Source organism: Bombella sp. ESL0378 (genome assembly GCF_009725845.1).
Classification (GTDB): Bacteria; Pseudomonadota; Alphaproteobacteria; order Acetobacterales; family Acetobacteraceae; genus Bombella; species Bombella pollinis.
This window is the reverse complement of record NZ_WNIF01000008.1, coordinates 1-115343: the sequence shown is the minus strand read 5'-3', so window position 1 is coordinate 115343 and position 115343 is coordinate 1. Positions and strand designations below refer to the sequence as shown.

Genomic DNA, 115343 nt, shown 5'->3' with positions numbered 1-115343 from the left:
CTCTCGCACGAGATGGCTTTGTGCTGGAGGAAGGCGATGTGGAGCTTTTGCATACATCGACAGATTATTTCCGCCAAGATGAGTATGCGCGCAGTATTTTCCTTCGCCCTGATGGGTCAGAGCTTGCTGTAGGGGACCGGCTTATCCAGCCCGGTTTAGCGCGCTCTTTAGCGTTAATTGCTCAACAAGGTGACCGCGCATTTTATCACGGACCGATTGCGGCGGAGATTTTGCGTGTGGCTCGCTTAGGGGGTGGCTTGCTTACAGAGGCGGACTTCCACGCCTATAAGCCGCGTTTTATGGAGCCCATACGGTGTGCTTATCGGGGCTATCAGATTGAGACTGCCCCGCCCCCAAGTGGGGGTGGTGTTGCGCTATGTGAGATTCTGAACATCCTCTCTGGCTATAATATGACCCAGTTGGGGTTACATAGCGCGCAAGCTGTGCGTTACGAGATTGAGGCGATGCGCCATGCTTATTCTGACAGGCGTGACCTTGGCGACCCCGCTTTTGTGCAAAATCCGGTCTCTTATTTAACAGACCCCGCCTATGCGGCACAGATTCGCGCAGCTTTACCAGCGCATCATGCTATTTCATCCGATGCTTTGTTTGTCGGTCAGCCCGGCCCTAGCCATGTGGCCCATGCTGGGGTGGAGCCAGCGGAGGAGAAGCATGAGACAACGCATTTCTCCACTATTGATGCCCAAGGTATGGCGGTCTCCACAACCTATACGCTCAATGGTTGGTTTGGGGCTGGCGTTATGGGCGGGCGGACCGGCATTTGGATGAATGATGAGATGGATGATTTTTCCATCAAGCCTGGTGAGCCGAATATGTTTGGCCTTGTTGGGTCTGCGGCTAATGCGATTGCCCCGGGTAAGACGCCTCTTTCCTCCATGTCGCCTACGATTATTAGCCGTGAGGGCAAGGTGGTTATGGTCACTGGTAGCCCCGGCGGGTCGCGTATTCCGACCATTGTGCTTTCAAGCTTATTGGGGGTGGTGGATTACGGGTTGGATTTGGCCCAAGCGGTTGATCTCCCACGCCTGCATGAGCAATGGAAGCCAGATAGTGTGGAGATGGAGAGCGGCGCGCTTAGCCCCGAGGTGCAAAAGACGTTGGAGCATATGGGGTATCATTTCATCGCGCATCGCCCATGGGGGATTACAGAGGCAATTCTGGTGGGTGGGCCACGTTTGGGTATGCAGCCTTCTGCTAAGGCGGTCGGGCCGTTTTACGGGGTGGCGGACCCGCGCCATCCCGGTGGTGGGGCTGTCGCTCCGTAAAGGGCTTGCCATCCCCCCCACCTTTCATGCTAGAAGCCGCGTGGGAGATCGGCCCTGGGCGGTTGACTTGCGAACCCGGTCAGGCCCGGAAGGGAGCAGCCGTAGTGAGATCGTATCGGGTCGGGTGTCCGGTCTTCCACCTGTTAGGCTTTGGAGGTACAAAGTCTGCAGGCTTAGAGAAATGCCCTCCGCGTGGTCTTTTCCAGAACATGAGAGCTGTGGGAGGCCAGAACAGCCGTGACGGATGATGATGCTTTGCCCCTTCCCCCGGAAGAAGGTGGTGCAGGCTTTTTTGGTGATGCTGCCCCGCTGGAGGCTGCTCCCTCGGCAGGGGAGGGTACGCCTTATCGTGTTTTAGCGCGTAAATATCGCCCCCAAACATTTGATGACCTCATCGGCCAAGAGAGTTTAGTCCGTATTTTACGGCGGGCTTTTGCTGTGGGGCGTGTGGCACATGCCTTTATGCTGACAGGGGTGCGCGGTGTGGGTAAGACCACAACCGCTCGGATTATTGCCCGCGCGCTTAATTGTGTCGGGCCAGATGGTAAAGGCGGCCCAACAGCGGAGCCATGCGGAGTTTGCCCTAATTGTAAGGCTATTTTGGCGGACCGTCACCCCGATGTGTTGGAGATGGACGCAGCCTCTCGCACAGGTGTGGATGATGTGCGCGAGATTATTGAGGCCTCCCGCTTCCGCCCCATGCAGGCGCGGATGAAGGTCTTTGTTATTGACGAAGTGCATATGCTCTCGCGCAATGCGTTTAACGCGTTGCTTAAAACGCTAGAGGAACCTCCCGCGCAGGTAACGTTCATTTTCGCTACGACAGAATTGCGGAAGGTTCCTGTCACGGTCTTATCGCGCTGTCAGCGTTTTGACCTCCAACGTGTACCGCAAGCTATGTTGGCTGAGCATTTTGCGCGCATTGCCCAAAAAGAAGGGGCAACGCTGGAGGAAGGGGCTTTATCGCTCATCGCGCGTGCAGCTGATGGTTCGGTGCGTGATGGGTTGTCATTGCTTGACCAAGCGATTGCCCAAGGGGCGTCCGATACTGCTGCGGTAGCGGATATGCTTGGTCTAGCAGACCGTGGCTTGGTGTTCGACCTCTTAGAGGCGGCTTTGCGTGGGCAGGTGGCTGAGGTCCTCACCATGGCAGGGCAAGCCTATGCCCGGGGGGCAGACCTTGGCGTGTTGCTGACCGATGTGCTGGATGTGCTGCATCTGCTCTCGCGCCTTAAGGCCCTGCCTAGCCTGCGCGAAGGGAACGAACTGCCAGAGATGGAGCGTGTTCGTGGTGGGGTGATTATTGAGCATGTCGGGGCGAGCGTTTTAGGTCGTGCATGGCAATTAGTGCTGAAAGGTCTGGCAGAGGTCGATATGGCCCCCGACCGCCGTCAAGCGGCTGAGATGGTTTTGATTCGCCTCTGCCATGCAAGTTTACTGCCAACCCCTGCACATTTGGTGCGTCAGTTGCAGGAGGTTCCCGCAGCAGAGCTTCATAAAACGGCGGGAGGAGCGCACCCAAACGGGCCATCTGGTGGGGCGTCACCTCGTGGGGCGGCAGGGCCAGCGGAGCATATGGGGCAACAGCAGCCCCCAAGCCGTGCCGTGGCAACGCCTTCTTCTACAGCGTCTCATCAGGGGCAGAATGTACCTTCTGGCCCCGTAGTGCGGGGGAGTGCGATGGCGCAGCCACAGTCTGCTATGGAGGCAGAGGCGCAAACCAGCCCCGCCCCGCAGCCTTTGCGCTTAGCAACCGAGAATGGGAGCCCCGTTGCTGCACCAATCATGCCACAACCGACCCTAGGCGAGGCGGAAGGGAGTATTCCCCCCATGCCGCGTAGCTGGCGGGAAATGGTGGCGTTGGTAGGCCAGCAAAAAGAGGCGCATCTTCATGGTGTGTTGCGTCATTTGGGGCATTTGGTAGAGTTTGCCCCGCCCCGCGTTGTGTTGCGCATTGCTGATGAGGATAAGGAGCGTAAAAGGCAGGCTTTTCGGACGCTTATCGCGCTGTTAGAGCGGCTTTATCCCGGCCGGTGGGAGGTTCTGCCCTCCGAGGCGGCGGGGGAGCCGACATTAGATGAGCAGGGGGCGGAGATTATTGCTTTGCATAAGGATAAAGCAAAGCAACATCCGCTTGTTAAAGCGATTTTACAGCGTTTTCCCAAAGCAGAAATTGGCGAGGTGCGGGATCATACGTTGGATGATTATGGCCTCCCACCAGAGATGATTGTTCCATTAGGGGAGGATGTCCCCCCTGGTTTTGAGTTCGCCCCACCGGATGCCGATTATGCCGATGAGGATGAGTTTGAATAAGCAGCCCTTTTTTGGAGGAGTGATGTTATGAAGAATCTGGCTGGTATGATGAAGCAGGCCACCCAAATGCAAGCCCGCATGAAGGAAGCCCAAGCGAAGTTGGAACGCTTGGAGATCGAGGGTACGGCAGGTAATGGCCTTGTTCGTTTGAGCATGACGGGGAAAGGCGTGTTGAAAGCCATTACTATCGACCCCAAATTGGCAGACCCAGAGGATATGGGAACATTGCAGGATTTAATCCTGGCCGCTTTTGCTGATGCACGCACAAAGGTTGAAGCTACCAGTGCTGAGGAGATGAAGCAGGTGACAGGTGGGTTGCAGTTACCACCGGGCATGGACTTGCCCTTCTAAAAAGTGAGGACCATCATAGACCGTGCGTATAAGCCCTGAGATTGACGCTCTTATCACTCGTCTTGCCCGCTTACCCGGCCTTGGCCCACGCTCGGCACGGCGGGCGGCCTTAGCCCTTTTGCAAGCCCCAGAGACACGTTTACAGCCCTTGATGGGGGCGATGCAGCAGGCCGCGCAGACGATTCAAACCTGCCCAGAATGTGGCAATTTGGATAGCTGTAGCCCCTGCTCTCTTTGTGCGGACCCGCAGCGTGATGGGTCTGTCATTTGTGTGGTGGAGAGTGTGGGTGATTTATGGGCGTTGGAGCGTGCAGGGATGCATCGCGGGCGGTATCAGGTGTTAGGTGGGGTTCTTTCTGCTCTTTCAGGCTGTGGACCGGAGGATTTAAACCTTGAGGGCTTGATGAAGCATGTGGAGCAAGGCGCGGTGAAGGAGGTTATCCTTGCCCTAGGGGCCACGGTGGAAGGGGCAACAACGGCTCATTGGCTGCAAGAAAAGCTCGCCCCTTACCCGGTGATTGTGAGCCGGTTGGGTCATGGCGTCCCGATGGGCGGGGCGTTAGATGTGTTAGATGAAGGCACATTGGCTGCGGCTATGTCCTCACGCAAGGCGTTATAGGATGGTGGGTCTCTCGCCCCACATGCCGCGTGTGGCGTTAGTGACGGGTGGAGCGCGGCGTCTCGGCCGGGCAATGGTGGAGATGCTGGCAGCGGAAGGATTTGCCGTTGCTATCCATTATCGTAACAGCCGGGATGAGGCCGAAGCCCTATTGCGCCAGATTGGCGGGCGGGGCTGTGTGGTGCAGGCAGACCTTGCCGATGAGGCCGCCTTATTGCCGATGATGGAGCATGTTACCGCCCAGCTTGGCACGCTGGGGGTGCTCATCAATAATGCATCAGTGTTTGAGCGGGATGAGTTTGGCAGTGTGACGCGTCAGAGTTGGGATGCACATATGGAGCCAAATCTCCGTGCGCCTTTTGTGCTCTCCCAAGCCATGGCGGAGGCCCTGCCAGAGGGGGCTGAAGGTCTGATTGTGAATATGTTGGACCAACGCGTATGGAATCTCACGCCGCATTTTGTCAGCTATACAGTAGCGCGCTCTGCTTTATGGAGCTTGACGCGTACGATGGCTTTGGGGTTGGCCCCACGCGTGCGGGTAAATGCGATTGGCCCCGGCCCGGTCTTGCCGGCTGCTGGGCAGTCTTTGGAGCATTTTGAGGCGATGTGCCAGCGTACACCGCTGCATCGTGGGGCAGATGTTGAGGAAATTGCGGCGATTGCCCGCATGTTCCTCATGCTGCCATCTGTTACGGGGCAGATGCTCGCCCCTGATGGGGGACAACATTTAAATTGGTCGCCCCCGGCGTTGTAACAGGCGTTAGAGCCGCGCGGTTATAGCGTTCTATCAGATACGCCAAAGGCTTGCCGTCTGCTTTGCGGCGAAGAATGGCGCGATTTTCTATGATGATAAGCGGCGGGAGGCTCCCCATAGGGCGACTCAGACGTTGGCGATAGAAATGCCCTTCCCCCACAGCGCGGCCAAAGGGTGTATGACCATCGGCTAAAAGTGTGCGTGCTTGTGGGGTGAGGCGGTCTGGTAGGTAAAGATTCCACGCTTCGGAAAGTGCCGTACCTTCACAGAGGAGGAGCACATGGCGGGTGGTTAAGTGGCCATCAGAAGGGGCGTTGAGGGCATGACGTGCCTCATTATGGAGGGAAGCCGGAGCGTCTGCGCCTAATAAGCGTGCCGTTATGGGGATAGGGCAGCGTTGTTGTAACACAGCCGTGGCACTATCGCGTTGGTTTAGCTCTTGGGTGAGGGTGGCTATTGCGGTGGGCTGTGCCATGATGGGGAGCGGAATGGCAGCGCAGCCTAGAAAATGGGCAATAGAAAAAAGCCGCATCCAAGGGAGGATACGGCTTTTGCCGGGGAGGTGCGCAAGGGCCTCCCCTTTAGGGGGGCATGACCCCGGATGAGCATGAGAGCGTGATTTAGGAGTCGTCACGCTCATCTTTATCGGTTGAGACCTCAATATCTTTGCTGATATCATCGTCATCATCCAAATCATCATCCTCGCCTGTATCGAGGTCCACATCATCCTCGTGGTCCTCTTGGGAGAGGTTTTTGTCTTTCTCGTCTGCGAGTTCGTCCTCTTTCTTCAAGCGGGAGAGGTGGCTTGGCTGGGTTGTGCCGCATTTAGGGCAGACAACTGGCATGTTGTTGAGGTCATAAAAGCGCGCATTACAATCGACGCAAGTCCGTTTCAGACCGAGTTCTGGTTTTGCCATAATCTTGGAAGCCCGTATTGCCACAAAAGAGAAGTGTTTGGCCCATGCCACCGAAATGCCCGCCTGTCAAATCATTCATGATAAGGAAGGGGACAGACTTTTCCCTTTAGATGCTGTAACCTCGCAGAATCAAACGCTCTAAACCGAGATAATGTGACGTAAAATTATGACAGCACAACGCCCTTTGATAGTTTCCTCTGCTCCTGCTGGCTTAGCGGGGCGGGTCCGTGTGCCAGGGGATAAATCCATCAGCCATCGTGCCTTGATGTTCGCAGCCCTTGCAGAAGGACGGACGCACATTACCGGCTTATTGGAGGGAGAAGATGTTCTCCGCACGGCTGAGGCTATGCGCGCTTTAGGGGCCAAGGTAACACGCAAGGACACGCAATGGGTTGTGGAGGGCTGTGGCGTAGCTGGGCTTAAAGAGCCTGCCGATGTGCTGGATATGGGTAATTCTGGCACAGCAGCGCGGCTTTTGAGCGGTGTGCTGGCAACGCATCCTTTTATGAGCATCATGACAGGTGATGCCTCATTGCGCAGTCGGCCTATGGGGCGTGTGAGCGTGCCTTTGGCCGAGACAGGGGCGCGATTCGTCACCCGTGCGGGGCAGAAGCTGCCTATGGCTGTGGAGGGGACTGGTAAAGGCAAGCCATTGCATTATCGCTTGCCAGTGGCCTCGGCCCAAGTGAAGTCCGCTATCCTGCTCGCAGGGTTGAATTGCGAAGGAGAAACCGTGGTGGAGGAGCCCGCCCCGACGCGCGATCATACCGAGAATATGCTCCGTCATTTCGGCACAGAGGTGAAGGTGGAGGAGCTACCAGAGGCAGGGCGGCGCATCACGCTAAAAGGTCCAGCGCGTTTGGTGGCTCAGGATGTGTTGGTACCGGGGGATCCATCATCAGCGGCTTTCCCCGTTGTGGCGGCGTTGCTTGTGCCGGGGTCGTCCATTGTTATAGAGGCTGTGGGGCAGAATCCGTTACGTACAGGCCTCTTTAAAACCCTCAAGGAGATGGGGGCCTCACTAGAGATACGCGATGAGCGCATTGAGGGCGGGGAAGTCATTGGGGACCTTCATGTGCGCGCTGGGCGGCTAAAGGGTGTTGATGTACCTGCCATACGCGTGCCCTCCATGATTGATGAATATCCGATTCTCGCTGTGGCCTGTGCTTTTGCGGAGGGGACATCACGCTTGCGCGGCCTTGCCGAATTGCGGGTGAAGGAGAGTGACCGCCTCGCTTCCACCGTAGCGTTGCTAGAGGCAAATGGCGCAAAGGTGCAGGTGGAAGGTGATGATGTGATTATTGAGGGCCAAGCCCGCCTTCCCGGTGGAGGGCATGTGCAAACCCATATGGACCATCGTTTAGCGATGAGTGCTACCGTGTTAGGGCTTGCGGCAGAAAAACCCGTCCATATTGATGATACAGCGTTTATCGAGACGAGCTTCCCCGGTTTTGTGGCCTTGATGAATCACCTTGGTGCGGGGCTTACGGCATGAGCAAGCATGGCATGAAATACCCTATCATCGCGATTGATGGGCCTGCGGCGGCGGGGAAGGGGACATTAGCGCGGCAATTAGCGGAGGTACTGGCTTTGCCTTACCTTGATACCGGGTTGCTATACCGCGCTGTGGCTCGCCGTGTGCTAAACCAAGGCGGTGACCCCGCTCATGATGGGCCAGAGCAAGCTCGCCAGCTTATGCCAGAGGATATGCGCCGCGATGATTTACGCACGCCAGAGGTGGATCGTGCAGCCTCTCTCGTGGCAAAGGAGCCAGAGGTCCGCGCAGCGTTGCTAGAGCGGCAACGTCTCTTTGCCCGTGCGCGTGGCGCGGTTGTGGATGGGCGGGATATTGGTACGGTCGTCTTTCCCCAAGCTACGGCGAAGTTTTTTATTACGGCCTCGCCAGAGGTCCGCGCCCAGCGGCGTTACATCCAGCGTTATGGCCAGTCTTGTACCGATTCGGCAGCGTTAGCGGCGGAAGTGGCCGCCATTAATGCGCGCGATGGGCAGGATGCCTCACGTCAAACGGCTCCGCTTCGTCCTGCGGAGGATGCTGTGCAGATTTTGACTGATGGGCTTGATGCCGCTGCCGTGTTAGAGAAAGTATGCCAGATTTTGCAGGAGAAAGGGATTATTCGGGTGTGATTTCACACTTCGTTATTGACAGTCCCCCCTCCAAGCGTGTTGTGGTGGTAGCGTAATATTACACAACCCGTAATGTTACGGCCTTATATGCCTAAAACGGGAATATAAGGTATTGTGATGATGATAACTTCCACTCCGGGTTGTGGGGTTGGGAGGAGACGTTGTTCCTTGAGGCTTCGATAGTCGGGGGAATAGCGCATAGCTGAGTGTCGGGCATAGGCTGCGACGCTCTGGAATGCTGGAAATACATGGCTTCTGCCACTCAGAATACACCGGAACACGGTAAAGAAGATTTTGCAGCCCTGTTGGAAGAGACATTGGGCAGCGACAGTGCGTTTGATGGCACTGTTGTCCGCGGTCGCGTTATCCGCCTGACGGATGACCATGTGATTGTGGATGTTGGCCTCAAGAGTGAAGGCCGTGTGGCTCTGCGTGAGTTTGGCCCGCCGGGTGCAACACCGGACATTAAGCCGGGCGATGAGTTTGAGCTGTTCATTGAACGCTACGAGGATCGCGATGGCTCCATCGTTCTTTCACGCGAGAAGGCTCGCCGTGAAGAAGCATGGACCGCACTAGAAGGCGCATTCGCTCATAATCAGCGTGTTAATGGCACGATTTATGGTCGCGTGAAGGGTGGTTTCACGGTGGATCTAGGCGGGGCGATGGCCTTCTTGCCGGGTAGCCAGGTGGATATCCGCCCCGTGCGTGATGTCGGGCCGTTGATGGGCCAGCCGCAGCCTTTCCAGATTCTGAAGATGGATCGTGCGCGTGGTAACATTGTCGTCTCCCGCCGCGCTGTGCTGGAGGAGACCCGTGCCGAGCAGCGTTCTGAGTTGATTCAGGGCCTGAAGGAAGGGATGATCCTTGATGGCGTGGTCAAGAACATCACCGATTACGGTGCGTTCGTTGATCTCGGCGGTGTGGATGGTCTGCTGCATGTGACAGATATTGCGTGGAAGCGCATTAATCATCCGTCCGAAGCGTTGCAGATTGGCCAGCCCGTTCGCGTGCAGGTGATTCGCTTTAACTCCGATACACAGCGTATCTCCTTGGGGATGAAGCAGCTTGAGGCTGACCCATGGGAGAATGTGGCTGTTAAGTATCCTGTCAATGCGCGCTTTACAGGCCGCGTGACCAACATCACCGATTACGGTGCATTTGTTGAGCTGGAGCCGGGCGTTGAAGGTCTGGTTCATGTCTCTGAGATGTCCTGGACGAAGAAGAACGTCCATCCGGGCAAGATCGTGGCTACCTCTCAGGAGGTTGAGGTCATGGTGCTGGATGTCGATAGCGCAAAACGCCGTATCTCTCTGGGGCTGAAGCAAGTTCAGCGCAATCCTTGGGAGCAGTTCGCTGAGGAGCATAAAGTTGGCTCCATCATCGAAGGTGAGATCCGCAACATCACAGAGTTCGGCCTGTTCATTGGTCTGTCTGCCGATATTGATGGCATGGTCCATATGTCCGACCTCTCTTGGGATGAGTCCGGCGAGGAGGTCATGAAGCGTTACGACAAGGGCCAAGTCGTTCAGGCTAAGGTTCTTGACGTTGATGCTGAGAAAGAGCGTATCTCTCTCGGTATTAAACAGCTTCAGGAAGACCCTGCTGCCGATGTGCTGGAGCGCATTAATAAAGGTGATGTCGTAACCTGTGTTGTGACTGCTGTGCAGAGCAACGGGATCGAGGTCAAGGTTGATGATGTGCTGACAGGCTTCATCCGCCGTGGTGAGCTGGCCCGCGATAAGAGCGAGCAGCGTCCAGAGCGTTTTGCCGTTGGTGAGAAGGTCGATGCCAAGGTTGTTGGCCTAGACCGTGCTTCTCGTAAGCTGGCATTGACGATTCGCGGTCGTGAGGTTGAGGAAGATAAACAAGCCATTGATGAGTATGGTTCTTCTGATTCCGGGGCGTCTTTGGGTGATATTCTGGGTGCGGCTATTCGTCGTCGTAGCTCAGAGGACTGAGGCGTCTAACCTAAAGCAGGGAGGGGGCTTGCGTCTTTCCCCTGTCTAAGGCGATAAGGGGGTGGCCGGTTGTGGTCACCCTCTTGTTGTTTCATCCTAATAAGAGTGATAAATCGCCGCTTAGTAATGAAATGAGATGGGCATTCGCTGCATGATGCAATATTTTTGGAGCGCGGAGTTATAAATGGCGGTTATCTACAATACGAATTATACACATAATCCGAATGCCTATTTGACCCTCGCTATTCAGCGTGCGGCAGAGGATCTGTTCGGCAAAGAGAATATCTTTGTTGCTGATAATATGAGCCTTGCTGGGGTTGCGGCCTCTGGTCAGCATGACACGTTGCTTTGTATTGATGGTCAGCGGCTTAATCAGGCTTTGATTCGCCGTGTGCGTCCTGCCTTTAAGACTGTAATTTTATGGACGTTTGAAGATCCCTTTATGAGGGAGTTTAACGCCCAAGCAGCTTCGTTATTTGATTATATCTTTACTAATGATCCTTCTTGCGTAGAGGCTTATCAGGGTAAGGGGCATTATCTCCCGCTTGCGGCAAGCCAGAGTCTGCATGAGCGCAAAGTGCGGGCATTGCCTGATTGCGATTATGATTTGTTTTTTGCTGGAACAATGTGGCCTAACCGCGTACGGACCTTGCGGCGTGTTTTGGCGAGCTTTCCGGATGTTCGGTTAAAGTTAGTATGTCCCGGTAACGAGTTTTTACCCCCTCTGCCAGAGGATATTGCAGCCCTTGCTTTGCAACGGCCTGTAAGTCATGAAGCGTTTATTGACTTTGCTAATGTAAGTGCTGTCGCGCTGACGATGTTCCGTGATTATGCAAGTCATGGTGATGTCAGCCAAGCGACAGCACCCGGCCCTCGTTATTTTGAGCTGGGATTAGCGGGTACGGCGCAAGTGGTCGAAGTTGCGCCGGGGATGGATGCTAATTGCTTTAAAAGCGTAGAGGGTGTTCATCTCGCTCATAATGATGATGAGGTTGTCGAGAACATCGCACGGCTCCTCGATAATGCGGCCTTGCGGAAACGCTCTGCCGTTAGTGCTCAGGAAGCTGTTTTAAAACAGCATCTTTATGAGCATCGCTTGCAAAAAATCCAAGAGATTACAAAGGCGGAGTTTAAGCGGACTTTTCCAGCGGATGTTCTGTCCAGCCCCCGGCGTAGCCGTTTGCGTGTGTTGATGTGTACGCATTCCACAATTCATGAGCAAGTGTGGGGTGGGGTAGAGGTTTATCAGCGGGAGTTGTGCGCAGCTCTTGGGCGTGAGGTTGAGTTTTATTTCTGGCTAAGGCGGGGGGCGTTTTGTCGTCTTCTCTCTGCTAATGGGCATGAGCTAGAACGCTTTGATATTGCTGAGCATGACTGGCAAGATATTGTGTGCGATGCGCAGGAGGAGACGGCGTTCTCCAGCGTGTTGAGTCAATATAATATTGATGTTGTTCATTTCCAGCATCTTGGCCACCATGCGTTGTCATTGCCGTTAATTGCAAAAGCCAATGGGACGGGGGTGCTATTCTCCGCGCATGATTTTTGGCTTGTTTCCTCGCGTTATAACTTACTGAATCAAGATATGCGCTATGTTGAGGGGGAGTTTTACTCCGTCCTTGCAATGGATGTAATGCTCAAAATAGCTGAAGGGGTGGAATATGGCGGGGAGCAAACGCGCCGCGCCTTTATCGACCGGATGTTGCATCATGTTGATGCCATCATATTTGGGACAAACCATTCGCGTGACTTCATGCACCGGGTTTATCCTGTGCTGGATAAGAAGATTAGCTTGGTAAATGGGATTCCCAGCCCAGATGTGACGGTTCCAGTTGTTCCGAATAAATATGAGCCATTAGACCGCCGCCCTCTCGGTGTGGCGATTGTGGGTAATTTTGTACGAACAAAAGGGGCTGATACTGTCCTTGCCCTTATTGAGGCTGCCCATCCAGAGCATTTCCATTTTCATATCTTAGGGTACATTCACCCTGATTATCAGCCTGTGTTGGATGCGATGGAACGGCCTAATGTAACCGTTCATGGCCGGTATGATGTAGGCAGTACGGATGTGATGAAGCAGGCTGACGTTGCTTTGTTCTTGTCCATATGGCCGGAGACTTATTGCATTTCCCTCTCTGAGGCTTGGCAATATGGGCTTGTGCCTATTGTTACTGACGTTGGTGCGTTGCATGACCGCGTAACTGATGGGGTGAATGGTTATAAAATCCCCATTAGTCGGCCTGATATTGCTTTGGAACGATTGGAGCTTTTACGGTCTTCGGAAGAGATTCGTCATAAGATGATGAAGGCTATTGGGCCAGAGCTTTGGACGCATGAGGGTGATTATGCGGCGGGCTTGCTCAAGCTGTACCATGATCTTGCACCGCGGCGTGTCTTGGGTGTTTCGGAGTTAATGCTTGATGCAGGGCAGATCCATCTCTTGCCTATCCCATCATGGAAGCACCAAGCCCCGCCGCGGCATATTTTTGATCCACCACTTATTCGTGACCTCTCAGTAAGCTTGCCTGCACAGATTACGGATTGGTTCGCCATCCAAGGGGCGCAATGTTACTTGGATGATATTTGCCATCATGTGTTGGTTGAGGGTGCAGAGAAGACCTTTAAACCTGCTGATGAGTTTCATGTGCGTGGCTGGCTCTTCTTGCCTGATGTCAGTACCTCTGGGCAGGTCTATGTCGTGTTGATTAGTGAAGATGACCCTAGCTCGTTAATTTTCATGAAGGCAGAGCGCGAGATTCGGACGGATATTTCGGAGCTTTTCGGCAGCGAAGTGCCGCGGCGTTCTGGTTTTTCAGCGAAGGTAGCGTTGCGTGGGAAATGGTGTGAGGGACGTTACCGCATCGGCATTATCAATGTGATTAATGGTCGCGGAGCCTTCCAGCTTTTATCTTATGGGATAGAGGTGGAAGAAGGCCGGGTGCAGAAGATTCTCGCTGAAAAACCGGAGAATAGCGTCATTCTGGCTGATTTCTTCCGTGTGACAAATGGGGATACTGTGCTGCGTGGTGTGCCCTTAGCCCGCTTCCCACGGGGGCGGTTATTTGCTCAAGAACGTGGCGAGCAGCTTTATTTCTTAGATCGCTTCGAGGTCCTTGGCGTAGGGGATAAAGAGGCTGTAGCCGCCACGCCAGAGGAGGAGCGTGGGGCTTTAGCCTTGCGGGGTTGGAGCTTCCTTAATGGCTTTGGCCGTTCTGGCATGCTTTATGCAGCGATGGTGAGTGATGAGAGCGATAAAGTGGTTCTTTTCGCTTTGGAGCGGTTTGCGCGAGATGATGTGCGTATGGTTCACGGGGATGCACCGCTTTGCTCCGGTTTTGAGGGGATATTGCACCCTTGGAAAGGCCAATTACATGCGCTGACGGGGACATGGCGTTGTGCGTTGGTCAATATCATTGGGGAGGTGTTTAGCATGGTGGTGACGGACCACGTCGTGCATATGGCGGACGGGCGGTGTCAGTCTGTCCAACGTAAAGAGCCAAAGGTCCAGCATGTTGAGCGGGTGCGGGCTTTGGTGTCAGAGCTTGCTGACCAACAGCCGAGTTTATGACAGCTATGCTTCCGCCCCTAGAGACCATTCCCCAAGAGGGGCGTATCCCATGTTGGAGGAGGTTTGAGAGCGACTGGTATAGGTTACGCTACCCCGATGTGGCTGAGCTTATGGCTCAGCATGGCTATGATGATGTGCAGCGTTTTTATGAGGAAATAGGCTGCCATCGGGGCCATTCTCCTAATCGGTATTTTGATGAGATGTGGTACAGGCAGGCTTACCCGGAGGTTCGCCGTGGTCTGTTGGAGCGGCGTTGGCCATCCGGGTTTGCTCACTATTGTGCTGGTGGCTATAAGCGATGCTCCCCACATTGGTTGTTTGATGAAGCTGCCTATCGCCGCCGTTATGTCGCGTTAACGGGTCATTACCTTGCCGAGCAGGGCTTTTATAACGGGTATGATCATTACCTCTCTTATGGGGAGCAGCATGGCTTTAAGGCGGGGCCGTTTTGTGATGTCCGTCTCTTGCGGGCTATGGCGCGCCGTTATGAGGCATGGTTTGGCCCAGAAGGGTTATTAGCCTCATGGCTGGTTTTACCCTCTCATATTGCTGATGCCGCTCCAGCTTCATGGTATTTTGATGCCCCTTGGTATCTACAAACCTACCCAGAGGTGCAAGAGGCGATTGCAGCGGGGGAGTATAGTAATGCGTTGCATCATTATCTCACGAATCCCACACCGGAAGCGTTTAATCCCTCCCCGTGGTTTGATGAGGCTTATTACCGCGAGACATCGCCCGATATTCTGCCCTCTTTAGGGGGGGATGGTTTGCGTAATGGCTACGAGCATTTTGTGCGTTTTGGCGCGCATGAGGGGCGCAGCCCTGCAAAAGGGGTGGACCTTCATCGCTATAAGCAATGCCCGCTTGTATGGTTTGATTGCGATGGTGGGGTCTTTGAGAGCCCCTTTGCTCGTTTTGTGGCGGAGAAACATGGTCATGCTACACCGGCGGGGATAGATGACCCCGCAGTGTTGGAGGACCAAACACGTCAGCTTTTTCGTGATGATGCTGCGCTAGCATTGCCTCTCCTAGCACGTCAGAAGTTGGATTTCCGTGTGTGGGGGATGCCGGAGGTCAGCGTCATCATGGTGGTGCATGACCAGATAGACCTTACACTTCAGGCTCTTGCCTCTTTGCGGGGGAATTATGATGGGGCGATAGAGCTTATCCTTGTGGATTCTGGCTCTTGTGATGAAACAACGGGCTTAGAGGCGCTTGTGGAAGGGGCTATCATTCTGCGCCACAAGGTCAATATTGGGTATTTGTTGGGGTGTAATGAAGCCTTGGCTCATGTCACAGCCCCGGCGGTTTTATATCTTAATAATGATATTCGTTTGTACCCAGATGCGTTGCATCACGCTCTGAAGCGGCTTTACCGTGCGGAGACAACGGGGGCTGTGGCAGCGCGGCTTGTGCGGACGAATATGCAGCTGCAAGAGGCAGGGTCTATCATTTGGCGGGATGGTGCGACATATGGGTACCGCAGGCAGGATGACCCGAATATCCCAGAGGCTAGCTTTACGCGGGATGTTGATTATGGCTCGGCAGCGTTTTTGCTGGTTAAGGCGGGGTTGCTGCGCCGTTTAGGGGGGTATGATACGCGCTATTGGCCTGCTTATTTTGAGGATACGGATTTATGCGTTCGTCTCCAAAAAATTGGGGCGCGGATTGTGTATGAGCCATTGGCGATGGTTGAGCATTTGGAGTTTGGGAGTTCTGGCCAGAGTGGGTCGCATAGTTTGATCCAACGGCATTGGAAGGTCTTTGCCCAGCAACATCTGGAGTTCTTGCGTCATCAACAGCCTCGGCATATTCGCAATGCTCTTTTAGGGCGGGAGCGGCGCAGGCCGGATCGGCAGCGTGTGCTTTTGATAGAGGATCGAATCCCCTTGCGGGGGCTTGGCTCAGGTTATGTGCGTTCTAATGATATCGTGCGTGCGTTAGTAGCGTTGGATTATCATGTGACGGTCTTCCCCGTAATGCGCGAGCAACTGCCTGCCTTTTTGCTTTATCGGGACTTCCCAGAGGAGGTAGAGCTAGCCTTTGATCATGATATGTCCACCTTGCCAGCTTTCTTGGAGGAGCGTGCGGGTTATTATGATTTGCTGTGGGTGGGGCGGACTCATAATATGGCGCGCCTATTGCCAGTATTAAATGAAGCGAGCCGGTTTTTACCTCATTGTGGCTCTGTGTTGGATACAGAGGTTGTAGCGGCCCCAAGAACATTGTTGCAACAGGCGGTGACGGGCCTTTTGCCTGATGGAACGCCTGCGGCACCTGTTAAGGGTGAGGAGTATGAGCGAGCTTTGGATGCTCTCTTAACGGAGGAATTGCAAAGTGCCCATTACTGCCAGCAAATTATTGCCGTTACAGAGCATGATGCGGAGCTGATTCGCCGTGCAGGTTATGGCAATGTGATGGTGCTTGGCCATAGCATGGAGATTGCGCCAACGCCACGGCCTTATGCGGAGCGGCGGGATATTCTCTTTTTAGGGGCGTTTCATAGTGAGCAGTCGCCTAATTATGATAGTATGACGTGGTTTGTAGAGGAGGTTTTGCCGCATCTAAAGGCTTTGCCAGAGGATGTGTGTTTGCATATAGCAGGCTATGTTCACCCCTCTGTTGATATGACGGCGTTAGGGCAGCATCCGCGTGTGGAAATTATAGGCCCTGTGGAGGACTTAACCGCCCTTTTTGACACATACCGGGTTTTTGTTGCACCAACCCGCTTTGCGGGGGGGCTGCCGTTTAAAGTGCAGGAAGCGGCTGCACGGGGGGTGCCGATGGTAGTGACGGACTTGCTGCGGGAGGAGGTCGGCTGGCAAACGGAGGAAAGCCTTTTGAGCGTTCCTGCTGATGAGCCTATGGCCTTCGCAGTGGCGGTAGAACGGCTATATAATGATGAGGCATTATGGCAGCGGCTTCGTCGTTCTGCTTTAAAGGCTGTTCAGAAGGATACAGACCCGGAGCATTTCCGGCAGGCGTTACAACATATTATGCAAGCCTCCTTGGGCTAATAGGGCAGAGAGAGCGAGAAAGTAGGAATTGCAATGAGCGCAGCGAAGAAACGGACCACAAATAAGGCAGCTCAAGCATCTGGTTCTGCCGAGACGCAAGGGCGTAAAGTGTTGCTCTGTAGTGGCGGACGCTATGAAAGCCATGCGAATGCTCAGGTGCGCGCGACCATCATGGATGGGTTGGAGGATTGCTTTGGCAAGGGGAATGTTGTTGCGGTTAATGTCGTCACAGCAGCCTCGGCTATCCGCGCTTTGGAGCCTACGTTGGTGTTTGCGATGGGCTCTTACTTGCCGGAGAGTACCTATTATGGGGAGATTGCGCGGGAGGCACGCCATGTAGGGGCGGTAACGGCCTTTTGGGCAACAGAGGACCCATACGAGCAGGATGCGAGCTATCAAATCGGGTATGATTTTGACGTCATCTTCTCGTGTGACCGCTGGGGGCATAATTTTTATCAGCGTGATAGGGTCTTTCATTTGCCTTTAGGGGCGTGCCCTAAGCTGCATTATGTCCCGCTGGAGCGGAATACGGACAAGACGATTGATGTGCTATTTTGTGGTGTGGCGTTTAGCTCACGCAAAGAGGTGATTCGTAATTTGATGCCTCTACTGCAACAGTTGAATATCCGTATCATCGGGCCGGGCTGGGGCGAGATGGGGATTGGCTTTTCTGATGCACGAATTGAAAAGCAACAGCTTATTGAGCTTTATAGCCGCTCCCGCCTTGTGTTGAATCTAGGGCGGTCTCTGCATTTTGAGAATAAACGCTTCGTCATTGCCCCTTCCACACCAGGGCCGCGGACCTTTGAGGCTGCAGCGGCAGGGGCCTTCCAAGTCTTTCATGAGGAGACTTATGAATTACGCCGCTATTATGATGCAGATGAGATTCCCGTTTTCTCCAACCGGGATGATTTTGAACGGATTATAAGCCGGTATTTGCGTGATGATGATTTACGTTTTGAGATGGCTAAAAAAGCGCAGGAGCGCACGATGAAGGAGCATCTCTACGGCCATCGCATCCGCCAAGCGGTGGAATATCTTAAAGCGGAGAAGCTGCTTTAAGCTGTTTTGCGCTAAAGGGAGTAGCGATGGAAAGGGCACCCGCTGGGGGTGCCCTTTTTGTTATGGGGTTGTTATGGGGCTGCTTAGTGCTGCGGCTTTGTGTGTGGGGCTGGCCCCATGATGATACGCGCCATATCCGCCGGGCGGACCCATTTAGCAAAAGCTTTCTGCACATCTGCGGCACTGAGTTCATATACAGCTTTCGCAGCTTGGTCAGGGCTATCAAGTGGGAGGCCGAGGTCAATGAGGGAGAGCCATTGCCCAGCAAGGGAGCTAAAGCTGGCGCGGCTCATAGGGAAGCTACGTAGCAAGCTGGCCTTGGCGAGGTCTAGCACATCGGCAGAGACGGGTGTTGTCCGCAAGCTTTCAAGGTCTTTTAGTGCAAGAGCTTGGGCGGCGGAGACTTTAGCGGGGTCTGCTCCAAAGGTGATGGAGATGGTACTGCGCGTACGGCTATAATTAAGCTGGCTACCCACACTATAAACATACCCCGTGCGGACGCGGAGGTCCTGCATTAAGCGGGAGGAGAAGCCATCCCCAAGGATGGTATTGCCAACGGCAAGAGCGTGACGGTCTGGGTTGGTGATAGTCAGGCCCAATGTTTCAGTCAATGTAACATGGTCTTGGGAGCGACCCGGGTCCGCTACCACGGCTTGGCTTGCCCGGCTGAGGGGAACAGCTGGGAGGTCTAGCTTAGGGGTGGGGCCTTCGGCCTTCCAGTCCCCAAAAGCGGCCATGATTTTTTGGCGTGCTTCCTCTGGGGGGATGTCGCCAATAATGACGATGGTTGTAAGGTCTGGCCGGTAGGCTTGTTTATAGTAGGTTTTGACATCTTCAAGGCTAAGAGCGCGGATGCTCTCTGGTGTGGCCTCGCGGAGTGTGGGGTCCGTAGCGGGGACGAGGGCCTTACGCACCGCACGGCCAAAATGATGGGCCGGGGATTGGAGTGTCCCTTTCTGGCTACGGGCTTCTTGCTCTCGTGTGATGCGGAAGGCGTCCTCTGGGAAGGCAGGGTGAAGCTCATGTTCCGCAAGGAGGGATAGCCCTGCTGGGAAGGATTCCGTCAATGTGCTGAGGGTGAAGCTGCTCCCAGCATTTTCCTCAGCTGAGATGTCGTCCAACGCACGGGCAAGGGCCAAGCGGTCATGCTGTGTGCTGCCATAGAGGAAGAGTTGGTCGGTTAGAGAGGCAACGCCATCCTTCCCCTGCGGCTGTTGTAAGGAGGGTGTCTGGCGGATTGTGCCGTAAAGCTCAATGGTGTGGCTAACATGCTCAGGCTGAACAATCAGCCGCAGCCCATTTGGTAGGATTGTCGCATAAGGTTGGGGTGAGGCTGGGGGCAGGCTCAGCCGTGCGAGGGCTTGCTCGGCCCAATCAGGGAGGGTGACATGCTCTTTGGGAGGATTAGTGAAGGATTCTGCCCCGCCAAAGCCTTTATCGGCCAAGGGCTTGCCGGAATTGCTCGGGGTGAGTGTGGCACTAATAGCATGGTCAGGCTTTAGCCATTCCTGCGCGAGGGCATCAATCTCGGCCTTTGTAACGGTTTGGAAGGCGCGTATCATATCGCGTGGGTTGTGTAGATGTTGGATGGCAACAGCTTGTGACCAGCTTTCAGCCTGCCCGCTAATGCTGTTGGCATTAAACTCCAATGCGGCAATTTCGCGCCGCCGGGCAGCCTCGATGAGGTCTGCGGGGAGGCCCGTTGTGCGGTAATGCTCCATAATTGCGGCCATTTGGGCCCGGAGGGGGGCTGGGTCACCCCCTTGGGGGAAGGCGGCATAGACGGTGGCAATGCCGCCTTGGGCGTCTGGGTCGTATAAAAAGCCAGTCTCTAACGCTTTGCCTTGGGGAACGAGGGCAAAAAGGTCGCCTCGCTGGCTGGAGAGTACATCAGCCAGCAAGGTGGCAGCAGCAAAGCGCGGGTCACGCTGGCCGGGCATTTGCCAGGCGCGTGTGACTAACCCCACAGGGAGGTCGGTCGGCAAGGCAAGCTCATGCGGGGTGACGGGCTTGGGGGTAAATTGTGGGCGCGCAGGCAGAGGGCGCGCGGCCAAAGCCCCAAAGGCCTTCTCAACAAGGGCTAAGGTGTGGGTTGGTTCAACATCCCCCGTGATGATGAGGACGGCATTATTGGGAGCGTACCAATTTTTATAAAATTGCCGTAATTGCTCAACCGTTGTGGCATCGAAGGAAGGACGGCTGCCAAGGGCATCAGCCTCATAAGGTGTGCCTTTATAGAGCAAGCCGCGCACTTGCGACATATAGCGATAAATGGGGCTGGAAAGGTCGCGTGAGACTTCTTGCTCAATCGCGCCGCGCTCATGGGCCCATTCATCTTTGCTGAGGGTGAGGCCTTCCATCCGCCCTGCCTCAATGCGGAGGAGAATGTCTAAATCACTCGCAGGGGCTGTGAAGTAATATTGGGTGACATCCGAGGTTGTATCGGCATTATCATTATTGCCTAGCCGTGCGCTGAGGGTAGCAAGCTGGTCCCGGCTTAAGGTTTGGGAGCCATTGAACATCATATGCTCTAGCGCATGGGCCGTACCGGGGAAGCCAGCCGGCGCATTGACCGAGCCGACCTCATAATTCATCATGGTTTGCACGACAGGGGCGAGGTGGTTCTGGATGATGATAACCCGCAAGCCATTTTTGAGAGTCGCGCGGGTGACCCCGGCTTCATCCTGCTGTGTGGTCTGCGGTGCGGTGGGGGCCGGTTGCGCAAAGGCCGCATAAGCTGGGAGGCCGCCTGCTAGGAGAGAGGCTGCTAATAAAGCAGAGCGGAAGAGTGTAGGCCGGGGCATGAGGTATATATCCTTTGATGGCAAGGAGAGGCGGCTTATCGTTAAGAGGAGGGGTTTATTATCCTCCATCTCTATAAGGGATTATGCTAGGCAATGCTGGCATGGAATGGAAGAGGGCGGAATGAAAGCAGATTTTCTAAAAGCGATTGATGATTTTATTTTGGATAGGCTGTTTCAACCTCTGGTGGACCGTCTGCCAGAGGAAACATCCGCTTGGAATATCGGCATCAGTTTTGAGCTTGGGTCTGTTCTTTTACAAGTTGTCTGCCTTTTAGCCCCGTTACTCCTCTACGGGGCAACGCTGGGTGAAAGTGTGGAAGCTATTTTGGTGCTGCTTTGTAGCATCATGTTGTTTATTGGCTTCCAGCGGTTCCAGACCTTAGTAAGGCCGAATATGATGAATCCTCTAAGGCCGATGATGTATAGCTTGCGTGTGGTGTGTCTTGGGTTTTTGCTCTACGAGACCATCTCGCTATTTGTGGGGGCAGCCAAGCCACAAATGTGGTTATGGGACCGCTTGGGCTTATTATCGCAGCTGACTTTCGTTGTGGGGCTGTATTTTATGGCATGCCAAATGCCCCCGCCCGGTGCGCGTCAGGCGCGTAAACGCCGCACAGTGATAAAGGGAGTTGTGTCTGATGGGGTGCAGTAAGATGCTGAAACAGCAAAGTCGTTTATGGTTATGTGGGGTTGCGGCTTTTATGTGTGTAAGTTCTATGGCCATGGCAAAGCCTGCCCATAAGGGGGAGAATCATTTGCTCATCCCCCTCCCAGCGGATGAAACAGTCGGGCGGCAGGATGTGACCTATAATTGCACTGTGGATAATGAGAAGGCCGGGGATGATGTCCGCTCTTTACGGACTTCCCTGCCAGCAAAGCCGTTTACGGTCACATATTATAGTGCGGATATTATGGCCCTTGCCATATTGCCTGTGGATGGACGGGTGATGGTGTTTGCCAATGTTGTCGCTGGTGATGGCGCGAAATATGTCGCAGACCGCTATAGCTGGTGGTCCAAAGGCGATGAGGTCACGTTCGCTCGGGAGGATAAAGAGGGTACGGCTTTTACCTGCCATGTTGTGCCTTCTGGTAAAAGCGATAAGCCAACATCAAGCCATTAAGGCTATTATAGGATGGGTCCATTAAAAAAGGCTCTTTCCCATTAAAGGGAAGAGCCTTTTTGCAGTGGGGGAGGGCTGATGACACCCCTCCCTCAGCTTTACTGCCTGCGTTAACCGCGCAGGATCTCGGCAGCTTTGACCATGTTAGCAATGGCCGGGCGGACCTCTGCCCAATTACGGGTCTTGAGGCCGCAATCAGGGTTCACCCAAAGTTGACGGCGGGAGACCTTCTTCTCCGCAGCACGGAGTAGCTCGACCATTTCCTCTACAGAGGGGACGCGGGGGGAGTGAATATCATACACACCCGGCCCAATCTCAGAGGGGTATTTATGGTGAGTAAAGGCCTCTAGCAGCTCCATTTTGGACCGTGCTGTCTCGATGGAGATAACGTCAGTATCCATAGCGGCGATGGCTTCGATAATGTCGTTAAACTCGGAGTAGCACATATGGGTGTGAATCTGCGTCTTATCCTGCACACCGCTGGCAGTGATGCGGAAGCTCTCCACAGCCCAATCCAGATAATGTTGCCAGTCTTTACGGCGGAGGGGGAGGCCTTCGCGCAGGGCGGCTTCGTCAATCTGGATGACGCCACAACCGGCTTTTTCTAGGTCTTGCACTTCATCACGGATGGCAAAGGCAATCTGACGGCATGTCTCAGAGCGTGGTTGGTCATCACGTACAAAGGACCAGTTGAGGATGGTGACAGGGCCCGTCAACATGCCCTTGACCGGCTTTTTGGAGCAAGATTGGGCATATTGCCACCAATCTAGCGTCATTGCGGCGGGGCGAGATACATCACCAAAGATGATGGGCGGGCGCACATAGCGGGAGCCGTAAGATTGTACCCATGCATGTTTGGTAAAGACAAAGCCGGAGAGCTTCTCACCAAAATATTGCACCATGTCGTTGCGCTCAAACTCACCATGAACGAGCACATCCAACCCAACCTCTTCCTGCCATTTGATGGCGGATTCTGTCTCCTTCTTGAGGAAGGCTACATAATCTTGTGTAGAGAGTTCCTTCTTCGCATGGCGGGCACGGGCTTGGCGTACCTCTTTGGTCTGCGGGAAGGAGCCGATGGTCGTTGTGGGGAAGAGCGGCAGCTTGAGGGCACCTTCCTGCGCTTTTTGGCGTGTAGGGAAGGGGGATTGACGCTGGGTTAGCTTTGCATCTTTTTGAGCAGCACGTTTTTTGACTTCCTGATTATGGATGCGTGTGGAGGTCTTACGGCTCTGCACGGCAGCATCGGAGGCATCTAAGATGGTTTTTACGCTCTCATGCCCCTGATTAAGGGCTTTGGCAATCGTAGCCAGCTCGGCAATTTTCTGCACAGCAAAGGCGAGCCAGTTTTTAACCTCTGCATCCAGCTGTGTTTCACGCTCTAGGTCGATGGGCGTATGGAGCAAGGAGCAAGACGGTGCAACGATGATGTCCCGTTTCTCCGCAATCGGGGCAATTTGTGCGATAATTTTGGAGAGGTCTGCCTTCCAGATGTTACGGCCATCAATCACACCGAGGGAGAGCAGCAAGTCCGGCCGCGCTTTTGCGACAACGTCATTAAGTTGCTGTGGAGCGCGGACGAGGTCGATATGTAAGCCTTGGACAGGCAGGGAGAGGGCAGTCTCTAGGTTATCGCCTAACCCACCGAAATAGGTTGTGAGGAAGAGCTTGATGCCGGGTACTGCTTTATTCAGGCTCTGATAAGCATGAGCAAAGGCTTTACGGGCGGCATCATCAAGGTCCAGCACTAAAGTTGGCTCATCAATCTGGACCCATTCTGCCCCGGCTTGGTGCAATGCTTGGAGGACCTCATGATAAACAGGCAGCAAAGCTGGGAGTAAGTCTAGCTTATTAAAGGCAGCCCCATGCGCTTTACCGAGGAGCAAGAAGCTAACGGGGCCAAGCAGAACAGGGCGTGTCTCAATCCCTTGGGCCTTGGCCTCTTTATAATCATCAATAATTTTGGTGGAGGAGAGGCGGAAGCTTTGCCCCGCTTTAAACTCTGGCACCAGAAAATGATAATTAGTGTCGAACCATTTTGTCATTTCCGCCGCAGGAACATCGGTTGCGTGTTGATGCTGGCAGGAACAATCATGGGATTGGTCATGAGCGGGATGCTCGCCAGAGACCTGACGACCACGGGCCATGGCAAAATAGGTGGTGAGGTCCACCTTGCCGCCTTTATGGCCGTAAATCTCCGGTACAGCTCCAACAAGTGCGCTGGTATCTAACACATGGTCATAAAGGGAGAAGTCGTTAGAGGGGATAATATCCGCTCCTTGCTCCTTCTGGCGGGTCCAATTTTCTTTACGGAGGGCTGCGGCGGTTTCGAGCAGTTCAGCCTCGCTGCTGTTACCAGCCCAGAAGCTCTCAAGGGCTTTTTTTAGCTCACGGCGACCACCGATACGGGGAAAGCCCAATGTGGCGACACGTACGGTCATGACATACCTCCTGGCGTTTTGGTGGAGGGAAGCCCCACCAGTAAGAATGAGACTGCTCGTGTAAGACAGCCATGGAAGATTACGTCCAACCGCTTTTTTGCTTTCAACGCGGCGGGTGATCTCTCTTCGGCCATTAGAAGTGGCAGGGCTTTTTTAATGTGTCAATATGTATTGCATATATAATGAAATCGTTATATATGCTCTCACATGGATCGTGCTCTTATCATCTTTCAGGCTCTTGCAGAGCCAACACGTTTGCGAATCTTACGTTTATTGCGTGAGATGGAGTTGTCTGTCGGTGAGCTGGCTCAAGTTTTGGGCCAGAGCCAGCCGCGTGTCTCTCGCCATGTTAAAGTACTGGCGGAGGCGGAGTTGGTGGAACGCCGCAAGGAAGGGAGTTGGGTTTTTCTCGCCTTAGGAGATGAGAATGACCTAGAGCCCATCTTTGCTGCGTTGGACCATTGGCGGCGTTATCATGAGGAAGAAGATGACGAGACAGGCCGGGCTGACCGCCAACGTCTCCAAGCTGTGCGGAATGTCCGTATGGGTGAGGCAGAAGATTGGTTTGAGGTCCATGCCGCGGAATGGGATGCGATTCGCTCCCTTCATGTCTCGGAAGATTCGGTCGAGTCGGCCATTATGGAGCTTGTCGGACCGGGGCCATTGGGGCGCGTGGTGGATATTGGGACAGGTACGGGGCGCATGTTGGAGCTTCTCGCCCCACGTTGTGAGAGTGCCATTGGGTTTGACCGTAGCCCTTCTATGCTCCGGCTAGCGCGTGTGAAATTGGAAGATGATCGCACGGCTGATGGTGAGGAGATTAAGTTACGGCAGGGGAATTTTTATGCTCTGCCGTTAGCAGCAGGCTCGGCTGACCTGACGATTTTGCATCAGGCCTTGCGTTATGCACAGCATCCGGCGGCTGTGATTGCCGAATCGGCGCGGATTTTAAGCCCTGGTGGGCGTTTGCTGGTGGTGGATTTCGCCCTGCATGACCGTGAGGAGCTCCGTACGCGGGATGCGCATATGTATCTCGGTTTTAGTGATGAGCGCATGCAGCAATGGTTTAAAGCGGCTGGGTTGGAGTTAGACCCGCCTCTCTCTTTGGATGGTGAGTTGACGGTTAAGCTTTGGATGGGCCGCCTGCCGTTACATCAGGATTCGAAAACGCGATAACTTACATTTATTTTAGAAGGAACGGACGTCATGGCTGAGGTCTCATTCGAATTTTTTCCCGCTAAGACGGACGAGAAAGCCGCGGCTTTATTGCGGGTAGCGCAGCGTCTTGCTGCCTATGAGCCACGCTTTATGTCCGTTACATACGGGGCGGGTGGGTCCTCGCGGGAGCGTACGTTAGAGGCGTTACGACAGATGGTAGAGGCATTGCCTATCCCATTGGCGGGGCATCTTACATGCGTTAATGCCGCTAAAGGTGAGGTGGATGATGTCGCCCGTGTTTATTGGGACCTAGGGGTAAAGCATATTGTGGCGTTGCGGGGTGATGCCCCGGTTGCCAAAGGTGAGGCCCCAACGCCTTATCGCCCGCATCCAGAGGGGTATCATTATGCAGCAGACCTTGTAGCGGGGCTGAAGAAGATTGCCCCTTTTGAGATCTCTGTTGCGGCATACCCAGAGACGCACCCCGAGGCGCAATCGGCGCAGTCTGATATTGAGCATCTTAAAGAGAAGTTTGATGCGGGGGCCGATAGGGCGATTACGCAATTCTTTTTTGACCCAGAATGTTTTTTGCGCTTCCGGGATCGTGCGGTGAAGGCGGGGATTAATAAACCCATCGTACCGGGGATTTTGCCTATTGGTAAGGCGGCACAAGCATGGCGTTTTGCCAAAATGTGCGGGGCTTCTGTCCCGGAGGAGTTAAAAACGCTCTTTGAGGGGGTGGATGACCTCCCCCCTATTCGCACGCGCTTGAGTGCCGTGGTGGTGGATCGCCTCTGCCAGCGTTTGCGCGCGGAAGGGGTGGAGCATTTCCATTTTTATACGCTCAATCAAAGTGTCCCTACCTCTACCTTATGCACTTTATTAGGGCGGCAGCGGTCGCATCCACTTGTGGAGCTTGCAAGCTGATAGAAACTAAAAAACCCGGCCTTATAAAGGACCGGGTTTTTTATGGAGCAAGTACAAAGCCTACTTTGTATCCCGCTGTTTGCTTGGGGCCAGAATCATAATCATCTGACGATTTTCCAAGCGAGGGGTTTGCTCAGCTTTAGCAATATCATCCACAGACTCGCGGATGCGGTGCATCATCTTAGAGCCAAGCTCCTGATGAGCAACCTCACGGCCTTTAAAGCGGAGAGAGACCTTAACCTTATCGCCTTCCTCTAAGAAGGAACGGACAGCCTTCGCCTTGGTCTGGAAGTCATGCTCGCCGGTACCGGGGCGGACCTTGACCTCTTTAATCTCAATGACCTTTTGCTTTTTGCGGGCCTCGTTACGCTTCTTTTGCTGTTCATATTTGAACTTGCCGTAATCGAGAATCTTCGCCACCGGAGGCTCGGCCGTAGGGCTGATTTCCAGCAGGTCTAACCCTTCAGAAAAAGCACGGGAAAGAGCCTCTCTTGTTGACATAATGCCAACCATCTCGCCTGCGGCATCAATAACGCGCACCTGCGGCACTCGGATCTCTTCATTAACGCGCGGCCCTTCGCGATTAGGGGCGGCGGGAAACGGCGGTCTAGCTATGGTCATCTCCTGTCGATGTTAGGGCCTCATCCGATACAAAACGGTGAGGGGTCTCAAACTTTCTGTTTAGATTCATACCCCCCGTGCGGGTACGGCGCAAGGGGGGAGGATGGACTGCGTATCAGGCTGTTTTCTGCTGCATAGCGCGGAGGAGGTCCGGCGGTGTTGCCTCCTCCTGCAAGGCGGGGAGGATCTCCTCAAAAGGGAGGACCTTTTGGGCTTGCTCCCCAAGGCGGCGGAGGCTGACTGTACCTTCCTCTGCCTCACGGCGGCCAACAACGAGGATGACTGGTACACGGGCAAGGCTATGCTCACGCACCTTCGCATTGATTTTCTCATTGCGAATATCAGCCTCCGCATGCAAGCCCGCTTTTTGCAGACGTGCGGTAATCTCTTGGGCATAATCAGCGGCATCCGTCACGATGCTCGCTACCACAACTTGCGTTGGGGCCAGCCAGAGGGGGAACTTCCCGGCATATTGCTCAATGAGGATACCAAGGAAGCGTTCAAAACTCCCCAAGATAGCGCGATGGAGCATAACGGGCCGGTGGCGGGCACTATCTTCACCAATATAAGAGGCATCTAGCCGCTCTGGCAGAACATAATCGACCTGCAATGTCCCACATTGCCAGTCGCGCCCGATGGCATCAGTCAGCACGAACTCCAATTTCGGCCCGTAAAAGGCACCTTCGCCGGGGTTTAACTCATACTCTACCCCAACCATTTCGCAGGCACGTTTTAAGGCTCCTTCGGCACGGTCCCAGACCTCATCAGAGCCAGCACGGGCTTCAGGTCGGTCGGAAAACTTGACGCGGAAGCTCTCAAAGCCAAAATCGTGATAGACCTCGCCTAGCATAGTGACGAAGCGGGCCGTTTCTTCAGCGATTTGGTCATCCGTGCAGAAGATATGCGCATCATCCTGCGTAAAGCCGCGCACACGCATAATCCCATGCAGCGAGCCGGAGGGTTCATAGCGATGACAGGCCCCGAACTCAGCCATACGCAGCGGCAGCTCTCGGTAAGAGCGCAAACCATGGCGGAAAATCTGCACATGGCAAGGGCAGTTCATCGGTTTGAGGGCGAGGGTCTTATCCTCATCCTCCACTGTGGCGATGAACATATGCTCACGATATTTATCCCAATGGCCGGAGGCTTCCCACAAGGTGCGGTCCACAAGTTGAGGGGTGCGGACTTCTTGATAGCCGTTTCGGTTCTGGGCGCGGCGCATATAATCTTGCACCGCTGTGTAGAGCCGCCAACCTTTTTGATGCCAGAAAATCTGCCCTACGGCTTCTTCTTGAATATGGAACAGGTCCATATCCCGGCCAATGCGGCGATGGTCGCGTTTTTCGGCCTCTTCTAGGCGTTCTAGATAGGCTTTAAGCTCCTTTTTATCGCGCCATGCTGTGCCATAGATGCGCGTAAGCATGGGGTTGCGATGGTCCCCCCGCCAATAAGCCCCGGCCACTCGCATGAGCTTAAAGGCATTGCCAACATCCCCTGTCGTGCGGAGATGCGGCCCACGGCAGAGGTCTAACCATTCCCCTTGGCGGTAAATGGAAATCTCCTCACTCTCTGGCAGGTCGCGAATCAATTCGGCCTTAAAGCTCTCACCGCGTTCCTCAAAGAAGGCAATGGCCTCGTTACGGTCCCATACCTCTCGTGTGAAGGCATCTCCACGGGCGATAATCTCGGCCATTTTGGTTTCGATGGCGTCAAAATCGGCAGGGGTGAAGGGCTTGTCGCGGAAGAAGTCGTAATAAAAGCCGTCTTTAATGCTTGGCCCGATGGTCACTTGCGTCCCCGGCCAGAGGGCTTGCACAGCCTCGGCCATGACATGGGCAGCATCATGGCGAATCATCGGGAGGGCATCTTCATCTTTGCGGGTGATGAAACGAACAGCACTATCCTGCGTGATGGTAAAGCCTATATCCACAGCCTTGCCGTCAACCTCCATCGCGATGGCCGCACGGGCTAAACCTGGACCAATGGAGTCGGCGATAGTTGTCCCTGTCACTGCCCCATCGAAGGTGCGAATGCTTCCATCGGGTAGGGTAATGGCGGGCATGAAAGGACTCCTTGGTCAGTCATCATCAAGAGGGATTCTTCAGCTCATGATAAGCGAAAAGGGATTCGTTGAACATAGCGGATGGCAAAATGGCCTTTAAAGTTATGTCTCTGCAAGCTCTAATATGAGATAGTGTGCCGCTGGATCATTTTTTTGCGTAATGTGCTCTGCGTGCTTGCATGAGGGGGAGGCCCCAATCGTGTAGCAAGGTCATCACACGCTCTGGCTGTATATGAGCAAGCGTATCTGCTTGTATCACGCGGTTTTGCCCTACTGTGAGGCCGTGGGGGGCGCAACGGCGGGGGTCACTCTCGGCAGAAAAGAGGGTTAAGGTGGGGCAATCCATCATAGCGGCCATATGTAGTGGCCCAGTATCATTGCCACAACAAAGCAAAGCGCGATGGAGCAGCCCTGCTAAAGCAGGCAATGTGGTTTTGCCGGTAAAGTCCCGCGCTGTGGGAACATGGTGGCAGATATGCGCGGCAAGGGGAGCGTCTGCTGCACTCCCTACAATGAGGGGGACATACCCCCATGCGGCGATAGTGTGGGCTAAATCTGCAAAATAGGCGAGGGGCCATCGCTTGGCGGGTCTATGTGGTGCAGCACCGGGGACAAGCACCACATAAGGTTCAGTAAGGAATGGGCCTTCATCCTTTAGAAAGGTTGGAATCGTGCGGGGCTGTAAAGGGACATTTGCGCTGCGGAGCTGGTCGCGTTGTCGGCAGAGCGTATGCATCTGGCGGGCTTGGGGATTATGATGAGGGAGGCTCGCCCGCTTTTGTTGGCCTGACCATAGGATAGTACGCGGTGCAAGCGTGCGATAACGGCTCGTACGACCAGAGTTTTGGAGGTCGAACACAAGGTCCATCTTGTGCAGCAGAGCGCGGATATTACGCCAATGCCGCCAATGTGTGATGGGGGGGCGGTCATCAATCGCGATAGCGTCAAACCAAGGGGTGGAGGCAGCAAGAGCCTGATAAGGGCTGCTGGTGAGGAGGGTAATATGGGCATGCGCAAAGGCCTGCCGAATGGAGGCAAAGGCCTCAAAAGCCTGACAAACATCTCCTAAGGCCCCATGACGAATAATAAGGATGTTCTGAATGTTCGTCATAGAGCCATGAGGGTGTTTGTTTTGCTTAATCCTTCTTCGGTGCTTGACCGGTTGAGGAAGGGTTGGAGACTATAACCATAGCAGGTTTAAGCAGCCGGTCTTTGAGTAACCATGTTGGTGTCCATGCTTGGACGACATGCCCTGGTGGGAGGTGATCGACCTCTTGCTCCTGCATGGCTTGATGAAGATTGGCATCAAAAGGCTCATGGGTGGGGTCTTGTTTGGTGATGCCATGCCGCTCCAAAATGGAGAGGAAGGCACGCTCTGTCCCCTCAAACCCTTCACGCAGGCGGGTGATGAGTCCATCTTCGCCTTCTTCATGCGGGGGTAAAGCAGAGAGGCCACGTTGAAGGTTCTCGGCAGCCTCTACAACATCGCGCGCAAATTTCTGCACCGAGTAATGACGGGCATCCTCAAGTTCACGCTTATGGCGGGTGCGAAGATTCTGGTTTTCCGCTTCAGAGCGTTTCCAGCGGTCTTCCATCTCGGCCAATTTCTCTTCTAAGGCGGCGATGCGTTCTTCGGCAGTACCCTCTTGCCCTTGCGTGTGGCCTTCATCTGCTGGGGCTTCATGCGGGGTGGGGTTAGGTTGTTCTGTATCGGTATGAGATGTTTGTTCTGTCATATCGTGACCTTATTCGCGTCTTATGGGATAGCGAGCCTGCTTTATATGGCAGAGACCATCATCGCACGCTAGTCTCCTGAGATTTTGAATGTCGTGGCTTTGCACGTCTTTTGCAAGACCTTGGGCTGGGGGGAGGTGATTTCGTACAATATCGATAAGAGATAATAGCTGCATCGATAGATATGAGGAAAAAGGTTCTGTGCGGCATTCATAGGTTAATGAAAAGTAAAATAGAGGTACAATAACTTACATAGACCATATTATTAGGTATTTAAAAATTATGAATTTTTGGTGTATAAATTATGACCGGATATGGATTTTAGATATATCCGTCAGTTTTGAAATTATATTGTGCCATAGGGGCGAGATTCTCGGTTGTTTCTAGCTCCGTGGTTAATGGTAGGAGTTCCCATGGTGAAGAGTTCCTTCCCTGGTGTTTATAAACCTTTTGGGGAAGAAACATGTGGCGGCGGTGGGCAGAAGGCCCCCATCATCGCCCTTGTAGATGATGATCGTAATATTCTAGCCTCTGTGCAGATGACATTGGAGGCTGAGGGATTTACCGTCCATACCTATACGGATGGGGAAAGTGCCTTACAGGGTATTTTATCGCGTGCGGCGTCTTTGGCCGTGTTGGATGTTAAAATGCCGCGTATGGATGGGATGGAGCTTTTACGCCGTCTACGGATGCGCTCGAGCAGTTTGCCCGTTATTTTTCTGACCTCCAAAGATGAAGAATTAGACCAGTTGATGGGCTTACGGCTTGGAGCGGATGATTACATCACTAAGCCTTTTTCTGTTCGTTTGTTAGTTGAGCGTATTCGGGCTTTGCTACGGCGGCATGAGATAAGCCAAACCGGATTGGATGGTGAAGGCTCAGGGCGTAATGAAATCATCGTTCGTGGGGGGTTATCGCTTGATGAGGCGCGCCATCAATGTATGTGGAGTGGGCAGGATGTTGCCTTAACCGTGACGGAGTTTTTGCTCGTTAAGGCCCTTGTATTAAGGCCGGGGATGGTGAAATCGCGCGACCAGCTTATCGATGCGGCTTATGGCGATAGTATTTATGTTGATGACCGCACAATCGATAGTCACATTAAGCGGGTCCGCAAAAAGTTCCGCCATATAGATGACAGCTTTAACCATATCGAAACCCTTTATGGTGTTGGATATCGGTATCGGGAGTAATACAGCAAAGGTTGAGTACGTGATGGCGGGATTAGAGGCGGCGCGGCGATGGATGGCGCATATGTGGCTTGCATCGCGTTTGCCTAAATTGCGGCGGTGGGTGTCCCCACTTACAAGCCGTCTCTTGCTGGTTAATTTCTTACCCTTACTTTTTATGGGGGGGATGCTGCTCTCCATCAATGCGGTACGCAATACGCTATTGGAGGATAGTATTGAGGCCCTGCGCGAACAGGCGCGGATTTATGTCTCGGTCCTACGGCACGCACAATGTGATGATGTATCGTCCGGTAAGCAGTTGGATGTAACAAAAGCTCATGCTCTTTTAGAGGGCATGGTGCGGTTTAGCCGCAATGCAGAAGCCCGCCTTTATGCACCGAATGGCCATATTCTAACAGAAAGCCAAAAGCAGTCCTCCCCGATTGGAGGGGTAAGCTGGCAGCCGAATGTCAGTATGGCTGATAAGCTTTATACATGGGTTTTAGCGTTAATCCCGTTACATACGAAGGAAGGGCCGGTTCCATTAGATAATTCAACAGCATCTCAAAACTTTGGCAATGAGACAGGCGATGGGGTTTTAATCAGTTCGCCGTTAGATATTCCACCTTATATACGTCTGACAGATGCTCATGAGCTTGTCATGACGGTTGTAGAGCCTGTCCTCATAGAGGGGCAGACGGTGGGTGTCCTTCAATTAACGCGCTTTAATGCGGATATTGATCGCTCTTTGATGAAGGTGCGGTGGGTTATTATCGTGATGATGTTGCTGAGCATGGGTGCGGCGGTTTTGCTCTCATGGTATCTTGCGATGACCCTCGCTATTCCTTTGCGGCGGCTTGTGGTGCGCTCTCGTGATATGCGCGAGCCGGGGGCGGGGCATATAGATAGCATGCCCTATACATTACTACGCCGCCGCGATGAGATAGGTGAGCTTGCGCGCGCTTTGCGGGAGAGTGCCTTGGCCTTATGGGCACGTATGGATGATGTGGAGCGTTTTGCTGCAGAAGTTAGTCATGAATTGAAGAATCCACTCTCTTCCATCCGTTCCGCTTTGGATACGTTACCGCGGATTACGAATATGCAGGCGCGGGACCGTCTTTTATCTATCCTCGGGGGCGATGTGCGGCGGTTAGAGCGGTTAATCTCTGATATTTCCTTTGCTAGCCGTGTGGAAGGGGAGTTGCAGCGGGAAGACAGGGTTATTGTAAATCTTGTTGAGTTATTAGAACAATTTGTTGATGTTCATGAGACTGTTCGTGAGGAAGGCGGGCCACATTTAGTCCTCATCGTGCCAGAGGGGCAGCGTATCATTTGTGTGCAAGTGGTGCGGGATCGCTTAATGCAGGTCTTCCATAATCTGATAGGTAATGCTGTATCCTTTTCTCCGGCAGAGGGAACAATACGGCTTGTGATTCGCCCTGTTATTGGGCCGCCTCAGTTAGAGGAGGACGGCTTCATCACCCCCGGTAGTCCAGCTGTAGAAATCGCTGTTGAGGATGAAGGCCCCGGTATCCCCCCAGCAAAACTTGATAGTATTTTCGACCGATTCTATTCAGAGCGTCCAGCGGGGGAGCATTTCGGGGGACATTCTGGGTTAGGGCTTGCCATTAGTCGGCAAATTATTGTGGCGTTTGATGGTGCCCTTTATGCCGAAAATTGTGAGCGTGTGGATGAGGAGAGCGGGGAGAGGCATATTTGTGGGGCCCGCTTCGTGATTCGCCTGCCTTTGCTTACCTGCTTTAGGCAGAACTACTCTATGCGCCAAGGGGGGGAGTGTTTCTTGCCTGTTGGAGAGTGTGTTATGCTGCGTAAAGGGGTTTAGTTTTACCATTTAAGCGCGGGATAGAGAGCTATGGGTATCAGGGCGAAGGAACACTCTGCGCAGCATATTGTGTTGGTAACTGGCCTCTCTGGTGCTGGTAAAGCCTCCACTTTGCGGATGTTGGAAGACCTTGATTATGAGGTCGTGGATAATCCTCCGCTTGATTTATTTGAGGCCCTAGTTAGCCGGGCAGGCCAACGCTTGGCTATTGGGCTTGATGTCCGCAGCCGTGGCTTTGAGGCGCATCGTGTGGCGGATTTCTTAACCCGCGCGCGGCGTCATCAGGATTGTGCGGTCCAGTTGCTGTTTGTGACAGCGGATTATGATGTGCTGTTGCGCCGCTTCACAGCGACAAGGCGGCGGCACCCTCTAGCTGGTGATGGGGGTGTGCGTCCCGCCTTGGAGTTAGAGGCCGAGATGCTGTCACCCCTACGGGCTATGGCGGACCTAGTGATTGATACGAGCGACCTCCCCGTGCCGGATTTGCGCCAGATGATAAATGCTCGCTTTAGTGCGGGGGTTGAGGCGATGTTGTCGGTTACGTTGATGTCTTTTGCATATCCGGCGGGCCTCCCACGGGAGGCAGACCTCGTTCTTGACGCCCGCTTTTTGCGGAATCCTCATTATGATGAGACGTTGCGCCCTCATACAGGGTTAGAAAAGCCCGTGGCGGATTATGTCAAAGCGGATTCCTTTTATCAGCAATTCTACGCTCATGTTTTGGGGCTAATACGCACAGTCTTGCCGCGCTTTGCCGCAGAGGGGAAGAAATACGTTACCATTGCCGTGGGCTGCAGCGGCGGGCGGCATCGTTCTGTCACATTGATTGAAGCCCTCGCGCGGGATTTAGCAGAAGACCCCATGATTGATGAGCTGCGCACAGCTGTTATGGTGGTCCATCGGGAATTAGCGCGTGAGGGGTTGGCCTCATGGCGTTGGGCTTTTTTGCCAGATGATGCATCATGAAGGGACGAAGCGTCATGCCGCCGCATGTTGAGACGCCTTTTCCCGCTTATGTTACAGCGCGTTTGGAGGAGGTTGCACAATGGTGCCACCAACAGGGCCAGCGTCTCACACCAACAAGACGCCTTGTTTTGGGGCTTATTTTGGCAGAGGAGCGGCCATTAGGGGCTTATGATATACTCTCTTTATTGCGGGAGCATCACCCCAAGGCCGTACCGCCGACCGTTTATCGGGCGTTGGAGTTTCTTCTTGAGCAAGGGCTTATCCATCGCATTGAACGCTTGAGTGCCTTTGTAGGCTGTCATCATCGTTTAGCATGCCATGCGGATTGTAAATCGCATAGAGCGTGGGGTGTGCATCGCGCTCAGTTTCTTATCTGCCGCCATTGCGGGCGTGTGCAAGAGCTAGAGCAGGATGTCGTTGCGGCTGTTCTGCTGCAATCGGCCCGCGGGCAGGGCTTTCATGCAGAAGCGGCAACAGTGGAGATTGAAGGGACCTGTGCTGAATGTGCGGAAAAGAAAGTGGATAAACATGATATGATAAAGCATTAGGGTAAATTATAGTTTATGCTATCGCATGATTCTGATGCAAAATGCCCCTGAGATAGGAGAGGCTTGAGATTATGAACGAGACAGTTGAGTCCCCGCATTCGACTATTGACCCAACAGCTAGGCGACGTGTGTTGCTAGTCTGTATCCTTGCCTCCCTTGCCGGGTTGATGTGCGGGATGGATATTGGTGTCATCTCTGGTGTGTTGCGTCCTTTTGGGCAGCAGTTCCATGCCACAACGGTGGAGTTGGAATGGGTTGTCGGGGGGATGCTGGTTGGGGCGACCATTGGTGCGCTGACAGGCAGCAAGATAACATCATGCTTAGGCCGGAAGTTTACGCTAACAGTCGCTGCGGCAGCATTCTCGATTGGGGCGATTGGCTGTGCCACATCGCAATCAGTCGCGATGATGATTGTATGCCGTTTGATTGTCGGCTTCGGGATGGGCCTGTCAGATTTTGCAACACCGCTTTATCTCTCAGAGGTCTCACGCACAGAGCAGCGCGGGGCGATGGGTTCACTTTACCAGCTGCTTAAGACGATGGGCATTTTCTTAGCCTTCTTCTCTAATAGCTGGTTTGCCCCTTCTGGTGCATGGCGGTCTATGATGACGGTGGAGGCTATCCCGGCTGTTATTTTCTTACTTATCTTCCTGTTCCTCCCCCAAAGCCCACGCTGGTTGATGATTCAGGGGCGGAAGGAAGAAGCTTTGGAGACCATGACGCGTCTGCGTGATGGGCCTGCACAGGCACATAAGGAGCTGGCAGCCATCAGCGAGCAGCTGAAAACCAAGGAAGAAGGGTGGAAGCTCTTTAAGACGAATGGCAATTATCGCCGCTCTGTAGGGTTGGGGATGTTGTTGCAGATTATGCAGCAATTTGCCGGTATTAACATTATCATGTACTACGCCCCTCGCATTTTGGAGGCCGCCCATTTTGGCCTTTCTGCTCAGATGTGGTGTACAGCCCTTATTGGCCTTGTGAATGTGCTGATGACCTTTGTCGCTGTTGGATATTCCGATAAATGGGGTCGTAAGCCTATCCTTTATGCCGGTTATGGCATCATGGCTGCGAGTATGGCGATTTTGGCCTTCCTTCTCTCGATTGGGACGACAACTCTGCCCCAGCAGCTTCTTGCCTTGGCGATGATCATCATCTTCGTTGGTGGGTTTGCGATGTCTGCTGGGCCGCTTATGTGGGTTATTTGTGCAGAGATTCAGCCAGCAGAAGGCCGTAACTTGGGGATTTCCATCTCCACAGGGACGAACATGCTCAGCAACCTCCTTATCGGTACAACCTTCCTGAGTGTGATGGAGGCTATCGGCAGTGCAAATACCTTCTGGCTTTTTGCGATATTAAACGCTGTTGGTGTGGTTCTGCTCTATCTCTTTGTGCCAGAGACAAAGGATGTCCCGCTGGATGTTATTGAGAAAGACCTGATGAGCGGCGTAAAATTGCGCGACCTTGGTCATCGGAAAGATTGACCTTAGTGTGAGGGTGGGGGCGCTCTAGAGTAGAGGCCCCCATTTAGGTTCATTTATCTTTATTGTAGAGAGGGTATACTTCGCACATGGTAGATGATGTTGACCCCCGCATAGTTCCTCCCGGTATGAGTGATGAGGATGAAGATACCTCATTCTTTGACCCAACAAAGTTTAAGATTTTAGTCATTGGCGTTGTTGCCGCTTTGGCTGGGTTGATGTCTGGTATTGATATTGGTGTGGTGTCTGGTGCGTTAGACTTCTTCTCGCGGGAGTTCCACCCCTCTACGATGGCCCTTTCTTGGGTTGTGAGTGCTATGATGGCCGGGGCGGCGATCGGCTCTGTTAGTGCGAGTACCCTTGCCCATAAGATTGGCCGTAAACGGGCGTTAATCTGTGGTGCGTCTGTGTTTGTGATCGGTGCGGTAGGCTGTGCGATTAGCTGGTCTATCTCATCGATGATTTGCTTTCGTGTTGTGATGGGCTATGCGGTGGGGCTTTCGGCTTTTACAGCACCGCTTTACCTCTCCGAGATTGCCAGTGAGGACACGCGCGGGGCGATGATTTCTACCTACCAGCTGATGCTTACGGTGGGGATTTTCATCGCCTTTTTGGCTGATACATTCTTCTCCTATCGGGGGAATTGGCGTGGGATGTTCTGGTTTGCTTCAGCTCCTGCGGTGCTGTTCTTTGTTGGGGTGCTGTTTTTGCCCTATAGCCCGCATTGGCTGGTGATGAAGGGACGCCATAAAGAAGCACGCCGTATCCTGCTGGATTTGCGTAATGACCCGCTAGAAGCGGCTAAAGAGATTCAGGCCATTCGCGCGCAATTAGAGACAAAGCAAGAGGGCTTCTCTCTATTGAAGCGGAACAAGAACTTCCGCCGGTCTGTGCTGCTGGGGATTGTCTTGCAGGCTATGCAGCAATTAGCGGGCATTAATATCGTGATGTTCTACGCGCCGAAGATTCTCCATGCGGCGCATTTCGATACCCATTCGCAGGTTTGGTGTACGGCCATTATTGGGCTGGTGAATATGCTGGCGACCTTTGTGGCTGTAGGGTTGGTGGACCGCTGGGGGCGTAAGCCGATTCTATATGTTGGTTTTGCGGTGATGGCTCTGGCCATGGGCGCATTAGCGGGTTTGTTGAATGAGGGTATGACCGAGCAAGCCTCCCAAATGATGGCGGTGTTTGTGTTGATGATCTTCTGCGCAGGCCATGCCATGTCCGCTGGGCCATTGATGTGGGTGCTATGTGCGGAGATTCAGCCCATCCAAGGGCGGGATTTTGGGATGTCCATCTCTACCCTGACGAACTGGCTGGCCAATATGGGCGTGAGTGTCAGCTTCCTCCCTTTGATGGAGTTTTTCGGCGCGGCAGGGACGTTCTGGCTCCTTGCGGTGCTGAACTTCCTCTTTATTGGGCTGACCTACCTTTATGTCCCAGAGACAAAAGGCATGTCCCTTGCGAAGATTGAGGAGCGGCTGATGAGCGGTGTGAAGCTGCGTAATCTGGGCCGCTAAAGCGTCTTTTTAGAGTGCTACAAAAAAGGCTCCCCAAGAGAGGGAGCCTTTTTTATGGGTAAACAGAGTTTGTGTCTCTTATAGTATGAAGGGCGCAAAGGGGCCTAGATAGCTCCGTAGAGTCCGGGCTTCGGCTTCGTCCAGATGCGCTGCGAGTAGTGGCAGCAACCATGTTGTTATATGGCGGTCCAACGCCGTGAGGAGGGAAATATCCTCCAAGGTCAGGGCGGGGGCTGTAAGGAGCATCTCTGCAAGGTTTAAAGCAGGGAAGGTAAGCCAAGATTGCCCCGTGGGTAGAGTTGGCTGAGGGATAGCGGTAAAACATTCCCACATATCCGCTTTAAGACGGTTGGTGGTTAGAGGCTCTTTAGGGGGAGCGGAAAGGAAATAACCGCGCCGGGAGAACCCCCCTTTCTGGCGCAGCACAATCGCTTTTTGCTCCATAATTGGCAGCAGGTCATAACGGGGCAGCCCGCCTAGTCGTCCATCGCCAAGGAGGGCAAAATCCACAATTTTATGATTTTGGTCTAAAGCAAAGAGGAAGGCCGCTGTAGGGACGCGGCGGCTTTGGAGCATAAAAAGGCCAACGCCATTTTTATGCTGCTCTAGCTCTTGAGCCTCCACATCCTGAATCAGGCCCTCTTTAAGGCCGAGATGGCGTTCCTCTTTGGGGTAAAGAGCAAAAATAGTGAAGGAGGAGGGATTCTGGGTGGAGGATGGGGGAAGATGCTTTGTTAAGGGAGGATGGCGGCGGTGGAGTTGCTCCAACGCGCTGACAGCCCCGGAGGTAATAACAGGCCGTACCCAATTTAAAAGGGAGGCTGTGACGGCACGAGGCGAGTGGTCTTCCAGCTCATTCCATTGGGAGAAATTAACATCTGCTAGGTTAAGGTGAATATCCTTGCGGTTGCGTGTACGCTCAACAAATTGCTCCACACTACGGTTTTGAAAATGCCTTAAAAAGGCAACAGACCAATCCGCTTGCTCTGCTGTGATGCCTTGCGCCTCGGCCGACCATGTGACGGGCTTGCCGCTTGCGGTAACATATTGTCCTTTTTTGAGGGGGAAGTAATGAACATTCACCCAGCTTTTTTGGTCCCAATAAGACGGGCGGATGAAGCATTTCACATGCCGGTTTATGGCTTCCTCAACCATGCTATGTTGGATGAAGCTGTGGGAAGGCGGTAAAGTAGGGGCCGTGATATGGCCATTATGACCATAAACACGCCAATGCAGAGCCACCGCACCAACATCCGTCCCCATCGTAGCGAGGAAGTCAGGTAAGGTTTCGTGTTCGCATAGGGTGAGATATTCATCTGTATCAAACAGGCCCACCCAGTCGAACTGCCCCTTCACGGCATTGAGCGCATCGCAATAGACTTGCTGTTGCCGTTTAAGGTGGCTTTGCTCTGTGAGGTCTAAACTATGCTCACGACTGTGAAAAAGACGAATATCCCAATGCACACAAGCAGCGCGGATAAGAGCGCGGGTGCCATCATCTGAATCGTCATCAAAGAGGATGAAGCTATTAATGCCTAAGCGGGCATGCCAGCCAAGCCAGTATAGGATGTCATGGGCTTCATTCTTGATGATGCCGACCAGAGCAAGTTTCATAAGATGGTCCGTGGTCCTATGGTAATTCGTCAGGAGTGTTTAGCGTGGTAGAGAGGCAAGGCTGCGAATACCATCGCGGCTCATTTCTTGCAAAAGCTCCTGCTTTAAACGTGTGAGCGCAGCAGGCCCTTCATAAATAAAGGCGGTATAGATTTGGACAAGATTAGCCCCCATTTTGAGGCGGTCTAAGATGTCACGCCCGCTCTCAATACCGCCAGATGATATGAGGCAGAGCCGCCCTTTATTCAAGTCAGCGACCAGTTTTAGCACATCGCGCGCCCGGGTAGCGAGCGGTGCGCCAGAGAGGCCGCCTGTCTCTGTACGGTGGGAGCTTGTTAAGCTCTCGGGGCGGGCGAGAGTCGTGTTGGTGAGGATGAGGCCATCCGCCCTACCATCAATCGCCGCTTGGAGGATGGGACCGTAAGCCTCGTCCTCAAGGTCGGGGGCGAGTTTGATGAGCAAAGGTGGCCGGTCTGGATGGGCCGTTTGGATGGCTTCTAACAGGCGGGAGAGCATGTCCACCTCTTGGAGGTCACGCAAACCCGGCGTGTTGGGGGAGGAAAGATTGATTGTAATATAATCGGCGTAGGATTTTACCCTGCCAACAAGGGCGGGATAGTCCGTTAAGGGGTCGGCCCCCGTTTTGTTAATGCCTAGATTAATGCCTAGAGGTACGCCAGCCGCTTGGACGTGGCCTTCTTTATTGGGGCGGAATAGCGGTGTGAGATTTTGGCAGAAGCGATCAATCCCGCAGCTATTAAAGCCCATGCGGTTGATGATGGCATGGTCATTAATTAAGCGGAAGAGGCGTGGTTTGGGGTTGCCGGGCTGGGGGCGGGGGGTAACGGTCCCTGTTTCAATATAACCGAAGCCCAATTTTGCGAGGCCTCTTACAGCGCGGGCATTTTTATCAAACCCCGCGGCAAGGCCAATGGGGTTGGGGAAGGTTAGGCCCAAAGCGTGCGTCTTTAGGGCGGAGTGGTCGGCTTTGCCACGGCCTGCTAAGCCGTATGCAATGCTGTGGATGGCGATTTCATGAGCCGTTTCGGGGTCGAGGCGGCGTAGGAGCTGTGTAGCGATTTGTCCGAGGTCCAGCATTCTCTTTCCCCTTCATATCAATGGTCTTGGCTGTTTCAGACCTCATAGCGAGGGTTTGTCAAGTAGTTTCACGCCATTCATGCCGTGTGATGATGATAGTTTAATGATATTCGTGGACGCAATAAAGTGATGAAGCGGCTCATCAGAGAGGAAAACGCATGAGTTGGGATGAATTATATTTAGAGACATGCTGCCGCTCAGCCTTGCATAGGGTGGTGTTAAGCGGCGCAACGGGGCGGCCTGTTGGCCCCCCGCCGGAGGGGAAGATGCCGGACTTCCGCGCCCCGTTAAAGGACCGTGCATGCTTAGAGCGTCTTGCAAAAAAGGGGTTTACCCAGCAACGAGAGGATGGCCGGTTTGAGGTCACTGCGGCGGGACGACAACGCCATGAGCGGGAGATTCTGGCTATGCGGCGGGTACGTCATCGTAGAGGTGGTGGAGGGGCAGGGTAGGCCCTTGTTTGCTCTTTAGCAGGGAGAGCGGTAAAATCCCCCTCATGCCCTTTATAAAAACCCGTAGGTCTTAACGAGCGATGCCCACCCCGATTCCTTTGCCTCCTATTACATTAGGGCCGGATTGCGTGATTGAGGACCCTGTCATCCTCGCGCCTATGTCTGGTGTGACGGACCTTCCTTTCCGCCGCTTAACACGCGAGCTAGGGGCGGGGTTGGTGATTTCGGAGATGATTGCCTCTTGGGCCATGGTGCGGGAGAATGAACGTACATTGAGTATGGCGCGTAGTGCTGGGGCTGGCGGGATTAATGCCGTACAGCTTGCAGGCTGTGACCCTCAAGCTATGGGTGAGGCTGCTAAAATCGCCGTGGCAGGTGGGGCGGATGTGGTGGATATTAATTTCGGCTGCCCGGTTAAGAAGGTGGCGATCGGGCAGATGGCAGGCTCCTCCCTCATGCGGGATGAGGCATTAGCCGCGCGACTTTTGGAGGCGACCGTTAAGGCAGTAAATGTCCCTGTGACGTTGAAGATGCGTATGGGGTGGGATCATGCCAGCCTTAATGCGCCTCAGTTGGCGCGGATTGCGGAGGATGTGGGCATCCGTATGATTACCGTCCATGGGCGGACACGGCAGATGTTCTATAATGGTCATGCTGATTGGCGATTTGTGCGGACGGTAAAAGAGGCCGTAAAGCTACCTGTGATTGTAAATGGGGATATTATCAGCATGGCTTCAGCCCGTCAGGCTTTGGCGGAATCAGGGGCGGATGGCGTGATGGTAGGGCGGGGCTGTTACGGGCGGCCTTGGTTTTTAGCACAGCTTGTACAATCCTTGCGCAGTGGGGTGGATGTGCCAGACCCTGACCTCGCCACCGAGAGAGATATTGTCCTAAAGCATTATCATATGATGATGGAGTATTTTGGAGAGCGTCCCGGCCTGCGTCTCGCTCGTAAGCATGTATCTTGGTATTCGGCAGGGTTGCCGGGGTCTGCGGCTTTTCGTGCTGAGGTAAACCGGCTGGATGATCCGGGTGCTGTCATCGCGCTGCTTACGCGTTTTTATGATGAGGCGATCGCCGCAGGCATTGTAAGGGACCGAGAAGCCGCCCTTGCTCGGCATGCCGCATAATGGCAGAGCGTACTGCCCGCGAGGCCCGTGCGATGCGGCCTTTATTCCTCCACGGGGCTAGCGCGCGGGAGCGGCTGGATATTGCCCAGCAGATTCATGTTCACAGCCCTTGCGCGCATGGGGCATTTGTGGTGGCGGGCCTAACAGGCGTGCCACGGGCTTTGCGGGAGGAGCGTCTCTTTGGCACGGCAGGGAATGGCTGGTTAGAGCAAGCTCAAGGAGGCACGCTCTTAATTGATGAGCTGGATTGCCTCTCCCCCCAGATGCAGCATCGCTTTGCGCTGTTTTTAGCCGGGCGGACTCATGTGAGGCGGGAGGAGCGCGTACGGATTATTGTGGCGAGCTGCCATGACCATGCGACTTTGTTGCGTCATGGGGGGCTGGAGGACGGCTTGCGGCATTGGCTAGCCTCCTTACCGGTGGAGCAATGTTTAGGCCCGGAGCGTTTGCAGGCTGTGGGTAGTTTAGCGGCGGCCTCTAAAGGCGGTTTGGCGGCGATGTTTGAGCCTGTGATGCGGAGCTATGTGCGTGCAGGGTTAGAGGCAGGGAGTTGTAACCTCCATAATAGTGTGGTGGGCGCGGTAGAGAAGCCTCTTATTATGATGGTCTTGCAGCATACGGGGGGTAATCAGCTTAAAGCCGCTGCTTTATTAGGGTTGAACCGGAACACATTGCGCAAGCGGATTCAGGAGCTTCAGATTACGATTCCCCGTCTGCCAGGGGCGCGGTAGGAGAGCGCGTGATGAGGCGGTTCTTTTCTGGGAAAATGAGGGCCTCCCTCTGGCGGCTTACCAGCCCTAACGGTATGGTGGTGCTGACGGTTGTGGCGTTGGTACTGACCTTTGTGACCTTCATCGTCTTAGCTGGGGGTGTGTCTCTCGCGCGTGTGCCGCGGGCCCAAGCTTTGCTTTTTCTGCTCGATTTCATCACAATTATGCTCATTGGGGCGGCGGCAGTGCGGCAAATTGGCCGGATGTTGGCCGAGCGGCGCATGGGCCAAGCAGGTGCGCGGCTGCATACCCAGCTGGTTATGCTCTTTGGTGTTGTGGCTGTAGCCCCTGCTTTGATGGTCGGGGTATTGTCTGCGCTATTCTTCCATTACGGGGTGGAGATTTGGTTCTCCAATCGGGTGAATAATGCGTTGAGTGAGGCACGCTCCGTCGCGGCGGGGTATTTGCGGGAACATAATGAGAATACACGGACAGAAGCCTTCGCTTTAGCTAATACGCTGCTGACGGTTCAGAATGATGAAATGTTCACCCATGGGACGGACTTGTTCCATGATCATTCCCGCTTACAAGCGTTGTTAGAAGATGAGGTGACCGAGCGCGGGTTGAATGATGCGATTATCTTTAACCCGCTGACTTATAAAATCATCGCCACTGGGGGATTGCTGGCCATTCGGGCGGAGGACCCGCAAAAGGAGCTTCCTCCACGCTCTGTTGCGGCTATGGCGCGGACGGGTGAGGTCGTGCTGCTGGATCAACCAGAGGCAAAACTGGTCCGCGGGGTCGTCTCGCTGGGGGGTAATTCTGGCTTGATGCTCGTCATTACCCGCCCGGTGGACCCTGAGATTCTTCATCATATGACACGGACAAATGCGCTGGTGCAGGATTATCAGCGCATGCTCAATAATCGTGGGAAGGCGCAGCTTGTCCTTATTGTGATTTTGGCTCTTATGGGGCTGCTGGTGTTAGCGGTGGGGATGTTAAGTGGCCTCTCCCAAGCTAATCGCATTACACGGCCGCTTAGCCAGTTAATCCGCGCGGCACAGCGTATCTCACGGGGGGATTTAACAGCGCGTGTTCCCGTGGAGGGTAAGGGGAATCGGGAAGATGAGTTGATGGCACTCTCTCGGGCGTTTAACCTCATGGCCAGCCAGCTTGCTGACCAACGCTCCGAACTCATGCTGGCTTATGACCAAATTGATGAACGCCGCCGTTTTACCGAGACAGTCCTTGCCGGTGTGTCTGCTGGGGTGATTGGCTTAGACCATAATCAGCTTGTTGAGCTGCCTAACCGGGCAGCGTCTTTTATTCTTCAGCGGGATATGGAGCAAGCAAAGGGGCGGCCCTTAGTGGCCTTCGTGCCAGAGTTTGCCGCTTTGTTGCAAGCGGTGAAGGAGCAGCCTGATAAAGAGCATGGCGCGGAGATTCAAATTGATGCTGAACATGCTCATGCCCCCGGTGGCCCGGGGAGTGGTGGCGGGGCTGGGGCAGGGCGGACCTTGCTTGTTTGTGCTGTGGCGGACCAAAATGATCATGCAGGGTCAACGGGTTATGTTGTCACGTTTGATGATATTACCCTCCTCCAAGTCGCGCAGCGTAAAGCCGCATGGGCGGATGTGGCACGCCGTATTGCTCATGAGATTAAAAATCCACTCACGCCGATTCAATTAGCGGCAGAGCGATTGCGGCGGCGTTTTCATAAAGAAATTACCAGCGACCCGGAGATTTATGACCGTCTCATCAGCACGATTGTGCGGCAGGTGGGGGATATAGGGCGCATGGTGGATGAGTTTTCCTCCTTTGCGCGGATGCCCCAGCTGGAAATGGCCGAGCATGACCTCGTCCGGCTTTGCCGGGAGACGTTGTTCCTCCAGCAAAATGCCCATCCCGAAATTGCTTATCAGTTGGATATGCCAGAGGGAGGGGCGGTTATTGTACGGTGTGACCATCGTTTAATTAGTCAGTCTCTTATCAATCTGTTACAAAATGCAGCAGATGCTATCCTCATGACCAAGCGGCAGGTTGGGGAAGGGCACCCTGTTATCGGGACGATTATCCTGCGCTTGACGCAAGAGGAGGGAGTGGCAATCATAAGCGTTGCAGATAATGGCGTGGGTCTGCCTGCTGGGGAGCATCAACGCCTTACCGAGCCTTATGTAACCCATAAGGAGAAGGGGACGGGGTTGGGGCTGGCCATCGTTCATCGTGCGATGGAGGCTCATCACGGTCAGGTGCGGTTACGCCCGTTGACAGAGCAGGAATGTCAGATGTTCGTTGGGGCTCTTGAGGCAGGACAAGAGGCAACAGGGACGTTGGTCGCATTGCATATCCCTTTGATGGATAAAGACCTTGCAGGAGATGGCGAAAGCAGAGCATGAAGGTAAGTCATGGAGCATGAGATTCTGATTGTTGATGATGAGCCGGATATCCGCTTTCTCTTAGCTGGGATTTTGGAGGATGACGGCTATCTAACCCGTGAAGCGGCGAATTCTGATGAAGCGATTCGTCTCTTTAGGGAGAGCCGTCCCTCGCTCGTCATTTTGGATATTTGGCTGCAAAACTCGCAGCTTGATGGTATGGCCCTTTTAAAGCTCTTTAAGGAGCAACGTCCTGATGTGCCCGTGATTATGATCTCTGGCCATGGGACGATTGAGACCGCCGTCTCCAGCCTTCATCATGGGGCTTATGATTTTTTAGAGAAGCCATTTCAGACGGATCGGCTATTGGTCATTGTGCGCCGTGCGTTAGAGGCAGCACGGTTGCGAAAGGAAAATGCCGAGCTACGTTTGCGGGCAGGTGAGCAAGGGACATTGATGGGCGATAGCGCGCTGATTAATGCTTTGCGTGGGCAAATTAGCCGTGTGGCCCCTACAAACTCACGCGTGTTGATTTCCGGCCCGGCTGGGGCAGGGAAGGAAGTGGTCGCGCGGATGATTCATGCGCAATCTAAACGCGCAGAAGGCCCTTTCGTGGTGTTGAATTGCGCGGCTCTTGCGCCTGATCATTTTGAGGAAGAACTTTTTGGGGTGGAAGGGAGTGAGGGCCAATCCGGCCGCCCCGGCTTGTTAGAGCGCGCCCATAAAGGCACGCTCTTGTTGGATGAAGTCGCAGATATGCCGCTGGAGATTCAGGGCAAAATTGTGCGCGCTTTGCAGATTAATACCTTCGAGCGTCTCGGTGGGACGCATAGTATGAAGGTGGATGTTCGCGTTTTAGCGGCAACAAGCCGGGATTTGCAGGCAGAGATTACAACACGGCATTTCCGGGAGGATTTATATTACCGCCTCGCTGTTGTGCCGTTGCAGGTCCCCTCTTTGGCGGAGCGGCCAGAGGATATCCCCATGCTGGCCCAATATTTCTTGGAAAGTTGCGCACGCTCCTCTGGCTTGCCTGTGCGGACATTGTCGGTCGATGCGTTGGCGTGTCTGCAAACTTACGATTGGCCGGGCAATATTCGTGAGCTGCGTAATTTGATGGAGCGTATGCTCATTATGCTTCCCGCTGGGGAGGGGGAGCAGTCCAATATCATCCGGGCGGAGATGTTGCCTGATATTGTGCGTGAGGGGGCCCCCTCCATGACATGCCTTACTGCGGAGGCCGATGTGATGAGCCTGCCCCTGCGTGAGGCGCGGGACCATTTTGAGACGCAATATCTGCAAGTCCAGCTTATGCGTTTTGGTGGTAACATCAGCCGGACAGCGAATTTTGTGTGTATGGAGCGCAGCGCGCTACATCGTAAATTAAAACAACTGGGCGTCACGCAAGAGGATCGCTCTGCTGCTCAATCAGCGCGAAGCGGGCAGGAAGCAAAGTGAAGAAGGACCATATGGTAGAGCCAAAAGGGAGCGATGTGCAGAGGCAGTTTTTGGCCTATGTGCAGCAGCAGGAAGAAGCGGTGACGGTCTTTTTAGTCAATGGGGTGAAGCTACAAGGCGTCATCGTTCAATTTGATGATGAGAGCGTGTTGCTACGCCGGGATGGTCATGTACAGCTCGTCTATAAACATGCGGTGAGCACGATTATGCCTGTTGCTGCTTTACCGGATATGCTGTGAAGCAGCCTTTGCACGATACAGCCCGTAAGCCGACCCTCGCTGCTGTTATCCTTCCCGCAGAGAAGCAGGCTTTTCTTGAAGGGCGCGCGGCTGCGGCACGCCTTGAGGAAGCCGTAGGGCTGGCGGCATCGATTGGGTTAGAGATTGTCCATACGGCGATTTACCCGCTAAGGGCGCGGCGGCCAGCGACCTTGCTGGGGGCAGGGCAGGTGGAGGAACTGACGGAGATTGTCAAAGCAGAATCCGTTGGGGTTGTGGTAGTAGATGCGCGCCTCTCACCTGCGCAGCAACGTAATTTAGAAAAAGCGATGGGCTGTAAGGTCGTGGACCGTACGGGCTTAATCCTTGATATTTTCGGCGCACGGGCTGCCACGCGGGAAGGTGTGTTGCAGGTCGAGCTTGCACATTTGGAGTATCAACGCTCCCGCCTTGTAAGGCTTTGGACGCATTTGGAGCGGCAACGCGGTGGGTTTGGCTTCCTCGGGGGGCCGGGGGAAACGCAGATTGAGGCTGATAGGCGGATGCTGGATGAGCGTTTGGTCAAGCTGCGTAAGGAGCTAGAGCAAGTCCGCCGGACGCGTGGGCTGCACCGTCATGCGCGCCGGAAGGTGCCCTTCCCCGTTGTGGCGTTGGTTGGCTACACGAATGCAGGGAAATCAACCCTTTTTAATAAAATCACAGGGGCGGGTGTGCACGCGCAGGACCAGCTTTTTGCAACGCTAGACCCCACAATGCGCAATCTGACGCTCCCTTCCGGGCGGCGGGTGATTTTATCGGACACGGTGGGGTTTATTAGCGACCTCCCTACGGAGTTGATTGCCGCCTTCCGCGCAACTTTAGAGGAAGTGGCGGAGGCTGATATTATCCTCCATGTCCGCGATGCTGCGCACCCAGATAGTGCTGCCCAACGTGATGATGTGTTGTCCGTACTTAATGATATGGCGGCCGATGGCATGTTGGATGAAGCATGGCCGGAGCGCGTTATCGAGGTCCTCAATAAAGCGGATTTGCTTGGTGGGACAGCCAGTATTCCTGTGCGGGAGGGGAGTGTTGCTGTCTCTGCCCTGACAGGGGAAGGCCTCCCAGACCTTATGGAGGCGATTGATGCCTTCATGACCCGCTCTATGAAGCGTTTTAGCGTATCCATCCCCGTGACAGAGGGAGCCGCTTTAGCGTGGCTCTATGAACATGGGGAGGTGACAGAGCGGCATGATGGGGAGGAGCGTCTCACCCTCATGGTCCGTCTCTTCCCAGCTGACCAGCAGCGTTTTGTGCGGCATTACCCGCATCTCACCCTCCAGCCAGAGGGTTAGAATACGGCGTAAAGAGAGCTGCCTTCAGAGAGTGAAGGCATCCTCGTTAGATTGCTCGGTCAGGATGGCATGTTGGGCGTGATTTAACCCGCAGACAGTGACCTCCTTGCCGTGTTTACGGAACTTCTCGACAATCTTTTCCAAGGCTTGCACGGCGGTAATATCCCAAAAACGGGCATGGGAGAGGTCTAGCGTTACGCGGGGGGCGGAGGTTTCATAATCCATGAAATCGGCCATGAGGTCAGCTGAGGCGAAGAAGATTTGCCCCTGTATCTGGTAGGTGAGGATGTTATGTTCCTCCACGGCATGGACATGAACAAGCCGTGCTGTATGCCAAGCAAAGAACAAGCCAGAGAGTAAAACACCGACCAACACACCAGCTGCGAGATTATGGGTCAGCACCACCACGATGACGGTGATAATCATCACAAGGCTGGTTAATTTGGGATGATGGAAAATATCCTTTAGGCTCCCCCATGCAAAGGTGCTGATGGAGACCATAATCATGATGGCCACCAAGGCTGCCACAGGTACACGCGCGACCCATGGATGCAGCACAACCATGAGGAGCAATAAGAAGGCCCCTGCGGTGAAGGTAGAAAGCCGGCCCCGCCCGCCATAGCGGAGATTACCCACTGTTTGGCCAATCATCCCACAACCGGCGATTCCACCAAACAACCCGACAAAAATATTGGAGATTCCAAGGCCGGTACATTCTTGTTGGGGTTTCCCATGTGTATCGGTGAGGTCATCTACCACGCTGGCCGTCATGAGGGATTCCAACAACCCAACGGCAGCCACAGCAAGAGCGTAAGGGAATGTGATGGATAATGTTTCCGCCGTGAGGGGGATATGCGGCAGTGTGAAATGCGGCAGGCCAGTCGGCAGGGGGCCGAGGTCCGCAATCGTGCGGACAGGCATAGGATGAATCACGGTGATGAGCGTGAGAATAACAATGCAAATTAGAGGTGAGGGAATGGCTTGGGAGAGGCGCGGCAGCAAGTAAATCACCGCTAGCCCAATGAGAATCAGCATATGAGTTTGCCACCCGACCCCCAGCATTTGAGGCACTTGGGCAGAGAAGATGAGAATCGCCAACGCATTGACAAAGCCCGTGCGGACTTCGCTGGAGACAAACCGCATGAGGGAATGAAGGCGCAGCACGCCAAAAAGGATTTGCAGTCCCCCCGCCATGAGGGTGGCGAGGAGCATGTAATCGACCCCATGAGCATGGACCAGTGGGGCTAAGACCAAGGCAACGGACCCCGCCCCGCCAGAAATCATCCCCGGTCTCCCCCCAAAAATAGCGATGGAGACGGAAATGACAAAAGAGGCAAAGAGCGAGACGGAAGGGGCGACCCCCGCAACATAAGAAAAAGCGATAACTTCGGGAATCAGCGCAAAAGTCCCCACCATCCCAGCGAGGAGTTCTTTAACGGGGCGTTGGGTCCATTGTTGGATGTAATGATTCATAGCCATAGATGCTGTACGTTGTTCCCTATTATTATAACGATATGCCAAGGATTCATGCGGTGATATGTCTCGCAACTATAAGCTGCTGGCTCGGGAGTGTGAAGCCCGCGCCCCCGTTTGGAAGGGGGGGCTGTGTCATCTTGCAAAAAAAGATGACAAAAATCTTTGTAAGGGGCTGGACGCGGCAAGCAGGATTTAATAAATATCGGGTCGCTGTGTGGCGGATGTAGCTCAGTTGGTAGAGCGCCGGTTTGTGGTACCGGTGGTCGCGGGTTCAAGTCCCGTCATTCGCCCCAGCCTCTTTCCCTTACAAAATGATGATAGACGCCTCTGTAAGAGCTTAAGGCTTATTGCATCTCCTGCGTTGTGACGCTGAGGATATGTAACCGGTCGAAGCGGGATTCATCAGTGGCATCGGTCGAGATATGGGCGAGGTCCTCCAAGGAGAGGGGGCCGGTTTTGATAGATAAAGTGCGTCCCTTCGGGCTGAGGAGAAAATCCAACACAGGGGCAAGAATGGGCCGTTGTAAGGCTAACGCGTTAAAGCGTGGGGCAATGGTTTTGTTCGCTTCTGCGGGCGGGGTATTCTCACCACTGTTTTCTCCCTCTGTAGGGGCAGGTGCAGCAGGTTGATGGGTGAAGAGTTTGTAATAAGAGAAGAAATCCGCCCCTTGGATAGAAAGCTCCGTGCTCAGGCACTGGCCTGTATGGAGGAATCGTGCGGCGTTATTATCGGTAAGATGGAGCGGGTTAATCTCTGGAAGGCTCAGCTCCATGGAGAGTAAGGTGGGGCTATCGGTGCCAAAAGTGGTCCGTAATTGGAGGCTCTCACGCCATGATCCCATCTCAAGGCGTGAGTTCGCGTTAAGATGATACATAGCGGGCATGCTCACTGAGGGCGCGGTAAGCGATGACGGAGGGGCGAGTCGTGTTGTCAGCCCTTGTAAGTCGGCTTCCGTATGGAGGTTATTTTTCTCATTACGCCGTTCTCCTGTGAGATGAGCGAGATTGATCGTGCGGCGGTGGTCAGCTTGATTAACGATGAGTGAGAGCCCTGCAACTTCAATTTTACCCGGTTTTTCCCATAGAGGGGCAGCAGGGTCTTGCCAAAAAACCTCCGCAGGGTCGCTATCGTGATGGGTGGGATGTTTCAGCCACTGAATATAGCCTTGCCGTGCCTCCAAATGCTGGAGAGCAAGATGAGCAGCAAGCGGAGCTTTTGCTTGCGGTGCTGATAAGCCTTGTGAGGGGAGGAGGATTTGCCGCAGAATAGCGGGAATTGCGCCATTTGGCTCGCTAGGGAAGCGGACATCCAGCGTAACATTATCCATTAATGTATGGACGCGGACCCCCTTACCATAACCCTCTACAATAAAATCCTCTGCTGAGAGGGCTTGTATTGTGAAGGGGCGTGGAGGTGTGGGTGTTTGTGGCGTTGTGGGGGGGAGGCTACTTACTTGCAAATGCGTAAGTTCCATATGCTCAAAGCGTAAGGAAGTAATATCTTCTGGCTCGAAGGACATAATCGCCACGAGGGAGTGCATACTATCGGCTTCATCATGGCCTTCATGCAATGTCTCGGCGGAGGAGGGGATGAGCAGATGATGGAAGTTAGCTTGTGTGACTGTGATGTGATGGGTGTGGTTTGTATAGCTTGGGGTTTCTAAGCGGAGGCTAGAGAGGCTTAATGTCCCGTTGGAGAGAAGTTTAGGATAGCCAAAACGGACCCGCTGCGCTTGGAAGGTTGTATCTTTATAATGGAAGGATACGTCATAAAGGGTGATTCCTCCCAATAGGAGGGCTGGGCGAACCTTACGGTAATGAAAGCTGGCCTCTGCGGGCAGAGCGGTACGAAAACGCTCTAACGCATGGGAAAGGCGTACGCCGGCCTCGCGATAGATGCCGAGTCCTCCCATAATAATGACAAGGGAGGCCAGACATAGGGAGAGCCATAACCGTTTCATGCAGAAAAACCTTATCCGGGCACGCCATTAACAGGCCGTACAATAGCATTGGTAGGCTTATGGGCAAGCGGGGGGCAGGTAGGAGAGCGAGAAAAAGGGTAAAAGAGGGTCATTATTTTGCGGTAATATAATACCATACACTAAAAAACGGCTATTTTCTGCCCGTCTCTCGCATGGGGATGGAAAAGAAAAAGCTTGACCTTTTCGCTGCTGCTCGCGATAAGGCACCCATCTTAGAACTGTTCTTTGCATCTGGTGCCTTCATTTATAGGGGAGAGCCGTGCTGGGGCGGTCCTTTTTCTGGCACTATTATGGTGTGGTGCCTCAAACAGGAAATGATACGTCATGAAGACTACACTTTCGCTGAAACCCGCGGAGGTGACGAGAAAATGGATCCTGATCGATGCCGAAGGGCTGGTCTTGGGTCGTCTCGCCACCATCATTGCTAACCGCCTGCGTGGTAAGCATAAGCCGCAATACACACCGCATGTTGATTGCGGGGATGCGGTTGTCGTTATTAATGCAGAGAAGATTGCTCTGACAGGCAACAAGGTCGGCCAGAAGCTCTTTCACTATCATACCGGTCATCCCGGTGGGATTAAAGAGCGCAGCATCACTCAGCGTCTTGAAGGGAAAAACCCCGGTCAAGTCGTAGAGAAAGCTGTCGAACGGATGATTTCTCGTGGCCCGCTTCAGCGCGCACAGATGAAGCATCTCTATGTTTATGCGGGTACAGAGCATCCGCATGATGGGCAGAAGCCAGAGGTGCTGGATGTTGCATCCCTGAATCGTAAGAATATCCTGAAACGTCAGTCGTAAGGCCTGTCACTATGTCAGAAACTCAAGAGCGTACCGGCACATTGCAGGACCTCGCCAATGCGGCCCCTGCTGTTGCTAATGCAGCCCCCGTTTATGAAGTTAAGCGCGATAAGCAAGGCCGGTCTTACGCGACAGGCCGCCGTAAGGATGCCGTTGCCCGCGTATGGATTAAGCCTGGTAAGGGTGAGATTGTTGTTAATGGTCGCCCGGTGGCAACATATTTTGCCCGCCCCGTGCTGCGCATGCTCATCAATCAGCCTTTCTTGCTGACGGATCGTGATAATCAGTTTGATGTTTATTGCACTGTGAGCGGTGGTGGTCTGTCTGGGCAGGCTGGGGCTGTTCGTCATGGTATTTCCCGTGCTTTGACTCATTATGAGCCAGAGTTGCGTGGCGTGCTGAAGATGGCTGGCTTCCTGACGCGCGATAGCCGTGTTGTCGAGCGTAAGAAATACGGTAAGGCCAAGGCTCGCCGTTCCTTCCAGTTCTCCAAGCGTTAATTTCCTTCTTACGTGGAGGCTGGCTTGGGCCAGAGAAGAAACCCTCACCTCTTGCAGGTGGGGGTTTTTTTATAATGAGGCTTTTTTCGTCAGGCTGTTTTGAGATATAAAGTTTCAAAAAAATATCTTTAAAAGACATAGTATGTCTTATATCCTACTTTAAACGTTGGTTTTGAGTCGCGCTGGGAAGATTATGAGAGGTTCTATGGTAGAGTTTACGGTTGAGCAAACAACAACACCGACATCAGCTGAGCAACGGGCCGCTTTAATGGCCGACCCCAAGTTCGGGCGTGTATTTACCGACCATATGGCGGTTATTCGCTATAAAGACGGGCAAGGGTGGTATGATGCCAAAATTATTCCCCGTCAGCCGCTGCAAATCGACCCGGCCTCTACCGTGCTGCATTATGGGCAAGAGATTTTTGAGGGGCTAAAAGCCTATCGTGGTAAAGATGGTGCGGTAAGCTTATTCCGCCCGGAGGCCAATGCAGCACGTTTTGTAGCCTCGGCACGCCGTCTTTCTATGGCGGAATTGCCTGAGGAGCTTTTCCTCGGGGCTATTAAGGCTTTGTTGAAAGTGGATCGGGATTGGGTTCCCGCGGAGGCAGAAAAGAGCCTCTATCTCCGCCCCTTTATGATTTCTAATGAGGTTTTCCTTGGCGTAAAGCGGGCTAATGAATATCTCTTCATCGTGCTGGCAAGCCCAGTGGGGGGCTATTTTAGCGGGAATGGCAGCATCCCTGTTTGGGTATCGGAGCATTATACACGCGCCGCTATAGGGGGTACGGGAGAGGCAAAATGTGGTGGTAATTACGCCTCTAGCTTGCTCCCTCAGCAAGAGGCAAGCGATAATGGCTGTAGCCAAGTGCTGTTCCTTGATGCGAAGGAACGCCGCTTTATTGATGAAATGGGCGGCATGAATGTTATGTTCGTGCGGAAAGATGGCAGCGTGGTGACCCCGCCATTAGGGGGCACGATTCTGCGCGGGATTACACGCGATAGTATCCTCAAGCTGGGCCGTCATATGGGCCTTACGATGGTGGAGGAGCCTTTGGCGATTGAGGATGTCTTTAAGGCTGCGGCCACAGGGGACATTACCGAAGCCTTTGCATGTGGAACGGCTGCCGTTATCTCCCCGATTGGAGAGTTCCGCCGTAAAGCGGGGTCTGTTGCCTTTGGGGATGGCAAGACGGCTGGGCCTGTTACGATGAAGTTGCGCAACGCTCTCTGCGGCTTGCAACGTGGTGAGGAGGCTGACCCATTCGGTTGGGTCCATCCGGTCGCCCTTTAATCTATTTGAGGCTCTAGCTCTTTTTGGCTAGAGCCTCTTTTAGCCTGCGTTGCAGGGTCGCCATGAGTTCTGGGTCTTGAGGCGCGTCAGGCTCGCTTAAATCCCGGTGCATGGCTTGGAGAATGTCAGGCGTGGCGTCTTTTACCGCTAGTCGCCAATAATGTAATGCCGCTTCTGGCTGGCCCATGCTGAGGAGGGCTGTGGCGTAATTATGTTGGCCACGATAATCGCCCCCTTCGGCAGAGAGGCGATACCAATCTAGCGCGGCGGCGGGGTTTGGCGGTGTCTCCCATCCTTCCTCAATAAAGCGGGCAAGGAGGTTCATAGATTTAGCATGACCGCGCAGAGCTGCACGGCGGAAGAAGATGAAGGCGGCTTTGCGGTCTGCCTCCACCCCTAAGCCGCGCATATGGCAAATGCCGAGATTATAAATCCCCCATAAATCCCCAGTTTGGGCAGCTCTCTCGTAATGGCGTACGGCTTCGGTGAGGTCTAAGGGGCAGCCCCACCCAAATTGAGAGCAACGGCCAAGCATATTATGGGCAGGTCCATAATTGGCCGAAGCTGCAACCATAAACCATTCACGGGCTCGTCCTTCATCGCGCGCAACATACCGGCTATTGAGCAAGGCTTTGCCGAGGAGGACTTGCTCTAACACATGGCCTTTGCATGCTTTACGATATATGCGGACTAACTCAGGAGAATAGTCGCTACGTGCTTCGGAAACAGTAACACGGCCGAACAAGCGACGGATGCGTGCAAGCACCATGGTAAATCCTAATCCTCACACTTTCTCTAGCCGTAGGCCTGATAACGGGGAGGGCGTTAAGGGGGCTATACAGCCCCCTGGTGCGCGCTGCGGGACTTGAACCCGCACGTTCTAAGCGAACTCGAGATTTTAAGTCTCGTGCGTCTACCATTCCGCCAAGCGCGCTCTGGATGGTCCCCTATATCATAGCTAAAAGATTAGCGCCATTCTGTGAAAGCCATTTTTCTGCTTTTTTACGTCCAATTTGTCCGTGCGGGGTGTAAGCATCCACTAAGGCCCAGAAATCTGGCCCATGATTAAAATGGGTGAGGTGGGCTAATTCATGCACAATCACATAATTATAAATATCCGGCGGGGCCATGATAAGCCGCCAGCTAAGCATGATGCGGCCTTGTTGTGTGCAGCTTCCCCATCGGCTTTTAACATCGCGTAAGCTGAGCTTTGTTGGGCGTGTCTTCATCCGCTGGCTATGATGTTGGAGAAGGGATGGGAAAAGAGCCTCCGCGCGGCGTTTAAGAAAAGAGCGTACATAACGAGGATGTTCATCAGATGGATGGCCAATATGGAGGCCCTGCTCTGTTAGGCGTGTACGGCCATCCATCGTAATGGTGGGGAGGAGAGGGATGATGCTGCCTTCTAGCCAGATATATCCTTGCTCTATGGCAGTGCGGGGGAGGCTCTCCATCGCTTGGGCAAGCCATTGTGATTGGCTTTGGAGAAATTGCATCCCCTGTTGGCGATTCACACTGGGGGGTAAGGTGATGACGATGGCACGTTTGCGGAGGTCTAAGCGCAAAATAATGCGGCGCGCCCGCGCAGAATGACGCCAAAGGAGTGGCGGCAATAACATGGATTATGAGCGTGTATGGCGGTTATGGCGTGCTAGGCAGGGTGGAGCATGTTCGGGCCACGCACCGGGCCAGTCGGCGATATGGTCTTCTAATAATCCGGCCTGTTTCTCATTCAGGCAGCGACTACTTGCGGAGGCTCCCGCTTTGATGACCGTCTCGCTCGTCCCGCTGCGGAGGGGATGCCAGTCTGGCAAATCATACCCATCATGGAGGAGGCGATAGGCGCAGCTTGGGGGGAGCCAATCTATCTCATCCAATAAAGCGGGGGTGAGGGAGATACAGTCAGGAACGCGCTTATGCCGGCGGTGATAATCTGTGCAACGGCATGTGGTTGTATCGAGTAAGCGGCATGAGACATCGGTCCAGATAATCTCATCAGTATCATCATCGCGTAGTTTATTGAGGCAGCAACGACCACAGCCATCACAGAGGGATTCCCATTGTTCTGGTGTCATATCCATAAGGGACGTTGTTTTCCAGAAAGGGGGATGGTTAGTCATGAGCAATACTATGTAGGTTAGGGGATGGGAGGAGAATGGGCGAGCCATCTATTAAAACGCTCACCTAAGGAGAGTGCATGTGATGCCCAGAAACTATCACTAATTTCAAGTGATTCGGGCGGTAAGGAGGCAGGAAGCTCGGCTGTACGAGGGGGGTCGGTGAGGAGTTTCTGCTTTGTTTCATTGCTTTTTTGGTAAGGTAAAGTGATGGGAATATCCCACATAGCAGGGCTATAGAGGATTGTTTTCATCTGGACACGATAAGGGGGTGCGGTCCCATGTTGAGATTGGCTGGAGAGGACGATTGTACAAGGGGCCACGCCCATAAGGACAGAATGTTGGGCAAGGATATGATGAGCTTGCGAGGTTGAACGCCACCATATGATGTAAGGGCGTAGCTGGTCTAGTTTATGGAAGGCGCGGTCTGCCCCTTGAGGGGTGGCAAGAACTTGGTAGAGGTGGGAGGGAGGTACGCTATCAGCGAGTAGGGCAATCTCTAAAAGTGGACGCGGCCCTTGGAAGAAGATGCGTTGACCAGGATAGCGCGCCACATCCCAAAGGTCAGCCCAATGGGGTGGGGTAGTTAAGCGTGAAGGGTCCCAGAAAATAACATCGCGGAAATACCCAGCAGGCTGCCCACACTCTCCTGTCGCTTGGAGTGGCTGTGCCCAACCGCGTGCGCAAATGATGGCCGATGTTGTACTATCAAGGAGGATAGCCTGCATTCTTTGGGGATAGGAGAGCGTGAGCTTTTTAATATCATCTAGGGCATAACTGTCACGCTCTAGGAAGTAAGGAAGGGTCTGCTCAGTTTTCTGCGTAATCATGGCTGTAAGGCTTTGCTCTGGTATAGCCCAATAAGACGGTGCTGCGCTTGGTAAAGAGGAAGCAGCCCAAGAGGAGGCGGAGAGTAGAACTATAGTGAAGATATAAGCAATGGTGGTCGTGCGCCGCCATAACGGCGTGGGTTTTAGAAAAGATGCAAAGAAGCACCATAATTGAGAAGAGAACATGACACGCATGATGATTGTGAAGACCATATATCGAAGAACAAAATGTTACAGTTGAGCTTAGGCTCGATGGGACGGCGTTAAGGCTTTTTAACGAAAAAATCTTGCAATATGATTAAAAGCAAAAGGTTAAAATTACCACTGTCATTTTTTTGCCTTCTTTCTGCCTTAGAATTAAACGCTATTTATGACGCGACATCGCGCCTTATGGGGGAGATTGTTCTTTTCCCCAATGCGGTGCTATAATCGTGCTCTACCCTATGCGGGCCGTGGATAGACTCATCTCGGTTATCCGGTTATGGCGTGTTTGGATTAAAAGAGGGGGCAGCAGTCACATTATGAGCGATTTACTGGAAATTGGGCAGGCGATTTTTTCTGCTCAAAGCAAGATTTTTCAAGAATGTGCAAAGCGGCACGGCTTGCGGGTTGGGTTCCTTATTGTCGCGATTGTGTTTCTCACTTTTGCAGCGATTACCTTTCACGCTGTTTTATGGGCTTTGTTTTCGCAGCTTTGCCATCTTAGTGCGTTGCTATCTGCTGTATGTGTCTTGGGTGTGGACCTTGTCTTCTTCTTTATCTTCTTGTTGTTGGGGCTGCGTGCTGGTCGCCCGGGCCTTGCAGAAGCACGGGCGCGCAAGGAGCGGGAGGAGAAATGGAATGAGCTTAAACAAACATTTGCTCTTACAGCTCTGCTAGGTGTAGCGGGCGGGCCGGTAGGCCGGTTTGTAGGGGGGCAAGCGTGGCGGTTTGCACGCTCCATGTTCACGCGCCGGGAAAAGTGATTTTACGGGTCTTTCATTTTTATGAGAGGAAAGAAGCGGCTTTTTAATTAAGGCCGCACCTCTATGCAGAAGGCTAGCTCTCTTTAAAGAGAATGGCCTAGTGGGGAGTAACGTGAGTACAGCACCCATAATATCACCCAATAAGGCCCTTATGAGGGGAGGTAAGGGGATATGATGCTTTCGGAAGTAAGCTTGTGCGGTGTGTTTGTCTCCCCCATTTCTGTCTATGCTGTCGCTGCTGTGTTTGTCACATTAGTGCTACGGTATATATTGTGGCGTTTGGGAGCGTTAGGCTGGTTCTGGCATGTCGCTCTATTTGAGATCGGGCTTTATGTCTGTGTTCTCTGTCTGCTTGTTCTTTATGTGTGAAGTGGAGAGGGGAGTATGAACTGGTTTCGGCGTCTTATACGCCCAATTTTGACCTTGATTGTCATCGCGGCGGCTGTTGGGCTTGGTTATGTGGTATGGGACCTTTACGTCCTTGACCCGTGGACGCGCGATGGGCGTGTGCGTGTGTATGTTGTTACAGCTACGCCAGAGGTTTCAGGCACGGTTGTGTCTGTCCCCGTTGTGGATAACCAGTTCGTCCATCGTGGTGATCCGCTTTTTACCATCGACCCATTACGGTTTCGGCTAAGAATTGACGAAGCACGCTCTCGTCTTGCTGGCCTTACAGAAGATTATAAATTGAGCATGATGAACGCTCATCGTCGTATGGGACTCGGTGGCGTGGTCTCGCGCGAGGAGCAGGACGTCTTTAACTCCGAGATGGAAGTGCGCCGCGCCCGCGTAGAGGAGGCGCAATCCGCTCTCGATACCGCTTTGCTGAATCTCCAACGCTCCACTGTTTATGCAGCTGTTGATGGCTATGTGACGAATCTTAATTTACGGGTCGGGGATTATGTCACTGCGGGTCAGCCGCGTATGGCCGTGATTGATGCTCATAGCTATTGGGTTTACGGCTATTTTGAAGAAACAAAGATGCACGGCGTGCATGTAGGGGATGTCGCGCGGATTAAGCTTATGGGGTACCGCCATATCCTCAAGGGGCATGTTGTGAGTATTGGTCGTGGTATTAACGATACAAATGGCGTGTCTGATAAGCTTGGCCTACCGGATGTGAACCCAATCTTTACATGGGTGCGACTTGCTCAGCGCATCCCTGTGCGTATTGAACTTGATGAAGTTCCCCCCGAGGTTATTCTCTCGGCTGGTATGACGGCCACCGTTGCGGTGGGGAAAGAGAAGGCCGGTGGACGGGGCTTACTTACAACATGGTTGCAGGATCACCTTTGAGATGAAACCGCGTTTTCTCCCCCTCCTTGTAAGTAGCTGTCTTTTTCTGACCTCTTGCATGGTAGGGCCGGAATATAAACCGGAGAAAATGAAGGTACCGGACCATTTCTCTAGCCAGCCTCACCCTGCCACAAAAGAGGAAATCGCCGAGACAGAGGCAAATTTGCGGGATTGGTGGGCACAGTTCCGGGACCCGGTGTTAAATCGCTTGGTGGAAGAAACACTTAAAGGCAATTACGACCTCCAAATTGCCACTCAACATATTTTGGCGGAGCAATCCATTCGCCGCCAAGCGCAGGCGAATTGGTATCCACAGCTTGATGCTAATGCGGGTGGGGGTGATAATCGCTACTCTATTAATGTTGATAACTGGCCATTACGTCCGGGTAACCCTAACAACCACCCTAATGCCTCTGTTCTGACCTATGGCGCGCGTGCGAGTTGGGAGATTGATATTTTTGGCCATATCGCTCGGCAGGTGCAAGAGCGTAAAAGATTAGTTGAAGTCAGCATCGAGGAACGCCGCGGCCTTTTGCTCTCTCTCCTTAGCCAGCTTGTGACAGATTATATCGAGCTACGCACCGTTCAGACGCAAATCACCGTGACAGAGCAATCCATCCGCACGGCGCGTGATAGTACGCATATGGTGGAGCGTCTTTATGCGAATGGGGTGAGCAACTCGCTGGCTATTGCGCAATCCCGAACAGAAGAACATGCCGAATTAGCGCGTCTCCCCCCCCTCCATGCGCGGCAGGAGCAGTTGATTCATTCTATTAATGTGCTGATGGGGGAAATGCCCGGTAAAGAGCAGCCAGACCTAGAGGAACGGCAGCCTATCCCGACATTGCCGCCTTTCCCGGCGATGTTGCCGTCCACCGTGCTGACCAATCGGCCTGATATTCGCTCCGCAGAGCGGCGTTATGCTGCCAGTGTGTCCCGTATTGGGATTACAATTTCTAATCTGTATCCTAACTTCAGCATTCCGCTGACGTTTAACCCCAATGCCTCTGCGGCCTATCAGGCCTTTCAGATTGGTGGGATGAGCTGGAATGTCATGATGATGGCTTCTTTACCCGTCCTGCATGGGGGGAAATATAGCGCGCAAATCGCCCAAGCGCGGAGCGAGGCTGAGGCAAGCCGCTTACAATATCGGCAGACTGTCTTAAATGCTTTCCGCGAGGTGGAAGATAGTTTGGACGATTGGGAGCAGGATAATGAGCTTGTCCGCCAAGAGCGCGAATCCGCCACGCAAGCTGCATTAGCGTTATCACGCGCGCGTAAGCTTTATGGGGCGGGGCTGACAGGTTATTTGGATGTTCTTAACTCCCAACAAGCTTTTTTATCCCGCCGGACAGCCGCTGTAGCGGCAACGGGGAAGCGCATGGATGATGCTATCTCGCTCTATGTAGCTTTCGGGGCCGGTTGGCAGGGGCGTGAACTTGCAGGTACCACCTTGAAGGTGGAGGAACATAATGGGCAGAATATGTTCCTACGGGCCTTTACGCGTTAAGATTCCCGCTTTGCTCTTGCTGAATCTGTATGAAGGGGAAGCGTAGATTGAGGGCGTGAGAGGTGCCGTTTAGGTCTGGGATGGTCAATGTTACCTTGGGGTCTAGCCGCATGGCATCATATCCTGCGAGATGAACAATCCCCACCGGGTTATGAGGGAAGGTAACCTCGCAGAGCTGACTTGTTTGCGGGTGAAGCATCCATGGCCCGAGATAGTTACACCCTGTAGGCATAAAGGCGATGGGGTAGTTATCATGATAGCTGGTTAAGGCAAAAGCGAGTTGGCTGGAGCTAAATATCTTCCCATAGCGTAAGACACGTTCTTGCCAATAGCGTAAGCGCGGCCAGTGCGGTGCAGTGCGGGAGAGGGCAAAGACCCCGCCATTGAGGGTGGGGCGTACCCCAATGGCGCGGCATAAATGGCGGGGCAGGCGCGCTATACGGGCATTTTTATAAAGAATGGAGCGCAGCTGCGTGAGTGAAAAAGCAAGCCAGCGGAGCCGAAATAACGGCTTATGGAGGAAAAGCTCCGGGATGATGGCGAGGGGTTGCCCCTTTTGCTCTGCAGCGCGGAGGAGGAGGTCAATAGCGGAGCAATCCTGCACCCAACTATCGGCATCTAGCCATAATAGCGTGTCATAATCAGGGAAAAGCTGGTCAAGTGCCATTTTAGAGAGTTCAATGGCGAGATGAGGGCGTTTGCGGAGGGCGCGCGGGGAGACATGAGGAAAGTGACGCGGGGCGCGGTGGAGGATATGCTGTTGTTTAAGCCAGTGGATTTGCGTTCGCTTTAGCCCGCCGTCAATGCAGGCAATCTCTATCGTTGCGAGATGAGGGAAACGCCGTAAGGAGGCCACAAGCTCTTGGAGGAGCGGGAAATAGCGGTGGTCGCTCCCTGTAATAATGAGGCGGCGGGGTGGGGTGGTCATAAAGCAAGCCATAATGGGGGAAGGAAACGCATAGGTAATGTTTGTATCCTCTATTGACCTTATCTGACAAACACCCCACTTCTTTTAGAAGAGAGAGGTTTATATGGTTGAAGCATCGACAGAATCAGCAGCTGATTTTTTGCGTCCTCGTTTGCAATGCCTCATTAAAGAGGCCGAGACGGCAGGTTATGGGCGGGACCGCGTTTTGGCGGTGTTGATTGATTTGTTGGATGATACGAATCTGGAGGCGACAGGGCAATAATGGCAACCGACCCTTACAAGGTTCTTGGCGTAAGCAATACAGCCACCGATAAAGAGATTCGGAGTGCGTATCGCCGTTTAGTTAAGCAATATCACCCTGACCGTAACCCCGGTGATATTAAGGCGGAAGAACGGTTTAAGGAAATTGGTAAAGCTTACGAAGTCCTAGGGGATGAGGAAAAGCGCGGACAGTTTGACCGTGGCGAGATTGATGCGGACGGCCAGCCGCGTGGTCCTTTTGGGGGTGGTTTTGGTGGGGCAGGTGGTGGCTTTGGTGGTTTTGGTGGGGGCTTCCAAGGGGGGAGTTTCACCGCGGAAGATTTAGGCGATATTTTTGGCGGTGCCTTTGGTGGGGGTGGCTTCCGCTCTGCACGGTCGCGCCGTGGTGAGGACCTCCATGGCGAGTTGCGGATTAGTATGGAGGAATGTGCCTTAGGGACGCGCCGGGAGGTAAGTCTTGGCGGAGGGCGTGAGGTCTCAGTTGGCATCCCCGCCGGGATTGAGGACGGTAAGACTCTGCGTTTAAAAGGCAAAGGTGAGCCGGGGCAACCCGGTATGGATGGCCGCCCCGGCCCTGCGGGGGATGTGTTGTTAAAGGTCCATGTCGCAGAGGACCCCTATTATAAACGTGAGGGGCGGGACCTCCGCGTTGTGCAGGATATTGACTTAGCAACCGCTATATTGGGGGGGAAGATTCATGTGCGGACCCCTGCCGGGACCGTGGCGTTGAAGGTAAAGCCACATTCCGATAGCGGGACAATCCTTAGGTTAAGCGGGCGTGGCATCGCTGCGACTAAGACCCATCCGGCTGGTAATTTGCTGGTGAGCTTACGCATTGTTCTTGGGACAATCTCCCCGCAGCTTGAAGCCCTTATACGGCGGGAAGCTGAGGAGAAAGAGGCGCAAGAAGCCGAGATGGAAGCAAGTAAAGGATAAGTGGCCATGTTGTGGGGCATGTCTTTTTGGCAACGTGTTCGGCAATCGAACCTGCTTGGCCTTTTGGTTGCGGTGGTTTTTGTGGTGGGGCTGTGCCTGCTAGGTCTGGCAGGGGTTGCGCTGGTGGATGGGTTTCACCTCGCTGGTGGTTGATTTTTGCGTAAAGGGATGAATAGTAGTTTCTCCCTCGTAATGGAGTAACATGGCCTTATGTCTGACCTTCCGCGCTTAGATGTGACATTCCTCTCCGCGCGGCGGCGGGCTTTTGCTGTTGTCATGGCTATAGAGCTATGGGAGCGGTTTGGCTATTACGGTATGCAGGCCGTATTGACGATCTTTATGGTCGCGCAACTTCATATGCGTGATCATGACGTCAATCTCATGCAAGGGGGGTTAGGCTTCCTTATGTATAGTCTTCCCGTTTTGGGAGGGCTGCTGGGGGACCAGTGCTTAGGCACACGGCGGACCATGCTTTTAGGGGCTTTTGGCTTAACAATAGGCTATGGTTTGTTGGCCCTCTCCTTAGGGCATCAGATGGTATTTTTGCCTGCCCTTACATTAATTGCCCTCTCCAATGGTTTGTTTAAGCCCAATGCCGGGACGTTGGTCCGGCGGATTTATGCGGGGGATGGCACGGCCTTGGATGCTGCTTTTACGCTTTATTATATGGCCATTAATGTCGGCTCGACCGTCTCAATGTTGCTGACACCGTGGCTTCAGCAGCGTTACGGGGCGGCGGTGGCGTTTCTTGCCTGCGTTGTAGGGTTGTTGATTGGGCTGGGCTATTACGCCTTAGAGGGCGGGTATATGCGCCGCTTCCTCGCCCAACGTAGTGCAGAATCTGTGACCTCTCAGTCTGTGGGGGAGCCGCCCTCCATGCCGTTGGTGGAACGGTTGGTAAGCCCGTTATCCAAAGGGATGGTGAGTGCAGGCGTGTTGCTTGCGCTTATTGTGGTGTGGGGGTTTTGCACATGGGTGTTGCATAGTGCGGCATTAGTGCGCTTATGCATCATCATCGCTGGGTTTGGTTTGGTCCTTTTATGGGTGTGGCTATATCTCCGAGCAGAGCAGACAGAGCGGCCGGGTTTGTTGCTGACTTATATCTTGTCCACTCAGACGATGGCCTACCAGATTTTTTATCAGCAAATGCAAACTTCGCTAACGCTTTTTGCGATGCGGGATGTCTCTGGTGTGTATCAGCTAGGGCCATACCGGCTCTTTACGATGTCTGCGGGGCAGTTTCAGGCCCTCAACCCGATTTCCGTTATGCTTTTTAGCCCGTTTTTGGCGTGGCTCTACCGGCGGAGTGCGATGAAAGGGCGTGACGCGTCCCCAGCGGTAAAGATTATCTGTGGTTATGTTTTAGTGGGGGTGGCGTTTCTTATTTGGTGGGTGGCGACATCACAGAGCACAGGGCCTGTTTCACCATGGGTTATGGTGGCGGGTTATGGCACGATGTCCCTTGGGGAGTTGCTGACGATTGGCCTAGGCCTTGCCATTGTTGCACGTTATGCCCCGGCGCGGGTGAGCGCGCTATTAATGGGCGGGCTGTTCCTCCTCTGGGGGGTGGGGATGTACCTTGGTAGTCTTGTAGCAGATTTAGCAAGTTTACCCGCTGATGGCAGCGGCGGTATGGCCGGTTATGGCGCGTTGTTTAGAACCCTCTTTTTAGGCTGCGTGGGGCTATGTTGCGTATTAGTGATGTTGCTACCTGTTTTGCGCCGGTTAGAGCGCGCTCATTGGCTTTAAGGAGAGGGTGGATGCGCCGATTATGACGGTATCTTACTTTATAAATAGATTTCACCACTGGAATTGAACGATAAAATTTATATAAAGGGGGACGAAGTGTATCCTTCCTTCATGCTGCTGCGTTTTAGGGTTTGCTGGCATAGAGGGGTTGTATGTGGGGGTCTTCTTTTTATGAAGGCCCCGGTTTTATCCGCGTAATGGCTATAAAGGCGTGTGTATGTGTGGAATATGGCAAAAAGCTAATGCAGCAATGGCGGGGGCCATTTGTGTGCTGCTGAGCTGCCATGGGGCTTTAGCGCACACCACTGCCCCGGATGATTCACCTCATAACGGGGCGGATATAGCCACAAACACGGCAGCGGCTGAGGCGGAGGTGCGGGCGGTATTATTGAAGCCTAGCCCTCATGAGCATGTAACGCAGGATGAAGAAAAAGCTTTTGGCTCTATGCCATTACCTATTCCCGGTGATGCATTTTCACGCGGGGCAGTGGAGGAGCCAGCACCAACGGCGCGACAAAAAGGGCTACTACCCAATAGTTGGCACGACTTTATCAATCAGGATGGTTTTTTTGGGGATCCGTGGGGTGCGCGTACATGGTTGTCTGACCATGGTGTGAGCGTTAGCGGGCGGTATTTTTCTGATTCTGCGGGCAATCCGTTTGGTGGGAAGTCCCGCGCAGCACGTTACGCCGATGAGGAAGCTCTATCGATTGATTTTGACCTAAAGAAGTTAGCGGGGTTAGAGTTTAATGCCGGTGTGTTGCATTTCCTGACTCTTGCGCGGCAGGGGGCAGGGTTGGGGAATACCTTGCCTGTGATTAACAGCCCGATGGAGATTTATGGCGCAGGTGAGACTATGCGCTTAGGGCGGTTAAGCTGGGAAATGCACTGGAATCACTACGTCCAGACTGAAATTGGTGAAATTAATACCGAGAATGACTTCGAGCAATCCTCCACCTATTGGGGGGCGAACTTATATTGCCAATTTCAAAATAACGGCATTTGCGGGATGCCCCAATCCATCGCGATGAACTCAGGTTATGGGTTTTACCCTACGGCGCATCCGGGGGCATGGGTAAAGTTTTTCCCTGCGGGGAATGATCATTATCTGGTGCAATTTGGGGTGTATAGCGTGGACCCAACCATCTCTGGCGTGCGTAATGGTTGGAAGATGAATCTACACGGGGCGACAGGGACGTTTCTGCCCTTTCAGTTAGGCTGGCACCAAGGGGGAGAGGATGATTATAGCGGCCCGCTGCAAACCAATGTGAAGGTGGGCGGTTATTGGGATACTTCTGAGGTGAAGAATGTATACGGTCAGATGGGCACTTACGGGATTCCCCCTTCAGCTGCGGAGGGAGCCCCGCTTACTAAGGTGCGTGGTCGTTTTGGTGGGTGGTTTCAATTTGACCGGATGTTACAGCGCGATGAGGCGGACCCGCATCGTGGGACGGCGTTTTTTGGCTCCTTTACTTGGGGGGACCCGCGCACGGCTATTGCGCCCTATTATATGACGGCCGGTATTACGCGGAAGGGGACATTCGCAAGCCGCCCAGATGATACAATCAGCTTGGGGATGAAGGTCCTGTGGGCGAATCCTAAAGTGACGCATTGGATTCAACATCTCCAACGCTCTGGCCGTGGGGCGGGACTGTACGCGCCTCACTCTGAGGAAGCGATTGAGCTGAATTACGGCTATCGGCCTGCTCGTTGGCTGCTTTTGCGCCCCGGCTTGCAATATCTTTGGAACCCCGGGGCCATTAAACGCTATAAAGATGCGATGTTGATCGATCTTGAGACGGCCATTGCCTTTTAACGGCCTATTTTGCGGTTGTTCTGTTTTTGAGAAAGAGGATATACTTACGCAAGCGAAACAATAAGCGAGACGTTTCATGTGGAACTGGCGGTATCTTCTGGTGATGGGGCTATGTGGTACGGCTGGTTATGAGGGGCAGGCTGCTTTTGCTGCTCCCCCAGAGCAGGGAGGGACGCTCTCCTCGGCTCCTATTGTGTCTGCTTCAGCTACGGGGCAGCCTGTTGCAGCGAAAACGGAGACGAAGACTTGGTTCTCCGATATTGATGTCGGCCTTCAGCTAGAGGCGGGGGCTATGGCCAATAGTGGGCACCCTCATAACGGGATGAACTTTGGTCAGCTTTTGCAATCACATAGCGATACAGGGTTGCTGAATCAGGTGGCGTTGACCATCACCAAACCGGTTGATCCTATTGGCGGAGGCTACGGGTTAGGGGCGAATATTCAGATGCTCTATGGCTCGGATGCGCGGGCTTATGTCATCACGGGGATTTCTGATCGTTGGTTGAAGCATGATCGCTATCAAATCACGCCCATTCAAGCCAATATTGCTCTGCATATGCCGTGGTTGACGAAGGAAGGGCTGGATGTCCAGGCGGGTATTCTCGCCTCCCCTATGGGGGTAGAGGTGCTAAACCCGGCAGGGCGTGCGTTTTATACGATGACCTATACCGCGCAATATTCTAACCCGTTTGAGCATGTTGGGTTTTATGGGCAATGGCATCTTAACTCACATTATGCGGTGTTGTTTGGTGTAGATGCGGGGAATCAAAAATCCTTTGGCCGTGGGAATAATAATGGGCGTCCTGCTGGTTATGTGGGGTTTAATGCCAGCCAGCTTGCCGGGGGAGCGGTATCGGTAACCTATCTGCTGCGTGTCGGGCCGGAGGATGCGCGCCGTCAGTTGGGGACTCATCGTGCGCATGAAGCGCAACGTTACTGGAATGACCTGAATGCGACATGGCAGATTACCCCTAAATGGAGCCTCACAGCCGAGGCCACACAGGTCCATGATGAAGGGTTGGAGGCCAATACATGGAGCGGCGTCCTCTGGGGGGCTTATGCGGCGACTTCTAGCCTAACCTTTAACGCGCGCGCGGAAGTCTATCGGGATTCGACAGGGCAATTCATCGTGCAATATCCAGAGGATGGCTCTTATGGGCGTGTCCTATTGGGTTTACCGGCGCGGACTTATAGCGCACCAGCGACCACTTATGGGGATTTTTCCCTCAATGCGGTGTGGCGGCCGCAGCTTGGCCATCATGTAAAATTGCTGCAAATTCGGCCAGAAATCCGCTTTGACCGCTCTTTAAACAACACGCGGCCTTTTGCGGATTTCCGGCATCAGAATCGTATTTTGATTGGCGGTGATGTTACACTCGGTTTTTAAGGGGAGAGCGGCTTAGCCACGCCCCCGATAACCGGGCACATCTTGAGGGGGAATCCAAACCTCTGTAGGGGCAGGGCCTGTTTGCCAGAAAACATCAATCGGCATACCCCCGCGCGGGTACCAATAAGCCCCGATGCGGAGCCATTCTGGGTCTAGCAATTCTACAAGGCGTGTGGCGATTGTAACGGAGCAATCCTCATGAAAGGCTCCATGATTGCGGAAGCTGGTAAGATAGAGCTTGAGGGATTTGCTCTCTACAATCCAATCGCGTGGGATATAGTCAATGACGATATGGGCAAAATCTGGCTGGCCTGTCACCGGGCAGAGGGAGGTGAACTCTGGTGCGGTAAAACGGACAACATAACGCCGTCCCTTATGAGGGGCGGGGACGCGCTCTAGCTCCGCTTTATTGGGCGACTCCGGTTGGATGGTTTGGCGGCCGAGCTGGCTTAGGGCATCTGTGCCGGGGGCCGTTGGGCGTGGGGGATGGCTCATAAGGGCCTCCTTTATCTGGGGTTATGGCATAAAATCTATGTTTATGCTCGTCTCATACACGGTTCGGATTTGCAAAAAAATCAGTTTCGGTGCAGTAAGGGCATCATTCTGTTTTACTCTGTTATTTCCTGAAAGATCGTCTATGGACATCCGTAACATCGCCATTATTGCCCATGTCGATCATGGGAAGACAACGCTGGTGGATCAGCTTCTCCAGCAATCGGGCACATTCCGTGAGAATCAAGCCGTCACCGAGCGGGCGATGGACAGCAACGACCTAGAGCGTGAGCGTGGTATTACTATCCTCGCTAAATGTACGTCCGTTGTATGGAAGAATACCCGCATTAACATCATCGACACACCCGGCCACGCCGACTTTGGCGGCGAGGTGGAGCGCATCCTGAGCATGGTTGATGGTGCTGTGATTTTGGTGGACGCTGCCGAGGGGGCCTTGCCGCAAACAAAGTTTGTGTTGGGTAAGGCTTTGGCCCGTGGTTTGCGCCCGATGGTTGTTGTTAATAAGGTGGACCGTGGCGATGCCCGCCCTGATGAGGTGCATGATGAGGTGTTTGACCTCTTTGCAGCATTGGGCGCGAATGATGAGCAGCTCGACTTCCCGATGCTCTATGCGTCTGGCCGCCAAGGCTGGGCAGACCGGGAGCTAGAGGGCGCGCGTGAGAATCTTCATGCCTTGTTTGACCTTATCTTAGAGCATGTACCCAGCCCCGGGCTGGATAAAGATAAGCCCTTCGCGATGGTCTCCACAATTTTGGAGAGCGATAACTTCCTTGGCCGTATCCTGACAGGCCGTATTGAGCAGGGGCGGGCGAAGGTGAACATGCCCATCCGTGCGCTGCGGGCTGATGGAAGTGTGGTCGAGACAGGCCGCATCACCAAGCTTCTCTCCTTCCGTGGGTTGGAGCGTGTGCCTGTTGAGGAAGCTGAGGCGGGCGATATTGTTGCGATTGCTGGCCTCTCTGAAGCTACGATTCCTGATACATTGGCCGAGCCTTCTGTTGAGGAGCCGCTGCCCTCCACACCGATTGACCCGCCGACTCTCTCTATGACCTTCCGTATTAATGATGGTCCGCTCGGGGGGCGTGAGGGCAAGAAGGTGACCTCTCGCCAGATTCGTGACCGCCTCTTTAAGGAGACGGAAGGTAATGTGGCTATTAAGGTGACAGAAAGCCCAGAGAGCGAGGCTTTTGAGGTCGCAGGCCGTGGTGAGCTTCAGCTTGGCGTATTGATTGAGAATATGCGCCGTGAAGGCTTTGAGCTGACCATTGGTCGGCCTCGCGTGTTGTTCCGTGAGAATCCGGAGACAGGCGAGCAGGAGGAGCCGTTTGAGGAGGTCGTCATCGATGTGGACGAGCCTTATTCCGGCGTTGTGGTGGAGAAGATGTCTCTGCGTAAGGGTGTGATGCAGGATATGCGTCAATCCGGTGGGGATAAAGTCCGTCTTACCTTCATGATCCCATCGCGTGGGTTGATTGGCTATCATGGTGAGTTCCTCACCGATACACGTGGCTCTGGGTTGATGAACCGTCTTTTCCATTCCTATCAGCCTCACGCTGGTGCGATTGAAGGCCGCCGTAATGGCTCCCTCATCTCTGCTGAAGATGGTGCAACGACTCCATATGCGTTGTTCTCGCTTCAGGACCGTGGGACACTTTTTGTGGATGCGGGTGAGAAGATTTACGTTGGCATGATTCTGGGTGAACATTCCCGTGAGAATGACCTAGAGGTGAATGCCGTGCGTGAGAAGAAGCTTACGAACATGCGGGCCTCTGGCAAGGATGACGCCGTTGTGCTGGTTCCTCCGCGTAAGATGAGCCTTGAGCAGGCCATTGCTTACATTGAGGATGATGAGCTGGTGGAGGTCACACCTTCTGCGATTCGTCTGCGTAAGCGGTATCTGGACCCGCACGAGCGTAAGCGTGCGGCACGCGGTGCGAAGGGCTAAGCTTTCGCCCATTTGTGAGAGCGTGTAACAAAGGGGAGGCCGGGGCATTATTGTCTCGGCCTTTTCTTCATATGATAGGAGATGAATGCGTCATGGCGAAAAACCTTTATGCCACGATGAAGGCTCTACCCGGCCATCGGGAAAAGGTGGCCAGTCTGCTTACCGCTTTAGCCGAGAATGTTCGTGCCGAGCCGGGCTGTGTGCGCTTTGTGGTCTATACGTTAGAGGCTGAGCCGGACCTCTTTCATGTTGAGGAAAGCTACCGCGATGAGGCCGCCTTTAAGGCCCATATGGGGACCGAGCATGGCCGTGTGTTCAACAAGGCTATCGAGACCCTCGTGGAAGGTGGGGCCTCTAAGGTTGTTTTTCTAAAAGAGATTGCCTGAGGGCAGCGGGGAGGGGTCAGACCTTACCCGGCTGGCCCCGGCTAGTGGAATGTTCAAAACGCAAGGCTTTATCGGGCCGAGCGACATGGTGTGCGGCATGGGCTGCTATGGCCCCTTCGGAAAAGCCTTGGAGAATGAGCTTCATTTTGCCGGGATAATGCGCCACATCACCAATGGCGAAGATGCCCTCTAAGTTGGTTTGCATGGTGGCAGGCTCTACCGCAATCGTGCTGCGCTGCGTCTCCAACCCCCATGAGGCCACAGGGCCAAGGTCGGTTGAAAGACCATAAAAAGGCAGTAGCACATCAGCCTCTAAGGCGCGGACGGTCTCATCTAGTGCAATGACCTCAACATGGCTGAGCTGCCCATCAGTCCCGCGTAGGCCATGAAGTTGATAGGGGACGATTTTCTCAATCGCACCAGCTTCAATTTTGGCTTCGATTTGGGCCAGTGTCTCCGGGGCCCCACGGAAGCGGTCCCGCCGGTGGACGAGATAGAGCGTCTCGGCAATGTCGGAGAGGGATAATGCCCAATCCAAGGCGGAATCACCACCACCTGCTACGACAATGCGTTTACCCTCAAAAGCGGCACGTTTTTTTACATAATATTGCACGCTACCGCTGCGTTCATAAACATCTAGCCCCTCTAGGGGAGGGCGGTTCGGGCCGAAGGCCCCAGCCCCAGCGGCGATGATGATGGCTTTCGCGTGGATGACATCGCCGCGCTCATTACGCAGGGTAAAGGCCCCAGCCTCCCCCTCTAGCTGGCTGATGCGGCTGCCAAGGAGGCGCGGGACGTTAAAGGGGGCGATTTGCTCCTCCAACGCAGCGATTAAATCCCCCCCCGTGATGGAAGGATGAGCGGGGATGTCGTAAATCGGCTTTTCAGGGTACAGGGCCGCGCATTGTCCCCCTACACAATCAAGAACATCAGTTAAGATGCAGTCGAGGCGCAACATGCGGCATTCAAAAGCGGCAAAAAGAGCTGCGGGGCCTGCGCCAATAATGGCGATGTCGGTTGTGTGGGTGGCAGATGAATGTGTCATAATCGTCTCCATAAGCATTTTTTGCCGCGGGGAGTAGGGGGTGATGCCTTTTGCGCGTCATTTACAGGGTATCATTGTGCTATGTTATAAGCCCATAAAGTTAAAGAATAGGGCATAAAGAGCGGTAGAGGGTGGTTTTGCTGATGGATGTGCGTCTTTCCTCCCCAGAGCAAACGGCGGTTTTTGCCCGGCATGTGGCGGGTTTGTTGCAACGGGGGGATTGTCTGGCCCTGCATGGGGAGATGGGGGCAGGCAAAAGTAGCTTTGCCCGTGCCCTGATTCGCGCCCTTGCTGATGATGAAGCGTTGGAGGTTCCCAGCCCGACTTTTGCGTTAGTACAGCCCTATAACACAACATTGGGGTTGGTGTTTCATTATGATTTATGGCGGCTCTCCAGCCCCGATGAGCTTTATGAGTTGTCGTGGGATGATGCTTGTGAAGGTATTATGCTGGTGGAATGGCCAGACCGCGCGGCGGAATTGCTGCCAGAGGGGGCATTTCATCTCACCTTTACACCGGGCGCAACAGAGCAAGAGCGGCATATAGCTTTTCATGGTTGGCCAGAAGAACGCTTAGATACGCTTGCGATGATGTATGAGGGAAACCAAAGCTGATGGCCTCTCATACCCCTATGAATAGCGCGACAATCCCCGCCTCTTGTGCGTTTTTGGATGAAGTGGTTCATCAATGGCTAGCCCGTAATGGGGAGGAAGCAGGGGATGAGATGCGGCGTGGGGGGCATAGCGGAACCATCCTTGTACCCGGTCGCCGTGTGGCACGCGCCCTTATGGAAGCGTTTTTGCGTGTGCTAGATGGCCGCCCTGCTCTTTTACCGGCTATTGTTTCTTTGGGCGATGTGGAGCAGCAAACGCTTTTTCCCATGGCGTTGGATGAGGCCCTCCCCCCCGCTGTAGGGCCTGTTTTTCGCTTAGCCATTCTTGCGCGTTTGATTTTAGCGGCTCCTTTTTTCACTACGGTCTCTGGTCGTGAGGGTGGGACGATTGATCGTGTATGGCCATTAGCCCAAGCGTTAGCAGATCTAATGGATGATGCTGAGCGCAGCGGGGTGGATTTATATGAGGCTCTCCCGAATGCCGTTGCGGATGATTTTGCTGGGCATTGGCAAAAGACGTTAGAGTTCCTCAAAATTGTAACGGAAGCATGGCCTGCCATCCTCAAAGAGGAGGAGCGGAGCAATATCATGGCTCGCCAGGTCGCGTTGATTGAGGCGCAAGCGCGGTGTTGGGCAACGATGCCGCCAGATTATCCGCTTTGGGCTGTAGGGTTTGTGGATGGCTCGGCAGGCGTAGCGGCGATGTTAGGCACGGTGGCTGCCTTACCGCGTGGGATGGTGGTCTTCCAAGGGGTGGATTGCCAGATGGAGGATGCTTTGTGGGAGCATCTCCCCCCCACACATCCGCAAGCTTTGTTCCGAGATGTGTTGGAGCAAATGGGGATAGAGCGGAGCAGTATCGCTCAATGGGGGCGTGTGCAGCGGCCTGCGCGGGAGCGGCTCTTCCAATGTGTGATGGTGCCAGAAGCGGGAATTGCCTCTTGGGGCCAGCCTTTGGCCGATATAGCAGCGTGTTATGAAGGTTTGTCCATTCTACCTGCTGCGGAATCCCAAGAGGAGGCACAGGCGATTGCGCTTATCTTGCGGGATGTGGCGGGTAAGCCGGGTCGTTCTGGCGCATTAGTCACGCCAGATCGTGCTTTGGCAGACCGAGTGAGGGCGGCTCTGCTCCGTTTGGGGATTCATGCTGATGATAGTGCGGGCGAGCCTTTATCCCGCACGCCTAGTGCTGTGTTTATGCGCCTTATTGCTCAGGCGGTGACACGGCAATTCAGCCCGGTGGCGTTGCTCTCTGTCCTCAAACATCCATTGACGGCTCTAGGGATGAGCCCCGGCCGTGCCCGGGCGAGTGCCCGCCTTTTAGAGCGGCGGCTTTTGCGTGGCCCTGCTCCGCAGCCGGGTTTAGAGGGCTTGCGTCAGGCTTTGGAGAGGATGGAGGAGTCTCAAAGGGTGGATTATGGGCATCAAGCTGATGCGCCAGACCAGCCTGAAACATTAGAGAGCTTCTTGGCAGCCTTAGAGGCCGCTTTTGCCCCGATGCGGGCATTAGAGGCTACAGCACGCGTGCCGGAGATGCTGACAGCTTTGCTCCAAACAGCGGAAGCCCTCGCCGCTACGGAGGAGGAAGGAGACGGCCCCGACCAAGCGCGCCCCGGCTCTCGCTTGTGGCGTGGGGAGGATGGCGGTACGCTCTCCCGGCATTTTGTGGAGTTGATGAGCCATACAGGGGACATTCCCCCTCAACCCCTCAGCGCGTTAGATGGGTTCTTGACCACGAGCATGGCTGGTAAGAGTTTGACGGGCTTGCGGGGCTATCAAGATGGTGTGGAGCTTGCCCATCCGCGTATTGCTATCTATGGGGTGTTGGAAGCCAGGCTTTTAGCGTTTGATACCGTAATTCTGGGTGGGTTGAATGAGGGTGTTTGGCCTCCCGTTGCTGATTCCGGCCCGTGGATGAGCCGCCCGATGCGCCAGCGTGTGGGGCTGCCCTCACCAGAGCGGAAGATTGGGGCCCAAGCGCATGATTTTGTTATGGCCGCTCTTGCCTCGGCGCATGTTGTTCTCTCTTACGCTCAGCGGCGCGATGGTGCGCCCACGGTCCCTGCGCGGTGGGTGATGCGTCTTTCTGCTTTTTTGGAGGGGCAAGGCCACGCTTTACAAGAGCATCCCGCCCTAGCATGGCAAGCGATGTTGGATATGCCTGTGGGGGAGGCACGCCCCGTTGCCCCGCCAGAGCCAAAGCCGCCCTTGGCTTTGCGCCCACGCCGTTTGAGTATTACGCGGATTGATACGTTAAAGCTGGACCCGTATGCAATTTATGCACGGTATGTCCTTGGCTTAAAAGCCCTTGCCCCGCTGGAGGAAGGAGCAGAGCATGTTGATTATGGGAAGGTTGTTCATGGTGCGTTAGAGCGCATGATGGCACGTTATCCCACAACGTGGCCCGAACAGGCTTCAGAGCATTTGCATCGTTATTTTGATGACGCGTTGGATGAGGCACAAGTCCATCCTGCTCTTGCAAGTTGGTGGCGGCCCCGCCTGCATCGCATTGCCGATTGGGTGTTAGAGCGAGAAAGTTGGCGGAATGCCGGGCGGGTGAATTGCACCTCGCAAACGGAAATTGCGTTGGATTACGTCATGCGGGATTTACCGGGCGGGGCGTTTTACATCACAGGGCGAGCCGACCGGATTGACGTGCTGGCAGAGCCGGGACAAGAGCCGCAAGGGCGTCTTTTTGACTATAAAACAGGTCAGCTTCCTTCCCAAAAGGATGTTGTTGCGGGGTGGTCATCTCAATTAGTGCTGGAAGCTGCGCTCTTAGCCAAAGGGGCCTTTGAGGGCTTACCCGCCATGGAGGTTGAGGCGTTGCGTTATTGGCGGTTAAGCGGGGGAGAGACACCGGGTGAGGAGGTGCGCATACCCTCTGCCAAAGCAAAGGCGACGTTGGGGGAGCTTATAGGCCCTGCTTTGGAGCAATTACGCCAGCTATTGGCAGATTATGATGAGCCTAACCGGCCTTATCGCTCCCAGCCATGGGCGGGGCGGGAGGCACGTTATAGCGATTATACGCAGCTAGCTCGTGTAGCGGAATGGCGTCTTGCGGGAGGGGATGAAGCATGAGCGCGCATCAAGAGGCTCTTAAACAGGCCAATGAGGCTCAGAGATTAGCATCAGACCCTATGGCCTCGGCCTTTGTGTCGGCTTCTGCAGGGTCGGGTAAGACGAAGTTGCTGATTGACCGGCTGTTGCGGCTTATGTTGCCCATCGCCTATCCCGGTGAGGATGGGCAGCTTATATTGATCGAAGGCTCGGCCCCTTCGCGTATTTTATGCTTAACTTACACTAAGGCTGCTGCGGCTGAGATGGCGCATCGTTTGCAGCAGCATCTTGGGCGGTGGGTCTCCCTTTCTGATGAGGCATTAGGGGAAGCCCTTACGGCGTTAGATGTCCCTAATCTAGCAGAAACGCGGGATTGTGCGCGTGGGCTTTTTCTAAAAGTTCTGGACGCGCCGGGCGGATTGCAGATTGAGACCATCCATGCTTTTTGCCAATCTTTATTACGGCGTTTCCCGCTTGAGGCGGCATTAGACCCTCATTTTTCGCTCATCGAGGAGGCTGATACAAAGCTTGCTCTCCGCCATGCGTTGGAGGAGAGCCTCGCACGCCACCAAGACCCGGTGCAGGTGCTGGCAGGGCTGACAGGCTTTGATAAATTGATGGGGCTTTTAGGGCAGTGCAATGCGCAATCTGGCCTTCTCCAACCGCTTTTGAAGATATGGCAGCATGAGCCAGAGCGCGTTAAGCAGGCTTATCAAAGGCTTTTAGCGTGTGGAAGCCACGGTACGGATGACGTGCTTAAAGAGGCTTGTAGCCTTAAAAATGAGGCAGCATGGCGGGCGGATATTCAAGAAGCCTTACCGGCATTGGCAGAGACAAAACGTGCCCAATTTGGAGAGATTTTAAGCTGGTTGGGTAAGCCCGCAGCCCAGAGGGATAGAACAGTTCTTAAAAAGCTGCTTTTTACTGATAAGGGTGAGAAGCGCGATTTAAGCCGCCATCTAGGGGCAAAGGCCCGCAAGGCAGCACCGGATTTAGCAGAACGCCTCATAGACGAAGCCGAACGTCAAGAAGGGCTAGAGGATTCTATACGCGCTCAGCGTTTATTGGAGGTGAATACCGCTTTTCTCGCCCTCGCTATGCCTGTGATGATGCGCTTTGAGGATGATAAGAAGAATCGCGGCGTTGTGGATTATAATGACCTCATCGCTCGGACGCGGGATGTCTTGCAGGAGCCGGGGGCGGCGTGGGTCCTCTATAAATTAGATGGGGGGATTGACCATCTTTTGTTAGATGAGGTGCAAGATAACTCCGCCCTGCAATGGGAGATTGCCGGGGCTTTGACGGCCGATTTCTTCTCCGGCATCGGGGGGCGGGAGGATACGCCACGGCCTAGGACAGTCTTTGCGGTGGGGGATTTTAAGCAGTCGATTTATAGCTTCCAAGGGGCGGAGCCAGAGCAATTTCATAAATGGCGGCAGATTTTTGCACATCGTGTGCAAGAGGCCGGGCTTTTATGGCGGGAGCCAGAGTTGAATGTCTCATTCCGCTCTCTGCCGCCGGTTTTGGCAATGGTTGATGCCGTCTTTACGGGGGAACAAGAAGGGGCGCGGCAGGCGATTGATGGTTTGCGGGAGGCAGGGGATAGAGCCCCGCTTATTCATCAATCGGCACGTTCTGGCGGTGGGGGGCGTGTGGAGTTATGGCCGCTTGTCCCTGCTGATGCTCAAATAGCGTCACAGTTGGACATAATAGAACCAGCAGAGAATAACCCATGGCGGGCCCCTCATAAAAATGAGGAGCAGCGCAGTGCCCCCCAACGTCTTGCTGATGCGTTAGCGCATTATATCCAACAGCAGATAGGCCAACCCTTACAGCCCGGCGCAGCCCCGCTAAAAGCCGGGGATGTGATGATTCTCGTGCCGAAACGCTCGCCTTTCTTGCGGATGCTCATCCGGGCTTTAAAGACGCGCGGCCTCCCTGTGGCAAGCTTCATTCGGGCTGGGCTGGTGGAGCAAGCAGCCGTGCAGGACCTTATGACGCTTTGTGATGCGTTGCTTTTGCCGCAGGATGATTTAAGCCTCGCGAGCGTGCTGACCTCTCCTTTTGGGGGGCTAAGTGATGAATCGCTCATGGATTTGGCGACATGGGATGGCAAAAAACAGGCTCTCAAGCAGGTTCCGCTTTGGAGTGTGTTAAATCAACGCCATGAGGAACGGCCAGACTGGCATGCAGCTTGGATGTGCTTGCAGGGCCTTTATAAGCGCGTAGATTATGACACGCCCTATGAGATTCTCGTGCAGGCCCTTGGCATACAAGGCGGGCGCACACGCTTCCTCTCTCGCCTTGGGCCTGAAGCTGCAGAGCCGATTGATGAGCTTCTTACGGCAGCTTTAACCTATGAGACGCAACATCCCCCATCCTTGCAAGGGTTTTTGCAATGGTTGCGTGCCAGTACGGTGGAGAGCCAGCGTGAAGCTGAGACGGTGATTGATGCTGTACGGTTAATGACGACTCATCGCTCTAAAGGGTTGCAAGCGCGGCTTGTTATTCTACCGCATACAACGCACGGCCCCGGCAAAGCTGATCCTTTATTATGGGCTGGGCTAGAGGGAGATGATGTAGAGGGGCCGTTATGGGTCCCGCAGACGAAAATGCATTCAGAGCAAACAACATTTTACAGCGCGCAAGAGCAGGAACGCCAGAGGGAGGAGAGTAACCGCTTGCTCTATGTGGCTCTAACACGGGCGAGTGATGCGTTGCTCATTTGTGGGTGGGAGCCGAAGCAAGCCCCTAAAATCCCCACATGGTATGACTATTGCTATCAGGGCTTGCGTGCACTTCAAAGTCAGACAATCGAGCGTTTGGCTTCCTATCAGCCGGTTGCTTCACCCTTTGAGGGAGGATGGGAGGGTGAGAAGATCGTGCTGGAAAGACCTGTCGAGGCTGCGGTCTCGTCTAAAGTAGCAGAGCCTCATCCAGTGGCTCCCCCTATTTTGCCGGAGTGGATGGGCCATGCCCCTGATTGGCAGATACAGCCCGCCCCGCATGAGGATGCGTTGGCCCGCCCGCTCGCACCGAGTCGGCCTGATAGTGCGGCTTATGGTCCATTACCAGCAGCGCGTTCACCTTTGGAGATTATGCGTGAGGGGTTGGTGATTCCACAGCCTGTTAAACGGCGGCAAGATGCGATGGAGCGGGGTGTGCTGGTCCATCGCCTGTTGCAATTCCTTCCCGATATTGCTGCGTTAGAGCGGCAGGAGAAAGCAGAATCATGGTTGCGGCATACGATGCCGGGTGTGGATGAGGTGGAGATTATACAGCTTGCAAAGCAAGTGGTCTCTATTGTGGAGATGCCTTTATTAGCCCCGCTTTTTGGGCCGGGAAGCCGAGCCGAGCAAGGCATATCAGGGACGTTGGGCCGTGCGGGAGATGGCACAGGCCGCGTTGTGTTGGGTCAGGTCGATCGCTTTTGTTTTGATGGACAAACGGTGTGGCTGTGCGACTATAAAACGGGTCATGTTCCTTCCCAACCGGGGCGTATTCCGGCGGCGTATCGGGCGCAGATGGCGAGTTACCGGCGTGTTATGCAAGGGCTTTATCCGGGGCATGAGGCACGGTGCTTCCTTGTATGGGTCGATGGCCCGTTGGCAACAGAGTTACCTCCCGCCTTATTGGAGGAAGCGTTGCAGTCCGTAAGGTAGAGAGTTGGCTAAGGGCAATGATTTATAGGATTTACATATAATTCAGACCAACAATACCGATTTCCCAAGGAGCAGCATCAACGGCATGGATAAGCGTACTAGGTGAGTTCACATTTCTGGGTAAAAGAGCGTTCAAGTGGCTCAAGAGCAAAGCTGCTTTGTTGAGTAGCCCAGTGGTCAGCGTCTCTGAACTATGGCAGGGACAACAGGATGTGAGAGTTTATAGAGAGTCCGAGGGGGAGTGTACGATGAGTGAACATACGATTGCAGTGACGGATCAAGCCTTTGAGAATGATGTGCTGAAGGCAGAAGGCTATGTTCTGGTGGATTTTTGGGCAGAATGGTGCGGCCCATGCCGGATGATTGCCCCAGCGTTAGAGGAAGTCGGCAAGGATTATAAAGGCCGTGTCACCGTTGCGAAGTTGGATATTGATGCTAACCCAGAGACACCAACAACCTTTGGTGTGCGGAGCATCCCGACCTTAATTCTCTTTAAGGAGGGTAAGCCCGTTGCGCAGCAGATGGGGGCATTGCCGAAGAGCCAGCTTAAAGTATGGTTGGACTCTCATATCGGTTAATCAGCCTGATGCGCTTTGCGCACTAAGGTAGAGATGAAAGCTCGGTAACAGGGAGGGGGTCTTCCTGCATTGCCGAGCTTTTTTATGGTGTTATCGTGCGGCAGAGAGATGGTCAGCTTTTGTAGGAGGGTGTAAGAGGGGGTATGTCTAAAAAGCGAGTGTTCCCGGCCCCTGTTATGATAACCACCTCTGCCGGGGTGGCCTCTATATGCGCTAAATTGCAGCATGAGCCTTTTGTTACGATAGATACGGAGTTTGTTAGGGAGAGGACCTATTGGCCACGTCTCTGCTTGGTACAGCTTGGCGGGGTAGATGATGTTGCCTTGATTGATACATGCGTACCGGGGATAGACCTCTCCCCTTTGGCGGCTTTGTTGGCTGAGCCAGATTGTGTGAAAGTTTTCCACGCAGCACGGCAAGATTTAGAGATTTTCCTGCATTTATTTGGGCGGTTGCCCGTTAATGTGTTTGATACACAAGTAGCGGCTATGGTGGCGGGTTTTGGGGAGCAAGTGGGGTATGATAACCTCGTAGCCTCCCTTACGGGGCAGTCGATTGATAAATCGCATCGTTTTAGTGATTGGGCGGCGCGTCCGCTCTCAAAAGCGCAAATTGCGTATGCAAGTGCTGATGTAACGCATCTGCGGGTGATTTATGAGATGCTCCTCCATCAGTTAGAGGAGCAAGGGCGGCTTGCATGGGTTAAGGATGAATTATCTGCTTTGGCAGATGAGCGTGTGTTCCGGCCTGATGTGCAAAAATTATGGAAGAAGCTAAAGCCACGGACGCATAACCGCAAAGTTCTTGCGATTTTGCGGGAGATTGTCGCATGGCGCGAAGGGGCAGCACAGCAAGAGGATGTCCCGCGTCAGCGCATTATTCGTGATGAAAGCTTGTTGGAGATTGCCGCAGTCCATCCGCATACTATAGCCCAGCTGATTCGGATTCGCGGGGTGACGGCGGAGTTTGCAGAAGGGCCGTTAGGGCGGGCTTTATTGGCAGCAGTGCAGCAAGGTGAGCAATGTCCAGAGGAAGCTCGGCCAGAGCTTCCCTCTCGCCGCAAAGGCGATGGCCCGCGCGCTCCGGCAGGAGTATTAGCCTTATTGAAGGTGCTTCTTACTGTGCGGAGTGAGGAAGGCAAGGTGGCCTCACGGCTTATTGCCTCTGCTGAGGAGCTGGAGCGTCTGGTCCAAGGAGAGCAGGACTTACCTGTCCTGACAGGGTGGCGGGCGCGTTTATTCGGCCGGGAGGCGCAAGCTCTTTTGCGTGGTGAGACCGTTTTATGTGTGGAAAAAGGGCAGTTGCGGATTATTGAGCGGGGGGCTCATGCCCCTATGAATATGGGGCAGAAAGGTTAGTTTTGAGCTAACCTTATTTTCCTGATAAAAGCGTAGCGTAAGAGCCCCGTAACAACGCTACGGGCAGGAGTGGAGAGAGCAGCAATGGCTATGGAATGGACAGATGAGCTGATTGCTCGTCTTAAAGAATTGTGGGAGCAAGGTCTCTCCACAGCGGAGATTGGCCGTCAGCTTTCTATTACAAAAAATGCGGTTGTTGGTAAGGCTCATCGTCTTAACTTACCCTCGCGCCCGTCCCCCATCCGTAATAAAACCGCTACGGAGGGCGGGGCCAAGCCTGCGCGCCCGCGTGCTAGTCGTGCTAAAAAAACTGCTGAGGGAGAGGCCCCAGCTGCCACAGCGAAGCAGAAAAAGGCATCCGCTGTGACGGAGGAGCTGTTCGCTACGCCCCCTGTGGAGGAGAAGGCGAAGGTAGAAAAGCCGAAGAAGCTTGCCTCAAAGCCGCAGGAGGTGCCGGCGGTACCGCCTACCCCTCAAAAGACAGTTGCGGTTGATGAGCCAGCATTAAAGGATGTAGAGGAGGCGAGCCGCCCTGCTGTTGTGGCTGCGCCGCGTAAGGTTGCGCCGCCGCGCCGGGTACGGGAGGTGATGGATCGCGCCACACGACAAGGGCCAACATGCCAATGGCCCCATGGGGATCCTGGTACGCCGGAGTTTCATTTTTGTGGGGCTACCCCTCTTGCGGGCAAGCCTTATTGTGCTGAGCATGCGGCCATAGCTTATGTAAAGATTCGAGACCGCCGCCATTAAAATGGCCATATAAGCGGTACAAAAAAGCTGCCAGTCCTTTAAGGAAGCTGGCAGCTTTTTTGTAAGCTGAGGCCATAGCGTAACAGATAGAGCCGGGCTTAGGCGTGATGAGACCCGGTGCTATGTTTTTCGCTCTCATGATGGTGGGACACGTTATGGTCTTTATTGCCGGGGAGGGCTGAGGTAATCATGCCCAACTTCCCTGTGACTTGGCCGCCTTCATCGACCTGCAAGCGGCGACATTCTGCATTGCCGAGTAGCCGCCCACTAGCGCGGATAGTAAGCATATTGCGGACAGTGAGGTCACCTTCTAGTGTGCCAGCAACTTCAGCCGTTCCCGCTTCTGCTGAACCATGAAAGTGCCCGTCGGGGGCGATGATAAGTTCTTTCACCGTTAAATGTTCTACAGCAACTGTCCCTTCGACAATGAGACGTTCAATATTCTCAATCGAGCCGCGGATGGTGATGCTGTTATGGACGATGAGAGTCCGCGCATTGTCAACTGTGCGTGTTTTTTCTTGGTGATTATTGCGGTTGGGGGTTATCCGCTGGCGGGGAGCGGGACCCGGCATAGGGGAGGGGGGAGTAGGTAGAGACATGATTTCCTTTAATCAGGCGATAGAGTAGCACGCAATAACGGCACATCTCCTAAGGGGAGCCATGCCGAACTCTGCCCTGTCATCAGGCGTATCCCTAAAATAGAGGGAAGTCGTGCCCTTGGCTAGGTAATCCATGCAGGTAAGTGCATCTTTTCCTTATCACGAGAGGATAAAGAGAGATGGCTCTACAAGGTCTGAAGGTTATGGTAGGGAATATTTAATGTCAGACTATAAAAGAAAGTGACCTATCATGTCCGCTACCCCTCCGAAATATGACCTTTTATGCATTGGCAATGCCATCGTGGATGTGCTGGCAACTGTCACGCCAGAGCTGTTGGCAGAGTTTGGGGCTGTACCGGGGAGCATGACGCTCATTGATGCTGCTACCATGGCAAAGTTGGAGCAGCGTATCCATATCGAGCATGTAGCAGGGGGTGGCTCAGCAGCGAATAGTGTGGTTGTTGCTGCGCGTATGGGGGCAAAAACAGCTTATCTTGGTAAGGTTGCAGCCGATAAAGCGGGCGAGGATTTTACAGCGGATTTACGCAAACAGGGTATAGATGTCCCCTCCACGCCCCTAGCGGCTGGCGAGGCTATTCCTACAGCGCGTTGCATTGTGTTGATTACGCCCGATGGCCAACGCACGATGTTTACATATCTAGGGGCTTGTGTGGAGTTCACACCCCATGATGTTTTAGAGAATATCGTGGCCGAGTCGGCTATTACCTACCTTGAGGGTTATTTATTTGATCGCCCCCAAGCGCAGGAGGCTTTTTATCAGGCAGCCCGTTTAGCGCATAAAGCGGGGCGTAAGGTCTCTTTAACGCTCTCTGATAGTTTCTGCATCCAACGTCATCAGGCAGCTTTCCGGGATTTTGTGGCAGAATCGGTTGATATCCTCTTTGCCAATGAGGCTGAGATTCTCGCCCTTTACGAGACAGAGACGCTTGATGATGCTTTAAAAGCCCTCTCTCATGATGTTGCCCTTGGTGTTGTGACCCGTGGGGAGAAGGGGGCTGTTATCCAAGCGGGTGAGGAACGGCACGATGTCCCCACTAAGCCGGTGAAGCTGGTTGATACGACTGGTGCGGGTGATGCTTTTGCAGCGGGCTTCCTCGCAGGCTATAGCCGCCATCATTCTCTTGTGGAGTCTGCGCGGTTAGGCAATGAGGCTGCGGGCCATGTGATTGCTCGCCTTGGTGGTCGTCCAGGTGCGGATTTTGCCCTTAAAGCCTAAGGCGTAGCACTAGGGGGCGCGGTGTGTTTACAGCGCGTCCCATGTTGTCAGTTGGATGTTATGTGGGGCGAGTAACGCGCGCGTAGCAGGGTCTGTTAAGGCAGCTAGCTCTTGCTCTGGCTGATAGCCGGGCATGAGGGCAGCCATTTGTGCGTTTTGGCTCTTGGCGGGGTGGAAATAAACCTCACTCACCCCGGCAGGGAGTTGAGGGATGAGGCGTTGGATGCGCTCTGGCGTCATATGGCCAGACCACCGCAAACCAAAGCAGGAATCGTTGGTTTTCATCCCGGCTTTCCAAATTTGCCAGCGTAGGACACGCGTCCATTGCTCCAACGCGCAGTCACCTAGGTGAGGCGTTTCCCCCATGGGGCCCGCAGGTTCCATAGGTGTGCGAACGGCCTTTAACCCATAGATTTTGCCCGTTTGGAGCAGTAAATGCCCGATTGTGGGATGGAGATGCATATGCTTATGCGCATTGGCATGGTCCAACCGCAGCCCTGTGCGTGCAAATTGCTGGAATTGAGCGTGGATTTCCTTCTTTAACGCAGAGCGCGTAGCGGGAGAGAAGAAATATTGAAAGCCCAGCCCTACTTGATTCCGACCAAACCAGCCTTTTTCATCCGTAATAACAGGCAGATGCAGGCAGGAATCGCCCTCTATAACGACAAGATGTAACCCCAACCGGAGGTCTGGCATACGTTGGGCACGGCGTAGAGCGTCCTCAAAAGCCGGGGCGGCAACCATGAGGCTTGCCGTGCTGAGGAGGCCTTTGCGATGGGCCTCCTCAATCGCCTCATTGACCTCCACACTCATACCGAAATCATCAGCAGAGAAAATAACACGGCGTTGTGTAGAGGTATTCATGCGGCGTTTGCCTTAGGCAGAATGACGCTGACGGAGGAACTGGAAGAACTCCACACCCTCACGCAAGCGGCGTTTGAGCATTTGTGGGTCAGTTGCCATTTCCTTCAAGATAGCGAAAATCTTGGAGGGGCGGAAATAGAACTCCTTATAGAAGGTCTCCACGCTCTTAAAGATTTCCGTATGGGAGAGATGGGGGTAATGCAGCGGGGCAATCTGCACACCATTCTCGTCAATCAGCTCAGCTTCATCAAGATTCAGCCAGCCATTCTCAGAGGCCTGCTTATGCAGGAATGTCCCCGGATAAGGAGCTGCGAGAGAGACCTGTAATGTGTGCGGGTCAATCTCTTTAGCATATTGGATGGTTTCGCGGATGGTCTCGCGTGTTTCACCGGGCAGACCAACAATGAAGGTCCCGTGAATCTTAATGCCCAGCTTGTGGCAGTTTTTGGTGAACTCACGGGCTGTCTCAATCCGCATACCTTTTTTGATGTTATGCAGGATTTGTTGATTACCGCTCTCATACCCTACCAGCAGCAAGCGTAAGCCGTTATCACGCAGAACTTTTAGCGTGTCATAAGGGACATTGGCTTTAGCATTGCAGGACCATGTTACACCCAGCTTGCCCAGCTCCCGTGCGATGGCCTCTGCGCGGGGGAGGTCATCGGTGAAGGTATCATCATCAAAGAAGAACTCTTTCACCTGCGGGAAGTATTTCATCGCAAGCTTAATTTCAGCGGCTACATGCTCTGGGCTGCGGGTACGGTAGCGGTGCCCACCCACAGTTTGCGGCCAAAGGCAGAAGGTGCAGCGGGACTTACACCCACGGCCTGTATAGATGGAGATATAAGGATGCTTGAGATAACCGATGAAGTAATCTTCAATCCGTAGGTCGCGCTTATAAACCTCCGTTACGAAGGGGAGGCTATCCATATCCTCAATCATCGCACGGTCTTTATTGGTGATAATCTCACCATTTTCATTACGCCATGTGATGCCATCAACCTCTGCGAGAGGTTTCCCCTCGGCAATCTCTTTGATGGTGAAGTCGAACTCATTGCGGGCTACGAAGTCGATCGGGCTGCCTTGGGCAAGGCTCTCATCGGGCTGGACGGCAACTTTTGCGCCAACCATACCAATCTTCAGCTTCGGGTTGGCGTCCTTCAGCATTTGTGCCACGCGGACATCAGAGGGGAAGGAGGGTGTGGAGGTGTGCATGATGACGAGATCACGATTCTTCACATCCTCAAGGATAGGCCCCATGCCCATTTTAGCCGGTGGAGCGTCAATCAAGCGAGAGCCGGGGACCATTGCTGCAGGTTGGGCCAACCATGTAGGATACCAGAAGGAGCGAATCTCTCGCTTCGCCTGATAACGTGAGCCAGCACCACCATCAAAGCCGTCGAAGGATGGGGGCTGTAGAAACAATGTTCTCAACATGTATGGACACTCCTGATAATGTCGGGCCTGTCAACGCCGGTTTCGTTGATCAGGATTAAGGGGCACGATCGTTGTTGGGGTTCGTTATAGGGACTTCGTACGTGTTTTGCCACGGGAGATGTGCATTGTCTGCCCCCGCCATGTTACACGCGAGCCACGGGCACTTCCGAGCATCACACAAGCAGAGAGGCAGTCTCGGAATATAAGGAAAGGGAAAATGCCGGGTAAAGCGCAGTTTGTCAGGTGGTTAATGCGCCGTGTCACGGCTCCACGGCAGAGCATCCCTCCTATCAACAAGCCCCATGAAAAACGGCGCGATGGTGCAAAAAGGACACACAACACCCCCCAGAAAAGCGGTAACTGTAGGACAGAAAGCCCATATCCAAGAGGCTCCACACTCCGAACCGTTCGTCCCCAGCGTAGCTCATGGGTGAAAAGGTCCTTTAGGGAGGTCTCGGTGATAGTCGTCTGGCATAAAGTCCGCGCAAGGGCAATCTCCCCCCCATTACGGCGGATAAGCTGGCCTAGCACGGCATCATCAGCGACATGAGAGACAAGGGCCTCAAACCCACCAATCTGTTGTAAATGCGTTCGTTTGAGGGCCATCGTAGCCCCGAGGCAATCTTGACGCCCCATGAGGCGGGACATCATCACACCGGGAAGGAAGTTGGTGTTAATGCTGTGGGCGCCCAATATGCGGGTGAGGCTGGGGCTAGCAGGTAAGCCCGCATATAGTGTGGTTACAAGCTGAACCTTCTCTTGTTGGAATGCTTTAACAATATGCGTGATGTAATCTGGGCTGACATGAATATCGGAATCAGAGATGATCAAAATGTCATGTCGGCAAGAGGGATACATATTGATGAGGTTACTGACCTTACGATTAGGGCCATGTAAGGCATCATCAATAATGATTGTTACATCGTGATGAGGATAACGCTGCTGGAGGCGGCGAATTACCGGTAAAGCCGTATCATCTTCTTTATGTAGGCCGAAGATGATTTGATAGGATGGGTAATCCTGCTGGAAGAAGCTTTCTAATGCATCTTCAAGGCGTGGCTCATCCCCATGTACCGGCTTCATGAGCGTAACGCTGGGGCTTAGAGCCTCTTGGTTGTGAGAGGAAGCCTCGCGCTGATAGGGGGCAGGCCGACCGGGGATGCGCACATTCTGGCAGAAACGAGAGAGTAAGCTTGTCCCGATGAGATTCTGCACATGCCCCGCTAGTGAAAAAGCTCCGCTCAGGGCGGAGGCTATCGCAAAGAGTGGGGCCATCAATCAAGATACCTCATGAGAATGGAGGGAAGGGCGTTTTTCTAAGCTTTTCATCACGTCTGCCCAGCGGAGTGGGATACAAATTATAATGTAGGTGGACGTGATGAAAAGCTATCGCAAATTATTCGCGGAGGAAATCGTCAGCTTTGGTGGTGAGGCTACGCGCTAGGCCGTTTGCTCCTTTCTCGTTGAAGATTGTCTTAAAATCAGCCCGTTGAGCAGCAACTTGGCTGATGTGACCATCTAGCAAAATATCGGTGATGCGCCAGCCGTCGGGACCTTGGGCCATGACATAGTCAATGGGTGTTGGTGTCCCATTAGGGTCATCTTTCCCGCCGATAGTGGTGTGGACGATGGTCCGTCCATCCTGCTGGATCGTGTTTACAACGGTAAAGACAGCATCTGTTCCCGGCTTAAAGGTAGAGACATAACGCGCTACGGTGAAATGTTTAAAAGCTGCCAATAGGTCGTTTTTTTCAGCAGTAGAAAGATGGTCGTAATGTAGCCCGATGGAGCGTTTGAGGATGGACTCCATATCAAAAGCATGCTCAACGAACGGCGCGATCATTGCGCTGCGTTTGCTCATATTGGCAGAGGAATGTTCAGACTTATCCAAGGCCTTATATAAGGCTTCTATCGGGGCTTGTGGCGTTGTAGCAACAGGGGTGGCAGATGCCGAACTCCGGCTTGCCAGTGCGGGATGAACCCCAAGAGTGGAGACAGTCCCTATAGCGAGGGCCATCATTCCAAGGGAAGAGATAAGACAACGTTTCATGGACATGCTCTTTCCTCCTATGCGTCCTTTTATGCAAGAGGCGATGGGGCAGTTTGCAAGGGTACGCCTTGCAGGATTTCGTATAACTGTGTTGAATCTGCTACAGTTAGCGAGACAGTATAGCGCATTGCCGCCGGATAAACGAGTCCACAGTAAGAAGGAAAAGAGAGAATCTTCCACCGAATCCTCTAGTGAGGGTGTAGGGCTTAGTTCGTTAAGCTTGCATTTCTGCGCTGCTTCTGCGAGAGGGAAGCGGTGCAGGCTCGGCAGTCTCATTCTGGCGCGTCTGTCGGGCTATGTGCCACGGGTGGTCTGATACCGTGATTCAGCTCAGGAAGATATTATCAGAGGATTATAATGGCCGTACCATTGATGCAGGCTGTCCGAGTTGGACGGTACGTTCTCAAGCAGCACCTCACAGGGCGCAAGCGTTACCCGCTTGTGTTGATGCTTGAGCCGCTGTTCCGCTGCAATTTGGCTTGCGCGGGCTGTGGCAAGATTGATTATCCAGCGAAGATTCTTAACCAGCGTATGAGCTATCAAGAATGTCTTGATGCGGATACTGAAGCTGGTGCCCCAGTGATTGCTGTGGCGGGGGGAGAGCCCCTCTTACATAAAGAGATGCCACAGATTATTGCGGGCCTCGTGGCGCGTAAAAAATATGTGTATCTCTGCACGAATGGCCTTTTGTTAGAGAAGAAGATCGATGACTATAAACCATCACCTTTCTTCTCGTGGGACATCCATCTCGATGGTGACCAGCAGATGCATGATTCGTCCGTCTGCCAAGAAGGGGTGTATGATCGTGCGGTGAAGGCCATTAAATTGGCAAAATCCAAAGGCTTCCGCGTCTCTATTAACTGCACCTTGTTTGATGGTGCTAAGCCAGAGCGTGTTGCAGCTTTTTTTGATGAAGTCATGCGCCTAGGCGTTGATGGTGTGATGACAGCACCGGGCTATGCTTATGAGCGTGCCCCGGACCAAGAGCACTTCCTTAATCGCCAAAAGACGAAGACCCTTTTCCGGGATATTTTCCGCTTGGGTAAGGGCCATAAATGGCGGTTTACGCAGTCTCCTTTGTTCCTCAACTTCTTAGCAGGCAACGAGACATATCATTGTACCCCATGGGGTAAGCCGTTGCGGACCGTCTTTGGTTGGCAGCGTCCTTGCTATTTGTTGGGTGAAGGTTACGCTAAGACCTTCAAGGAGCTGATGGATGATACAGCGTGGGACCAGTACGGTACCGGTGCGTATGAGAAATGCGCCGATTGTATGGTCCATTCTGGCTATGAATCCACAGCGGTGATGGATGCAGTGCAGCGTCCTTGGCATTTCATCAAAGTAGCGTTGCAAGGGCCAGAGACGGAAAAGCCCATGGCTCCGGAGATATCGTTAGCGAATCAGCGGCCTGCCTCTTACGGGTATGATGCTGAGGTAGCGCGCCAGATGGAGCGGCTTGAAGGCGAGGACGCTAAGCGCGGCAAACCGGCTCGTGGTCCACGCGTACGCATTAACGGGCAGAGTGAAAGCCCAGCCCCGGCCCCGGCAAAGTAGGGCCATATTTCCTGCTCTGATTTTCTCGTCATTACCTTGTGATGGCGGGCTTATCAGGGCAGGATAGTTTTATGATGATTCCTATCCTTATAATTATTCTGCTCATCGTCCTTAATGGTGTTTTCGCCACGGGTGAGCTAGCTCTTATCTCTGCCAAACGCGCCCGGTTGTCCCATCTTGCACAAACAAAAGTTGCTGGGGCAGAGCGTGCATTAAAGCTGGCGGAAAATCCTCAAAACTTTTTGCCGACTGTGCAGATAGGTATGACCCTTGTCTCTATCTTGGAGGGGGCATTTGGGGGCAGCCAGATTGAGGAATCACTTCAGCATTACATTGAGCATTGGGCTATTTTTCAACCATTTGCTGGTGAGCTATCCATCATTATTGTGGTGGCGTGTATCACGTTTGCCATGTTGGTCTTTGGGGAGCTTGTGCCCAAACAAATCGCATTGCAGCGACCAGAGGCTATAGCCATTCATCTCTCTGCGCCGCTTTTGGCCTTATCTTGGTGTACGCGCCCGGTTGTGTGGTTGCTCAGTAAGACCTCTAATTGTGTGCTGCAACTTGTGGGGATAGGCTCTCTCCCGCGTGCCACTGTAACGGAGGAGGAGCTTAAAGCCGTCCTGCAAGAGGGAATGCAAGCGGGGATTTTGGAAACGGAGGAGCGTGAGATTATCGAGCGTCTGCTTCGCTTAGCGGATCGTCCCGTTCGTGCGATTATGACGCCACGCAATGAGCTGTTTTGGATAGACCGTAATGCGGATGAGGAGACGCTGGTTAGTAAGTTGCGGCAGTCTTCTTACGGGCGGATTGTTGTTTGTGAGGACAATGTGGACCATCCAGTCGGTGTGATGCTGGCTAAGGATGTGATGGACCGACTGTTGTTAGGTTTGCCCCTTTCGATTGATGCTGTATTGCGCACCCCGCCCGCTATTCCAGATAGCCTTACAGCTCAAGGGATGATTGAGCGTTTGAAGGGGATTTCCCTCGGTATAGTCTTTGTCTTTGATGAATATGGCTCTTTTGAAGGCATCGTTACACCCTCTGATGTTTTTGAGGCGATTATTGGGGATGAGGCCCTAGATGCGTCCTCTCAAAAACGGCATGAGGTGGATGGGAAAGAGGAATATATCCTTGATGGTTTCATGCCGATTGATGATGTATGCACACGGCTGGACCTACCCCCAATGGTTGAGGATGGGCGGTATCATACATTAGGCGGGGCTTTGATGGCTCTATTACGCCGTGTCCCTGCGCAGGGGGATAAGGTGGTGTTCTCTGGCTGGTTGTTTGAAGTGTTAGAGACAGAACGCCGCCGTGTTGTGAGGGTGCGTGTTAGCCGCCGCGCGTTGGCACAAAATTAATGCGTTATCAGGGTGAACTTGCTGCCTTTGCAGAGAATATGCGTTCTTTCATAAAGGGTGTTTTTATTTAAGTGGCTATGGGCATCAATTATTAAACTATTATTAAAATAATGAAGATTTCCTAAAAAACCTCCTAATCTACCTTGCGTGCTTTTTTGAGAGCGATATAAACCGAGGCAACATCCTTTCTGCTAGTGCGCTGTAGCAGCTCTGTGGGAAAGGTAGCGTGTTGTGAGGAGACGTTGCACATGATTACGCTTTCACCCGACTATCGTCCTTCTGAGGATGAAGAGTTTATGAATGAACGGCAATTAGCGTATTTTAAGCAAAAATTGCTGCATTGGCGGATGGACCTTCTCAAAGAGGCGGGGGAGACGTTAGCGAGTCTTTCCGAAGGGGGCATCCACGAGGCTGATCTAACAGACCGCGCAACAGTGGAGACGGACCGTGCTTTTGAGCTAAGAACGCGTGACCGTGCGCGTAAGTTAATCATCAAGATTGATATGGCGTTGGCACGGATTGAGGATGGGTCTTACGGTTATTGTGAGGAGACAGGCGAGCCTATCGGTCTGCAACGTCTGGAGGCACGGCCTATTGCCATATTGTCGCTAGAAGCACAAGAACGGCATGAGCGGCACGAAAAGATTTATCGTGATGACTAATTAAGGGTTGCACGGAGAGGGCGAACAGGCTAGGTAACCCGCCATAGGTTTTCGCAAGGCTGCTGTAGCTCAGTGGTAGAGCACTCCCTTGGTAAGGGAGAGGTCGCGAGTTCAATCCTCGCCAGCAGCACCATGATGAGACCATCTCCCCCTTTTAGAGTTCTTTTGCAAGAAAGCCGCCTTCATGGCTGATGTGATTACCCTTTACGGGATTAAGACCTGCTCCACCGTTAAGAAGGCTATGAAATGGCTGGAGGAGGCAGAGATACCCTTCCACTACCATGATGTCCGTAAGGATGGTGTGACCTCGGCTTTGCTAGAGGCATGGTGCGCTACAGTGGGGTGGGAGAAGCTGTTGAATCGTTCTAGCCTGACCTTCCGTCGTTTGGATGAGGCGGAGAAAGAAGGGTTGGATGAAGCGAAAGCTGTGGCTCTCATGCTGGCTCATCCGACTTTGATTCGCCGCCCTGTTACGGTGAAGGGTGAGCAGATGATGGTGGGGTTTAAGCCAGAACTTTATGAGGCCTTTTTCGCTTAAAGCAGTGTGGTCTCGCTCTTTGTTTTTTAGGATGCTACAAGGCCCCTTTTCTGGGGCCTTTATTGTTGGAGGAGGGGTAAGTCATGGAGGTATTTTCACGGCGTATTCCTTCTCCCCCAAGGCGAGAGGGGGAGGCAGCGTATCCCCTTTTTGCGCCGGAGCAGGTTTTAACGCTCTTTCAGCGGCGATGCGCGGATATATGCAGCCGGTTTGAGGAGTGGCGTACACCGATACGTGTAAAGGGCGTGATAGGTGAGGTCCCCGTTGAGCGTTGGCGGCGGCGGGAGGCAACCCCGTTGCTAGATGCCCATACAGGGGCGGCTCTTTTGTTGGAGATTCCCCCCGCTTTGGTAGCGGAAGAAGGCTTGCGCACGGGCGAGACGGTACAGGTCATAGGGGTGTTGCGCGCCCACGCGCAACAAGGGCAGCTCACATTACGGATGGATGTTCTTTCCCTTACGCGTGATGCGCTGGAGGAGGCTCATCGCCAGAGTGAGATGGTGATGGAGCTTATGCGTAGTCTCCCACCACGTCGGCGTGCCTTTCCTACGCAGGAGGGGGCCCGGATGCTACTGCTTGGCCTTGGTGTGGGTAGCGAGCGGCTGGCCCATATGGTGCATGCTCTTGGGGGATTATGGTCGGAGCGTAACGTGACGTTACGCGCCGTCTCCGAAGCGGAAGGGCCGGAGGCTCTACAGAACTTATCGCAGATAGAGCATGAGATTATATTTTTGATTATGGCAAAGGGGCATCTTTCTGCATGGGAGCAGCCCGCATGTATTAAGGCCCTATCGCGCTGCCCAGCTTATCGTATTCTAGCTTGCGATGGCGGAGGCGATGAACAGGAGGGAGGGACCCTTTTAGCGCATTTAGTGGAGCAGTATTTCACAACGCCGTTAGAGGCCGCAGAGTTTATCCGGTATCAGAGTGTGGAACATCGCCAGAGGCAGGATGAGGAACGTGCTCATCAAGAAGAAGTAGAGGCATTGCGGACAAGCCTTGCCGCTCTTACCCAACGTCCTACCGAAGGGCCGCCCCGCCTTTCTATGCTCGCCCTTACCCTTGGTGTGGTTTTGGGGGTGAGCCTTATAGTAGCGGGGCATTGGTTTTTAGGGCTGTTTTAGCCGCATTTATGGTAGAAAAGCAGGCCGTGCAGTAAAGCGGGGCAAGAACTCCTCCAGCATGGGGGCTAATGTGCGTAAATGCTGTGCGGAATCAGGTGATAACAGCAATAGCGCGCGTTGTAGGTCTTGCGGCTGGGTATGGGCATGGCCTGCTACCCAAAGGAGCAACCCGCGTACGCTGAGGCCATCTTCTTCATCCATAGGGGGAAGCGGCGTAAAGAGCATGGAGGGTGGCACGGCAGCGGGAATCATTTCCAACGGGGTGCTGGCATGGCCCGTTTCGTGCGGCAAATGGATGCTGCGCGTTTTAGGGTCGAAGCTGATACGCAAACTAGTCATGCTGAAGGGACAAGGCGCATCCCCAAGGGTAAAGGGCGTTTCATCTTGCGTATAAAGCGTAAGGAGATGCGGGATACTCTCCTGCCAGAAGCCTGCAAAGGGGCGGTGTTGTTCTGGTGGGTCACATTCCAGTAACTGCCCCTCAGATGTGCGGAGGAGAATCGTACGACCAGGATTATAAGGAGCGGCGACTTGCGGGTTGAGGGCAAGCATATCCTCTAAGGAGGGGCGCACGCGGTCATAATGGAAGGCATCATGGCGGACATGGTCTTCCAAAGTGAGGTCATGGTCTTGCAAAAACCATTCAGCCCGTTTTTCGTCTAATTGTTGTGCTGCAAGCTCACGCAAGCGTGCCAACCCGGAGATGAGGGCACTTTCTCGCATCTGGTTAGCAAGCTGACGCATATGCACAATTTTGTCATGCGCTGGTGTGGTTATCTGCTCATTACGGTCATAATGAGCGCGCATAGCGGGGGGAAGCTCGGCCTCATCATGCGCTTGGGCACAGATATAATGTTGGATACAACCGCCTTGCCACGGGGCCACAAGTAAGTCAGCGTCATCAGGACGGTATGGCTGCCCATCAGCCCGGATGATGGCCTCGGAGGGGAGGTCAAGCAGGTGCGGATTCGTCAGAGCTTCGGGTTTAGCCAAATGATCGAGTCGGGCAAGCAAACGGACAAAATGATGGTCGTGGAATGATTCTGGGGCATGCCACGGATAATTGGCAACAATATGACCAGGCGGGGGACGAAGTTGTCCCGCCGTCCCATAAATACGCCAGTGAAGGGCAATCGCCGCCGTGTCTTCTTGAACTTTTTGGAGGAGAGAATCTAGCTCATGCTCTGGGTTAAGATACTCGTCTGCATCAAGAATCGCGACCCAATTTTCAGCTATATCGCTCTCATCGTCACTATCAGGCTGGTCTAGCTCTTGTGTGATGTGGCGCAGATGAGCGAGGGCATGACGTGTAAGCTCTAAGCGGCGCTTCTCGGCGGGGAGAGTCTCATCCAACTCCACAGGATGCCACGAGATAGGCCAGTCTGCTTGGTAAGCTTGGCTTATCTGACGCGCATTATCAAAGGCTCCAGCATCAATAATGGCGATATGTTCGACTCCTAAGGCCAAATGCCATGCGAGCCATCCCGGTAGGGTATGGTCAGCTTTTTTAAGGAGGAGAGCGCAGGTAAGACGGGGACGCCTAGCGGACATAAATACGCACCATGTTGCTATGGACGGTGGGATCGGTACTCACACGCATATCCAATTGGATAGGACGCGCACCCGCAGCCAATATGTGATTAGCGACAGGGGAGACCAAGTTCTGCGTGAGAGTGTGTAAGGTTTCTCTTTCAGCTTCCGGCGTTTTTTGCATAGGTGCTATGCCTTGGACGGTAAAGAGGATGTTGCTTTTCCGGCTGAGAGCGAGCTTTGCGGCTTTTTCTACCGCTGGGCCGTATTCTTCCTCTGGTGTACCTTCAATAATTTGCAGGAAGGCAGGCTTACCGGGAGCTGCGACTGGCAAAGCAGGGGCCGCAACGCGCGGGGGCCTACCCGCCTGCGGGTCGAAGGTGCGTTGATCAATCGGATTACAGCCCCAAAGAGGGGTTGCCAGCAGCGCAAAAAGAGCGGTGCGGGCCCATAAAGCGGAACGGTGGGTATAGAAAACCATCATAGATGACTTACTCGCAGGAAGCGGGGCATGACGCAAGAGGGTAGCAGGCTTGCTTTAAAAACTTCATTTTCCCTCTGTTGCTCTGCCACAAGGGTGCTATGGATGGTACGTCCTTTAGCTACCAAATTATGGAGGAAGCGACCAATGGCCGTTAAAATTGCAATCAATGGGTTCGGGCGCATCGGGCGTCTGGTTCTTCGTGGGATTATCGAGAGCGGGCGCACAGATGTGGAGCCTGTACTGATTAACGATCTCGGTTCTGTGGAGGCCAACGCTCACCTCCTGAAGTATGACACCATCCATGGCCGCCTGCCGGCTGAAGTTGAGGTCGTCAATGGTGACCTGCTCATCAAGACCCATGCTGGTAAGACCATCGGGCCTATCAAGGTGACCTCTCAGCGTAACCCAGAAGAGATTCCGCTTCAGGGTGTTGATGTGGCGATGGAGTGCACAGGCCTCTTTACAGCACGCGATAAAGCTTCTGCTCTGCTGAAAGCTGGTGCAAAGCATGTGCTGATTTCCGCTCCGGGTAAGGATGCAGATGCCACCATCGTTTATGGTGTGAATAACGAGGCTCTGAAGCCGGGTATGCAGATCGTTTCCAACGGGTCCTGCACAACCAACTGTCTCTCCCCAGTCGCTGCTGTGCTGGATGACAAGTTCGGCATCGAGCGTGGTTACATGGTGACAGTTCACTCCTACACGGGTGACCAGCGCACAATCGACACACTGCATAAAGACCCACGCCGTGCGCGCGCTGCAGCTGTAAACATCATCCCGACCTCCACAGGGGCTGCCCGCGCTGTTGCGCTGGTTCTGCCACATCTGAAGGGCAAGCTGGATGGTACAGCGATTCGCGTCCCAACGCCGAACGTCTCCCTCGTCTCTTTGGACTTCGTGCCGAAGCGTAAGCCATCTTCCATCGAGGAAGTGAACGAGGCCGTGCGTGAGGCTTCTGAGGGCCGGCTGAAAGGCATCCTCGGCTACAATACAGAGCCGCTGGTGAGCCACGACTTCAACCATGTTGCCTTCTCCTCCACCTTCGATGCAACGCAGACAGCGTTGGTTGATGGCGGTGAGCTGGTCCGCATCTGCGCATGGTATGACAATGAGTGGGGCTTCTCCAACCGTATGTCCGACACAGCGTCTCTCTTTGGGAAACTCTGATCATGGCTTTTCGCACGCTAGATAAAGCGGAGGTACGCGGTAAACGCGTACTTCTCCGCGCTGACCTGAATGTCCCCATGCATGAAGGTGCCATCACCGATACAACGCGTATTGAGCGTGTGCTGCCGACCATCCGCGAGCTGATTGAGAAGGGGGCTAAGGTCATCCTTCTCAGCCACTTCGACCGTCCTAAAGGGAAGGTCGTGCCTGAGATGTCGCTGGCACCGGTGGGTAAGCGTCTGGGTGAGCTGCTAGGTCGCCCGGTTGCTTTTGCGTCCGACTGCGTTGGGCCAGAAGCTAAAAAGGCGGTTGATGCCCTAAAGGATGGCGATGTCCTCCTGTTGGAGAACACACGCTTCCACGCTGAGGAAGAGAAGAACGATCCTGCATTCTCTAAAGCATTGGCTGCTAATGGGGATATTTATATAGATGATGCGTTCTCTGCAGCTCACCGCGCTCATGCCTCGACAGAGGGTGTAGCCCATCTTCTGCCTGCTTATGCAGGCCGCTTGATGGAAGCTGAGTTGAAGGCTCTTTCTGCAGCTTTGGAGAATCCAAAACGCCCTGTTGGGGCCGTTATTGGTGGCTCCAAAATCTCCACGAAGCTGGACCTCATCGGCAACGTGTTGGATAAAGTGGATGTGCTGTTCATCGGTGGGGCTATGGCTAATACCTTCCTCGCTGCTGAGGGTGTGAAGGTTGGCAAGTCCCTCCAAGAGGCCGACATGCACGAGACAGCCCGCAAGATTGCCGCTCATGCTAAAGAGAAGGGCTGCAAGCTGGTTCTGCCAGTAGATGCCGTTGTCGCGCGTGAGTTCAAAGCGGGTGCGCCTTCTGAGGTTGTGCCGGTGGATAAGGTGCCTGATGACGCCATGATCCTCGATGCCGGGCCAAAAACAGCCGAGCTTATCTCCAAGCATTTAGCTGACCTTAAGACTCTGGTCTGGAATGGTCCGCTTGGTGCCTTTGAGATTGCCCCGTTTGATAAAGCAACGGTGGAAGTGGCTCAGGCCGCAGCGAAGCTGACTGAAGCAGGCAAGCTGCTTACAGTGGCAGGCGGTGGTGATACGGTTTCTGCTCTGCGTCATGCAGGTGTGGCAGACCGTATGAGCTACGTCTCCACAGCGGGCGGTGCCTTCCTCGAATGGCTGGAGGGTAAGACCCTTCCGGGTGTTGAGGTGCTACGCGCTAAATAAGACATTGGGTTAAACCGAGGTTTTAAAAAAGGCGGTTGTCCTTATGGGGCACCGCCTTTTTTGATGATGTTATTTACAAAAATGCGGCTCGTTAAAACGAACCGCAGTCTTGCAAGGATGAAAAAGGGCCAGAGGGGGAGAGGAGACGTTTTAAGCGTCATCCTCCGTGAAGCCTTGCTCCTTACGGCGGGCTTTTACGGCAGAAGCCATAGCCTTTTGTAATTTCTCCATCGCACGAGCTTCAATTTGACGAATACGCTCGCGTGAGACGCCGTAATGGTGGGAGAGTTCCTCCAAAGTGGAAGGGTCTTCCTTCAAGCGGCGTTCGGTGAGGATGTGACGCTCACGCTCATTAAGGGTTTGCATCGCTTCGGCGAGGAGGGCCTTACGGCCATTCATATCCTCATTTTCAGCTAGCGTATCTTCTTGGCTCTCATTTTGGTCCACAAGCCAGTCTTGCCATTCTTGCTCGCCATCAATGCGCAGTGGGGCATTAAGGCTATGATCCGGCGCGGTGAGGCGGCGATTCATGGAGATGACATCTTGCTCTGGCACACCGAGCGTCTTAGCAATATGGTCAATCTGCTCTGGTTGAAGGTCGCCTTCCTCATAAGCTTGCATCTGGCCTTTAAGGCGGCGGAGATTGAAGAAGAGTTTTTTCTGCGCCGCTGTGGTTCCCATTTTCACTAAGGACCAGCTATGGAGGATATATTCCTGAATAGCCGCACGAATCCACCACATAGCGTAAGTGGCTAAGCGGAAGCCGCGCTCTGGGTCAAAACGGCGGACAGCCTGCATCATACCGATATTGCCCTCGCTGATAAGCTCACTTACGGGCAGACCATAACCGCGATAGCTCATGGCAATTTTTGCAACAAGGCGCAGATGAGAGGTCACAAGCTCATGAGCAGCACTGCTATCATGCTTATCTCGCCAGCGGCGGGCTAAATCTAACTCTTGCTCGGATGTGAGGAGAGGAAAACGGCGGATTTCCTGAAGATAGCGGGATAAATTGGTCTCCGGCCCAATGGCAGGGAGAGTAGTGGGAGACTTCATATATATTCGACTCCTTGCACCTAGCTGGCGAAAGAAAGAGCAATCCTTACCCGTTCTTTCATCACAGGAATGATGCGCCCTCTTAGGGAGGTTAGTTCCTGCTTGTTCATATCTCCACCCCTAAATAAGGCAGTGGAGGCATGCGCTGCATTTAGGACTCCTACAGGTTCTATTCTTTTAATCGTTTTCATCGAAATGTTAAACTTAAGAAAAAGTTATATTGATGAATTATGCTTTAAGGCTCCCCATTAATGCCTGAAAATCCTCCGGCAAAGGGGCGGTAAAATGCAGCATTTCCCGTGTGCGGGGATGTGTAAAACCGAGTGTTGCGGCATGGAGGGCTTGGCGGGGAAAGTCCAACGCTTCATCGCGCAGTGTCACGGGGAGTTTGCGCGCCGCAGCGGGGATGCGACGAAGATAAACAGGGTCGCCTAATAAAGGATGCCCATTATGAGAGAGATGCACACGGATTTGATGCGTACGCCCCGTTGCTAAGCGGCACTCCACAAGGGAGACGGCGTTATGAAATGTTTCTTTTGTTTTATAACGCGTTAGGGCCTGCTTTCCCCCTTGGATAACAACGGCCATGCGTTTGCGGTCCCGTTTATCGCGGCCGATAGCCCCTTCAAACTCACCAGCAGGTGGGAGAATCCCCCATGCGAGCGCAAGATAGGCGCGCTCCATCGTGCGGGTAGCAAAGGCTTCGGAGAGCGCTTCATGAGCGAGGGGGGTTTTCGCAACGACCATCACGCCAGATGTATCTTTGTCTAAACGGTGCACGATTCCGGGTCGTTTCTCTCCTCCAATGCCCTCAAAATCAGGCCCGCAATGGCCGAGGAGGGCATTTACAAGGGTCCCCGTTTCATTCCCGGGGGCGGGATGGACCACCAATCCGGCAGGTTTGTTCAAGACGATGAGGTCCCTATCCTCAAAAAGAATATCCAAGGGGATGCTCTCAGCTTGTGGGCGGGCAGGCTCTGGCGGGGGGAGGTGGAGTTCTAGCGTCATTCCTTCTCGTAAGGTGAAGGAAGGGTCTCGCCGTGGGGAGCCGTTGCAGGTAAGGTAGCCTGTCTCAATTAAGGTTTTAACGCGAGAGCGGGATAATGTCCCAATGGCATCGGCCAACATACGGTCGGCTCGTTGTCCTGCTTGGCCTTGCTGAATCGTGAAGGCGTAAAGCATGGCTGCATCAGCAGAGAGAGAATCGGGAATGGAAACATCAGACATGCCGCCTACCCTAGCCGAATCCACAACAAACAGCGAGAGTGTCCCGCCGCGCCCGCCGCGTGCGTTAGTGGCGGCGGTGATTATCATGGGGGTGATGATTATTGTAGGGGCGGCCGCCTTGGTGGGGATTATTATTTACCGCATTGTTCATCATGCCCCTACCCCTGTGGTGAGGCAGGAGGCTCCAGCTCTTTCTTCATCCCTTTCTGGTCCTGCTTTATTAAGCCTACCGCGCCGTGTAGGCGAGCAGGTGACGATGATGTCCGCTCGCCCTGATGGGGCCTTGGCCGTGATGTTAAAGGATGAGCAAGGCAATATGCGCATCGTGTTATGGAGCCCGGAGCAGGCACGCATCATTGCAGAATTAACAATGACACATCCTACGTCACCCTAGGGTCTCTTCCTCATAAGCGGGATAAGCGCGTAAAATACTGCTCATCAAGCCGGGGAAGCGTTCCTCCAACATCGTAAGGCGTAATGTGTTGCGATGTTGGACCCCTTCTACCCGCGTGTGCAAAATCCCTACCTCGCGCAACACTTGAAAATGATGTGACATGCTGGATTTAGGACGCCCGCGGAGGAGGGTTGTGCAGTTTGCTTCCCCCAAATTGTATAAATGATAGATAATGCCCAGACGCACCGGGTCCGCTATAGCGCGGAGGAGCGGGAGGAGGGCAACCTCCTCTGGGGCAGGGTGATGATATAACGTGGCCATGCCTCTCTGTATCGGGAGTCGGAGGGTGTTTTGTCAAGATTGTAGTTCTATATTGATGGAACAATAAGCCTGTGTTAGCCTCAACGGCAGAAGGGACGTTTCTCTTCATGTTTGTTAAAGGAGGACGTTATGGCAACGTTGTTTGAGCCTATCTCTTTTGGGGCTATTAAGGCGGCTAATCGTGTTGTTATGGCACCGCTTACCCGGGCACGGGCGGGCAAAGATGCTGTGCCGACACCTATCATGGCGGAATATTACGCACAGCGGGCGACCGCCGGGCTGATTATCTCCGAGGCTGTGGGGATTTCTCGCCAAGGGCTTGGCTGGGCCTATGCTACAGGCATTTGGAATGACGCGCAGGTAAAGGGCTGGAAGGCCGTCACCGATGCCGTGCATGAGAAGGGCGGTAAGATTGTCTGCCAGCTTTGGCATATGGGGCGGATGGTCCATTCCTCCACAACGGGGGAGCAGCCGGTGGCACCGTCTCCTTCCACAGCACCGGGGCACATCCATACATATGAGGGCAAGGCCCCTTATGAGGAGGCCCGTGCGCTACGTTTGGATGAGATTCCGGGCATCATTGAGGATTACATCAAGGCTGCGCGCAATGCGATGAAAGCCGGGTTCGATGGTGTGCAGATTCACTCTGCCAATGGTTATCTGCTTGATGAGTTCTTGCGTGATGGCACGAACCATCGGACGGATGCTTATGGTGGGTCTGTCGAGAATCGTCTGCGTCTGCTGCGTGAGGTGACGGAAGCTGTCATTAAGGAAGTTGGGGCCGAGCATGTCGGTGTTCGTCTCTCCCCGAATGGCGAGGTGCAGGGCACGATAGATAGCAAGCCGGAAACTGTCTTTATCCCGGCAGCGAAGATGTTGAATGACCTCGGTGTGGCATGGCTGGAGCTGCGTGAATCTAATCCTTCCAGCACCTTCACCTTTGGCGGGGCTACAGAGCAGCCTAAATTATCGCCAGAAATCCGCAAGGTGTTCACCCGTCCGCTGGTGCTGAATCAGGAATATACGCGTGATGAAGCTCTGAAGGCCGTGGCAGAAGGCAAGGCAGATGCTATCAGCTTTGGGCGCGCCTATATTGCTAACCCGGACCTCGTGCGCCGCTTGAAGGAGGATTTACCGTTTCAACAAGATGATATGGCCACATGGTACGGCCCGATTGGGGCGAAAGGCTATACGGATTATCCGTTTGCCAAGTAAAAGCAGGCCATAAAGTATAATGATGGGGTGGTGCTGGGTTTTCTGGCACCACCCCATTTTATATGGCAGCTGTTAGCTGAGGGGGCGGGTCAGCTCGTATAGGGCCACCGCAGAAGCATTGGAGACATTTAGGCTCTCCATCGGGCCAGACATGTAAATGGAGGCAATCTCATCACACGTCTCTCGTGTTAGGCGGCGTAGCCCTGCCCCCTCGGCCCCTAGAACGAGAGCCACACGGCGTTGACCAAGCTGGGTGCGGTCTAAGCGCGTCCCACCAGCATCTAACCCCACGACCCAGAAGCCCGCTTTTTGTAAGCTTTGCAGCGTGCGGGAGATATTCGTTTCCCGAATGATGGGCACAATATCCAATCCGCCAGAGGCCGCTTTGGCCATAGTCCCGGTTTCATCAGGTGTGTGACGGTCTTGCACGATGAGAGCAGCGGCCCCAAAAGCGGCGGCAGAGCGTAGAATGGCCCCGATATTGCGCGGGTCTGTTACTTGGTCCAATACAAGGATAGGGCCGGGGCGGTCGATCACATCCACAAGAGCCGGGTTTTCCAACGGCTCGACATTGAGGCACACCCCTTGATGCACGGCCTCTTTACCGCAGAGGGCATCTAGCTCCTCCCGGCTGACGATGCGCGGTTGATGCGCTGTTTGGGGAAGGGCAGCCTCGGCCTCTTTGGTGGCAAGCAGGGCGTAAATAATGCGCGCAGGGTTGAGGAGCGCGGCCTCCACAGCATGTTGACCATAGAGCCAATAACCCTTGCCAGTAGCGGGAGCCCCGTGCTTGGTCGTGCTGCGGCGGGAGCGATTGCGGGAGAGATTTTGCGCCTCTGGCAAAGCCACACGGCGGGAGGATGATTTTTTAGCCATAATTGCCTATATAATCCTTTAACCACGCATTGACATAGCCCCAAATGCGTATTATCACACGGCCAACCTGAGTACGGAGGGGTGCCCGAGTGGCTAAAGGGGGCGGACTGTAAATCCGCTGGCGTACGCCTACGTTGGTTCGAATCCAACCCCCTCCACCAGGTGTTTTTCTTGGAAAATTATGTAGTTTTTAGTCGGTCAGGGGTTTTCGTGGACCTTCTTCCAGTGTTTTGAGGTGCAGTTCTGTTAAGCGTTTTATAAAAGGATGAGTAGTAGCGTCATCTGCTTTTTCCCGAAGTTTTTGGATGATTGTTTCAAACCATTCTTTTTCGTTTTGCCATTCTTTGTTTTTAGCTTCTTGGAAGCGGAAGTAGAGTTCTCGGAAGATTTTATTCTGTTCTGAGCCTGTTGGTAGTTGATCTATGCATTCCAGAAATTTGTCAGGATCGATATTATGAAGGAAGGGATTATCGTCTGTGGGGAAACGTCTTTGTAAGAAAAGGTTCGTAATTTCAAAAGGTTGATTGTTTTTTATTTTTTCCTCAAAATAGTCCTTAATTTTTTTAAGAAGGTATTTCTTTTTTTTACAGGACAAGATGTCATTTATTTTTTTGATTTTGCTGATATTTTCTTTATGAAATTCCCAAAAATAATCTTTTACATTCCAGATGTCATTTTGGGTAAGAGAAGCGATTTCTTTTGATAAAAGCGAGTCGCAATATCTTTTAGTGTATTTTTCTAAGAGAGTAGCAGAGTCTATATCATTAAAACTGTTTATCTTCATGTTTTTTAGCATAAAATAAACGTCACAAACATGAAGCAGTTCCTTATCGTTTTCTGCAGTTTCTTTTTCGAGATATGAACGAAATTTTCCAATTAGGGAATCATAATGTGTATCGGAGGGTTTTTCATAAATAAAAGCTGAGATCCTTTTCCATATAGGGGTTGTTCTATTGTGAATAAAATAGGAAAGATTATCTTCAAAGTCTTCCTTGTTAAGGATTCCCTTTTCTAGAAGGTAGTATATAGATTCATTTAACATTCTATATACCTTTAATAGGTTGAAATAATTACTTTCGCGTGTTTTTGAGTACGAATCATTATTTACGTCTTCTTTGGAAATGGGACCAACTATTTTTTCAATATCATCATATGTTCTTCCATGTATATTTTTTTCTATGAGAAGTACATATAATAGGCAGAGGATATCAAAAATTATATTGTTATTATCCTCCTGTTTTCCCTTAAAGGATGGAAATAAGTATTTTCCAGAAGATAAGAAAAGTTGTAGAATCCTAATGTTTTCTACATTTGTTTTTTCAAAAAAATCAATGAAATTATTTTCATTTTCTAATAGAAATTTTCCAAAATTATCTTTGTCTTCAGATTTTTTGAGATCTTTTTTGAATTCAGATTCAATAACATCTTTCCAAGTACTTTTAATATCCGGTTGTACCCGTAATGTAAGGTAAACGGTCTTTTCCTTTGTACGTTCATAACGCTTTCTTTCTTCATTATCATCAGTAGCAATTTCTTTTTCATTAGCAACGAGAATAACGCGGTTTTCATGTGATTCTACCAAAGGCTGCACGAGAGCTAATATGTCGGATACGGGCATTTTTGCTCGTTCTACATCATCGAGGACTAGAATACGCTTTTTGAATATTTTGTCTTTGCTCTTTGTCTCTCCAGACATACCTAGAATAACTGAGAGGTCAGTTTTATTGTCATCTAAATGGTATAAATCAATCTTTAAAGTACTTTTCAACAAGCCTTTAAAAACGGTTTTTCCTAGTTCTCCAATCTTGCCGCCAAGTATGGGGTGCATGGCGACATAGATGGCTTGTGTTATTTCCTCGGCATTCTGCATCCCATAGAGGGATACATAGATCATGTTTAGCTCACTATCCGATTCACGGTCCGTCCTCTTTTTGTCAAAAAGACGTTTCACGAGCCATGTTTTACCGCAACCCCATGGGCCATTTAGCATTAAGGCGAAGGGAGGTTTGCTGCTTCCGTAGCAGTATTTATTAAGGACTTCGGCTACATTTGCATTTGGGCCAGCCCATTCGTAATTTTTAGTCATTTGAAAAAACCTCCTCCTTAATAGAATTGACTGTATCAGTTTATTTCGTTCGATAGAAAGATATTTGCCTGAGGTCAGAGGTGCTATTTTACAGGCATCAGGTTGATATAGAATATGCTAGTCTTCCCGCCTCGTTCGCGCAGGGTTGGGAGGCTATATGGCAGGATCGTCATTATCACATCATCAAAAGGCCCTCACAAACATGATTCGTATAGAAGGCGCGCAAGAGCATAATTTAAAGGATGTCTCGTTGGAGGTTCCACGGGGTTGTCTAGTGGTGTTTACTGGCGTGTCTGGGTCGGGGAAGTCCTCTCTGGCATTTGGGACGTTGTATGCCGAGGCACAGCGGCGTTATTTGGAGACAGTCGCCCCCTATGCGCGGCGTTTGTTCCATCAGCTACCCCCGCCAAAAATCCGTAATATCGAGGGGCTACCGCCTGTCATTGCGCTTCAGCAGCAGGCGGGGACAAGTAGCCGGTCCTCTGTGGGGAGTGTGACAACACTCTCTAATCTATTGCGGATGCTCTATTCCCGTGCGGGTACTTATCCCGCTGATGCGCCTATGCTGGAGAGTGACGACTTCTCCGCTAACACCCCGCAGGGGGCGTGCCCGCGTTGCCAAGGTACGGGATGGCTCTATGATGTTGTGGAAGAAAGGATGGTGCCCGATCCGACCTTGACCCTGCGGGAAAAAGCCGTAGCGGCTTGGCCCGGTGCGTGGCAGGGGCAGAATCTGCGGGACATCCTTATGATGCGTGGGATAGACCTCGACACACCATGGCAAGACCTGCCCAAAGCTACCCGGGAGTGGATACTCTATACGGATGAAACCCCAACCGAGCCTATCTATCGGGGGTTGAATTATGCTGAGAGCCAAGCGGCTATCAAACGGGGAGAGCCTGCAACCTATCAGGGAACTTTCGCGAGTGCGCGCCGCTATGTGATGCAGAGCTTCCATGGCTCTAAAAGTGCAAAAATGCGCGCCCGTGCGGCATCCTTCATGCAGGCGACGCGCTGCCCTGTGTGTCATGGGGCGCGTCTAAAGCCTGAAGCTCTTGCTGTGACCTTTGGGGGGCAGGATATTGCGGCCCTGTCTCACCTGCCTTTAGAGCAGCTTTATCATGTGCTGAAGGACCAGCTTGCAGAAAATCAACTGAGTGATGCTCAAGGCCGTGTGATTGAGGAGATTGGCACGGCTTTAATGAAGCGGTTGGAGATTTTGTTGGAGCTGGGGCTAGGGTACCTTCAAACGGACCGCGCTGTGGATAGTCTCTCCCCCGGTGAATATCAACGCTTGCGGCTGGGTACGCAGGTTCATTCCGCTTTGTTCGGTGTGGCTTATGTATTGGATGAGCCTGCCGCAGGGCTGCATCCTGCGGATATTGAATCGCTTTTGAATGTGTTAGGCCGGTTGCCCAAGGCGGGGAACTCCCTCCTTATTGTGGAGCATGACCCGGTGGTGATGCGTCATGCTGATTGGCTTGTGGATATTGGTCCCGGTGCGGGCCGTCATGGGGGGCAGGTGCTTTATAGCGGCCCGCCGGATGGTTTACGGCAGGTGGAGGCCTCCCGTACGCGGCCTTATCTATTTGCCCCGCCACCTTTGGAATGTGGCTCTAGGCGGCCTATAGAGCGGTGGCTTCAGATAGAGAACATTACATGGCGGAACATGCAGAATCTCTCGTTAAAGTTGCCGCTGGGTGTGTTGGTGAGCGTGACGGGTGTGTCTGGCTCCGGTAAATCGAGCTTGGTGAGTCAGGCCCTTGTGAGTTTGGTCAGCCGCGCGCTAGGTCAGGCGATTGAGGAAACGGATGAGCGGCAAGAGGATGATGAGACCGCACCGCTAGTGGGTGAGGCTGTGGAGGCGCAGCCGGAAGGGCAGATTATCGCAGGGTTGGAGCATGTGAAGCGTCTGGCTGTGATAACGCAAAAGCCCATTGGGCGGACGTCACGCTCTAATCTGGCGACATATACGGGTATTTTCGACCATATTCGCAAGCTTTTTGCTGCAACCGATGCTGCCTGCGCGGCAAAGTTGGATGAAAGTAGCTTTAGCTTCAATGTCGCAAAAGGGCGATGCCCGCATTGCGAGGGGTTGGGGACGGTCTCGGTCGGGTTGCTTTTTATGCCCGGTGTGGAGGCCCCGTGCCCGGTTTGTCATGGGGCACGGTATAAGGATGAGGTTCTCGCCATCACGCTGCGGAATAAAAACATCGCTGATGTGCTGGCAATGACGGTGGATGAGGCTTGTAGCTTCTTTGCAGGCGGGGGGATCTTGGCCCGTGGGTTAGATACATTGGTGCAATCTGGGTTAGGGTATCTTCGCCTTGGTCAGCCCGCGCCGGAACTATCTGGTGGGGAAGCGCAGCGTCTCAAATTGGCGACAGAGCTGCAAAAGCGGCGGTCAGCCTCTATGCTGTATATTTTGGATGAGCCCACAACAGGGTTGCATCCCTCAGATACAGACCGGCTTTTAGGGCAGCTGCAAACGCTTGTGGAGCAAGGCCATAGCGTGGTCGTGACCGAGCATAATATGCGCGTTGCGGCAGCGAGTGATTGGGTGATTGATATTGGCCCTGGCAGTGGGGAGAAAGGCGGGCAGATTATTGCTGCTGGTCCACCAGAGGATGTAGCGCAGGACCCTGCTAGCCGCACTGGGCCTTACTTGCGGGCTATTTTAGAAGGCGTCTAAAAAGGTACTGCCCCGCCAACCAATATGGCGGGGCAGGTGAAGTCGTTTAGTCAGCCTTTAACGTGCTCATATCAATGACAAAGCGATAATGCGTATCGCCTTTTTCGAGTTCTTTAAAAACGTCATTAATATCCTGCATGGCAACGGTTTTGGTGTCGGGCAGGATGTTTTTACGGGCACAGAAATTCAGCAATTCTTGCGTTTCACGGATGCCGCCAACGAGGGAACCAGTAATACGACGACGACCATAGACGAGCGGTAGGGTGGTGGTGGTAGGTAATGGGCCAATCTGCCCCACCATGGAGAATGTCCCATCTACATCCAATAAGGGGAGGTAGGGGGTGATGTCATGCTCGACAGGGATGGTATCAATAATGAGGTCGAAGCTATTGACGGCTGCCTGCATGGCCTTGTCATTGCTGGATGCTAAAAGCTTGTCAGCGCCAATGGCGAGGGCGTCTTGTTCTTTTTTATCACTGCGGGAAATGACAGTAACTTCCGCACCGAGTGCTACGGCTAGTTTTACAGCCATTTGGCCTAGCCCGCCAAGGCCGATAACAGCAACGCGCGTACCCGGCCCTACTTGGCAGGTGCGTAGGGGCGACCATGTGGTGATGCCCGCACAAAGGAGCGGTGCTGCCTTGGAGATGTCCAACCCTTTGGGGACTTTAAGGGCGAATTCCTGCCGGACAACAAGATGTTTGGAATAACCGCCCATATTGGGGGTGTTGTCCACCACATCAATACCGCCATAAACGCCATTCATGCCGATGGGATGCTTTTGCCCCTCGCGGCAATATTGCTCCTCCCCTTTGCGGCATTGGTCACAATTTTGGCAACTATCGACCATGCAGCCGACGGCTACAATATCGCCAATCTTATGGCGGGTTACATCCGGGCCTGTCTCGATGACACGGCCAATAATCTCATGGCCTGGTATAGCAGGGTAGGGTGTATGGCCCCAGTCATTGCGGACCCAATGCAGGTCGGAATGACAAACACCGCAATAGAGAATTTCCATCACAACATCGTTGGGGCGAGGGTTGCGGCGGTCAAAATGGAAGGGGTTGAGTGTATCCTCAGCGGAGGTGCAGGCAAAACCGACAGTACGCATAGCCATGATCCTTCATCACGGGGGGTATAATATTGTGAACCATTAAACATTTAGCAGCTTATGGCGAAAGAAGTATATGTTCAATGCAAGAGAGAGGAGGGTAGCTTTGCATTAGAACCAGACATCTTCATGCTGGCGTTTATAAGTCTCTATTCCGATTGTGCGGATATGATGAAGGTCTGCGCGAGGGGAGCGTCCGAAAGTGCGTTTGTAATCACGGCTAAAATGAGAGGGGCTTTCATACCCGACTAAAAAGCTCGCTTGAGCGGCTCCAACATCTTCATGCACCATAAGGCGGCGCGCTTCTTGAAGGCGAAGTTTTGTCCGATATTGGACGGGCGTCATCCCTGTTACTGCGCTAAAGCGTTTGTAAAAGCTGGATTGCCCCATGCCTGCAATTGTGACGAGGTCATGAATCTCAAAAGGCTCATGGAAATGATGACGCAAATGAATGAGGGCACGATTAATGCGTGAGAGGTCACTTTGATTATGAGCAATCTCACGCAAAACATGGCCTTGTTGGCCTTGTAGGAAGTGATAGAGAAGGTCCTTTTTGTAAAGTTTGGCTAAGAAAAGATCGTTTTTGTCCTTGTCTAATAATCTAACAAGCCTAAGCAATGTATCCAGAATATCGTTTGTAATATTGCTCAAGCCCATTGCGGGGGAGGGTGGGGCATAAGAAGATTTAGAGGATGCTAGGGCTGTCTGGGAGGGGGAGGCGGCTTCGATATCATGCAATAGCTCTCGCATTTCAAGTGAGGTGAAGCTGATGCAAAGGGCTAGATAGGGCGCAGAGGCAGAGGCACGTGTGATTTGCCCAGAGACGGGAAGGTTCAATGTAGAGATGAGATAGTGGCTCTCATCATAGAGAATAGGGCGGTTATGCAGATAGAGCACCTTCTCCCCTTGCACAACGATGTAGATGCGCGGCTCATACACAACAAGGACAGGGTCGGTTACTGTTTCGGTCCGATAGAGTGTGAGGAAGTCGAACGCAGTATGAGTAACCGACCCTGTGCAATGGCACGTGATGGCTGCTTGAAGGGGGGCAAGGGGGTGTCGGGGGCATAAAGAAGCTTATAAGGTTAGAATAACACGCTCTAAATGATGCTGATAGGCCGTTGTGATAGCTTCAATATCGGGGTTTTTCATCACATCAGTGGCAAGGAAGGTTGGCAAACGCTCCATCCCAAGGAAGGCATGAGCGCGATAGAAAGGGAATAAAACAGCGTCAATCCCACCACCATGGAAGAATTGATGAGGCTCCTCAAACGCTTCAAGCGGGGCGTTCCATGTCGTAGAGACCATAAAGCGTTTACCTTGCAGAAGTCCCCCCGAGCCGTAGAGTTTGGTTGGGTCATGACGACTACGCCCGTCATTTTTGTAAAAAATACCATGAGCCTCGGTGAAGACCTCATCCATATATTTTTTAAGGGGCCATGGCGTGCCCATCCACCAACCGGGGAATTGGTAAAGGATAATATCTGCTTTTTGGAAGGCCTTTATCTCCTCCTCAATGCTATAATGATGGTCAATAATTGTCTGGCTGATGCTGATGCCAGAGGAGGTGAGAAATGTTGCAGCATAATCCTGCAATGTCTGGTTCAAACGACCTGCGGAATGGGCAAAAGCTTTTGCGCCGTTGATGAGATGGCAATGGGTCATAATTGGAGTCGCCTCGTTAGTTTTCTTTTAACGCTCTATTTCATAACTCGTTACGAAACACGTCAAGGGCTAGGGAAAGCCTAGGGATAGCATGGAAATCTAAAAAATGGCCTTAAATTAAAGGAATATTCTTGTTGCAATTAGAGATTACAAGGTTATTTTAATGTCGTGTTAGCGTTAAGTCTTGATAGCAGGGGAGTGTAAAACGATGACAAAAAGGAAAACTGCCATGCGGTTGATTTGTGTCGGTGATAGTCCGAAGAATATGGATGGTCGCCCCTGTTCTACCCTTTCGGAGGCAGTATCGGAGGGGGGGATCTTCTTGCGGATTTCTGGCCGTGAGGGTGTGTTAAGTGCGTTACGCAATGACCAGTCTGATGTGGCGGTCATCCAGCAGACAAGTCCAGACCCGCTTTTGATTAGAACAATCCGTAATAACCGCTTTAGTCTGCCTATTCTAATTATTGCGCGTAACTTAACAGCTGATAATGTCGCTGATGCGCTTGCAGCAGGTGCGGATGATTGCGTGCCGATTACGGTAGGGCCTGTTGAGCTTTTGGCACGTCTTAAAGCCATTGTCCGGCGTGTGATGGATCATGGCGTGACAAGTCAAATCATCAATGTTGGTCGTCTGACTGTCAAAGAAGATATGCGTGAGGTTTTAGTGGATGATGAAATCCTGCCTTTAACGCAAGGGGAATATGATATTATGTCCCTCATGGTGCGCCGCCGGGGGAGCTTGCTGAACAAGTCTGCTATTCTTTCTACCCTTTATGCAGGGCGGGAGAAGCCTATTAGCAAGACGATTGATGTTATGGTGTGCCGTATTCGCCAGAAATTGCGTTCCCGTGGGATTCAGAAGCCTTTCATCACCAGTTGGGGCATGGGCTATCGGCTGAATGAGGAGGCGTTCCTTCCGTTAGGTGCGCGGGCAGAGGATGGGTATGATGCGGCTCATCATCAAGAGCTGCGGGAATCTAGCATGCCTGTATCTACTGGTTTTGGCGTAACCGCTATGGCAGGTGAAGGCGTGAGCATGCAGCCTGTTCCCCAAGGTTAAGGAGAGGGTCAGGCTGTATGAGTGATGAGACAGAGGCCTCTGTCGCTGGGGCTGAGGAGGATGCCGCTCTTGCTGATGAGGCAAAAGGGAGATCCAAGAAGAAATTAGCCCTGCTTATAGCGATCCCGTTGCTTGTCGTAGGTGGCGGCGTTGGGGCATGGCAGGCGCATCTCCTCCCCTTTGGGAAGGGCGGGGAGAAGGCCGCAGCACATGGCGGGGCTGGGGCAAAAGAGGCCCCAGGGTCGCGTATTTTACTCTCTGTACCGTCTGCCACGGCTAATCTTGATAATGGGGCGGGGCGGACGGTTTACGTCAAAATGACAGCGAGTATTGAGTTTGAAGGTGCAGAGAGTGAGGCGTCTCTCAAGGATCGTTTGCCGGAGGTAGAGGATATTTTCCAAACTTACTTGCATGAGAGCCGCCCCCAAGACCTTCATGGTAGTGGGTTTTATCGCCTACGGGAGGCTTTATTGCGGCGATTGCGCGTTGCCTTTGCCCCGGTAAATGTCAGCAACGTTTATATTACAGAACTTCTAACCCAGTAAGATGGATTAAGACCTAATGGCCGATGAAGATGAGCAGGGACAGGCAGGCCAGCCCACAGCCGATCAGCCTGATATGGGTGAGGCTGAATCAGCCGCAACAACCGGCTCTGGGGATGGTGAGACTGTAGATGAGGACCGCGCGTTAGACCAATCCGCTATTGATGCGATGTTAGGCGATACATTTTCCAACTCTGCCTTGCGGGAGGAAAGTGGCATGGAGCGCATCATAAAGGCCGGTTTTGTGGCCTATGAGCGCATGCCTATGTTGGAGAATGTCTTTGATAGGCTGGTGCGCTTCCTCTCCTCGACATTGCGTGGTTTTACCAATGATAATGTCGATATTACGATGGAGGATATGCGCTCTTTACGGTTTGGGGATTATATGTCTGGCGTGCCGACATCCTCCCTTTTCTCGGTATTTCGCGCAGAGCAATGGCGTAATTATGGTCTGGTGATTTTAGATTCTGACCTTTCCTACGCGATTGTCGATATTTTGATGGGGGCCATCCCCGGCCGTGGGGCCAAAGCGGTGGAAAACCGCCCTCATACCGCTTTAGAGCGGGCATTGATTGAAAAATTGGTAGTCATTACGCTTGCCGACCTTGCTGAGGCATTTACCCCAGTTGGTAAGGTGGATTTGTCTTTTGAGCGATTGGAGGTTAGCTCCAGCCTTGCAGTGATTGCCCGCCCCTCTAATGCAGCGATTGCGGCAAAGTTTCATATTGATATGGGTGATAGAAGTGGGAATATGGAGATTGTTATCCCCTATGCCACGTTTGAGCCTGTACGAGAGAAATTAGCGCAGCAATTTATGGGGGAAAACTTCGGCAGTGATTCAATTTGGGAAAATCACCTCATCTCCGAGATTATGGAAACGAGTGTGACAGTATCCACTGTTTTTGAATCAAGCTCCTTTCCGCTGTCTCAAATCTTAGCGTTAAAGAAGGGCAGCGTGTTGCATTTGCCTTGTAAGGCAGATGCGCCACATAATGTCCGTATGGAATGTGACGGTACGCCTCTTTTTGAGGGCACATTAGGCCGGTTGCATAATATGCAGGCCGTACGGATTGACCAGCGGCTTATCCCACCAGAAGAAGACTTAACACCGGAGCTTTTAGCCTCCCTTGGGGCTATCCCAGCAGAGCATCACATGGCAGGGCAGGAGGGACTTCATCATGTTTCTGGAAAATAGTCAGCTTGTTATTGAAGTCCTTTTGATGATTGTTTTGATAGCGGGGATTATTAGTTCCCGCTTGATCGTGCGGCGGCTAGGTGTCATCCGTGAATCCTATACGGCATTAAATGAGATGGTCTCCACGCTGGATTCCTCCACAGAGCAAGTGACGCATATGTTTGAGCGTGTGCGCCATGAGGTTAATCAGGGCGATAAGCGTCTCTCTGTTTTGCTAGAGCGTGTGCGTAATGCTGAAGAAGACCTGATGGACCATCACAAAATGGCACAAGAATCGACCGATTCGATGGCCGTTTTGTTGAAGAAGGTAGAAGGGCAAGAAACAGAGTTAAAAGAGCATCTTAACGCTGCGCGTGCCCTTTTAGAGCGTTTGGAGGCGCAGCAGGCGGTGTTGGAGCAAGCAAAGCAAGCCGTAGCTTCTGTCAATGCGCCAGTGCAAAGTGTGGAAGATATTGCGGGGGATAATGAGGCCGTGCCGCATTTTTCCGATTCTTTTACGCAAGCTGTGCCGGGGAGCCTGCGTGGCCCGCGCCCTTATATGCGTGGGCGTGAAGCACAACCAAAAGTGCAAGTGGGGTAAGGTTAAGTTATTTTAGGGAAGCTGTGTAATAATCATGTAAAGGTTATGTGGTCTATTAGCCTTGTCAACGATTTGTCGTTGGTCATGACGTATGATGAGTAGGGAGAAAAGGCCATGAGTCTTTCCATTAACACAAACACATCCTCCATGGTCGCCTTGGAGACATTGAACACCACACAGAGTGAACTTGCTAAAACAGAGAACGCCGTCTCCACCGGTAAAAAAGTCGCTAATGCGTCTGATAACCCCGCTGCTTTTGGTATTTCCGCACAGATTGGCGGTGATATTTCCGGTCAGAACGCTGTGAATGATGGGCTGAGCTACGCTTCTCAGATTGTGAGCGCCACCAACTCTGCGGCAAACAGCATCATCAAGGTTCTGCAAGATGTGCAGAACGCCGTCACCACTGTTGGTAACAACCTTGGTAGCACTACGTCCCTTGGCCAGCTTGATAAAGAAATTACTGGCTATATGAAATCCATCGACACAATCGCGCGTAACGCGACGACAAAGGGCATCAACCTGCTCTCTGGTGGTACAAGCGATGGTCTGGGCATTACCTCCAATAGCCTGACATTCGTCAGCGGGGTGCAGGGTGACACACAGACACTGAGCGGTTATGGCACATTAATTGCTGCAACAACCGGTGTGTCTCAGGGTGCAACCCTGACAGAACTTCTGGGCCTGACAGCCGGTGGCTCCGCTGGTGCTGACCCAACAAGCAACGTCTTCCTGACATCCAGTGCAACAGGTGCAAGCTTTGCTGGCTCCTATGCGTCTGATCCGAAGCAGGGCGTCGTGAAGATGATTTCGCAGGTGCAGAAAGCTATTGAGGCGATGACAAACGTCACCTCTGACCTTGGTTCTAACCAGAAGCTTATCGATTCCATGAGCGATTATGGTCAGAAATCTGCCGACTCTTTGACAGCGGCGTCTGGTGCGTTGACTGATGCGGATATGTCCGCTGAGTCTGCTAAGCTGACCTCCCTGCAGA

General features: G+C 53.3%; 99 protein-coding genes, 4 tRNA genes and 1 other RNA gene (1 of these 104 running past the window's edge). 69 read left to right on the top strand and 35 right to left on the bottom strand.

Features of this window, described 5'->3' with window-relative positions; all coding sequences use genetic code 11:
- The 6 genes from ggt to GM556_RS06955 form a co-directional block, all read left to right on the top strand.
- On the top strand, nucleotides 1–1286 hold the 3' portion of the coding sequence (ggt, locus tag GM556_RS06980; RefSeq protein ID WP_155579660.1) for a gamma-glutamyltransferase. The gene continues 538 nt to the left of window position 1, outside the view; 1286 of the gene's 1824 nt are visible here — the last part of the coding sequence; the start codon falls outside the window, past its left edge; the stop codon is at nucleotides 1284–1286.
- Between the two features lie 43 nt (nucleotides 1287–1329).
- Nucleotides 1330–1426, top strand: an RNA gene (ffs, locus tag GM556_RS06975) — signal recognition particle sRNA small type.
- Nucleotides 1427–1523: 97 nt separating this feature from the next.
- Nucleotides 1524–3599, top strand: a complete 2076-nt coding sequence (locus GM556_RS06970; RefSeq protein WP_370513607.1) for a DNA polymerase III subunit gamma/tau — start codon at nucleotides 1524–1526, stop codon at nucleotides 3597–3599.
- Between the two features lie 27 nt (nucleotides 3600–3626).
- Entirely contained in the window at nucleotides 3627–3950 is a 324-nt protein-coding gene (locus GM556_RS06965) for a YbaB/EbfC family nucleoid-associated protein (RefSeq protein WP_155579658.1), read from the top strand.
- A gap of 22 nt (nucleotides 3951–3972) precedes the next feature.
- Nucleotides 3973–4569 (top strand): recombination mediator RecR, encoded by a 597-nt coding sequence (recR, locus tag GM556_RS06960; protein ID WP_099027015.1) that lies wholly within the window; start codon nucleotides 3973–3975, stop codon nucleotides 4567–4569.
- Nucleotide 4570: 1 nt separating this feature from the next.
- Nucleotides 4571–5323, top strand: a complete 753-nt coding sequence (locus GM556_RS06955; protein ID WP_099027014.1) for an SDR family oxidoreductase — start codon at nucleotides 4571–4573, stop codon at nucleotides 5321–5323.
- On the opposite strand, the gene GM556_RS06950 is transcribed toward GM556_RS06955, so the two are convergent.
- Nucleotides 5259–5957 (bottom strand): hypothetical protein, encoded by a 699-nt coding sequence (locus tag GM556_RS06950; protein ID WP_155579657.1) that lies wholly within the window; start codon nucleotides 5955–5957, stop codon nucleotides 5259–5261. The genes GM556_RS06955 and GM556_RS06950 overlap by 65 nt on opposite strands.
- Nucleotides 5944–6240: an FYDLN acid domain-containing protein gene (locus GM556_RS06945; RefSeq protein ID WP_155573835.1), complete on the bottom strand. Its 297-nt coding sequence runs from the start codon at nucleotides 6238–6240 to the stop codon at nucleotides 5944–5946. Before GM556_RS06945 ends, GM556_RS06950 begins: the two co-directional genes overlap by 14 nt.
- A 166-nt stretch (nucleotides 6241–6406) precedes the next feature.
- On the opposite strand from GM556_RS06945, the gene aroA reads away from it, so the two are divergent.
- The 6 genes from aroA to GM556_RS06915 all read left to right on the top strand — a co-directional run bounded on the left by aroA (nucleotide 6407) and on the right by GM556_RS06915 (nucleotide 17987).
- The gene (gene aroA, locus GM556_RS06940; RefSeq protein ID WP_099027012.1) at nucleotides 6407–7735 is read left to right on the top strand and encodes a 3-phosphoshikimate 1-carboxyvinyltransferase; all 1329 of its coding nucleotides are present in this window, start codon (nucleotides 6407–6409) and stop codon (nucleotides 7733–7735) included.
- Nucleotides 7732–8385 (top strand): (d)CMP kinase, encoded by a 654-nt coding sequence (gene cmk, locus GM556_RS06935; protein ID WP_196424786.1) that lies wholly within the window; start codon nucleotides 7732–7734, stop codon nucleotides 8383–8385. Before aroA ends, cmk begins: the two co-directional genes overlap by 4 nt.
- 248 nt (nucleotides 8386–8633) lie before the next feature.
- Nucleotides 8634–10343, top strand: a complete 1710-nt coding sequence (rpsA, locus tag GM556_RS06930) for a 30S ribosomal protein S1 (protein ID WP_155573834.1) — start codon at nucleotides 8634–8636, stop codon at nucleotides 10341–10343.
- A gap of 184 nt (nucleotides 10344–10527) precedes the next feature.
- Nucleotides 10528–13908, top strand: a complete 3381-nt coding sequence (locus GM556_RS06925; RefSeq protein WP_155579656.1) for a glycosyltransferase — start codon at nucleotides 10528–10530, stop codon at nucleotides 13906–13908.
- Nucleotides 13905–16925, top strand: a complete 3021-nt coding sequence (locus GM556_RS06920) for a glycosyltransferase (RefSeq protein WP_230873324.1) — start codon at nucleotides 13905–13907, stop codon at nucleotides 16923–16925. The genes GM556_RS06925 and GM556_RS06920 overlap by 4 nt, the downstream gene beginning before the upstream one ends.
- A 33-nt stretch (nucleotides 16926–16958) precedes the next feature.
- Nucleotides 16959–17987, top strand: a complete 1029-nt coding sequence (locus tag GM556_RS06915) for a glycosyltransferase (protein WP_155573832.1) — start codon at nucleotides 16959–16961, stop codon at nucleotides 17985–17987.
- 83 nt (nucleotides 17988–18070) lie between these two features.
- On the opposite strand, the gene GM556_RS06910 is transcribed toward GM556_RS06915, so the two are convergent.
- On the bottom strand, nucleotides 18071–20791 hold the full coding sequence (locus GM556_RS06910; RefSeq protein WP_155579655.1) for a pitrilysin family protein: 2721 nt from the start codon (nucleotides 20789–20791) through the stop codon (nucleotides 18071–18073).
- 121 nt (nucleotides 20792–20912) lie between these two features.
- On the opposite strand from GM556_RS06910, the gene GM556_RS06905 reads away from it, so the two are divergent.
- Both GM556_RS06905 and GM556_RS06900 read left to right on the top strand, forming a co-directional pair.
- Nucleotides 20913–21443, top strand: a complete 531-nt coding sequence (locus GM556_RS06905) for a hypothetical protein (RefSeq protein WP_143813650.1) — start codon at nucleotides 20913–20915, stop codon at nucleotides 21441–21443.
- A 1-nt stretch (nucleotide 21444) separates the two neighbouring features.
- On the top strand, nucleotides 21445–21912 hold the full coding sequence (locus GM556_RS06900; RefSeq protein ID WP_196424628.1) for an MliC family protein: 468 nt from the start codon (nucleotides 21445–21447) through the stop codon (nucleotides 21910–21912).
- Between the two features lie 110 nt (nucleotides 21913–22022).
- On the opposite strand, the gene metE is transcribed toward GM556_RS06900, so the two are convergent.
- Entirely contained in the window at nucleotides 22023–24353 is a 2331-nt protein-coding gene (metE, locus tag GM556_RS06895; protein ID WP_155579654.1) for a 5-methyltetrahydropteroyltriglutamate--homocysteine S-methyltransferase, read from the bottom strand.
- 207 nt (nucleotides 24354–24560) lie between these two features.
- Here metE and GM556_RS06890 point away from each other — a divergent pair, with 207 nt between their 5' ends.
- Nucleotides 24561–25529 carry a metalloregulator ArsR/SmtB family transcription factor gene (locus GM556_RS06890; RefSeq protein WP_155579653.1) on the top strand — a complete coding sequence of 323 codons (969 nt, stop codon included), beginning with the start codon at nucleotides 24561–24563 and terminating at the stop codon, nucleotides 25527–25529.
- 30 nt (nucleotides 25530–25559) lie between these two features.
- A complete protein-coding gene (metF, locus tag GM556_RS06885; RefSeq protein WP_155579652.1) occupies nucleotides 25560–26438 on the top strand; it encodes a methylenetetrahydrofolate reductase [NAD(P)H] in 879 nt (292 codons plus the stop codon).
- A 60-nt stretch (nucleotides 26439–26498) separates the two neighbouring features.
- Here the strand turns inward: metF and infC are convergent, their stop codons facing one another.
- From infC to GM556_RS06865, 4 genes are all read right to left on the bottom strand, one after another.
- The gene (gene infC, locus GM556_RS06880) at nucleotides 26499–27059 is read right to left on the bottom strand and encodes a translation initiation factor IF-3 (protein ID WP_155573826.1); all 561 of its coding nucleotides are present in this window, start codon (nucleotides 27057–27059) and stop codon (nucleotides 26499–26501) included.
- Between the two features lie 115 nt (nucleotides 27060–27174).
- A complete protein-coding gene (thrS, locus tag GM556_RS06875) occupies nucleotides 27175–29121 on the bottom strand; it encodes a threonine--tRNA ligase (protein ID WP_155579651.1) in 1947 nt (648 codons plus the stop codon).
- Nucleotides 29122–29266: 145 nt separating this feature from the next.
- Nucleotides 29267–30232, bottom strand: coding sequence for a glycosyltransferase family 9 protein (locus tag GM556_RS06870; RefSeq protein ID WP_155579650.1), 966 nt, complete (start codon nucleotides 30230–30232; stop codon nucleotides 29267–29269).
- Nucleotides 30233–30257: 25 nt separating this feature from the next.
- Nucleotides 30258–30857 (bottom strand): nucleotide exchange factor GrpE, encoded by a 600-nt coding sequence (locus GM556_RS06865; protein ID WP_155573823.1) that lies wholly within the window; start codon nucleotides 30855–30857, stop codon nucleotides 30258–30260.
- A gap of 411 nt (nucleotides 30858–31268) precedes the next feature.
- Here GM556_RS06865 and GM556_RS06860 point away from each other — a divergent pair, with 411 nt between their 5' ends.
- From GM556_RS06860 to GM556_RS06835, 6 genes are all read left to right on the top strand, one after another.
- Nucleotides 31269–32045, top strand: coding sequence for a response regulator transcription factor (locus tag GM556_RS06860; RefSeq protein WP_155573822.1), 777 nt, complete (start codon nucleotides 31269–31271; stop codon nucleotides 32043–32045).
- Nucleotides 32046–32067: 22 nt separating this feature from the next.
- Nucleotides 32068–33864, top strand: coding sequence for a cell wall metabolism sensor histidine kinase WalK (locus GM556_RS06855; RefSeq protein ID WP_230873323.1), 1797 nt, complete (start codon nucleotides 32068–32070; stop codon nucleotides 33862–33864).
- Nucleotides 33865–33894: 30 nt separating this feature from the next.
- Nucleotides 33895–34830, top strand: coding sequence for an RNase adapter RapZ (gene rapZ / locus GM556_RS06850; protein ID WP_155579649.1), 936 nt, complete (start codon nucleotides 33895–33897; stop codon nucleotides 34828–34830).
- Nucleotides 34827–35378, top strand: coding sequence for a transcriptional repressor (locus tag GM556_RS06845; protein ID WP_155579648.1), 552 nt, complete (start codon nucleotides 34827–34829; stop codon nucleotides 35376–35378). The genes rapZ and GM556_RS06845 overlap by 4 nt, the downstream gene beginning before the upstream one ends.
- Before the next feature lie 71 nt (nucleotides 35379–35449).
- Complete coding sequence (locus tag GM556_RS06840; protein WP_155579647.1) at nucleotides 35450–36859, top strand: sugar porter family MFS transporter; 1410 nt, start codon at nucleotides 35450–35452, stop codon at nucleotides 36857–36859.
- An 86-nt stretch (nucleotides 36860–36945) separates the two neighbouring features.
- The gene (locus GM556_RS06835; RefSeq protein WP_370513606.1) at nucleotides 36946–38379 is read left to right on the top strand and encodes a sugar porter family MFS transporter; all 1434 of its coding nucleotides are present in this window, start codon (nucleotides 36946–36948) and stop codon (nucleotides 38377–38379) included.
- Nucleotides 38380–38457: 78 nt separating this feature from the next.
- Here the strand turns inward: GM556_RS06835 and GM556_RS06830 are convergent, their stop codons facing one another.
- Nucleotides 38458–39993 carry a glycosyltransferase family 2 protein gene (locus tag GM556_RS06830; RefSeq protein WP_155579646.1) on the bottom strand — a complete coding sequence of 512 codons (1536 nt, stop codon included), beginning with the start codon at nucleotides 39991–39993 and terminating at the stop codon, nucleotides 38458–38460.
- Between the two features lie 39 nt (nucleotides 39994–40032).
- Complete coding sequence (locus GM556_RS06825) at nucleotides 40033–41091, bottom strand: quinone-dependent dihydroorotate dehydrogenase (RefSeq protein WP_155579645.1); 1059 nt, start codon at nucleotides 41089–41091, stop codon at nucleotides 40033–40035.
- A 158-nt stretch (nucleotides 41092–41249) separates the two neighbouring features.
- Between GM556_RS06825 and GM556_RS06820 the strand changes: the two genes are divergently transcribed.
- From GM556_RS06820 to hflX, 7 genes are all read left to right on the top strand, one after another.
- Nucleotides 41250–41543: a hypothetical protein gene (locus GM556_RS06820; RefSeq protein WP_155573816.1), complete on the top strand. Its 294-nt coding sequence runs from the start codon at nucleotides 41250–41252 to the stop codon at nucleotides 41541–41543.
- Nucleotides 41544–41623: 80 nt separating this feature from the next.
- Entirely contained in the window at nucleotides 41624–42673 is a 1050-nt protein-coding gene (dusB, locus tag GM556_RS06815) for a tRNA dihydrouridine synthase DusB (protein ID WP_155579644.1), read from the top strand.
- A complete protein-coding gene (locus tag GM556_RS06810) occupies nucleotides 42673–43404 on the top strand; it encodes a helix-turn-helix domain-containing protein (RefSeq protein WP_155579643.1) in 732 nt (243 codons plus the stop codon). Before dusB ends, GM556_RS06810 begins: the two co-directional genes overlap by 1 nt.
- Before the next feature lie 11 nt (nucleotides 43405–43415).
- Complete coding sequence (locus GM556_RS06805; protein WP_155573813.1) at nucleotides 43416–45779, top strand: ATP-binding protein; 2364 nt, start codon at nucleotides 43416–43418, stop codon at nucleotides 45777–45779.
- Between the two features lie 9 nt (nucleotides 45780–45788).
- On the top strand, nucleotides 45789–47216 hold the full coding sequence (locus GM556_RS06800; RefSeq protein WP_155579642.1) for a sigma-54 dependent transcriptional regulator: 1428 nt from the start codon (nucleotides 45789–45791) through the stop codon (nucleotides 47214–47216).
- An 11-nt stretch (nucleotides 47217–47227) separates the two neighbouring features.
- The gene (gene hfq / locus GM556_RS06795) at nucleotides 47228–47455 is read left to right on the top strand and encodes an RNA chaperone Hfq (protein ID WP_155573811.1); all 228 of its coding nucleotides are present in this window, start codon (nucleotides 47228–47230) and stop codon (nucleotides 47453–47455) included.
- Entirely contained in the window at nucleotides 47452–48768 is a 1317-nt protein-coding gene (gene hflX / locus GM556_RS06790) for a GTPase HflX (protein ID WP_099026986.1), read from the top strand. The genes hfq and hflX overlap by 4 nt, the downstream gene beginning before the upstream one ends.
- A gap of 24 nt (nucleotides 48769–48792) precedes the next feature.
- On the opposite strand, the gene GM556_RS06785 is transcribed toward hflX, so the two are convergent.
- Nucleotides 48793–50247 (bottom strand): SulP family inorganic anion transporter, encoded by a 1455-nt coding sequence (locus tag GM556_RS06785; protein WP_099026985.1) that lies wholly within the window; start codon nucleotides 50245–50247, stop codon nucleotides 48793–48795.
- A gap of 214 nt (nucleotides 50248–50461) precedes the next feature.
- On the opposite strand from GM556_RS06785, the gene GM556_RS06780 reads away from it, so the two are divergent.
- Nucleotides 50462–50537: transfer RNA gene (locus GM556_RS06780), tRNA-His, on the top strand.
- A gap of 51 nt (nucleotides 50538–50588) precedes the next feature.
- Here the strand turns inward: GM556_RS06780 and GM556_RS06775 are convergent.
- A complete protein-coding gene (locus GM556_RS06775; protein WP_155579641.1) occupies nucleotides 50589–52205 on the bottom strand; it encodes a hypothetical protein in 1617 nt (538 codons plus the stop codon).
- A 345-nt stretch (nucleotides 52206–52550) separates the two neighbouring features.
- On the opposite strand from GM556_RS06775, the gene rplM reads away from it, so the two are divergent.
- The 3 genes from rplM (at nucleotide 52551) to GM556_RS06760 (ending at nucleotide 54815) form a co-directional block, all read left to right on the top strand.
- On the top strand, nucleotides 52551–53024 hold the full coding sequence (gene rplM / locus GM556_RS06770; protein ID WP_155573808.1) for a 50S ribosomal protein L13: 474 nt from the start codon (nucleotides 52551–52553) through the stop codon (nucleotides 53022–53024).
- Nucleotides 53025–53035: 11 nt separating this feature from the next.
- Nucleotides 53036–53524 (top strand): 30S ribosomal protein S9, encoded by a 489-nt coding sequence (gene rpsI, locus GM556_RS06765; RefSeq protein WP_155573807.1) that lies wholly within the window; start codon nucleotides 53036–53038, stop codon nucleotides 53522–53524.
- A gap of 205 nt (nucleotides 53525–53729) precedes the next feature.
- Nucleotides 53730–54815: a branched-chain amino acid aminotransferase gene (locus GM556_RS06760; RefSeq protein WP_155573806.1), complete on the top strand. Its 1086-nt coding sequence runs from the start codon at nucleotides 53730–53732 to the stop codon at nucleotides 54813–54815.
- 13 nt (nucleotides 54816–54828) lie between these two features.
- On the opposite strand, the gene GM556_RS06755 is transcribed toward GM556_RS06760, so the two are convergent.
- From GM556_RS06755 to GM556_RS06735, 5 genes are all read right to left on the bottom strand, one after another.
- Complete coding sequence (locus tag GM556_RS06755; protein ID WP_155579640.1) at nucleotides 54829–55584, bottom strand: tetratricopeptide repeat protein; 756 nt, start codon at nucleotides 55582–55584, stop codon at nucleotides 54829–54831.
- Nucleotides 55585–55662: 78 nt separating this feature from the next.
- Nucleotides 55663–55749 (bottom strand) — tRNA-Leu (locus GM556_RS06750).
- Between the two features lie 13 nt (nucleotides 55750–55762).
- Nucleotides 55763–56434: a M48 family metallopeptidase gene (locus GM556_RS06745; protein ID WP_155579639.1), complete on the bottom strand. Its 672-nt coding sequence runs from the start codon at nucleotides 56432–56434 to the stop codon at nucleotides 55763–55765.
- Nucleotides 56435–56437: 3 nt separating this feature from the next.
- Nucleotides 56438–56935: a YcgN family cysteine cluster protein gene (locus tag GM556_RS06740; RefSeq protein ID WP_155579638.1), complete on the bottom strand. Its 498-nt coding sequence runs from the start codon at nucleotides 56933–56935 to the stop codon at nucleotides 56438–56440.
- A gap of 17 nt (nucleotides 56936–56952) precedes the next feature.
- Nucleotides 56953–57957, bottom strand: coding sequence for an extracellular solute-binding protein (locus tag GM556_RS06735; protein ID WP_196424785.1), 1005 nt, complete (start codon nucleotides 57955–57957; stop codon nucleotides 56953–56955).
- A gap of 326 nt (nucleotides 57958–58283) precedes the next feature.
- On the opposite strand from GM556_RS06735, the gene GM556_RS06730 reads away from it, so the two are divergent.
- The 4 genes from GM556_RS06730 to GM556_RS06715 all read left to right on the top strand — a co-directional run bounded on the left by GM556_RS06730 (nucleotide 58284) and on the right by GM556_RS06715 (nucleotide 61533).
- A complete protein-coding gene (locus GM556_RS06730; RefSeq protein ID WP_155579636.1) occupies nucleotides 58284–58727 on the top strand; it encodes a hypothetical protein in 444 nt (147 codons plus the stop codon).
- Nucleotides 58728–58901: 174 nt separating this feature from the next.
- Nucleotides 58902–59096 carry a DUF1656 domain-containing protein gene (locus tag GM556_RS06725; protein ID WP_155573850.1) on the top strand — a complete coding sequence of 65 codons (195 nt, stop codon included), beginning with the start codon at nucleotides 58902–58904 and terminating at the stop codon, nucleotides 59094–59096.
- A gap of 15 nt (nucleotides 59097–59111) precedes the next feature.
- Nucleotides 59112–60023, top strand: coding sequence for an HlyD family secretion protein (locus GM556_RS06720; RefSeq protein ID WP_155573800.1), 912 nt, complete (start codon nucleotides 59112–59114; stop codon nucleotides 60021–60023).
- A gap of 1 nt (nucleotide 60024) precedes the next feature.
- On the top strand, nucleotides 60025–61533 hold the full coding sequence (locus tag GM556_RS06715) for an efflux transporter outer membrane subunit (RefSeq protein ID WP_155573799.1): 1509 nt from the start codon (nucleotides 60025–60027) through the stop codon (nucleotides 61531–61533).
- Here the strand turns inward: GM556_RS06715 and GM556_RS06710 are convergent.
- Nucleotides 61523–62461 (bottom strand): glycosyl transferase, encoded by a 939-nt coding sequence (locus GM556_RS06710; protein ID WP_155573798.1) that lies wholly within the window; start codon nucleotides 62459–62461, stop codon nucleotides 61523–61525. The two genes, GM556_RS06715 and GM556_RS06710, sit on opposite strands and share 11 nt — an antisense overlap.
- Nucleotides 62462–62564: 103 nt before the next feature.
- Here GM556_RS06710 and GM556_RS08625 point away from each other — a divergent pair, with 103 nt between their 5' ends.
- From GM556_RS08625 to GM556_RS06685, 6 genes are all read left to right on the top strand, one after another.
- Entirely contained in the window at nucleotides 62565–62723 is a 159-nt protein-coding gene (locus GM556_RS08625; protein WP_196424626.1) for a hypothetical protein, read from the top strand.
- Complete coding sequence (locus GM556_RS06705; RefSeq protein ID WP_155579635.1) at nucleotides 62723–63658, top strand: DnaJ C-terminal domain-containing protein; 936 nt, start codon at nucleotides 62723–62725, stop codon at nucleotides 63656–63658. Before GM556_RS08625 ends, GM556_RS06705 begins: the two co-directional genes overlap by 1 nt.
- A gap of 6 nt (nucleotides 63659–63664) precedes the next feature.
- Nucleotides 63665–63811: a hypothetical protein gene (locus GM556_RS06700; RefSeq protein ID WP_155573796.1), complete on the top strand. Its 147-nt coding sequence runs from the start codon at nucleotides 63665–63667 to the stop codon at nucleotides 63809–63811.
- A 57-nt stretch (nucleotides 63812–63868) separates the two neighbouring features.
- Entirely contained in the window at nucleotides 63869–65407 is a 1539-nt protein-coding gene (locus GM556_RS06695) for a peptide MFS transporter (RefSeq protein WP_155579634.1), read from the top strand.
- A gap of 217 nt (nucleotides 65408–65624) precedes the next feature.
- Entirely contained in the window at nucleotides 65625–67223 is a 1599-nt protein-coding gene (locus tag GM556_RS06690; RefSeq protein WP_230873322.1) for a carbohydrate porin, read from the top strand.
- 76 nt (nucleotides 67224–67299) lie between these two features.
- Nucleotides 67300–68610: an outer membrane beta-barrel protein gene (locus tag GM556_RS06685; RefSeq protein WP_230873321.1), complete on the top strand. Its 1311-nt coding sequence runs from the start codon at nucleotides 67300–67302 to the stop codon at nucleotides 68608–68610.
- A gap of 12 nt (nucleotides 68611–68622) precedes the next feature.
- Here GM556_RS06685 and queF read toward each other — a convergent pair whose 3' ends face one another.
- Complete coding sequence (gene queF, locus GM556_RS06680) at nucleotides 68623–69105, bottom strand: preQ(1) synthase (RefSeq protein WP_155579633.1); 483 nt, start codon at nucleotides 69103–69105, stop codon at nucleotides 68623–68625.
- A gap of 142 nt (nucleotides 69106–69247) precedes the next feature.
- Here queF and typA point away from each other — a divergent pair, with 142 nt between their 5' ends.
- Complete coding sequence (typA, locus tag GM556_RS06675; protein ID WP_155573793.1) at nucleotides 69248–71068, top strand: translational GTPase TypA; 1821 nt, start codon at nucleotides 69248–69250, stop codon at nucleotides 71066–71068.
- Between the two features lie 92 nt (nucleotides 71069–71160).
- On the top strand, nucleotides 71161–71454 hold the full coding sequence (locus GM556_RS06670) for a putative quinol monooxygenase (protein ID WP_180794229.1): 294 nt from the start codon (nucleotides 71161–71163) through the stop codon (nucleotides 71452–71454).
- A gap of 16 nt (nucleotides 71455–71470) precedes the next feature.
- Here GM556_RS06670 and GM556_RS06665 read toward each other — a convergent pair whose 3' ends face one another.
- Nucleotides 71471–72499, bottom strand: a complete 1029-nt coding sequence (locus tag GM556_RS06665) for an NAD(P)/FAD-dependent oxidoreductase (RefSeq protein WP_155579632.1) — start codon at nucleotides 72497–72499, stop codon at nucleotides 71471–71473.
- Between the two features lie 131 nt (nucleotides 72500–72630).
- Between GM556_RS06665 and tsaE the strand changes: the two genes are divergently transcribed.
- From tsaE to GM556_RS06635, 6 genes are all read left to right on the top strand, one after another.
- Entirely contained in the window at nucleotides 72631–73113 is a 483-nt protein-coding gene (gene tsaE / locus GM556_RS06660) for a tRNA (adenosine(37)-N6)-threonylcarbamoyltransferase complex ATPase subunit type 1 TsaE (RefSeq protein WP_370513455.1), read from the top strand.
- Nucleotides 73113–76193 carry a double-strand break repair protein AddB gene (gene addB, locus GM556_RS06655; RefSeq protein WP_230873320.1) on the top strand — a complete coding sequence of 1027 codons (3081 nt, stop codon included), beginning with the start codon at nucleotides 73113–73115 and terminating at the stop codon, nucleotides 76191–76193. Before tsaE ends, addB begins: the two co-directional genes overlap by 1 nt.
- Entirely contained in the window at nucleotides 76190–79834 is a 3645-nt protein-coding gene (gene addA, locus GM556_RS06650; RefSeq protein ID WP_155579631.1) for a double-strand break repair helicase AddA, read from the top strand. The genes addB and addA overlap by 4 nt, the downstream gene beginning before the upstream one ends.
- 248 nt (nucleotides 79835–80082) lie before the next feature.
- Complete coding sequence (gene trxA / locus GM556_RS06645; protein ID WP_155573790.1) at nucleotides 80083–80412, top strand: thioredoxin TrxA; 330 nt, start codon at nucleotides 80083–80085, stop codon at nucleotides 80410–80412.
- A gap of 143 nt (nucleotides 80413–80555) precedes the next feature.
- Nucleotides 80556–81770 carry a ribonuclease D gene (gene rnd / locus GM556_RS06640; protein WP_155579630.1) on the top strand — a complete coding sequence of 405 codons (1215 nt, stop codon included), beginning with the start codon at nucleotides 80556–80558 and terminating at the stop codon, nucleotides 81768–81770.
- A 90-nt stretch (nucleotides 81771–81860) separates the two neighbouring features.
- Nucleotides 81861–82520, top strand: coding sequence for a GcrA family cell cycle regulator (locus tag GM556_RS06635; RefSeq protein ID WP_196424784.1), 660 nt, complete (start codon nucleotides 81861–81863; stop codon nucleotides 82518–82520).
- A 98-nt stretch (nucleotides 82521–82618) separates the two neighbouring features.
- Here GM556_RS06635 and GM556_RS06630 read toward each other — a convergent pair whose 3' ends face one another.
- Nucleotides 82619–83119, bottom strand: a complete 501-nt coding sequence (locus GM556_RS06630; RefSeq protein ID WP_155579628.1) for a polymer-forming cytoskeletal protein — start codon at nucleotides 83117–83119, stop codon at nucleotides 82619–82621.
- A 250-nt stretch (nucleotides 83120–83369) separates the two neighbouring features.
- On the opposite strand from GM556_RS06630, the gene GM556_RS06625 reads away from it, so the two are divergent.
- The gene (locus GM556_RS06625) at nucleotides 83370–84356 is read left to right on the top strand and encodes an adenosine kinase (protein WP_155579627.1); all 987 of its coding nucleotides are present in this window, start codon (nucleotides 83370–83372) and stop codon (nucleotides 84354–84356) included.
- A 27-nt stretch (nucleotides 84357–84383) separates the two neighbouring features.
- On the opposite strand, the gene hpnK is transcribed toward GM556_RS06625, so the two are convergent.
- The 4 genes from hpnK to GM556_RS06605 all read right to left on the bottom strand — a co-directional run bounded on the left by hpnK (nucleotide 84384) and on the right by GM556_RS06605 (nucleotide 88713).
- The gene (gene hpnK / locus GM556_RS06620) at nucleotides 84384–85220 is read right to left on the bottom strand and encodes a hopanoid biosynthesis-associated protein HpnK (RefSeq protein WP_155579626.1); all 837 of its coding nucleotides are present in this window, start codon (nucleotides 85218–85220) and stop codon (nucleotides 84384–84386) included.
- Nucleotides 85221–85232: 12 nt separating this feature from the next.
- Entirely contained in the window at nucleotides 85233–86657 is a 1425-nt protein-coding gene (gene hpnJ, locus GM556_RS06615; RefSeq protein ID WP_155579625.1) for a hopanoid biosynthesis associated radical SAM protein HpnJ, read from the bottom strand.
- Nucleotides 86658–86741: 84 nt separating this feature from the next.
- The gene (gene hpnI / locus GM556_RS06610; RefSeq protein WP_155579624.1) at nucleotides 86742–87932 is read right to left on the bottom strand and encodes a bacteriohopanetetrol glucosamine biosynthesis glycosyltransferase HpnI; all 1191 of its coding nucleotides are present in this window, start codon (nucleotides 87930–87932) and stop codon (nucleotides 86742–86744) included.
- Nucleotides 87933–88053: 121 nt separating this feature from the next.
- Nucleotides 88054–88713, bottom strand: coding sequence for an ABC transporter substrate-binding protein (locus GM556_RS06605; protein WP_155573782.1), 660 nt, complete (start codon nucleotides 88711–88713; stop codon nucleotides 88054–88056).
- Between the two features lie 351 nt (nucleotides 88714–89064).
- Here GM556_RS06605 and hpnH point away from each other — a divergent pair, with 351 nt between their 5' ends.
- From hpnH to GM556_RS06575, 6 genes are all read left to right on the top strand, one after another.
- Nucleotides 89065–90261: an adenosyl-hopene transferase HpnH gene (gene hpnH / locus GM556_RS06600; RefSeq protein WP_155573781.1), complete on the top strand. Its 1197-nt coding sequence runs from the start codon at nucleotides 89065–89067 to the stop codon at nucleotides 90259–90261.
- Nucleotides 90262–90332: 71 nt separating this feature from the next.
- A complete protein-coding gene (locus tag GM556_RS06595; RefSeq protein WP_155573780.1) occupies nucleotides 90333–91625 on the top strand; it encodes a hemolysin family protein in 1293 nt (430 codons plus the stop codon).
- A 248-nt stretch (nucleotides 91626–91873) separates the two neighbouring features.
- Complete coding sequence (gene dksA, locus GM556_RS06590) at nucleotides 91874–92287, top strand: RNA polymerase-binding protein DksA (protein WP_155573779.1); 414 nt, start codon at nucleotides 91874–91876, stop codon at nucleotides 92285–92287.
- Nucleotides 92288–92345: 58 nt separating this feature from the next.
- Nucleotides 92346–92420: transfer RNA gene (locus GM556_RS06585), tRNA-Thr, on the top strand.
- 51 nt (nucleotides 92421–92471) lie between these two features.
- Complete coding sequence (locus GM556_RS06580; protein WP_155573778.1) at nucleotides 92472–92825, top strand: arsenate reductase; 354 nt, start codon at nucleotides 92472–92474, stop codon at nucleotides 92823–92825.
- 83 nt (nucleotides 92826–92908) lie between these two features.
- Nucleotides 92909–93949, top strand: coding sequence for a hypothetical protein (locus GM556_RS06575; protein ID WP_155579622.1), 1041 nt, complete (start codon nucleotides 92909–92911; stop codon nucleotides 93947–93949).
- A 6-nt stretch (nucleotides 93950–93955) separates the two neighbouring features.
- Here the strand turns inward: GM556_RS06575 and GM556_RS06570 are convergent, their stop codons facing one another.
- Both GM556_RS06570 and GM556_RS06565 read right to left on the bottom strand, forming a co-directional pair.
- On the bottom strand, nucleotides 93956–95500 hold the full coding sequence (locus GM556_RS06570; RefSeq protein WP_155573776.1) for a glycosyltransferase family 2 protein: 1545 nt from the start codon (nucleotides 95498–95500) through the stop codon (nucleotides 93956–93958).
- Nucleotides 95490–95963 carry a hypothetical protein gene (locus tag GM556_RS06565; protein ID WP_155579621.1) on the bottom strand — a complete coding sequence of 158 codons (474 nt, stop codon included), beginning with the start codon at nucleotides 95961–95963 and terminating at the stop codon, nucleotides 95490–95492. Before GM556_RS06565 ends, GM556_RS06570 begins: the two co-directional genes overlap by 11 nt.
- Before the next feature lie 144 nt (nucleotides 95964–96107).
- On the opposite strand from GM556_RS06565, the gene gap reads away from it, so the two are divergent.
- Together gap and GM556_RS06555 are read left to right on the top strand one after the other, a co-directional pair.
- Entirely contained in the window at nucleotides 96108–97130 is a 1023-nt protein-coding gene (gene gap, locus GM556_RS06560; RefSeq protein ID WP_099026950.1) for a type I glyceraldehyde-3-phosphate dehydrogenase, read from the top strand.
- Between the two features lie 2 nt (nucleotides 97131–97132).
- The gene (locus GM556_RS06555) at nucleotides 97133–98326 is read left to right on the top strand and encodes a phosphoglycerate kinase (RefSeq protein ID WP_155579620.1); all 1194 of its coding nucleotides are present in this window, start codon (nucleotides 97133–97135) and stop codon (nucleotides 98324–98326) included.
- A 150-nt stretch (nucleotides 98327–98476) separates the two neighbouring features.
- Here GM556_RS06555 and rpoH read toward each other — a convergent pair whose 3' ends face one another.
- Nucleotides 98477–99382, bottom strand: coding sequence for an RNA polymerase sigma factor RpoH (rpoH, locus tag GM556_RS06550; RefSeq protein ID WP_155573773.1), 906 nt, complete (start codon nucleotides 99380–99382; stop codon nucleotides 98477–98479).
- A gap of 228 nt (nucleotides 99383–99610) precedes the next feature.
- Entirely contained in the window at nucleotides 99611–100609 is a 999-nt protein-coding gene (locus tag GM556_RS06545) for an RluA family pseudouridine synthase (protein ID WP_155579619.1), read from the bottom strand.
- Here GM556_RS06545 and GM556_RS06540 point away from each other — a divergent pair.
- The gene (locus GM556_RS06540) at nucleotides 100593–101003 is read left to right on the top strand and encodes a hypothetical protein (RefSeq protein WP_155579618.1); all 411 of its coding nucleotides are present in this window, start codon (nucleotides 100593–100595) and stop codon (nucleotides 101001–101003) included. The two genes, GM556_RS06545 and GM556_RS06540, sit on opposite strands and share 17 nt — an antisense overlap.
- Here the strand turns inward: GM556_RS06540 and GM556_RS06535 are convergent.
- On the bottom strand, nucleotides 100995–101324 hold the full coding sequence (locus GM556_RS06535) for a helix-turn-helix transcriptional regulator (protein WP_155573770.1): 330 nt from the start codon (nucleotides 101322–101324) through the stop codon (nucleotides 100995–100997). The genes GM556_RS06540 and GM556_RS06535 overlap by 9 nt on opposite strands.
- A gap of 129 nt (nucleotides 101325–101453) precedes the next feature.
- Here GM556_RS06535 and GM556_RS06530 point away from each other — a divergent pair, with 129 nt between their 5' ends.
- On the top strand, nucleotides 101454–102539 hold the full coding sequence (locus GM556_RS06530; protein WP_155579617.1) for an alkene reductase: 1086 nt from the start codon (nucleotides 101454–101456) through the stop codon (nucleotides 102537–102539).
- Nucleotides 102540–102611: 72 nt separating this feature from the next.
- Here the strand turns inward: GM556_RS06530 and rlmB are convergent, their stop codons facing one another.
- Nucleotides 102612–103415, bottom strand: a complete 804-nt coding sequence (gene rlmB, locus GM556_RS06525; RefSeq protein ID WP_155579616.1) for a 23S rRNA (guanosine(2251)-2'-O)-methyltransferase RlmB — start codon at nucleotides 103413–103415, stop codon at nucleotides 102612–102614.
- Between the two features lie 75 nt (nucleotides 103416–103490).
- On the opposite strand from rlmB, the gene GM556_RS06520 reads away from it, so the two are divergent.
- Nucleotides 103491–103576, top strand: a tRNA-Tyr gene (locus GM556_RS06520).
- Nucleotides 103577–103605: 29 nt separating this feature from the next.
- Here GM556_RS06520 and GM556_RS06515 read toward each other — a convergent pair.
- Nucleotides 103606–105501, bottom strand: coding sequence for a P-loop NTPase fold protein (locus GM556_RS06515; protein ID WP_155579615.1), 1896 nt, complete (start codon nucleotides 105499–105501; stop codon nucleotides 103606–103608).
- Between the two features lie 157 nt (nucleotides 105502–105658).
- On the opposite strand from GM556_RS06515, the gene GM556_RS06510 reads away from it, so the two are divergent.
- Complete coding sequence (locus GM556_RS06510) at nucleotides 105659–108193, top strand: excinuclease ABC subunit UvrA (protein WP_155579614.1); 2535 nt, start codon at nucleotides 105659–105661, stop codon at nucleotides 108191–108193.
- A gap of 46 nt (nucleotides 108194–108239) precedes the next feature.
- Here GM556_RS06510 and GM556_RS06505 read toward each other — a convergent pair whose 3' ends face one another.
- The 3 genes from GM556_RS06505 to GM556_RS06495 all read right to left on the bottom strand — a co-directional run bounded on the left by GM556_RS06505 (nucleotide 108240) and on the right by GM556_RS06495 (nucleotide 110972).
- The gene (locus GM556_RS06505; RefSeq protein WP_155579667.1) at nucleotides 108240–109307 is read right to left on the bottom strand and encodes an NAD(P)-dependent alcohol dehydrogenase; all 1068 of its coding nucleotides are present in this window, start codon (nucleotides 109305–109307) and stop codon (nucleotides 108240–108242) included.
- A 111-nt stretch (nucleotides 109308–109418) separates the two neighbouring features.
- Nucleotides 109419–110339, bottom strand: a complete 921-nt coding sequence (locus tag GM556_RS08805) for an AraC family transcriptional regulator N-terminal domain-containing protein (RefSeq protein WP_370513608.1) — start codon at nucleotides 110337–110339, stop codon at nucleotides 109419–109421.
- A gap of 45 nt (nucleotides 110340–110384) precedes the next feature.
- Nucleotides 110385–110972 carry an NAD(P)H-dependent oxidoreductase gene (locus GM556_RS06495; RefSeq protein WP_155579612.1) on the bottom strand — a complete coding sequence of 196 codons (588 nt, stop codon included), beginning with the start codon at nucleotides 110970–110972 and terminating at the stop codon, nucleotides 110385–110387.
- A 229-nt stretch (nucleotides 110973–111201) separates the two neighbouring features.
- Here GM556_RS06495 and GM556_RS06490 point away from each other — a divergent pair, with 229 nt between their 5' ends.
- From GM556_RS06490 to GM556_RS06470, 5 genes are all read left to right on the top strand, one after another.
- Nucleotides 111202–112032 (top strand): response regulator transcription factor, encoded by an 831-nt coding sequence (locus GM556_RS06490; RefSeq protein WP_196424783.1) that lies wholly within the window; start codon nucleotides 111202–111204, stop codon nucleotides 112030–112032.
- Nucleotides 112033–112049: 17 nt separating this feature from the next.
- Nucleotides 112050–112577 carry a flagellar basal body-associated FliL family protein gene (locus GM556_RS06485; RefSeq protein WP_155573762.1) on the top strand — a complete coding sequence of 176 codons (528 nt, stop codon included), beginning with the start codon at nucleotides 112050–112052 and terminating at the stop codon, nucleotides 112575–112577.
- A 16-nt stretch (nucleotides 112578–112593) separates the two neighbouring features.
- Nucleotides 112594–113769 carry a flagellar motor switch protein FliM gene (gene fliM / locus GM556_RS06480; protein WP_155579611.1) on the top strand — a complete coding sequence of 392 codons (1176 nt, stop codon included), beginning with the start codon at nucleotides 112594–112596 and terminating at the stop codon, nucleotides 113767–113769.
- Nucleotides 113753–114349 (top strand): hypothetical protein, encoded by a 597-nt coding sequence (locus GM556_RS06475; RefSeq protein WP_155573760.1) that lies wholly within the window; start codon nucleotides 113753–113755, stop codon nucleotides 114347–114349. Before fliM ends, GM556_RS06475 begins: the two co-directional genes overlap by 17 nt.
- A 114-nt stretch (nucleotides 114350–114463) precedes the next feature.
- Nucleotides 114464–115343: flagellin (locus GM556_RS06470; RefSeq protein WP_155579610.1), on the top strand; the 880-nt coding region annotated here is incomplete at its 3' end.

Excerpts from the sequence above, each read along its gene's own strand:
- GM556_RS06515 (WP_155579615.1), bottom strand. The coding sequence starts at position 105,501 with ATGACTAAAAATTACGAATGGGCTGGCCCAAATGCAAATGTAGCCGAA.
- GM556_RS06820 (WP_155573816.1), top strand. The coding sequence starts at position 41,250 with ATGAGTTGGGATGAATTATATTTAGAGACATGCTGCCGCTCAGCCTTG.
- GM556_RS06870 (WP_155579650.1), bottom strand. The coding sequence starts at position 30,232 with ATGACGAACATTCAGAACATCCTTATTATTCGTCATGGGGCCTTAGGA.
- GM556_RS06920 (WP_230873324.1), top strand. The coding sequence starts at position 13,905 with ATGACAGCTATGCTTCCGCCCCTAGAGACCATTCCCCAAGAGGGGCGT.
- aroA (WP_099027012.1), top strand. The coding sequence starts at position 6,407 with ATGACAGCACAACGCCCTTTGATAGTTTCCTCTGCTCCTGCTGGCTTA.
- GM556_RS06890 (WP_155579653.1), top strand. The coding sequence starts at position 24,561 with ATGGATCGTGCTCTTATCATCTTTCAGGCTCTTGCAGAGCCAACACGT.
- GM556_RS06925 (WP_155579656.1), top strand. The coding sequence starts at position 10,528 with ATGGCGGTTATCTACAATACGAATTATACACATAATCCGAATGCCTAT.
- GM556_RS06955 (WP_099027014.1), top strand. The coding sequence starts at position 4,571 with ATGGTGGGTCTCTCGCCCCACATGCCGCGTGTGGCGTTAGTGACGGGT.
- addA (WP_155579631.1), top strand. The coding sequence starts at position 76,190 with ATGAGCGCGCATCAAGAGGCTCTTAAACAGGCCAATGAGGCTCAGAGA.
- rapZ (WP_155579649.1), top strand. The coding sequence starts at position 33,895 with ATGGGTATCAGGGCGAAGGAACACTCTGCGCAGCATATTGTGTTGGTA.
- GM556_RS06810 (WP_155579643.1), top strand. The coding sequence starts at position 42,673 with ATGGCAGAGCGTACTGCCCGCGAGGCCCGTGCGATGCGGCCTTTATTC.
- GM556_RS06725 (WP_155573850.1), top strand. The coding sequence starts at position 58,902 with ATGCTTTCGGAAGTAAGCTTGTGCGGTGTGTTTGTCTCCCCCATTTCT.
- GM556_RS06830 (WP_155579646.1), bottom strand. The coding sequence starts at position 39,993 with ATGAAACTTGCTCTGGTCGGCATCATCAAGAATGAAGCCCATGACATC.
- GM556_RS06715 (WP_155573799.1), top strand. The coding sequence starts at position 60,025 with ATGAAACCGCGTTTTCTCCCCCTCCTTGTAAGTAGCTGTCTTTTTCTG.
- dksA (WP_155573779.1), top strand. The coding sequence starts at position 91,874 with ATGATTACGCTTTCACCCGACTATCGTCCTTCTGAGGATGAAGAGTTT.
- rplM (WP_155573808.1), top strand. The coding sequence starts at position 52,551 with ATGAAGACTACACTTTCGCTGAAACCCGCGGAGGTGACGAGAAAATGG.
- hpnI (WP_155579624.1), bottom strand. The coding sequence starts at position 87,932 with ATGGCCCCACTCTTTGCGATAGCCTCCGCCCTGAGCGGAGCTTTTTCA.
- rnd (WP_155579630.1), top strand. The coding sequence starts at position 80,556 with ATGTCTAAAAAGCGAGTGTTCCCGGCCCCTGTTATGATAACCACCTCT.
- GM556_RS06555 (WP_155579620.1), top strand. The coding sequence starts at position 97,133 with ATGGCTTTTCGCACGCTAGATAAAGCGGAGGTACGCGGTAAACGCGTA.
- GM556_RS06665 (WP_155579632.1), bottom strand. The coding sequence starts at position 72,499 with ATGACACATTCATCTGCCACCCACACAACCGACATCGCCATTATTGGC.
- GM556_RS06570 (WP_155573776.1), bottom strand. The coding sequence starts at position 95,500 with ATGTCCGCTAGGCGTCCCCGTCTTACCTGCGCTCTCCTCCTTAAAAAA.
- GM556_RS06625 (WP_155579627.1), top strand. The coding sequence starts at position 83,370 with ATGTCCGCTACCCCTCCGAAATATGACCTTTTATGCATTGGCAATGCC.
- gap (WP_099026950.1), top strand. The coding sequence starts at position 96,108 with ATGGCCGTTAAAATTGCAATCAATGGGTTCGGGCGCATCGGGCGTCTG.
- trxA (WP_155573790.1), top strand. The coding sequence starts at position 80,083 with ATGAGTGAACATACGATTGCAGTGACGGATCAAGCCTTTGAGAATGAT.
- GM556_RS06745 (WP_155579639.1), bottom strand. The coding sequence starts at position 56,434 with ATGTTATTGCCGCCACTCCTTTGGCGTCATTCTGCGCGGGCGCGCCGC.
- metF (WP_155579652.1), top strand. The coding sequence starts at position 25,560 with ATGGCTGAGGTCTCATTCGAATTTTTTCCCGCTAAGACGGACGAGAAA.
- GM556_RS06705 (WP_155579635.1), top strand. The coding sequence starts at position 62,723 with ATGGCAACCGACCCTTACAAGGTTCTTGGCGTAAGCAATACAGCCACC.
- GM556_RS06505 (WP_155579667.1), bottom strand. The coding sequence starts at position 109,307 with ATGCGTACTGTCGGTTTTGCCTGCACCTCCGCTGAGGATACACTCAAC.
- rpsI (WP_155573807.1), top strand. The coding sequence starts at position 53,036 with ATGTCAGAAACTCAAGAGCGTACCGGCACATTGCAGGACCTCGCCAAT.
- GM556_RS06490 (WP_196424783.1), top strand. The coding sequence starts at position 111,202 with ATGCGGTTGATTTGTGTCGGTGATAGTCCGAAGAATATGGATGGTCGC.
- GM556_RS06510 (WP_155579614.1), top strand. The coding sequence starts at position 105,659 with ATGGCAGGATCGTCATTATCACATCATCAAAAGGCCCTCACAAACATG.
- GM556_RS06840 (WP_155579647.1), top strand. The coding sequence starts at position 35,450 with ATGAACGAGACAGTTGAGTCCCCGCATTCGACTATTGACCCAACAGCT.
- GM556_RS06495 (WP_155579612.1), bottom strand. The coding sequence starts at position 110,972 with ATGACCCATTGCCATCTCATCAACGGCGCAAAAGCTTTTGCCCATTCC.
- typA (WP_155573793.1), top strand. The coding sequence starts at position 69,248 with ATGGACATCCGTAACATCGCCATTATTGCCCATGTCGATCATGGGAAG.
- GM556_RS06485 (WP_155573762.1), top strand. The coding sequence starts at position 112,050 with ATGAGTGATGAGACAGAGGCCTCTGTCGCTGGGGCTGAGGAGGATGCC.
- GM556_RS06835 (WP_370513606.1), top strand. The coding sequence starts at position 36,946 with ATGGTAGATGATGTTGACCCCCGCATAGTTCCTCCCGGTATGAGTGAT.
- metE (WP_155579654.1), bottom strand. The coding sequence starts at position 24,353 with ATGACCGTACGTGTCGCCACATTGGGCTTTCCCCGTATCGGTGGTCGC.
- GM556_RS06700 (WP_155573796.1), top strand. The coding sequence starts at position 63,665 with ATGTTGTGGGGCATGTCTTTTTGGCAACGTGTTCGGCAATCGAACCTG.
- GM556_RS06945 (WP_155573835.1), bottom strand. The coding sequence starts at position 6,240 with ATGGCAAAACCAGAACTCGGTCTGAAACGGACTTGCGTCGATTGTAAT.
- hpnK (WP_155579626.1), bottom strand. The coding sequence starts at position 85,220 with ATGAATACCTCTACACAACGCCGTGTTATTTTCTCTGCTGATGATTTC.
- GM556_RS06730 (WP_155579636.1), top strand. The coding sequence starts at position 58,284 with ATGAGCGATTTACTGGAAATTGGGCAGGCGATTTTTTCTGCTCAAAGC.
- GM556_RS06855 (WP_230873323.1), top strand. The coding sequence starts at position 32,068 with ATGGCGGGATTAGAGGCGGCGCGGCGATGGATGGCGCATATGTGGCTT.
- infC (WP_155573826.1), bottom strand. The coding sequence starts at position 27,059 with ATGACCATAGCTAGACCGCCGTTTCCCGCCGCCCCTAATCGCGAAGGG.
- GM556_RS06720 (WP_155573800.1), top strand. The coding sequence starts at position 59,112 with ATGAACTGGTTTCGGCGTCTTATACGCCCAATTTTGACCTTGATTGTC.
- GM556_RS06740 (WP_155579638.1), bottom strand. The coding sequence starts at position 56,935 with ATGACTAACCATCCCCCTTTCTGGAAAACAACGTCCCTTATGGATATG.
- queF (WP_155579633.1), bottom strand. The coding sequence starts at position 69,105 with ATGAGCCATCCCCCACGCCCAACGGCCCCCGGCACAGATGCCCTAAGC.
- GM556_RS06800 (WP_155579642.1), top strand. The coding sequence starts at position 45,789 with ATGGAGCATGAGATTCTGATTGTTGATGATGAGCCGGATATCCGCTTT.
- GM556_RS06575 (WP_155579622.1), top strand. The coding sequence starts at position 92,909 with ATGGAGGTATTTTCACGGCGTATTCCTTCTCCCCCAAGGCGAGAGGGG.
- GM556_RS06605 (WP_155573782.1), bottom strand. The coding sequence starts at position 88,713 with ATGTCCATGAAACGTTGTCTTATCTCTTCCCTTGGAATGATGGCCCTC.
- GM556_RS06540 (WP_155579618.1), top strand. The coding sequence starts at position 100,593 with ATGGAAACATCAGACATGCCGCCTACCCTAGCCGAATCCACAACAAAC.
- GM556_RS06775 (WP_155579641.1), bottom strand. The coding sequence starts at position 52,205 with ATGAAACGGTTATGGCTCTCCCTATGTCTGGCCTCCCTTGTCATTATT.
- GM556_RS06900 (WP_196424628.1), top strand. The coding sequence starts at position 21,445 with ATGCTGAAACAGCAAAGTCGTTTATGGTTATGTGGGGTTGCGGCTTTT.
- addB (WP_230873320.1), top strand. The coding sequence starts at position 73,113 with ATGGCCTCTCATACCCCTATGAATAGCGCGACAATCCCCGCCTCTTGT.
- rlmB (WP_155579616.1), bottom strand. The coding sequence starts at position 103,415 with ATGGCTAAAAAATCATCCTCCCGCCGTGTGGCTTTGCCAGAGGCGCAA.
- GM556_RS06910 (WP_155579655.1), bottom strand. The coding sequence starts at position 20,791 with ATGCCCCGGCCTACACTCTTCCGCTCTGCTTTATTAGCAGCCTCTCTC.
- GM556_RS06805 (WP_155573813.1), top strand. The coding sequence starts at position 43,416 with ATGAGGCGGTTCTTTTCTGGGAAAATGAGGGCCTCCCTCTGGCGGCTT.
- GM556_RS06905 (WP_143813650.1), top strand. The coding sequence starts at position 20,913 with ATGAAAGCAGATTTTCTAAAAGCGATTGATGATTTTATTTTGGATAGG.
- fliM (WP_155579611.1), top strand. The coding sequence starts at position 112,594 with ATGGCCGATGAAGATGAGCAGGGACAGGCAGGCCAGCCCACAGCCGAT.
- GM556_RS06695 (WP_155579634.1), top strand. The coding sequence starts at position 63,869 with ATGTCTGACCTTCCGCGCTTAGATGTGACATTCCTCTCCGCGCGGCGG.
- cmk (WP_196424786.1), top strand. The coding sequence starts at position 7,732 with ATGAGCAAGCATGGCATGAAATACCCTATCATCGCGATTGATGGGCCT.
- GM556_RS06755 (WP_155579640.1), bottom strand. The coding sequence starts at position 55,584 with ATGGTGCTTGCACGCATCCGTCGCTTGTTCGGCCGTGTTACTGTTTCC.
- GM556_RS06915 (WP_155573832.1), top strand. The coding sequence starts at position 16,959 with ATGAGCGCAGCGAAGAAACGGACCACAAATAAGGCAGCTCAAGCATCT.
- GM556_RS06630 (WP_155579628.1), bottom strand. The coding sequence starts at position 83,119 with ATGTCTCTACCTACTCCCCCCTCCCCTATGCCGGGTCCCGCTCCCCGC.
- rpoH (WP_155573773.1), bottom strand. The coding sequence starts at position 99,382 with ATGAAGTCTCCCACTACTCTCCCTGCCATTGGGCCGGAGACCAATTTA.
- GM556_RS08625 (WP_196424626.1), top strand. The coding sequence starts at position 62,565 with ATGGTTGAAGCATCGACAGAATCAGCAGCTGATTTTTTGCGTCCTCGT.
- GM556_RS06825 (WP_155579645.1), bottom strand. The coding sequence starts at position 41,091 with ATGCTGGACCTCGGACAAATCGCTACACAGCTCCTACGCCGCCTCGAC.
- GM556_RS06760 (WP_155573806.1), top strand. The coding sequence starts at position 53,730 with ATGGTAGAGTTTACGGTTGAGCAAACAACAACACCGACATCAGCTGAG.
- GM556_RS06580 (WP_155573778.1), top strand. The coding sequence starts at position 92,472 with ATGGCTGATGTGATTACCCTTTACGGGATTAAGACCTGCTCCACCGTT.
- GM556_RS06845 (WP_155579648.1), top strand. The coding sequence starts at position 34,827 with ATGAAGGGACGAAGCGTCATGCCGCCGCATGTTGAGACGCCTTTTCCC.
- GM556_RS06865 (WP_155573823.1), bottom strand. The coding sequence starts at position 30,857 with ATGACAGAACAAACATCTCATACCGATACAGAACAACCTAACCCCACC.
- GM556_RS06735 (WP_196424785.1), bottom strand. The coding sequence starts at position 57,957 with ATGCGTGTCATGTTCTCTTCTCAATTATGGTGCTTCTTTGCATCTTTT.
- GM556_RS06670 (WP_180794229.1), top strand. The coding sequence starts at position 71,161 with ATGGCGAAAAACCTTTATGCCACGATGAAGGCTCTACCCGGCCATCGG.
- dusB (WP_155579644.1), top strand. The coding sequence starts at position 41,624 with ATGCCCACCCCGATTCCTTTGCCTCCTATTACATTAGGGCCGGATTGC.
- GM556_RS06690 (WP_230873322.1), top strand. The coding sequence starts at position 65,625 with ATGTGTGGAATATGGCAAAAAGCTAATGCAGCAATGGCGGGGGCCATT.
- hfq (WP_155573811.1), top strand. The coding sequence starts at position 47,228 with ATGGTAGAGCCAAAAGGGAGCGATGTGCAGAGGCAGTTTTTGGCCTAT.
- thrS (WP_155579651.1), bottom strand. The coding sequence starts at position 29,121 with ATGCCCGCCATTACCCTACCCGATGGAAGCATTCGCACCTTCGATGGG.
- GM556_RS06595 (WP_155573780.1), top strand. The coding sequence starts at position 90,333 with ATGATGATTCCTATCCTTATAATTATTCTGCTCATCGTCCTTAATGGT.
- hpnJ (WP_155579625.1), bottom strand. The coding sequence starts at position 86,657 with ATGTTGAGAACATTGTTTCTACAGCCCCCATCCTTCGACGGCTTTGAT.
- GM556_RS06710 (WP_155573798.1), bottom strand. The coding sequence starts at position 62,461 with ATGACCACCCCACCCCGCCGCCTCATTATTACAGGGAGCGACCACCGC.
- GM556_RS06635 (WP_196424784.1), top strand. The coding sequence starts at position 81,861 with ATGGAATGGACAGATGAGCTGATTGCTCGTCTTAAAGAATTGTGGGAG.
- GM556_RS06475 (WP_155573760.1), top strand. The coding sequence starts at position 113,753 with ATGTTTCTGGAAAATAGTCAGCTTGTTATTGAAGTCCTTTTGATGATT.
- GM556_RS06785 (WP_099026985.1), bottom strand. The coding sequence starts at position 50,247 with ATGGCTATGAATCATTACATCCAACAATGGACCCAACGCCCCGTTAAA.
- GM556_RS06565 (WP_155579621.1), bottom strand. The coding sequence starts at position 95,963 with ATGATGGTTTTCTATACCCACCGTTCCGCTTTATGGGCCCGCACCGCT.
- GM556_RS06965 (WP_155579658.1), top strand. The coding sequence starts at position 3,627 with ATGAAGAATCTGGCTGGTATGATGAAGCAGGCCACCCAAATGCAAGCC.
- GM556_RS06860 (WP_155573822.1), top strand. The coding sequence starts at position 31,269 with ATGGTGAAGAGTTCCTTCCCTGGTGTTTATAAACCTTTTGGGGAAGAA.
- hpnH (WP_155573781.1), top strand. The coding sequence starts at position 89,065 with ATGGCCGTACCATTGATGCAGGCTGTCCGAGTTGGACGGTACGTTCTC.
- GM556_RS06545 (WP_155579619.1), bottom strand. The coding sequence starts at position 100,609 with ATGTCTGATGTTTCCATTCCCGATTCTCTCTCTGCTGATGCAGCCATG.
- GM556_RS06535 (WP_155573770.1), bottom strand. The coding sequence starts at position 101,324 with ATGGCCACGTTATATCATCACCCTGCCCCAGAGGAGGTTGCCCTCCTC.
- GM556_RS06530 (WP_155579617.1), top strand. The coding sequence starts at position 101,454 with ATGGCAACGTTGTTTGAGCCTATCTCTTTTGGGGCTATTAAGGCGGCT.
- rpsA (WP_155573834.1), top strand. The coding sequence starts at position 8,634 with ATGGCTTCTGCCACTCAGAATACACCGGAACACGGTAAAGAAGATTTT.
- GM556_RS06685 (WP_230873321.1), top strand. The coding sequence starts at position 67,300 with ATGTGGAACTGGCGGTATCTTCTGGTGATGGGGCTATGTGGTACGGCT.